This window comes from Paenibacillus sp. 4624, assembly GCF_050435065.1.
GTDB lineage: Bacteria > Bacillota > Bacilli > Paenibacillales > Paenibacillaceae > Paenibacillus > Paenibacillus amylolyticus_D.
Window position 1 is genome coordinate 230,686 of sequence record NZ_JBNDJR010000006.1, and the last position, 115,343, is coordinate 346,028.

Sequence of the window (115,343 nt, forward strand, 5' to 3'; positions counted from 1 at the left end):
TGAAATGTGGACTTATGTGATTAACTTTGATCTACTTATCGCTGCTAATGCAATCAACAGAAAGCTTAACTCAATTTCCTCTAGTATAATTAAACTGGGTAGTCATGCTGCCAATAGATTCGGAGTTTCGAAGATTAGAAGTTTTGAAGATGTTATCCATATATCAACCGATGAGGAGTGTCAGGACATGTCCATACATCACATAGGTCAAAAGGTTACTTTTGCCGATATCAAAACGAGGTTGCCTCACGAAAGCTGGATGTATACACAGAATGAAGCACATGATGGTGAATTTGATGCCGAGGAAGTATGGCTGCATTCAGGTGATCTTCATATCAATGAGCTGTTGCTGGATGAGGGGCCTTTTTTAATTATGGTGGAGGGAAATCTGATCGTTGATCGTTATATTGGAAACACAGGATCCGACGCGGCCGCTTCTAACCTGGTTGTGCTTGGTGATCTTACAACGCCTTATATGCTCGTGGGAGGGCAGGAAATATATATTACAGGTAATCTTTATGTGGAGGATATGTTCTGGGGAGATTACAACCATGGAGAATTGACGGTGAGAGGCAACGTAGAAGGTGGGCTGCTAGTAAGTACAGAGCAATATCGAATTCAGGTTCAAGGACAGCGGAAAGTGAAGCGTCAGCTTGAAGATTGGGAGGATCTCGGACCATGGCAAGGCTTTGACATGCTGGAGTTATTTGTTCCTGAGTGTGTAATTGACGAAGATACAGAAGAGCCGTTTCCATGGCGAGAAGAGATGATCAAGAGGCTGGAGCAGGGACAGCCTATCATTAAACGAAAGTATATTTATGCCGCAGAACTAGCGCCAGATGTACCGGATTGGTTCGAAGATCATCGGTTCACCGCTGAGAACATTGAGCGTCTTACTCACCCTTCATTATTACCTGTAAGAGAGGAGGGGGAGTTGCTGAACAGCTATGAGTTTTGGGTGGATGGACAGTTTTGCCGAGGTTCTGTCTACGGGGATGAGTATACGGAGGGCTATTTCCGGAGTCTGTATTTTCAAGATGACCAAGACTGTGCATTGTTGCTCAAAATAGAGCCAGCAGACCAAGCTTCAGGCTCTTCTAATGAACTTGCCCAGCAAGCGGGCACTCCTGTCTGGATGATCTCAGGCGCATATCGTTATGTGAACAGTGAGAACTCCGAATGGAGCGTATTTACGGAAGACTCACCTCCGGATATTCAGCAGTTAAGCAACCGTGGATGGGATACCTTGTTGCGGTCCGTATCGAATTACCAGTATGTCCGTACCTTAATTTCGCCGCAACGTATTCGTGATTTATTAGCGTTGCCTATCGTGGAGCCGTATGACGATTATTATGATGATGACCGGCATGGGTTGTGGATTGAAGACTTCTACTTTGCATTTCGACAAGCAGGCCAAATGTATAATGATGTTCCCAAGCCAGCTATGCTGCGTATTGGTAGAGAGTATACGGATACACAAGGGGAGACGAAGGTCGAGAAATACTTCTATACGCTACACCAGCATGCGGACGGCACGGAAATTGTGTTAATTGAATACTCGGCTCAGGAGCAAGAGGATGAGGAAGAGCCGTTGTTGCTTGAACTTCATTATGTAGGTGGTCCCCAATTACTACATGCCGTTCAATTGCTGGAACGTGGGCGCAAAGAGCTGATGCAAGCGAATCAGGATTTGCTGGATGGGGAACCGCCCTATGCTGTTGAATCCTTTGCGAAGCGATATTGGAAATCCAAAGGATACCTGAAATAAAAGAGCTACACTATAAAATAGGACGCCCAGACAGGATATTGCACCTGACCGAGCGTCTTTGTCTGCTCGTTTTTATAGAAGATTAGAGCAAAGTGCAATCAACGAAGCGGTATAATTGAATGTATGTGAGACAATTTTCTTCGTTTTCTTCCGGTAAATTGTCGGGGCGGAACCAACTTTCAGATAAGCATTATATTCTCTGCCAGCTTCACTGATCTGGGTAGCTCACTTTGGTCGCACTCCGTATGGAGTGTGCGGATTGAAATTTTCCGAAACTCCCACCATTTCCAGGCATTTGCCGGTTACACTCTGTATAGAGCTCGCCGATTGAAATATGTGAACTTAAGTAAGTTGTTAAAAAATAAAAAAAGGTGCTCGTCTGAGCACCTACACACTGGTATAATTTAAAATGTACAGCCAATTTGTGGTGGGTATAGACAGTCCTCCGGTAAGGAGGTGTTGTCTATGAATTTCTCTTTTTCAGATGTAATCATGTTCGCAACGTTAATTATTGCGCTCCTGACATACATTGATCGAAAAAAGAAATAACCCGCCATAGGTTGGAGGCCTAGCGGGTTATTTCTTCACCTTACGAAACACACTTGGAGGATTATCCATCGCAAATGCTGTACAGGAGTAGCCATTGGCCTGGCTACTCTTATTTTTCCTTACTTTCATTTTATTAAACATTCATGCGACATACAACCCATGTATACATATTTTTATTCTTTAACTTTAACAACGAAGCGCAATAGTCCAATATTGATGGATATGAAAACGGGGAGCCTCACTACTCTGCGAATCACTTTTTTCATGTTCTTACCAACGGACTCAGAAAGGTGGTGACGAACAAACCATGAATAACGAGCAAACCAAATCACTTATCGATACGATCTCTTTGGAAGAGTACGTGCAAAAGGGGAAATTGCCGCAATGTTTACCAGCAGATGCTCAGATCACACTGGAGCAGGCTAAGGCGCAGGCGGATGAGGTGTGGAGTGTGGAGAAGGAAAAACTCGAAGTGTTCAGCTTTGATTACAAAGGGTGCACGGTAAATATGACATTCCAGATGGACGGGACGTACTTGTTCGATAGTATAGATGTTTGGGGCGAAGTAGGAAACAGCGGTGGAGTAGCAACAGAAAAAGAGTTAGAGTCAAATTCAGATTTAGATTCAGGTCCAGGTACTTCAAAGTTAGCTACATTGGAGACAGTAGAAAGCATTCAACAATTTGCGGAAAAAGTGGGAATGAAGCTGGAATGGTTTGAAATGGGAGATGAGCGAGTGTGCCTGATGCCCAGCGCGGTGACGTTACACTATTTGAAGCAGCAAAAAAATAGCTGGAAGCTGGTTAAAATAGCTGGAGCTTATCGAAGTGTGGGGGAAGTTAGGAGCAGCTTGAGCAGTATAGCTGATGCGATGAACTAGTCTCGGATGAGCGCTAACGATCACAGGAGAGCTTATTTGGTTAGTTTATGACCTTTTCCAATTCTAACGATCACCCCAGACGTTATTTGGAAGAAATACAGCAGAAAACGTCGAAAAACAGGGTGTTTGAAACGAATAAGGTTTCTGGTGATCGTTAGAATTCTATGAAGCAAAAAATCAGGCAAATAGCGTCTCCTGTGATCGTTAGAATTAGAATGCAATGTCAGACAATTCAAGCTAAAAAACCAAGGCTTGAGTGCACAAACACTCAAGCCTTGGTTGAAGTTACTGCTGCGGCGCATACCGCCCCATGATCAGTACGTGATATGCCTGCAATTTTCCACAATTTCTGCGGGTTCTTATGCAATACACTTCACAACCATCGCATAATCCATACTTCTCTCATCGTGCTATGCCAGCCATGTCAAACTTGCTCAGCCTACGCTTCTTTCACCTTAAAGAACGAGATGAGTTCTTGTAGCTGCTCAGATACTTCAGATAATTCGTCTGATGCGCTGACGATCGCAGCCATGGAAGTTTCCTGTTCGGCGATGGAGTTCTCAATGAGTTTACTGCTACTAGCCGCCTTGCTGACACTTGCAGACAACTCGTCTGCCGTCGCGGACATTTCTTGTGTACTTGCCGAGATTTCCTCGGTAGAGCTCGAGATATCCTGAATCTGGTTCGCAACTTTGTTGGTAGCCGTCAAGATATCTTCGAAGAAAACTCCCGTTTCCCGCGTAACGTTGAGGCCTTTTTGCACTTCTTCCGAACCTCGTTCCATCGCGTCTGCCGATTGTCCGATATCCCGCTGAATCTCATCGATCAACGCACGAATCTGGGTTGCAGATTCTTGGGATTGTTCAGCGAGTTTACGCACTTCTCCAGCCACGACCGCGAAGCCCCGGCCTTCCTCTCCAACGCGTGCTGCTTCGATGGAAGCATTCAGGGCGAGCAGGTTGGTTTGACCAGCGATATCCGTAATGATACCGACAATGCTGCTAATTTCATTGGAACGGTTCTCCAGAGATTGAATCGACGCATAGGTATTCTGGACCGCGCTTGAGATCAGCCCCATCTGATCGATAACCTGCTGCATAATTTCATGTCCGTTACTCGAGCGTTGCTCCATGCTGAGCGCTTCATCGGCTACTTCGGCCGAGCTTCCGGCAATGTTCTGCACTACGGTAGACATCTCGGTCATGGCGCGTGCACTTTCCACAGTTGCTTTGTCCTGAGAGACGAGGCCTGTAGAGATTTCACGGATGTTGGTGCTGATTGATTGAATATTATCGTTGTTTTTCGCCGAAATATCCAGCAGTTCTCTGGACGAGTTCGAGAGATGGCGAGATGTATTTTTGACTTTGAACAGAGTGGTATTGAAACGCTCAATCATCGTATTGAACTTTTCGTTAATGACTCCGAGATCATCGCGTCCTGTCTGAATCGTGACGTCCAGGTTACCTGTGCTTACTTCCTCAATGCCTTTCATGAGGTCACGAATCGGGCGCATGGTTTTCTTCAGCATAATAAATTGCAGTACCATGAACAGAATCAGGAAACCGACCAGGTACATCAGGCCGTACATCAGTAATTTATTCAGCCCTTTGGGAACGGCACTTGCATCAACATCAAAGTACAGCGCTGCGTAGATGGAACCATCTGCCTTTTTGATTGGATACATCAGTGTTGTCCATGTACCGAAATCATCGGTGTAAAAATCACTAAACGCAGGTCCGCCGGTTGCATTCATATCATTGATACCATGTTCAATCTGTTTGGATAACGGATATTTCGTACCTGGCAGATACTTATCTTTCTCAAATGCTTCAACCAGACTGGTTGGAATCGCATAAATCGGAGAACCATTCTCGGCGTCTAGCTGTGAACCGAAAATGTAAGCTTGCGCGATATTGGGATTAAAAGTATGGATGGAATCCAGATAATCCCGCAGTTTACTCTGATATGTATCGGAATAACTCTTCTCGGATGTGGCTTGTTCAACCTGACTTGTGTCCAGATCCTCAGACCATTTCAAAGTTGTAATCTCAGCTTGATCTTGCAGTTGCTTGATTAATATACTTTTTTGCAACTGATAAGCTGCAGTGATCAGAATAATTCCAATCAGAGCGATACTCCCGAATGAAATAATCAGATTTTTGGCGAAAAATGGCATGGTACTCCAGCGAAGCTTTTTAAACAAGGTCATTCACTCCTCCTGTAAAATTAAAAAGGACTTCACCTGGACGTCGTATACGCTACATATTGAGTTGTATTTGTGATGGACTGACATTTTCAATTACGATGAAATTTTCAATGTCTCTACAGATAAGAAGACTATAGTTGCTAATAATATTGGGTTTGCTCTTCACGTATATGAACTCCAGGTAAGTTCTACTCATCAGTTATATCGTTATTTCGACATATTAATGTTAGATTTCCCAAGTAAAATAGGACTTATGGACTGGAACTTTTGGATTATCTTCGTGTTTTACGTAACAATTGTCATATTGTTACGAGCATTCTTTCATGATTTGAATTAGAAACTCTTCATTTCCTAAACGAAGAGTTATCTGCACTTTTAGGACATATGGCAGATCATCCTGACTGTGGATCTCCCAGCCCCATACATCTTTTGACACAATTACGGAGAATGCGTAAAAGACTAGTTAATATTTTAAAATAAATGTGATAAAAGTCACAGTTAGATTATAAAAAATGTGTATACCACCGCCGATAAGTCTGTATGTGAAATCTCTAAGCAGAACCCAATCTGCCAGAGATCGAGACAATTTAATTGTGAAAAGGGTGGCGCACACACATGCGTAGCATGAGCATTGGTACTAAAATCAGTTTGATTGTGATCGGTATTTTCATTTTGTTCTCCTCGGCCGTAGCAGTCAGCGTCGTTATGGAGATGAGAGGTGGCATTAAGACATTCGCTACGGAAAAGGTAAAACGGGACCTCGAGATGGCAAATCATATCTTGTCATACAAATATCCAGGAGACTGGGCCATTAAAGATGGGCAGTTATACAAAGGCGATGCATCGCTGGAAGAAAATTTTGATCTGGTGGATGAAATCGGCAACGCGTCAGGAGATACCGTGACCATTTTTCGCGGAGATGAACGAATTGCTACGAATGTCATGATTGACGGGAAACGCGCCATAGGCACGAAGGTGTCCGAACAGGTGGCACAGACCGTTTTGCAGAAGGGCGAAAAGTATTTCGGGGAAGCTATTGTTGTCGGACAGAAGACTCAAACCGCTTATGAACCCATTAAAAACGCATCAGGAGAGATCATCGGTATTTTCTATGTGGGTGCTTCCCAATCATTAATTGATGTGATTATCTCTTCATTTCTTCAAACCTTTCTGATCGTCGTAGGTATTGCGATGCTGATTGCCATTGTGTTGATCGTTTGGTACGTCCGCAGGGTGAGAGCCAGAATTAATCGGGTATCTCTTGCCATTAAACGTGCAGGAACGGGAGACTTCACACAGCCCGTGGTCGATCATGTCAAAGACGAGATTGGTATGTTAAGTGCAGGTTACAATGAAATGAGAAGCAGTTTGCAGGGCATTATTCAAGGCGGGCTAGCCGCAGCGGATAAAGCAGGTCATTCCACGGGACTGCTACTACAGATCGCGGACCAGACCGCAAGGGTGTCAGAACAGATTGCTGTCTCTGTCGAACAGGTTGCACGCGGTGCTAAAAGTCAGACTATAAGTACGGAAGAAAATTTGCAAGCGATGGAAGAGGTAGCCATCGGCGTGCAGCGTATAGCAGATAGAGCCTCCAGCATTGCAGATGCCGCAGTGTACTCACGGGAGCAAGCGGATACTGGGGGACAGGCGGTACAGCTAACGGTGGAACAGATGGCAGCCATTGAAGCTTCCGTTAGTGCAACGGATGAAGTGATTCGTATGCTGGAGGAGAAGTCTGCTCAGATCGGTCAGATGGTATCTGCTATTCATGAAATTGCAGGCCAGACGAATCTGCTCGCGCTTAATGCTTCCATCGAGGCTGCAAGAGCGGGAGAGCAAGGTAGAGGTTTTGCCGTTGTATCTACCGAAGTGCGGAAGCTGGCTGAACAGGCTGGGCAATCGTCGAGCCAGATTGAAGCGCTTGTCGGAGCGATGGAACAGGACATGTTGCATTCTTTGGCAGCGATGGCCAAAGTGAAGCAAGAAGTAAGTGAAGGTTTGCGACTTACACGAGAAACCGAACAGAGCTTTACCCAGATTCGGGATACGAACCTGCGTATTGCAACAGAGATCGAAGATATGGCGGCGACCAGTGAAGAGATGTCGGCAGGCGTAGAGCAGATTGTGGCATCGGTGAACGAGATTGCACGTCATGCACAGACAGCAAGCGTGAATTCTCAGCATGCCGCGGGGTCTGCACAAGAGCAACTCAAGTCTGTGGAGCAGATCAAGGAGTCCGCAGCGATGTTGTCTGACGTTTCGGCAGAACTGCAAGCATCCCTGAACCCTTTCAAGATATAACATGTAGAGGATCGCACGCAGGCAGTGGTTTTTGCAATTCGAAACGGTTATGTAAAATAAGCATACAGATGTAGGACTACAAATAAAATAGAAATAGGCCCTGTACCGTTCAAGCGGTTCAGGGCCTTCTGCTTTTGTCGGATAGGTTGCTGTCTTTTCGTGGTTAACGTTCGGTCTTGTAATCCGTGTGATCCGTGTGTTCGGATGGATCTACCGTACGCGCAGGACGTGAGTGAGCTTTGGTACTTTCATTGCTCGTTTGCTGAGGTGAGTAGAAGTTAATGATGTCGTCAACCGTGGAAAATACAACATGTTCACTGGATTTATAATGATCTGTTGGAATAAAAACCTCTTTTCTGTGATGGATATAAGTGTAAGGAAGGTGTTTATACGGATAATCCGATGACAGAATAACCTTTCAATCGCTGTTATCTCCAGATTTTTTTGATTCCCTTTTCCAAAAGGGAAAATCCGGTGATAAGTGTATGCTTCCGATGTAGCTTTCTTTCAGAAAGCTTTTAGGCGAGCGCTTCGCTTTTCCAGTTTTTTTCTGTCCTCTCCGTTTGTATAAACAAAAAGTCCAAACTTATATAGGGATTGGTGTTAACAAACAACGAAAGTAAGTGCCAGTGGGCATAAATAAAGGGCTGCCGGAGGCAGCCCTCGTATCAATTACAGTTTAGTAACGTTCTCCGCTTGTGGTCCACGGTTACCTTGAGTTACTTCGAACTCTACACGCTGACCTTCGTCCAACGTTTTGTAACCATCACCTTGAATGGCGCTGAAGTGAACGAATACGTCTGTTCCTTCTTCAGTTTCGATGAAGCCAAATCCTTTGTCTGCGTTGAACCATTTTACTGTACCTGTTTGCATGTGATTCCTCCAAAAATAATAAGTTTTGTACGACCATTGGTATGAGCTGCATTCAATAATTAATGCTCATACGGTGGTTAGACCGTAGACGTTCTGTCCACTAATGTATCGACCTATATCATCATAACACGCGTACCAATATAAGTCAATTTTTGAATGTATTTTCTAAAAAAAAGAACACTCCTAGAAGCGAAATCCCTTGTCAGACGGGAGAAAACACTTCATCAACATCTCATATTCCTCTTCTAAAAGAAAGCGATTACATATGTTTATTTTTATTGTATATTATGTTGGAAACCTTGCGCTTTATGATAACGGTTAAAGACCGTGCATATTCGTTTGTTAGAGAAAAAGGGAGGAATCATATCATGTACCGGGTTCTGCTCGTGGATGATGAAGAAGATGTTCGTGAAGGATTGGTTGTCGAGGTGGATTGGGAGGCACTGGATCTGCGTATTGTGGGTCTGGCCGAGAATGGCCGTGAGGCTCTGGAGATGGCGGAGCGGGTAGAGCCTGACATCGTGATTACCGACATCAGCATGCCATTTATGGATGGATTGGAGCTGGCACGAAGATTAAGAGAGCGGAATCGACTAGTGAAGGTCGTTATTCTAACGGGATATGATGAATTTGATTACGCTCGGCAGGCGGTATCGCTTAGCGTAGATGAATATTTGCTGAAACCCTTCTCGGCCGGGCATCTTACCGAACTGCTCACCAGATTGCGTGCCCAGATGGAGGAGGAGATTGCGGAACGTGAGGACGTACAGCTGTTGCGAGAACACTATCGTACCAGCTTGCCTTTATTACAGGCGGATTTGATTGCGACGTTGCTGCATCGCCAGAAATCTTCATCATATATATTAAGCCGGGCAAGCCAGTGCGGACTGGAACTGGGAGGTAAACGTTATGGTGTATCCATCCTTACACTGCATCCGACCGAAGATCCCGAATTGAAGCTGTTTGCAGCGCTGAATATTGCGGCAGAGGTATGGGCGGATCACAAGGCAGGCTATGCCTTTATGCATCAGGAGACGGTTGTATTGCTCTACGTGGAACCGTTGGACGGAAGAGAAGTGAAAGCGGAAGACCTGCAGCAGCAAGCACTGGAAAATGTGGTGCGAAGCATCCGTCACTATTTACGTGTGCCTGTAACGATTGGATCGAGCCGACTTGTGGACACCCTTCCCGATGTGAAGCATGCCTATGAGGATGCGTTGCTGGCGCTGGATTACCGGCTTGTGCCAGGAACGGATTCCTTGATCTACATTGCGGACGTGGAGCGGCAGGCTGCAGGAAAGCTGCGTTTTGATGAATTGAAACAACAGACATTAACCCGCTGTTTGAAAGCGGGAACGCAGGCAGAGCTGGAGCAAGGGCTGCAGACCATTTTCCGGGAAATTACGGTGGAACATGGCCGCAGTGATATTCAGTTGTATTTGATCGAGGTATTAACTACGGTTTGGAAGGCCGCACAGGCTTCGGGTGAAGAGATGGAGGATATATTCGGTGCCGGATTCCAGCTGTATACGGATATGTTTCGACTTCCAGGTCTGTCCGAGGCACAGCATAAGGTGAGTGAAGTCTGTCTGCTCGTACAACAGCGAATCTCCAGCGGGCGCCAGCATGTGTATAAAGATATTGTGGAGCAGGCACTCACGTTTACGAAGAAACATTATGCCGATCCGGATCTGTCTATTCAGAAGGTATGCGCGCATCTACATATCAGCTCCGGTTATTTTTGCAGTATTTTCAAAAAAGAAGTACAGCTCACCTTCCTGCAATATCTGATGCAGATTCGAATGGATGAAGCAAGAGAATTGCTTCGCTCCACGGAGCTGAAGTCGTTTCAGATTGCCGAGAAGGTGGGCTTTGCCGAGCCGAATTATTTCAGTTTTTGTTTTAAAAAGCATACTGGCGTCTCCCCCAAAGAGTATCGGAAACAGGCTGCTTCGGCTCCTGAAGGTTCCCTTCAATGAGCTGGAGCACGTTAACTACACGAATCAAGTCTATTGTGATGAATCTTCGCTTGGTTGTACGTTCGTCCAAGTTCAGCAGTATTCGTTCTATTATTACGTGGTCTTTCTCCATCTTCATTGTACTGGTACTCACCATTATGGCCATATTACTGCATGACAAATTCACCCAGGCTGCTGAGCGAAGTGCAGAACTGTCGACCAGACAGATTGTGGATCAGGTCAGTTATAACCTGGAGGATTACGTGCGCAGCATGTCCCATCTGTACCGTGCCATTGAGGAACATATGCTGCGGGACGGTACATGGGAAGGGGAGCAGGTGGACAAACAGCTGGATACCTTACTCAGCAGCCGGGAAGATATCATCTCCATTACACTGCTCGACGCCGATGGACAGTTGCTCAAGAACAGACCGGCTGCCGAGCTGAAGAGCAGTGCTCATGTCACTCAACAAGGATGGTTTCAATCGGCCCTGCGTGTACCTAATCATCTGAGCTTTTCCTTGCCTCATATTCAAAATATGTATGCTGGACCCTATCAATGGGTCGTTTCCATGAGCAAGGGCATCACCATCAAACAGCAAGGTCAGGAGAAGCAAGTGATCCTGCTGGTCGATATCAATTTTAAACAAATGGACGAACTGAGCAGCCGGGTTAGCCTGGGGCAGCGGGGTTACGTCTATATTATTGATGAGAGTGCGGGCAACATTGTGTATCATCCACAGCAGCAACTGATGTATATGGGACTGAAAAAAGAAAATATTGAGCAGGCCCTAGTGGCTGCGGGGAGTTACGAAGATGAAGCGGATGGGCAGAAAAGGCTGAATACCGTAAAGTCGGTGGCGAATATCGGCTGGAAAATTGTCGGTGTGGCGTATCTGGACGAAATCATGACGACACGGCAGGAAGTGAACGGTTACCTGATTCGTGTGCTGGTCATTGTACTGGTGCTTGTCATTGTGGTATCCCTGTTTCTCTCTTCGAGTCTGACACGTCCAATCCGGCTGATGGAGAGAAAGATGAAGGCGGTGGAGCGAGGGGATTTCAACGTGGAGCTGCCCATAACGGGACCGCTTGAGGTCGAGCGTCTGGCGCGTAGGTTCAATCTGATGGTGAACAAAATCCGTAACCTCATGGATGAGATCATTCATGAACAGGAGCAAAAACGCCGTCTGGAGCTGGAGGCGCTGCAAGCCCAGATTAATCCGCATTTTCTGTATAACACACTGAATTCGGTTGTGCGCATGGTTGGCATGAGCCGTAATGACGAAGTCATCACGATGATTACGTCGCTTTCCCGGTTATTTCGCATCAGTCTCAGTCAGGGTAAAACGATCATTACCGTCCGCGAAGAATTGGAACATGCCCGTCATTACCTGACTATTCAGCAGATGCGTTTCAAACACAAGTTCACTTTCATTATTCATGCGGATGAGCAGGTACTGGACTGCCTGACACTGAAGCTGATTTTACAGCCGCTCATCGAAAATGCCATCGTGCACGGTATCGAGTATCACATGGACGAGGGCCGTATCGAGGTGGATGTGCAGCGTGAAGAGCAGATTCTGGTATTCCGCATTACAGATAACGGTGTAGGTATGTCGGAGGAACAGATGGCGGGATTGCTCAGCGGCCGTCCGGTGGTGAAGAGCGGGGCGGGCTCCGGTGTCGCTGTGCGCAATGTGCATGATCGCATCCGGCACTATTATGGCGAGGGATATGGTCTTGAATTCGCAAGTGAGCTGGAGGAAGGCACAACGGTATGGATTCGGATTCCTGTTCAGGAAGAACAGAAGGAGGACGGGATGAATGATGGACGGTAGCGAAACCAGCAGCAAAATGAATAACCAGAACAAGAGCACACGCCGTGTATTGGCAAAAAAAAGCCAGGCCACTCTTCCCGGTTCCCCGGGATTATGGTCATTCAAAGCCTTGTGCCAGGCAGCCGCAGTCTGCTGCCTGCTAATCTGTGCCGCCTGCGGCATGGCAGGGGCGGATCAACCGGCATCGTCGCAGCACATTGCGCTCATTACGCCTGCGGGCACCGGAGAGCTCGCCGAAGCGATCCGCCTGGGGGCTGAGGCAGCCGCCAAAGAGAGCGGCGCACAGCTCATCACCGTTGAAGCGTATCCCGTGGATTCCGCTTCACACACGTCACCTAATGCGGACTATGCGATAAGTCCGCCATCTGTGGGCACACCCGCCGCAGCGAATCGGGATTTTACCCGCAGTGAGCGTGAACAGGCACAGGTCCAGGCAGCCGCACTCGCGTTGAAACAAGGGGCAGCCGCACTGCTGGTTGATCCATTAAGTGAAGATGTGCTTGGCGATATCATTCGGGAGGCAGAGACGGTGAGAACGGATGGAGGTATCGTACCTGTTGTTGTGCTCAACGATGAGTTTCCCGTCAAAGGCATCACCAGCGTCATCTCCATGGATAATCTCGAGGCTGGACGTCAGGCCGGACAGGCCATGGCCGAATTACTGGAAGGCCAGGGTCATATTGCTTTAGTAGGCCCGGACCCGCTGAGTGCAGGTCTTGTTCTGCGAGAAGAGGGGATTGAGGAAGAGTTACAGAACTACCCGGACATCGACATTATTCCGAAATCGGTATGCAACAGCCGGGATGCATGCTGGCAAACAGTCAAACAGCTGCTGGATCAGCATGAGCTGGCCGGAATCATTGCCCTGCAAGAGCCGGCTTCGCTCGGGGCAGCAGATGAACTGCATCGTCGCAAGGATGGAAGGCAGATTAGCATTGTTGGATTCGGTAGCGAACAACAGCAGTTAGAGCAGTTGCAGGAAGGTGTGTTCCAACGACTGATCGTGCAGAACGGTTACAGTGCTGGCTACCTGGGGCTTAATCAGGCACTTGCCAAACTGAAGCGGGAGCATGTTCAGGCCCGAGTTATTTTGGAAACCAAGGTCGTTAGCACAGAAAATATGTTCTGGATGGATAACCAGAAGCTGTTATTTCCGTTTGTGCAATGAGGATTAGATCATAGCACTCATTATAAAAGGGATTTATATAAGTTGAACTGTTTATTTTACACATTAACGGAGAGGACAGAAAAAAACTGGAAAAGCGAAGCGCTCGCCTTTATAACCGGATTTATCCCTATGGAAGAGGGAATCGAAAAATCTGGGGATAACAGCGATTGGAAGTTTATTCTGTCATCGGAGTGGACCGTGTAAAAACTTTTAGTTCAACTTATATAGAATAGATGAATTGATGAGGATTTCGATAAAACAGATGAAGATATTGTATTCGAAAATAATGTAAACCCTTTCATAATAAAGGCATCGGTAAAGCCGAATGAACTTGGGGGAGGTCATGAAGAATGAAAAAGAAAACATGGATGACATTGTTGCTTACGGTGTGTATGGCTGTGGCGGCAGGATGCAGCAACGGGGGAGACAGCGCCGGTGGGAACGGAACTGCCGGTACGGACAGTGGCGCGAAGGCGGAAGCCGGAACGCAAACGGAGAACCCGAAAATCGGTGTGGCCATCTATAAGTTTGACGATACGTTTATGACGGGAGTACGAAACGCGATGACTGCGGCAGCGGAGGGCGTAGCTGCCCTTGATATTGTAGACAGTCAGAATGCACAGCCGACACAGAATGAGAAGGTCGACCTGTTTGTATCCAAGAAATACAATGCCATGGCGGTGAATCCGGTAGACCGAACCGCAGCAGGTGTCATTATCGACAAGGCCAAAGCGGCTAATATTCCGGTGGTATTCCTGAATCGGGAGCCTGTAGCGGAGGACATGAATAAGTGGGATAAAGTGTACTATGTCGGTGCAAAAGCGGAAGAGTCTGGTACAATCTCCGGTCAGTTGATCGTGGATTACTGGAAAGCACATCCGGAAGCTGACAAAAACGGCGATGGCAAGCTGCAATATGTCATGCTGAAAGGTGAACCGGGTCATCAGGATGCCGAGCTGCGCACCAAATATTCCGTTCAAGCCATTCAGGATGCCGGTATTGAAGTTGAAGCACTGGCCGAAGATACGGCAATGTGGGATCGGGTCAAAGGCCAGGAGAAAATGCAGGCATTCCTTGCTTCGCATGGCGACAAAATTGAAGCGGTACTGGCGAACAATGATGACATGGCACTTGGTGCGATTGAAGCATTGAAAGCAGCGGGTTACTTCAAGGATGGCAAAACAATGCCTGTCGTAGGCGTGGATGCTACAGCCCCTGCGATTCAGGCGTTGCAGGATGGTACCATGCTGGGCACCGTGCTGAATGATGCCAAAAATCAGGGAGCGGCAACGGTTGCACTGGCGGCTGTTCTTGCCAAAGGCGAGACACCAACCAAAGAAAATACCAAATTTGATATTACAGACGGGAAATATGTCTGGATCGCTTACAAAAAAATTACGAAAGACAACATTGCCGACGCCCAATAATAGCAGCAGAGAGGGACGTATGTCATCTTGGCAACGTCCTTTTTTTGCCGGTCAGATGAAAGGGGAAGATAGAAGATGCAATCACCTTATCTGCTGGAGATGAACGGGATTTCCAAAGCATTCCCCGGCGTGCAGGCACTCAGCGAAGTTACACTGAAGGTGAAGCCGGGAACCGTTCATGCGTTGATGGGCGAGAATGGGGCGGGAAAGTCGACCTTGATGAAATGTTTGTTTGGGATGTATCGTCCCGATGCAGGCACAGTGCGCATCGAAGGCAAGGATGTAGAAATACCGAATTCGAAGGCTGCATTGCAGCATGGTATATCCATGATTCATCAGGAGTTGAATCCGGTCCCGCACCGTCCGGTGATGGAAAACATATGGCTGGGACGATTCCCGATGAAGGGTTTTCTGGTTGATGAGAAACGGATGTATGCCGATACGCTGGCACTCTTTCAGGATTTGAACTTGGATATTGATCCGAAGGCACTTGCTGGAACGTTGTCTGTGTCCAAAATTCAATCGATGGAGATTGCCAAAGCGGTATCGTTCCACTCTAAAGTGATTGTGATGGATGAACCGACCTCATCCCTTACAGGTAAAGAAGTGGAGCAATTGTTTACGATGATCAATAAGCTGCGAAGCCGCGGCGTGTCCATCATCTATATCTCACACAAGATGGAGGAAATTTTAACGATTTCGGATGAAGTGACCATTATGCGAGATGGGATTGTTGTAGGCACCTGGGATGCTGCGGATCTGACGACAGACCTGATCATTACACGTATGGTTGGACGTGATTTAAGTGAACGATTCCCGGCAAGGCTTAATGTTCCTGGTGAAGTCATTCTTCAAGCAGAGGGGCTGACGTCGAACCAGACGAATTCGTTCCGGGATGTTTCGTTTCATCTGCGCAGAGGCGAAGTACTGGGCATTGGCGGTTTGGTTGGTGCGCAGCGGACGGAACTGATGGAATCCTTGTTTGGACTGCGTGGACTGGCTTCGGGTACCATTACCATTCACGGCCGCAAGGTGAAGATTAACTCCCCCGCTGCCGCCAAGCGTCATAACATAGCACTATTGACCGAAGAGCGACGAGTGACCGGGATATTCCCCGTGTTATCCGTCTATGAAAATACGATTATTGCAAGCCTTGGTCGTTACCAAAATCGTCTGGGTTTGCTGGACGAGAAGAAGGGACGCGAAGAGGCGCGGGAACAGACGCAAAAGTTCAAAACCAAAACGCCTTCAGTTAACACGCTGATTCGAAACCTGTCTGGAGGCAATCAGCAAAAAGTACTGCTGGCTCGCTGGCTCTTGACTGACCCGGAGATTCTGTTGCTGGATGAGCCAACGCGCGGAATTGATGTCGGAGCCAAGTTCGAAATCTATACGATTATTACGGAATTGGCTCGGCAAGGCAAAAGCATTATCATGATCAGCTCAGAGATGCCTGAACTGTTAGGGATGTCGGATCGCATTATGGTCATGAGCGAAGGACGCCTCACCGGCATTGTGGACGGAGCCGAGGCAACGGAGCAGCATATTATGAGGCTGGCCGCGCAACAGCGGATGGCTGGTCAGGAGGAACACAAATGAATACAACCCTTGTTCATCAAGTGAAGCAATATGTGGCTCAGCGTGCGATTTTTATTGTGCTGATCCTGCTTGTTATCGGTATCGCCATTGCTGATCCGAACTTTCTCGCTTTTTCCACGCTGAGAGATATTTTGCAACAATCCTCCACTCGGGCGATTATCGCGCTGGGTGCGGCTTTCATTCTCGTGACGGGAGGCGTCGATCTGTCGGCTGGACGCGTGGTTGGTCTGACAGCAGTGGTATCGGCATCGATGTTACAGATTGATACGTATGCCAATCGTTTTTTCCCGGATCTGCCGCAATTATGGGTGGGCTTGCCGATCGTAATCGGCATCGTAGCGGGGTTGCTTGTTGGTTTGGTGAATGGCCTTATTGTTGCCAAGCTGCATGTACCCCCTTTTATTGCTACACTGGGTACGATGGTCGCTGTCTATGGTCTGAACTCGATCTATTTCGATACAGAACCAAACCAGTCGCAGCCCATCGGAGGACTCAGACCGGATTTCACGACAATAGGATCAGGTTATATTGATCTCGGTGGAGGGTATTCGATCCCCTACATCGTGCTGATTGCCATTGGAGTTGCACTGATCTGCTGGGTTGTTTTCAACAAAACCCGTCTGGGTAAAAATATGTATGCCATCGGCGGAAACATCCAGGCCGCTCACGTATCTGGTATTCATGTCGCACGAAACCTGATTGCGCTGTATGCGATTGCTGGGGCGCTTTACGGACTGGGCGGTGTATTGGAAGCGGCTCGTACCGGTGGAGCAACGAACAACTACGGTAACATGTATGAACTGGATGCCATTGCTGCATGTGTTGTTGGCGGGGTATCTACGGCTGGCGGAATTGGAACGGTACCTGGTGTGATGGCAGGCGTGCTCATCTTTGGCGTCATTAACTATGGTCTCACCTTTATCGGGGTAAGTCCTTACTGGCAACTGATTATTAAAGGATTGATTATTGTTGCGGCTGTAGCGTTCGATATTCGCAAATACATGGTTAAGAAATAATAGGATCTCCTCTTATTTTTCCAGAACGATTTACCCAATATGGAAAAACAACAAAGAAGCCAGCCCTCATCCATCGAGAGCTGGCTTTGAATACTTTATGATGAATTTTGCGTTGCGTAATACGTGCAGCAATATTAATGTGCACATTTTAACATTGCAATGCATTCATATGTCCTATTGTTTTTGAAAATTATACATTCTTGCGAATTTTAACAGCTTCCAATAATCGACAACATCGGCTAATCATAATCGATATAATATTTGTGTATATGTTTGAAAGTGTGACTTTTGTCTAAGGGGGCGAGGCTATTTGCTAAGTTACACAATGAAGATGGTAATTTTCCCAATAGGTTGTCTGCTTGTCATTGTATCCTCTACTTTACTGGGACAAGCATCGCATCCAACCTTGATGATTGTCACAGGGATTCTGCTAATGATCAGTATATGGGCGGAACGGCGTTATCCATTTTTAACATGGATTCAATGGTTGATTCTTGGTGCATTTCATTATTTCAGTCAACTAAACTGGTGTAATATGCTCTATTATATGCTCATCATTTCAATGATTCAGAACAAGCAGAGAATTGTACACACCTTACCGATTTCAATGCTGCTTATGCTCCAGTATACGATTATCCGCTTGTCATATGTCCCGATAGAACCATACAGTTTGCTCGTGTCATTATTTGATTTGCTGACCGCGGTATTGGTTATTTGGCTATATCATACTTTAATGAACAGTGAATCCGAAAAAAGGAAACTTCGGGAAAAAAATCGGTTTCTTACCCTGCATGATCCGCTTACGGGATTGTTAAATTATGAAGGATACATGGAGGTGCTTCATAAGACGTTGGAGGAAGAACGATCCTTCCTCTTGATTCTTTTGAATGTCAATAATTTCAGCGGTTACAAAAAAGGATCAGATGATCCCTGGTGTGCAGTCATTACGGGCATCGGAAAAAAGATCACGAACCAGTTTCCCGAAGCTTATGGGATATCGAGGTACGCGGGTGACAGGTTTGCCATTGTGATGCCACAAATACCCTATATCGAAGAACGGATATCTTCCTTGCTGTCTAACCAGCTACAGGGATTACAAGTAAGTTATAGCCTATCGCGTTATCCGAGGTCATCACAGACCTTGCAGCAATTCATGACCATTGCGGAAGATCAACTGATCGAGCAACAGCGTAGTCAGTGGATTAAAAATGAAGAGGAAGTGTTTCGTTCCGAAAGACTGCGGGCTGTAGGTGAGCTTGCTGCAGGAATGGCCCATGAGATCCGTAACCCACTCACCGCAATCCGAGGTTTTTTGCAACTGTCACGTGGGCAATCCTTCAATATCGCACCGTGGTATGAAGTGATTATGAGTGAGGTCACAAGAGTCACCGATTTGACAGGAGAGTTTTTACAATTTTCCAAACCTCAAGCCAATCATATGAAACCGGAGAAGCTGGCACATTGTCTGGAGCGGGTGATGTCTTTGACCGAATCGGATGCGGCTTCCAGAGGACATCGGATTACCCTTCATATGCGGGATGAGTCGGTTTGTGTGAACATGGATCGGGATAAAATTGTACAAGTTCTAATCAATCTGATTCGTAATGCTTTTGAAGCGATGTCAGACCCCGGAGAGGTACATATGGATATGATACAGGAAGGGGAGAACGTGTTGATCTCCATAGCGGATACGGGTAGCGGGATTCCTGAGCGTTCGTTAACCGCGATTTTCAACCCGTTTTTTACGACAAAGGAGGAAGGAACGGGATTGGGTCTTGCGCTTTGTCAAAAAATTGCTCAGGATCATAACGGTAAGATTACCGTTCACAGTGAAATGGGGGAAGGTTCCACGTTCACATTGTGTTTGCCTGTGGAGTCGGGCGAATAGTCAGTATTATATGCCAGACCAGCGCAAAAAGGGGGAATAAAGCGTGCTGCGTTCTTTAGCAGTATGGAATAAACAAGGGCTATCCTACGAACTTCATCGGTCATTGATTACGATCAATCATCGATGGAGTTCCGGGATGCCCTTATTTGCGCGAAACGGATTTATAATGTTGTATCTTGAGACGTACTTCCGGGTCTGGGAGAAGGGGAGATCGACAACCTGCGCCACAACCATTCGACTGGACCTAGTGGATATTTGCGTAGCCAGAGGTGTGAGAAAAGCATTAGTAAGAGACATATACCAAGCCACATGAGCAAAATAAACAGAGAAGACGGGCGGCCGCCCAGACCGAGTCCCCATCCATAGAAGAGCGCAGAGGCGATGATATTCTGTACAATATAACAACTCAGCGCCATCTTGCCAATTTCACCGAAACGCTGGAACAGCTTGGGGAAAAGACCTTTTTCCAATCCATAGGCAATGATTCCGAGATAACCAAGGGTAAGTACTGGCGCGCTGATATAACGTACCCAAATATCCATAACTCCACCGGGAACGAGCAACAGCAGATTCAGAGGGATACCTGCCGCAAGTCCGGTAATCATCAGTTTACGGCGCTTACGGCGTCCTGACTCGTCGTTAGAAAATACACCTGTTCGCATGAGCAGTGCCCCTAATAGAAAGAGGAAAACATTCAGTGGGATGATAGCTATCGATTCTGCACGGAAAAAACCGAAATTATTCAGCCGGAACATCGCTTGTTCCCACCACGTTCCAGAAGCGTACAGATGAGTAATGGCATCCATACCGTTGAAGGATGAACCGGATTCGAATGCCAGCAAGGCTGTAATTCCCGTAACGCCGATCACATGTATGCTTCCTGCAATCACCATCATCGTTAGCATAAAGCGCTTGGAGCGATGAATGATCAGGGAAACAATCATGCCAGTAATGGCATAACTCATCAACACGTCATACTCCATTACGAAAATATAATGCAATAGTCCGTCCAGCAGCAGAAGTGCACATGACCAGATATAGACACCAGGCCATGCATAGCCTTCACGAGCTGCTTTTTGGCGTTTCAATTCCATGCCGGCTCCAAATAGCAAAGTGAGCATACCTAGAAATTTCCCATTCACCAAGATGAGCATGATGGTCTGCACCAGACGATCTCCTGAACTCCACCACGGCTCAAGCGCGTTGCCGAATACAAGGTTCAAATCACCAAGGTAAGCAAAAATCCAGATGTTGGTTCCCAAGGTTCCAATAATCGCAAACCCCCGAAGAATGTCGAGTAGGGCAATTCGTTTCATGAAGTCCTCCTTTTTTTGATACATATGAATTAAAAACAATATAACACAGGTGTACTAAAAAGAACTATTAAATTTTAAGGGACATCATGATCATGGGGAAGTGGTCATGTTGAGATTCGCAATTTGTGTTTCTTAATTTGGAAAATATGGTAATATATAATTAATGCAGTATAGTCTCAGAGACCGCCTAATATATCTGATGTATTCCCATTTTTAATGAAAGAGGAGGCACCTGTGTGATTAAAAAACAATCTCTCAACCTTACAACGATGAAGTGGAAAACGATCGTAGCTGCTTTTCTGGCAGTGATGCTATTTGTGATGTCGGTTGTCCCAGCTCTTGCAGCTTCTCCAGGAAAAACCGTAAATGCTTCAGCCAAACTAGCTTATAACCTCAAAGGACTCAAGTTTAACCGAGTTGTTCAGAAGGCTTATATAGCAGACAAGTACGTATATGTAACGCAACGTGTAGGCACGACATGTCAACTATCCAGACTGCTGATTAAAGGCAATAATGCCGAATACGTAGATCATATGACGATTACGAACAGCGGGCATTGCCAGACGCTGGATATGTATACGTACAACGGAGCGAATTATTTTTATTTTAGCTCCAAAGCGGATTCATCATCTGATAATGTCTGGTCACTTCAGGTAGCGAGACTTCAATACTCCGCTGGTAAAACCGTAGACTACACCGATCTTCATCGGTTTACTTATATGAACTATGCGAACAAAAATGGTTCAAAACAGGGAACAACGTACCGAGTGGATGGCGGTGGCAACAGTAACTACACCGTGTTCCGAATTCAAACGAGGGAAAACGGAAAGTCAAACACGGATAAGGTGGTCTGGTCTGTGTATGATACGGCTGCATTAAACAGGTTGCTTGATCAGAACAAGCAGGTCCGCATGGACAGCTCTGCGGCAATTAAAGCAGCAGTGTCCAGTTTCACGCAGTCGGGAAGCGGAATTATTCGGCCAAATGGGTCATTCCAAGGGGTAGACTTGCTTGGTAAGACTCAAATATTTACATCCGGCGGGGCGGAAGGAGATACTCCTCAGATTGCTAAAATCTCAAGTTCAGGCGTGTATCAGTCTCTTGTAAAAATAACGAATGTCGGGAAACATGAGATCGAGGGTGTACAAAACAAGAACGGGAACGTTTATTTTCTGATTGTGACCGATCCAGGAAATAAACAGAATGGGCAGAAAATTTACTACGTTCCAGATAGCGTATTTTAAGAAAGATTTGGTTGGCCTCTGAGAACTACACTGCGATATCCATCTATGGAATTTTATAAAGAGTGTTTTAGTCGTCTTCCTTGCTCTGAAGGTGTAGAGCAAAGAAGGCGGCTTTTTTGATTTTATGGAAGATTTGACCTGCTCGTTACAGTTGTGCTACATTGTTATTAACTATTTGTTAATAACAAAATGTTAATAACAGAATGAGGTGTATGAATCATGTCTCATGGAGACAAAGCGCTTGACCCAGTCAACATTAGCGAAGAAGAGTTCCTAAAAACCTATGATGCCGGAGATTACGAACGTCCCTCGGTTACTGTGGATATGCTCGTATTTACGATCCGAAGCGGAGAGCAGGAAAATTACCGAAAGCTGGCGGAACCGGAACTTGGTTTGCTACTGATTCGCAGGGGAGGTCACCCCTATCTGGGACAGTGGGCACTGCCAGGGGGATTTGTCTCCATGCATGAATCATTGGAGGATGCTGCAAGGCGGGAACTACAGACGGAAACAGGACTAGATGATATTTACCTGGAACAGCTGTATACATGGGGAGATGTAGGGCGCGATCCACGTACAAGGGTCATTAGTTGCTCTTACATGGCTCTGGTGGATAGCAGTGAGCTGGAGCTTCAGGCGGGTGATGATGCCAGCGACGCCAGCTGGTTCCGGGTGGAACAGAAGCTCATCGAAGAGAAACGTCATATTCATGAACGCGGCCGGGTGACAGAGCGCCGAATACAACTTGTTTTGAGCAATGAAACAGAACAGTTGTCGGCCATTGTAGATACCAAAGAGCAAGTAGAAGGGCGAGTGCGAAACAGTAAATTGAAGCTAGTAGATGTTCAAGGGATCGCATTCGACCATGCCCAAATTATTCATTACGCGCTGGAGCGATTACGTTCCAAAATTGAATATACGGATATCGCGTTTAATCTGATGCCGGAGAAATTTACGTTAACGGCGTTGCAGAAAGTGTATGAGATTATTAGCGGCAAAAAACTGCTGGCAGCTGCATTTCGGCGCAAAATGGCAGACTGGGTGACCCCGACGGGTGAATATGCAAGCAGTGCGGGACATCGCCCATCCCGGTTGTACCGATTAGATCCGGAGAGGGAAGCATTGTAGTTGGAGTTAGTCATGAGTAGAAATGGTTCAATCAGAAGGATGTAGGCAATCGTTTGGAATGGAACGAAGTATGGGGTACGAGGTGATATGAATGGAAAAGTTTACGTTTTTCTGGCGGACAGAATCGCCGTTCTCCCAGTGGTTTAAGGCTGATTTCACGGTGAACGGGGTTCAGTATACAAGTGCAGAGCAATATATGATGCATCAGAAAGCACTGCTCTTTGGCGATCAACAGATTGCGGATAAAATTATGAAGACTCGTTCGGCTTCGGTTCAAAAAAAGCTGGGCCGCGAGGTCTCAGGTTTTGACCAGACGACATGGGAAAGCGAGTGCCAGCGCATTGTCTATGAAGGCAATCAGGCAAAATTTACGCAGAACGAGGATTTGCTGGCGGCTTTGCTTGCCACCCGAGGCACAACCCTCGTGGAAGCAAGTCCAGATGATCGGATCTGGGGTGTGGGGCTGGCGGAGGAAGATACGCGTATTCGCAACCGAAAAACATGGCGAGGAACGAACTGGCTAGGTGAGATTCTTACTCGTCTGAGAGAAGAGATAGGAAGGGATAGACATGAGCAACTTCGATAAACAAAATAGACACAACAAAATTAATAATATAAATAATAAGACTACGGGGTCTCGTCATTCTAATACATCAACAGATGACACTGGCGTTAGTTCGCGTTCCGGACGCTCGCGTATAGCGCATCAGACGTTGGACATTCTGGAAGAGGGCGTGTACGTAAACGGATATGATCGTGCTGTTCATATCAAGAAAGACATAGAGCAAGCCATTCAGAGTTCAGTTCTCTATCGGCCCTCAGCGCTTTCTCAACTAGGGGAGCAGCTACGAAATGGAGTACGCATAGAAGAGAAGGCAAGCTCGGCAGGAAACCAACAAGAAGATTCCGAGTCTATGGCGTCCCAAGGGAACCCGGCTCAGATAGAAGTAACCAGTGAAACGACGCTTGCAGCAGCAGCGCGTCTGACCCTGGAGGAAGGCAGAACGGAAGTCGTTTGTTTAAATTTTGCATCGGCAAAAAATCCGGGCGGTGGTTTCCTTGGTGGGAGTCAGGCTCAGGAGGAAAGCCTGGCACGGGCAACAGGGCTGTATCCATGCATTGCCCAGATGACAGAGATGTATGAGTACAATCGCAAGCAGCATACTTGCCTCTATTCAGACCATATGATCTATTCTCCTGATGTTCCCGTGATTCGGGACGACCGTGACCGATTGCTGGATCAATATTACACAGCCTCCTTTATCACCGCTCCGGCGGTAAATGCAGTTGTGGTCAAAGAGCGGAAGGAAGCAACAGATGCAGAGATCAAGTCGGTCATGAAGCAACGCATTCGATATATATTGGAGGTTGCTGCTGTACAAGGTCATAGAACCATCGTACTTGGAGCCTTTGGCTGTGGTGTATTCCGGAATGAACCGGCACAGGTAGCATCGTATTTTGCCGAAGTCTTGCATGAAGAAGGATACAGGGACTACTTTGATCACATCGTATTTGCTATTTATGACCGGAGTGCAGGACAGCAAACGTTGGAGACCTTCAAGCGTCTTTTAGCATCAGGGTGAGCAGGGGAAGTCGAAAAGTACGGACGTCATGTAATAGAACGGACGTTATTGTAACGCCTGATGTGCAGAGCGAAAAAATAAACAGGAAGTTTGTAGTCTCAATAGTGAGATGTGATCGGGCAAGGAAGAGAAAGGGGAACTAACATGCAATTTCATGAACGACAGCAGGATTTGTTTGAACTGGAGCAACAATACGCACTGGCACACTGCATATCCGCCGATGCGCGAATGGGTAAAGGAATCGCGGTGCAATTCAGAGAGCGGTTTGATTTACAGACTCTTCAGGAGCAGGCGAAGCTGGAGCCGCTGGAGATTGGGCGATGTTATCCGGTTGGACGGACGCTGAATCTTGTGACCAAAGCCAAATTTTCGAACAAACCTACGTATTCATCATTAACCCAGGCGGTTGAGTCCATGAGGGATGTCTGCTTGGAGCAAGGAATTACTGAGCTGGCTATGCCTCGAATTGGTTGCGGGTTGGACAGATTGAAGTGGGAGAAGGTCAGCGTAATTATTCAGAATACGTTTGCGGAGATGGATATCGAGATCGTTGTATGTACTGTATGATCGAGTACACTCGGTATGTTGTATCTAAAATAAAAAACCTCAGCTGGGTAAGGAAGCGCGCGAGGTACAGGGAGTAACACTATCACGAAGTCTGATCCCTGTATTCATTAAGCCTGGAGCATGATTCATATGCTCTGCGCTCTCGCAAACGCGCTTCCATTACCGAAGCGAGGTTTTTTGTTGTTTTTATGAATAGGCGAAGCTGGGTTTATTTTTTGGAAAACATCTCTTTTGCTTCATCCATAGCCATCTTGTTCCCAATGGAAGAATAATCAAGCCAAGGCTGTGCCCCGATCGGGTACACATGACCTGCTTTGACAGCTTTCAGTCCCTGCCAGATTGGGTTGTTTTGCAGCTCTTTGAACATCGTTTGTGCTTCATCGTCGGAGTTGACCACGACAAAGATGGCATCGGCATCATAGTCTGGCAACACTTCGCGGGATACAACCTGATACGGCTTGGAGGTATCCATGTCTTTAATGCCTTTGGCTGGATTCAGTCCGAGATCATCGTACAAAATAGGGCCCATAGGACGGCGTGTGCTGAATACACGTAATTCCTTAGCTGTGACACGAATGGCCATGACGGTGCCGTCACCGATCTGATCATGAATTAGCGATTTAACTTCTTTTGTTTCTGTCTCGTAGTCCTGAATATATTGCTCCGCTTCCTTCTCCCGATTCACCAGTTTGCCAATCTCTTTCAGGTGATCCCGCCATGTGCCATCGTCCAGATTGAACACATGTACAGGTGCGATTTTTTCGAATTTGGCCACATCGTCACCGGAAAACTCCTCATCGAGATAGATCACATCCGGTTTAAGCGCAAGCAGGGCTTCCATATCCGGGTCTTTGACGGGGCCAAGTGGTGTCGTATCTTTCAGGCGATCAGCCACATGGGACAGGAAGCCTTTCGCTTCACCGCCGATGACAGAACCGACAGGCGTGATCCCGAGGGAAAGCAAATCATTGGTCAGGTGGATGGACATGGAAGCGATACGTGGTTCACCCGAAGCTGTGCTGCTATTTGAAGGGTCGGCGGAGGTACTTGTGTTAGCATTGGTGTTTGAATCGTTTGCGCCCGATGTGGACGTCTTGGCTGTCCCGCAGGCTGCAAGTACCAGCACCAAACTGATCGTCAGCAAAAGCATAAGATTTTTCTTCAACATAATTTTCGTTCTCCTTGAACATCTCATGGATGCAATTGATATTTTTGATAGTTTTATTTCGTTCGTACAAGCAGGTATAAAAAATAGGGCGCGCCAATCGCGGCTACAACAACACCCGCTGGAATGGCGTTTGGTGCAAATATCGTCCGGCCGACCGTATCGGCTGTCACCAGAATCACCATGCCGATCAGCCCGGCGGCGGGAATCAAGTGCCGGTGCAGTGGCCCGACCAGTCTGCGTGCCAGATGAGGGGCGGCGAGTCCAATGAAGCCAATACCTCCAGCTACAGATACGCTGACCGCAGATAAAGCAACGGCGGAAAGTAGCAGCAGGATGCGCCGCGAACGCACGGGTGTGCCGATGCTGGTCGCAGCGGCATCCCCTAGATGGAAGGCGTCCAACGTTTTGGAACGGCTCCAGATATAGGCGATGCAGATCACGATCCAAGGTAGCAAAGCCTGTACATGAATCCAGTCACGCCCCCACACACTGCCTGCAAGCCAGCGTGCAGCGAAGGAATACGTGTCCTCGTCCAGACGCAGCGACAGGTAAAGCGTAAGCGCATGGAATCCAGCAGCAACAGCAATGCCGACCAGAATTAGTTTAATCGGTGACACACCGCTGTTTCGGTCATAGGACAGTAGCATAATAATCAGCGCGGCAGCTACACTGCCGGCAAAAGCAAAGAGTGGAATCAACAGTGCTACTGAGGTATCCATGCTGAATGACAGGCTGACAAAAACCATTAGCCCAAAAGCCGCCCCGGCATGCAAGCCCAGAATCCCCGGATCGGCAAGTGCATTGCGTGTAATGCCTTGCAGCGCAGCGCCTGCAATTCCCAATCCAGCTCCGGCAAGAACGGTGACCAGAATGCGGGGCAATCGGTAGTCAAACAGGATGATCTGATCCTGTTCGCTCCCTTGTCCCAGAAAGGTCTGCAGGGCGGCCAGAGGGGATACGCGAACTGTACCTGTATTCAGGCTGATGAGAATCACCAATGTTGCGAGACAGAGCAGTACAGTGCTGATAAGTACCGCTCTTTTGCCACGAGAGGTTTGATTAAACTTCTCTAAAGTAAATCTGACGACGGATTTCATTCCCCGTTTCGTCACTACAAAGCCCTCCTTTCTTTGCGGGCCAGATAGAGGAAGAACGGTACGCCGACAAAAGCAACCATAATGCCTACCGCCAGTTCCTGAGGCGGATTCACGATGCGTGCCCCGAGATCAGCGAGCACAAGCAGAATCGCCCCGAGCAGGGAAGACATCGGAATGATAAGCCGATAGTCTACGCCCACCAGTTTACGGGAGATATGAGGGATGACCAGCCCGACAAATCCAATCGAACCTACAGCGGAGACGGACACCCCTGCGAGCACAACGACAGCAGCAAGAGCAAGAAAGCGAGTCCAGCGCAGGTTCATCCCGAGATTAATGGCGACCTCTTCCCCGAGGGACATCAGCGAAATACGACGTGCGAGCGGCATGGTTAATAGTAGTGTGAGCAGCAGCACCGGAAGAATCAGTCTCAGATGGCGCCATTCTATTCCTCCAAAGCCACCCGCATACCAGAAGGCCAGGTCCTGGCTCAGGTCGAAATAAATGGCTACTCCTGTGCTCAGAGAACCGAGCATGGCAGCAATGACTGCGCCCGCAACCGTGAGTCTGATTGAACTAAGCCCTCCGGGAGCAGCCATGCCAAGCAGGAAAATGAGCAATGTACCGAGCACGGCTCCTATAAACGACAAAAGCATGATCCATCCGTAAGATAATCCCGGCCAGAACGCAAAGCTTAATGCCACAACAAACGTTGCTCCAGCGTTAATGCCCAGGATGCCGGTATCGGCCAGTGGATTTCGAGTAATGCCTTGTATCAAGGCTCCGGCTACAGCAAAAGCGGCTCCAATCACAGCGGCAGCCAGCACGCGTGGCAGTCTCAATTCATGAATGATCTGATGCGGTGTCAGAGCCGGATTGTACTGGAAAATGGCTGTCCACACGGTTTCCAGTGTTAATCCTTTGGCTCCTAATGAGATGGCAACAAACATGCTGATCAGCAGGATCGCGATGGCAGACAGAAACATCAGACCAACGGTGACTGCGGATCGTTGAGTCTTGGACGGGCGATGAGGCAGTCCCGGATGTTGGATACGGGTCACTCCTTTATAACAAATAACATCTTTCGTTGTTATTGATTATCATTATCAATTAGTGAATATTATAAAATCTTAATCCAGGCCCGTACATGGCATAAATTAAGATTTGGGAAATGGACATTTTTTAGATTACAAAAGTATGGGCTTGTTCGTCAACATCGAGAGCGCTTCCTCTAGCTGGATGTTGATGGAATATGGTGCGTACACAACCCAAGCGTTCCAATCTACAAGATGTACACGGCCGCCGCGAACGGCGGGATGGCTGTTCCATAGCGGATCATTCTTTAATTTTTGCAGCAGTATTGCTGGGTTATGCAGGTTGTCTGTTGCAAGCACAAGCACATCGGCTTCCAGACCGTCCCATTGACCGGGTGTAAACGGCATCCAGTTGAAGCCGATACCGGGAGCCTTGCCCTTCAGTTCTGCCTGAATACGCTGTGGTGCATGGAGTTGCAGTGTCCGGTAGAACACATGACCGAAGTTGCGGTGGCTGTACATCCGCGGCCCTTTGGCAGTTAATGTACCTACAGCTACAGTGAGGCTGCCAGCCTGTTCTCTGATCTTCTTGCGTGCACGCTCTGCTTTGCGCTCATGCTTGTCCAGCCATTCTTTGGCCGCCTGCGTCCGATCTACAATCGAAGCGATCCGTTCCAAATGGCCGAACATGTCGGTCTGGTTCCACGGGACGGTAATGATGGGTGCGACATCACCAATATGTTCCATCGCTTTAGCCGCAGCGTTATCTTTGGTCAGAATCAGGTCGGGATTCACATCGAGAAATGCCTGCCGCCCTTGTTCCCACGGTTCATAGGCATGAAAAGGCATGGTAAGCGACCGGGGCAGATGTGGCAGATGGCCTTGAATCTGTGCTGCACAGGGTGTGATGCCAAGTGTCATCAGATGATCGGTATAGGGATAAGAGAGTGACACAATGTTGCGATGAACTTGCTTGGCATAAGCCGTTGGGGCATAACCGGCATAGTTACGAAACCGTCTGCTGAAATAAAACTCGTCACGGTAACCGACCTCACGGGCGACATCACGAATACGCAGATCGGAGGTCAGTAACATTTCCTTCGCCCGGTTCATACGCAAATGAGTAATGTATTCGATTGGATTTTTGTGCATCCGGCTTTTGAACAGTTGAGAGTAATAGGACGGATGCATGCCAGCCAGTTCGGCTAAGGTATCCAACTTAATCTCATGCATATAATGTTGCTGTATATATTGCAATGTTGATTTTAACCAGGACTCGGGATCATCCTGCTCCGATTCTTCCGTAGGGCTTGCATGTTCTTCAGGCCACAGTAGATAGAGTAGCTCGGCTAATAGCAATTGTGCTTTGATTTCACGGGATGCTGTTTCGTTATCGGGATGTGTAAGTTCGGTCAGTTGTGCAGCGATCCGTTGAATGCCATAAAAGGGCCCTTGAATCCATCCGGCAACAGGTGAATGAAGTTCACGTTCATAGACGCGCTTCGCTTCTGTTTTCTCCGTCACTCGAAACAGGTCAAATTCAAGAACATACAACTCAGCATCTTGATCGACATCTGACACAAGTTCCAGACGGGTTCCGGGTGGGTACAAACAAGCCGCTTTGCGAACGACACGGGATGGCTCGGCATCCACAACCTGTGTTCCCGTGAAGCGATGCATATAGATGAAGGTATGATGCGGGAGTTCGTCCGTCTGCCACCGGAAAAGCTGCTGTGTGTTCACATGCTCTGCCCGCCGGAGTTCAACCAAGGCATGATCCAGGAACTGGTGAAGTTCATTGCGAATGGTTGAACGTGCATTTATATGATTTACATCGCCGCTAGGGCGTACAGTCCGTTTGTCGTCTGAAGGTATGCGGTTATGGCCTTGATTTGGCTCAGTGATCATGGCGTACCTTCCTTTCATTAGGGGTCATTGTGTTCTTCTAAAGGATACATGTGCTCATGGTGTGTCTCCAAGTTATCTTAGCAAATCTGTTACGGAATTGAAATGTGATGAAGGGAAGCAAGCTTTTCTGACGAAAACGTTTCTTTTTGGTAAAATAAGAGAGATACCATGTTGGCTTGTCTGAATCATGAACCTTGTAATACGCAAATTGGTAGTAGGGAGGATGGACGTATGACACAGACAGCGGGACAGGATAAGGTACGATGGGGCATTATGGGCACGGGATGGATTGCATCCCAGTTTGCCAAGGATTTGGCACATGCGGGGAATGCGGTGAAGGCAGCGGTTGGTTCACGAACCGCAGGCAGTGCGGAGAAGTTTGCAGCCGAATATGGTTTTGAACGCGCTTACGCTTCATATGATGAATTGCTGCGAGACCCTGAGGTGGATATCATCTATGTGGCAACGCCGCATCCGGTACATAAGGAAAATGTGATGGCCTGCCTTGAAGCAGGCAAAGCGGTACTTTGTGAGAAACCGTTTACGATGAACTCACGTCAACTGGAGCCGCTCGTGGAAACGGCGCGAGAACGGAAACTGTTCCTGATGGAGGGTATGTGGACTCGCTTCCTGCCGCCAATTGTGCAGGCACGGGCATGGATTGCCGAAGGTCGTATTGGTGAAGTACGGATGGTGCAGGCAGACTTTGGATTCCGCATCGGCTGGGATCCGGAAGGACGGTTGCTTAACCCCGATCTGGGTGGTGGTGCGCTGCTGGATGCCGGAGTATACCCAATCTCTTTCGCGTCAATGATCTTTGGTGAGCAGCCTCAACATGTCTGGAGCACAGCGCACATTGGGGAAACCGGTGTGGACGAGCAATTTTCTATATTGTTGTCTTATTCCGAGGGGCGTTCGGCGTCACTTAACGGTGCCATTCGTTTGAATCTGAACAATGAGGCCGTAATTTATGGTACGGAAGGCCGAATTCGTCTGCCTTTTTTCCTCGCAGGCAAAGAAGCCTATTTACATGTGAATGGACAGGAAGAGCCAGAGAAGTTTGTGGATGATCGGGCTTGTCTCGGGTACGCGTTTGAAGCAGAAGAGGCTGGACGCTGCATTCTGCAAGGGCGAACAGAGAGTAATACCATGAAACTGGACGAATCCCTAGAGATTATGAAGCTGATGGACACGGTTCGTCGGCAGTGGGGATTGCGCTACAGATCGGAGTAAGCGCCGCTGACTAGAGAGTGTAAAGCACTTATTCATAATGCCTAAGATGCACGGAGGCTGGATGGAACGCTGGAAATGCCGGGGCGTGTGAAAGATTGTAAGTTTAGAATTGTAAGTTTAGAGATGTTGATTGGTGAGGGTGGCCTCTCTGTGATCTCTTATCCAAATTGTTTTTTGTGTTATCCAATATTGGAGATATGTTCCATACTTATGGCGAGTATTTCCTGTGAGTGATGTATTCCAGTCAGGTTATTGTGATGGCATCTGTGTTGTATCCGTAGAGATAAACAAAGGGTTGGTTAAAAAGGGGAGCTGGAGTTGTACAGCCCTTGCACTTGCATTTGTATAATGGAAGAGCAAAGTTAGTAAATGGTTACAATCTATTTAGGAGAAACAGAATTATTCATTTCGATTTTTACATCAGGAGGGAGTGCAGCAGTTAATGAAGTTTCTGATTTCGGGATTTGAGCCTTTTGGTGGGGATACGGTAAACCCGACGGGAGCATTAATGGAAGCGTTAGCGTATGAGGTAATTGAAGGAGCTGTAATAAAAACCGTGCTGCTGCCTGTGAATTTTGATGAGTGTGCCGACATGCTGATTGCAGAGATGCAGGCCTTTCAGCCGGATGTTGTTATCGCCTGCGGGTTGGCAAAAGGTAGAACGGCAATTACGCCAGAACGCATCGCAATTAATGTGAAGGATATTCCGCCCGGATCTTATGCGGACAATCAAGGTCAGCGCCCTGTGGATGAGTTGATTGCAGCTGGAAGTCCCGATGGTTTATTTTCTACCTTGCCCACCCGGAAGATGGTTAATGAAATGATGGCTGCAGGCATACCGGCAACGATATCCAATACCGCAGGAACGTATATATGTAATAACACGATGTACCGGGTGCTCGATTACATCCGGTTGCAACAGCTACCTGTTCAAGCAGGCTTTGTTCATTTTCCGGCTTCGACAGAGATGGCTGTGCAGGCACCTTCTATCCCGTCTTTGCCACTTCCAGTGATGCTGGATGCACTGCGATCCATGATTCGCACGGTTATGTCGGAGACGGAAACAAATAAATAAACTGCCATTATACCAAGCAGTAACGAACAACCAGGTAATCAATAAACCAACAAACAATCAACAACAAGGTAACCCGTAACCCGTAACCCGTAACCCATAAGCCGTAACCCATAGGCCGTAACCCATAAACGAGAACCCATAAACCAACCCAACGAATAAAAGGGCAACTCCAATACGTCACAAAGGTGGCGAGAGGAGCTGCCCTATTCATATGTGGTTAGTTTGGTTTTTTACGTATATCTCTCCCATTCAGAGGGGAGTTTTGCGAGCTAGTATCCAATATCAAGGGGTGAACCTTGTTTAGACTCATTCTTACTGCGCGTTAGACCAATAGTACTGCACAACTATCTGGCGCAAATTCTAACGATCCCCACAGACGCTATTTACACCAATTTGGCAGTTTTAAAATTCTAACGATCCGTAGGAACGCTATTTCACCAAAATAGACCAGATTGAGATGAAAAAGGACCATTTTCGGCTAAATAAGGTTTCTGATGATCGTTAGAATTTGCAGAATGCAAAAATGAGCCAAATAAGGTCCGTCAGGATCGTTAGAGATAGACAGTACATAAAAGATGGGTCTGGCTATTCAGCAACCAAGGTTATGCTCGAAGTTAAATACAAGTTTAAATACAAGTTAGGTACAACTTAGGTATAGGTGAGGTAACGCTTGTTTTACATGTTACTTGAGACACTAATGAGATATTGGAAGTGAACATGTATGTTGGAGAAACTTAGACTGCTAAACTATAGCATTTAAAATTTCCAGCATCTAAATTGCCAATATCAATTCAACAACAATTTTACCTCCCAATACAGAGAGCACCATAACGTGAAGGTTAGATCTTTAACAAGTTCAGGTCGAACTCGGGAACCAGTTTTTCTTGCATGGCACGACCAAGCAGTGCCGTAATCGCAGCATAACCATCTTCACCCAAGTTAGCACTGAATTCGTTGACGTACAGGTTAATATGTTGAGCGGCTACGTTGGGGTCCATCTCTTGTGCATGTTCCATAACATATGCTTGTGATTCTTCTGGATGAGCCCAAGCGTACTGGACAGAGGCGCGCGCCCATTCAGCCAGAGCGTGAGCATCCAGATCACGGCGGGCAATAATAGCACCGAGTGGAATAGGCAGGCCTGTGTCATTTTCCCACCAATTGCCGAGGTCAGTCATCAGTTGCAAATTATAGTTTTGGTACGTAAAACGTGCTTCATGGATAACCAACCCGGCATCGATTTGGCCATCACGAACGGCAGGCATAATTTGTTCAAAAGGCATGACAACAATTTCACCGACATCCCCAGGAACATTTTGCGCGGCCCAGAGACGGAATAACAGATAGGCTGTCGAGCGCTCGCTCGGTACGGCAACCCGCCGTCCAGACAGGTATGACGGATCAGTTGTTCCATCAGCTGTCAAAACCAAAGGACCGCAACCTCTGCCCAGAGCACCGCCAGCAGGTAACAAAGCATAGTTTTTCAGTACATAAGGCAACGCTGCATAGGAAATTTTCATCACTTCCGGAATGTCTGGTCCGATTGGACTTGCAGCAAGGCCGTTCGTTATATCGATATCCGCATAGCGAACTTCAAGCTCAGGTGCACCAGGAATCAGACCGTGTACCCATGCGTGAAAGATAAAGGTGTCGTTAGGACAAGGGGAAAAAGCAATATTCATGATGTGATAACCTCCCGTAAAATAGAACTTGCTGCCTGGAGCGCATCCAGGGCATCCTTGATGCGCCAAGCGTCGCGGTCGCGTGGACCGACCGCGTTAGATATGCCGCGCAGTTCGAGCACCGGCAGGCCGAACTGCTGCGCAGCTGTTGCTACGCCGAAGCCTTCCATGCCTTCGGCGGCAGCATCTGGCACGCGGCGCAGCAGCTCCGCGGCCGCCTGCGCGGTTCCGGTCGCCGTGGACACGGTGACCGCAGTGCCCCCGCTGACAGCGAGCCCTGCCCGCTGCAGCTCATGGCGAAGGCGCGCGGCAAGCACCGCGTCCGCCGCCACACGGGACGAGCCGAATCCGAGCTCGTCCACAGAGAGGAAGCCGTCTGGCGTCTGCGAGCCCAGATCGGCTGCAACCATGGCGTCGGCTACCACGAGAGAGCCGACGTCTGCCCGGCCGGGGAACCCGCCGCCGATGCCGGCACTGATCACCAGCCCATAGGCTGATGATCTGGCGCCGGTTCCGGCAACGGGCCCCGGCCCTGAAGATGCGGCTGTGCCGTGCGCCGCATCAAGTTCCTCTGGCGCGGCCGTGCCGTGCGCCAGTTCACGTGCCGCTGCTGAAGCAAAAGCTAGCGCAGCGGCAGTTCCGGCAGCGGCCGAGGCAGGGCCAACGCCCGCTGCAATAACATCAAACTGTGCTGCGGCATCATCACCCAAGCCGCGAAGGATAGCGTCTTTTTCCGCGTCCACAGCCGTTACAATCAGTATGCGTGAAGCAGGCCAGAGCCCGGATGTAGAAGCAGCCTTATTAGAAAATGTACCTTTTGTTGTATTCATGGGTTATTTACCTCAATTTTAATTGTAGTAGTAGATATATCTATGTGGCTAAGCCCAGCCTTCATACGGTTATCGTGTTCAGAAGGCTATCTATATTTAGTATTTTGCAAAAATTTACATTCGTGTGCATGATGTGAAACCAACCCAAACCCAGCCCAAGTCACCCAATCTCGAAGGGCAGTCATGGCAAAGTACGCACATTGTACTATCCTTTACATTATACTTATTCATACACATACACATACACATACACATACACATAACCCAAACTCGTAACCAAACACGTATACGTAAATATAAATGTCCACTGTAGGGAAACAAATCCATCCTTTTTGTCTTTCAAAGAGTGGACAGCACTCTCCAAAAGAGCATATCCCTCCGTTAATAATTGTAACACTATATACAGATGAAATAATCAAAAATGTTATTTTTGATCTATATGTAGGTTTGTGGGTAAAGTGTAATCTTTTTAAAAAAGTGTCCACCTTTTAATAAACAAAATCCCTAAATGTACACGACAAGTGGACAAGCTATAAATATGATCATGTGCTATCCAAAAGCCGGAACACCGAATATCAAAATGAACATTCTTTCCACCACACTGCTATTCACACTGAATCACCACATCTTAACTCTTCCTAACTCACACTAAACTCCCCTACCTCATCCTAACTAACTCATTCTATCATTTTAACTCATCACATCACATCTAACTCACACTCACTAAGCTTGTTATGATCTAGTCATGCTTTGTCATACCTCGTTATACCTCATCTTAATTCATCATATCTCATTCTAAGCCGTTGTAACTCATCATAACGAAGGGACAGGCGCAGAACAACCTTTCGTACATATTCGCACCGAGCTCAGTTTCGAGCATATTTGCGCCAGCCGAATAAGGTGGAACGACCTTTTTTATAGATGCTCTTTCTCTAAACTCTATTCGAAAGGGATACCCCTTTGAGCTTTTAGAAAATAACATGAGCGTTTTCTTGCGTGCTTTTTATATGTCAACTATACCATATTGATTGGTTTTGTATAAATTTTGCTATCCTCTTATTTACGCATGGAGTTAAAGTTGAAGATTGACAAACTGTACTAACTGTATTATTAATAGTAGTACAGGTAGTACACTGATAGTACACTAATAACACAACAGACAACATACTAAATTAAGAAAGGAGGTGCGGGATGTTCGAATTGGATGTACGCAGCCGTAAGGCGATCTATGAGCAACTGGTGGATAAAGTCAAAGAAATGATCGTATACGGTATTCTGAAACCCGATGAGCAGCTTCCTTCCGTTCGGTCATTATCAACACAGCTCACCGTGAACCCGAATACAATTCAAAAGGCATACCGTGAGCTTGAGCGAGAAGGTTATATTTATTCGGTGCAGGGTAAAGGAAGTTTCGTATCACCATCTGTGGAACATCCGAAGGAGGCTATGAAAGACGAGATCAGAGAATCCTTGGTGAAACTGATTGCCGAAGCTTCGTTTTCTGGTTTAACCAAGGCGGAGATGACTCTTTTATTCGAAGAAGCGATGGCCCGTATAGAGAAGGAGGTGCCGCATGATTGAGCTGAATCAAGTCGTTAAAGCTTTTGAACAGGAAAAGGCTGTCGATGGCGTAACCATGTACATACATAAGGGGTCGATCTATGGTTTGCTCGGTTCCAACGGGGCAGGCAAAACTTCGTTGCTCAAAATCATTGCAGGCATCTATCGTCAAGACCTTGGAACGGTGCGCATTAACGGAGCTGAGATATACGAGAATATAGACCTGAAAGGCCGCACTATTTTTATGGCAGATTCACCAACCTTTTTCCCGCAATCTTCGATTACTCAAATGGCCGCGTTCTATCGTTCAATCTATTCAAGTTGGAGTGAGGAACGTTTCAACCAACTCGCGGCTGTCTTCAAATTAGATGTAAAACGCAAGCTTCATCGCATGTCCAAAGGCATGCGCCGTCAGGCTGCGGTATGGCTGGGACTCAGCTGTATGCCTGAGGTGCTGCTTATGGATGAACCGATCGATGGACTTGACCCTGTCATGCGCCAGCAGATCAAAAACCTGTTGTTCCAAGAGGCGGCGGAGCGCCAGGTAACGATTATCATCTCATCCCACAATTTGCGGGAAATTGAAGATCTCTGTGACCATGTAGGAATCATGCACAAAGGCCAAATCATCGTGCAGAAGGATCTGGATGACCTTAAGGCTGATACACATAAGATTCAGGTTGCCTTCCGCCACCCGGATCATGCTGATTTATTGAAAGAACAAGTTCACATTTTGCATGAAGAAAAAAGAGGAAGTGTATCCTTGTACATTGTTAAAGGTCATCGTGAAGATGTTACCGCACAATTTCGTTTACATGATCCGTACCTGCTGGATGTGCTACCGCTGACACTGGAGGAGATTTTTATCTATGAAATGGAGGGTGCAGGGTATGACATTCAACCGATTATACTTTAACCGCGGCATCCTGTACCAAAATTTCAGGCAGCACGGATGGCTTGGTATTGTATATCTGCTTCTTTTATTATTTTCACTTCCGTTATACATCGGTACGCAGTATCGAGATTATACAGAAGAAATTAGCACTTTGTTTAGAGTGCGTGGAGAATTTCACTGGTTCTTAGCGATAACGGTTCCGGTAGTGATTGCATTATTCCTGTTCCGGTATATCCAGGCCGGTGGACCTGCTGATGTATACCACAGCCTGCCGCTGCAACGGAAACATCTGCTGACGATGAACCTGATGACCGGATATGTGATGATTCTGGTTCCAATCTGGATTACAGCTGGAGTTACCGCATGGGTGTCCGCAGCTCTGGATGAACCTGCTTTTATTTTCGACGGCAGTGTGATCTGGATGTGGGGCGTGACGATGAGTGTTATCTCTTTGTTCATGTTTATGCTGACCGTTGCGGTGGGCATGTGTATTGGACAGTCGATCTTACAAGGACTTACCGTGTATGGCATCAGCCTGATTCCATTAATTTTCTGGGGAACTTATGAGATGCATCTGAAGCGTTATCTGTTAGGTTTCCCAGATCATGCGCTTCGGTCCGGTATGGAGAGCATATCCCCAGTCGCCCGAATGAGCGTCCTCCAAGAAGCACCGGGCTGGAGCGAAATTGGGATCTATGCTGCTATGACGGTGTTCCTTATCGTTCTTTCTTATCCTTTATACCGCAAACGGCATGTGGAATCGGCATCGCAGGCCATTACATTCCGAATTGTAAAGCCGATCTTCCGTTTTGGCTTCATGTTGACGGTTATGCTGTCGGGTGGTGCGTACCTCGCTACAATTTCGCCCAGACATTCGGAGATGTGGGGTATTGCCGGGTATGTGATCGGAGGCGTTGCGGGATACATTGGAGCTGAGATGATTATTCGCAAAACCTGGCTGATCTGGAATCGCAGCTTATTACCAAGGTTTGCTGTATATGGGATTGTAGCTGCGGTCATCCTGTACGTGCCTGTTGCAGATTGGAACGGTTATGCAGCCAATGTGCCTTCCAAGGACAGCGTGGAGAAGGTACGTATTGGAGGCGATCGTTCTATCTACGTTGATGGTACATATGTGAAGCTGGATGACAAAACGATGTACTCTAACACGGAGGGATATATAGAGGCTGTTCTTGACCTTCATCAGAAAATTGTGGATGCCGATCTGTCTTTCCAGGACAGAGGAAAGAATCAATATATACCAGGGGAAGAGAGTGTCATTATTGATTATAAGTTAAAGAATGGGAAAACCCTATCGCGGGAGTACACCGTTTTGGAGTCTCGTTTTCAATCCGAATTCGAGAATATGAAAAACTGGAAAGATTTCAAAATAACCAGATATGAAACTTATGCATTGGATAGCGATGTTCGCAGCGTCGGTATTCGGTCAAGCCTTCTTAGCGATCGTACCGTGTACATCAGTGATCCTCAGCGAATCCGGGAATTCAATGCGTTGTTAAAATCGGAAATTTTAGATCAAACGTATCAAGATCAGAAATCCGAATGGGGCTCATTTGCGTCAGCCGAAATCTATCCGAATGATGGGAATGAATCATCGGCCAAGCAGATATTGGATCGATCTAACCCTAGTTCAACATATGAGATTAAACCAACCTACACCCGTTTGATGGCATGGCTCAAAGAAAACAAGCTGTATGACCGGTTGCAGGTTTCTGTAGATGAAATTGCCTCCGCTCAGTTTATTAAACAGGAGATCGACAGCCCCGGTAAAGTAAAATGGGTCTATGCCGATTGGCAATTTATTGACGAAAACCTGAGGGGAGACCGGAAAGTCGCGACCAAAAACAAAAAAATTATTAGCGAACTGATTCAACGTCAAAGATCCGGGGTTTACACAGAACGGGACACTTTCTATCAGATTAAACTGAATTTGGTCAAAGATCAGAGCCTTTATATGATGTTAAAAGAGGAAGATCTCACCGAGGATATGAAAGTCATCTTGGCCGATCTATAACATGTTGTTGTTCTATACACTTGTAGTCTGAATGTTTGAACCAATCCAAATAGATATACGTTACGAACGCATAGTGTTTCAACATTTAGCTTGACCAGAACAATTTTATGGAATATATTAGAAAAAAAGAAGATTCAAGCGACGTTTTAATTCATCGAATCTTATATGGAACGGCTCATGAGGGAAGCACCCGTAAGAGCAGGCATAGGCCTGACTTGCGGGTGTTTTTTTTGTCGTTCCTCGAATCGAGTGTTGGCTTGGAGGCCGAACAGTAAGAAAGACGTGCTCTGATACTGCAAAAGTTCCGGAATGATCATTGGACACAAGTACAGAGAGAGTAGTGGCACGGAATTCATATCAATTTTGAGAAAGGGAGTGTAGAAGGATGATGCATTTGGTACCAGAGAAGAAAGGATTAGTAGAGCAACTAATGTTGTCGCAGCAATCAAGGAACATGTGGAAGGGACAGTCAAAGTGGGGGCTTGTTATTCAATTTTGGTTAAAACTGCTGGTTGGGCATTCCGCTTTATCGAGACTGTGCATGATGTTTGTTGCAACATGCAGCATTGGAATGATGTGGAGTGCAGCAACGGTTCATGGCGAGGGGATTGAGCTACATAGTACTGCGCAGAAAGCCTGGAGTACAATATTGAATAAGACGGATACACAGACCAAACGTTCTTTACAGCAGTCGTACGAAAGTGCCGGGAAATGGATTTCTCAGAAAGAGATGTGGGAACAAAAGATCAAGCAGTTGCATACAGCGAGCGCTACTGAGTTGGTGCAACTTCGAAAGGCAATCCGTAATACCGATGCAGCGAAGCTGGCGGCTCTTCAGCAGACAGTGGAACTGACGCAGGCACGTTATGAAGCTTTATTCAAACTGTATAGCTCGCTGAACAAACAATTGTCTGCTGCCAAATCTCTCCAGAGCAAAGAGTGGAGTTCGGCCATTCGTACACAGGCTGAAACGCTGAAACCGCTGGTGCAGTTGGCACGTGAAGATATTCGTGTGAAGAAACGGAGCCTTGCTGAAGCACGGAAGCGGAAAAATAATGAGGTGAAGCGGCTGCGAACGATGTTGAATGGCACGAATGCTGTAAAAAAGCAGATTCAAACGGCCAAGAAACAAGTCAGTTTGTCTAGAGAACGGTATACGGATGCGCTTCGGAACTTCAAACAATCCCTGAAAAAAGGTGAACCCGTACGTGTATTAAGTACCCTGAATGCTTTGGTTTCTTCAGCTGAAAGATGGACGGTTGCGAGCCAACACATTCACACGTTAGAGCAGAAGGTGTCCGCGATCTACGTCAAAGTAAGCGAAGAAATCAACAACAGATCCAAATGAAGGAACCTGATGCTGCAAGAAAAATCCATAAGAGAAACTTGTTTTTTTCTGGCGCGTACACCTCTATAACAGAACCATTCGTTAACATGGAGCGAGGTGCAGGCACGTGCAGACAAAGCAGGAGAAGAAAGATGCAGATGGAACCGGGGTAAAGAGTGCTGGCAGATCGGCATTGGAACACAAGAACAGGCACGCGAGCAGAACGGGGTTGAAACGAAAGCGTTACTGGATTCCCATCAGTTTATTGCTCTTGATGATCGGTGTTGTAGGAATAGGTTCACAATTCACACCCAGAATAACCGTATTTTTGCTAAAGACAGGGATTGGGTTAATGACTACAAATGAAAGCGACAAGGAATCATTTATTTCGGAAGGGATAACCCGTGTTACCGATGTGGCCTATGCAGATGGAGGCCGTCGCAACAGTACGCTGGACATTTATTATCCTTCCGCAGCAACTGAACCCTTGCCAGTCATACTGTGGGTTCATGGCGGCGGTTGGGTTATGGGGGATAAAGAAGACATAGCCGATTATGCGGTGCAGTTAAGCAAACGTGGCCATGTGGTGGTCAGCATGAATTATGCACTTGCGCCGAATACGACATACCCTGTGCCCGTGATGCAAACCAATCAGGCTCTAACATATATCAGAGATCATGTAAGCCAATATCAAGGTGATCCGAACAACCTATTTCTTGCTGGTAATTCGGCTGGTGCCCAGATTGCGAGTCAGACTGCGGCACTGCTTACGAATCCCAATCTGGCAAAACAAATGAATATAAGGCCATCAGTGGAGCCTGAACAGATAAGAGGAACACTTTTGTTCTGTGGTCCTTATCATTTGCGTACGGTTGAAAGTACAGGCTTTCCGTTTATGCGAACATTTCTCTGGTCATATACGGGAAGCAAGGCATACGAAAATGATCCACATCTGGACGAAATGTCAACGGTGCTTCAGGCTACAGCCGCGTTTCCACCATCATTTATTACTTCCGGTAATGATGATCCTTTGACCGTACAATCGATTGAACTCGCGGAAGTGCTAGAGCGTCAGGGTGTCACGACAGAAACGTTATTTTTTCAATCATCTTCGGAAAAACTGGGGCATGATTACCAGTTTAATCTGAAAAGTGAAGCAGCACAGCAAGCGCTTCAGGCATCTGTGCAATTTATCCAGGCTCATAAAAAAGGAAACTGAAGATACAAAATTCATGTGAGATAGTGCATTTTTTGAAAAAAAGGGTGTCACAGCGATTCAACATGAAAAAATAACCATGACATGACGGCTGGGACACCCTCTATTTATTTGTTTACTTGTTGGCCAGTACTAATAATCTGCGCATGGCTTCTTCGACTGTTGCACGTGGACAGGCCACGTTGATGCGCATGAATCCGGCATATTCTTTGCCGAATACAACCCCGCTATTGAATGCTAGTCCTGCCTCATGAAGAAGTTTCTTGCTTAATTGCGCATGAGTCAACCCTAATTCTCGGAAATCAACCCATAACAAATAGGTGGCTTCAGGAAGGTGTACACGGATACCAGGCAGATGCTCTGCAATAAATTGCTGCACGTATTCCATATTGCCCCGAATGTAGGCAAGACATTGATCAAGCCAGTCTTCGCCACCGTTATAAGCCGCCTCGGTTGCTACGGCTCCCAGTGTGCTGATACTGGATAACCCCATGGTACGAACGCCTTTGGCGAACTGTTCCCGTAATTCGGCATTAGGAACGATGATGTTTGATGAACTTAATCCGGGGATATTAAACGTTTTGCTTGGTGCTGTGCAGATGATGCTGCGATATGCGATTGCTTCCGAGATCAGACTCAGCGGTGTATGTGTTCCACGTTCATACACCAGATCAGCATGGATTTCATCCGATACGATGAGCACATTATATTTGAGACACAGTGATGCAAGAGCCTCCAGTTCCTCACGACTCCATACTCGTCCAACCGGATTGTGAGGGCTGCACAGGATCAGCATTTTGACCTTTCCATTCTGGAAGCTTCTCTCCAAATGATTCAGATCCATGGTGTACTTCCCATGTTCTTCGATCAGTGGATTCGTAATGAGTTCCCGCCCTTGATCTCTCACGACATCATAGAAGGGAGGGTATACGGGGGTCTGGATGACTACAGCATCCCCTGGAGAAGTAAATTGTTGTACCGCTATACTGAGCGCAGGTACGATCCCTGGCGTGAATACGATCCAGTCCGCATTAATTTTCCAGTTGTGGCGGCGTTGCATCCAGTCTGTAACGGCTGCATGATAGGCCTCGGTTCGCAGGGTGTAACCAAAGATGCCGTGCTCCACCCGGGTCTGTAGTGCTTCAATAACAGATGGGGGAGCGGCAAAATCCATGTCGGCTACCCACATGGGAAGTGCATCTCTTACTCCAAATAACGGCTCAAGCCCGTCCCATTTCTCGGAAGCGGTAGATAATCGGTCAATCGGTGTATCAAATAAATGTTGATTTATCATAACAAAGAAGTCCTCCTTGGTTCATTGATTCGTTGTTACATCCTATAAACAAGACATCATTATCTAATACATCTTGTATTTTCGCAACTTCTAAACCATTTTTATATGACCCAAGTCCTGATTTGTCGAGATATCGTTTACAACCTGCCATCAAGTACTTATGATATGGCTAACATGAGGTGGGAATTAAAGGTTCTTCTATACAGCTCATTGTTATATGAACTAAATTCATCCGCTACTATATCTTTTATAACGCGATCATTCAATTCAATATGTAATACTCATCTTTAATGATACTGAATTTTGGAGGCGAAGAGACATGAAAAACAAAAAGTGGCTGATTGCAGCAGGCGTATTTGGTATGGTATTAACGGGATCAGCAGGTGTCTACGCAGGTACTCAACTGGAAACGATCAAAGCATATCTGAATCACGGACTTGCCATCGAAGTAAACGGACAGAAATTTACACCGACAGGTGATCAGGGCAAAAAGCTTGCACCCATTACGTATCAAGGCAGTACATATCTTCCAGCTCGTTCTATTGCAGAGGCATTAAATACAGAAGTGAAGTATAACGCGAAAAATAATAAGGTAAGCATCGGTGCTTCAAGCACATCAGGCGGGTCTGCATCCACTGGCGGCAATCAATCCTCATCTCCATCGACAGGTACAAACACACAAGCTCCAGGCGTAAAATCCAAGTACTTGCCAGCAGATTTACCGTTGCCTAAGGATGCAAAAGCGACCAGCCTGATTGAGAGTGTTGTAGATGGCAACAAAAAAGTAGTGCTGATCTATACATCCAAGGAGAGTCTGAGCACCCTCGCTTCATCCTACAAAAACTATTATCAGAATAAAAACCTGACTCAAAACAGTGAGGATATTCAAGCTGACGAATTCAGCATTTTAGGTCGTGAGGAAGGCAAGTACGCTGTAACGATTACAGGTAACGTATCTTCAAGCAATAAGGATTTGAATGAAGTGACGGTCATCTGGGGAGAAGAATAAGCGAGTTCGCATGTTGTCTAATTTTTAAAAATAAAGCAAGCCGTTATGCCTGTAATGTTTCGTGATTACAGGCAAACGGCTTTTTGTGTTCAAGGAACAGGCTATCCATTTACAACAATTAAGGGATAACCTGCGACGATCCGAATTTTCTGGCCCCTGTCTCAGAAATGATCCATGCAAAAGTCTTTCGTTCAATCTTTTTGTTCAACTTCCATGGGAGGTTTACAGATATTCGTTAAACCACCCGACGATATGCTCTAAACGTCGCACCCTCAGATGTGGATTGCCGGAGCGCGATAGTTCATGGTTGGCTCCGGGGAAACGAACGAGCCGGGTTGTTTGCTTGCGTCGTTTCAACGCAACATATAATTGTTCAGCTTGCTCAATGGGACAACGGAGATCCTGTTCGCCATGAAGAATAAGCAGTGGTGTCTGCACATTGCCGACATAAGCGAGCGGAGAATGTTTCCACAGTTTTTCCGTGTCTTCCCATGCATTACCGCCAATCTGATCTTCCGTAAAGAAGTATCCGATGTCACTGACGCCATAGAAAGACAACCAGTTGCAGATGGAACGCTGGGTAACAGCGGCTTTGAAACGGTTCGTGTGTCCCACGATCCAGTTTGTCATGAATCCGCCATAGCTGCCGCCGGTTACGCCCAGTCTGGATGGGTCAATGAAGGTATATTGGGACAAAGCATAGTCCACGGACTCCATAAGGTCTCGGTAATCCCCACCGCCGTAATCTTCGCGACAGGCATTCACGAATTGTTGTCCATATCCCAGCCCTCCACGCGGATTGATATACATCACAGCATAGCCCTGAGCGACAAGGAGCTGGAACTCATGCATAAAAGTATAACCATACATCATATGCGGGCCGCCATGAATTTCAAGAATCGTCGGAACCTTGACACCCTCAACGACGCCATGAGGTTTCATGATCCAGCCTTGGAGCTGCAGCCCATCCGACGAGTCAAACCAGAAGGTTTCCGGCGTACTAAGCCAGATGTCCTGTTCTAGCTGCGGGTTACTGTTCGTGAGACGGATAGGTTCGATTCCGGGGTCTCCCGGTTGTTCGTACAGATACAAGTCACCGGGATGTTGTGTATTCGCAACAGCCGCGACGATCTGGCCCTGTGCCAGCTCCGCAAACTGATAGATCTCGCACTCATCTGGCAAAATGTAATCGGCACGACTTCCATCTAATGCAAATCTAGCTATACGCACGCTGCCATGTACCGTAGCAAGACACAGAATGGAAGAGCCATCCTGTGAATATACCGGACCTGTCGTGACGAGGTGAGAGCGCATATCACCAACAAGGCTGTGGTTCAATTGTACATCCCAATCTGCACTCAGACATTCAGGTGTTCCACCCGATATCGGAAGTGTATACAACTTCGCAAGGGTAGCATTGCCGTAAGAGCGGTCACTGGCGAGAAGGGCCAGGGATTGCGCGTCAGGTGCATAACTAAGCCGATAGAAGGTATATCCTTCCGGGGTCAGTTGCTGTAAATCTGATCCATCAGGTCTGGATGTATACACATGATTGGTCAACGTAAAGTCGCTGTGATCCGCACCCTCTTCGGGCATTTCGGTAATCCAGGCGATACGTTTTCCATCCGGAGACCAGGCATAGTCCCCGATATCATAGTGACCCGTCGTAACAGGAATAGCCTCTGCGCTGATTGGCGCGATAACAAAGAGGTGGGAACGTCTCCTATTCCACAACCCGCCGCTGTCGGATTTCATGCGAATCCGGTCCACGACGATTTCTTGAGGCAGTGGACTTTCCTTATGATCTTTGCTGCAGCCTTCCACGGACATCGAATCTGGTTGTCCATCTATGTTTTCATTCATTTCCACAGAAGACTTTACAAGCAATGTCCCGCCATCTGGCGCCCATAAGAAGGAACTGACGCCATGCTGCAGGTGACTGATCTGCTGAGCTTCTCCGCCATCCGAGGCCATGAGCCATACCTGGGATTTTCCCTGCACTTCGCGTATAAAAGCAAGCTGCGCCCCATCCGGCGACCAAGCTGGGGAGTGATCATTTTCTCCAGAAGTGAAAGGTCTGTCCTTCCGACTATCCAGATGAAGTAGTCTCAGGTGTGAGCGATAACCATCGTGTTTTTCATTCACTTGCCGACTAACATACACCAGATATCCGCCTTGGGGAGACGGGACCGGATCATTAACCCATGTAAGCTGGTACAAATCTTCCGATGTCATGCCACGTTGCTCGTTCATCGCTTGTCCTCCCACTACTATTCAGATTGGATAATTTCCTAAGCTTTCCATTTATATTAACGGAAAGACAAGTACAGGACAACAACTTGCCGAATGGAATGACGTTAAGTTTTTTACAAGGAAGGAATAAACGCAGAGGAAATGTTTAGGACTAGCCCGAATGGTTTAATGTACAATGCAATTCCTGTTTTGAACTGCACATGATTTAGTCACAAGAAGGAGGAAGTTACCTTGAATACATCGTATGAACAGCATGTGGAATATCCGAGCAGGAAACGAATGGCTTGGATTACAGCAGGGGCAGCGCTTTTTGTGAGTGCCGGATTCTTTCTGATGTTTGACCGATCTTCTGGAGCAGGGACTTCCATCATATCCAGTGTTCTTGGTCTGCTATCTGTCCTCTTCTTTGGTACATGCTTCTGCTACAGCCTGGTAAAAATGATCCGAAAGGAACCCTCCTTTGTCATCAATGAGCATGGATTTGTCGATTCTTCCTCTTATGCCTCGGGCGGGGCAGTAGCCTGGAAGGATATTGAACATATTTTTATGTACGAGCTGATGGGGCAAAAAATGATCGGGGTTAAACTGCAGGATGAGAAAGCATTTATGGACCGTCATAACGGGATGAAGCGCAAGCTGATGACGGCGAATAGCAATATGGTGGATGCGACGATCAGCATTGCGCAAAGCAGTATCACTTTGCCGATCGACCAGCTGTATTTTATGATGATGAATCATTGGCAGCATGGTAAAGGCGGCAGGATTTACGTTTTGAACGGGAGGAAATAGTGAAGGAACGAAGAATTATAGCGGTGAGAAATCGAAGAAAGCTGCTGTCTAATCCAGAGGTGATTTTTTCTGAATACATATATAGCTCAGAACGGCAGGTCTTTGAGACCTGTTTTTTTATTGTGTTCAAATGAAAACTGAAAATAGGCTTTACAATACCAATTCACTAGTGTACTATGTAACTAACACACCGATACGGAAAGGAGCGAGAACATCGTGCCTATCGAATTTGATAACAATTTACCGATCTATCTGCAGATCATGCAATATATCAAACGACAGATTGTAACCGGCGCCCTCAAGGCAGGGGATAAAATTCCCTCGGTTCGTGAACTGGCTGCCGAATTGCAGATTAATCCGAATACAGTGCAGCGTACGTTCCAGGAGCTGGAGCGTGAAGAAGTCGTTGAAACGAAGCGGGGCTTGGGCAGATATGTAACAAGTGAGGAGAGGAAGATCATGATGATCAAGAAAGAAATGGCCGGCGAGCTGCTGGATCGTTTCCTGACCGGGATGCAAGAACTTGGAATCGAAGAGCAGGATATTGTATCCATCGTGACGGATGCTTTGGCTGAAAATAGTCAAGGGAAAGGGGAACACACACATGAGTAACATTCTCGAGCTTAATCAGGTCAACAAGACATATGGCCGAAAACAGGCGTTACACAATGTCTCGCTGAATATTGCTCCTGGACGAATTGTAGGGCTTCTAGGCAGCAACGGAAGTGGAAAGAGCACACTGATGAAACTGGTCGCAGGTTTGCTGCATCCCGCTAGCGGTAGCATTCAGGTTACAGGTAAGCCGATAGGACTGGAGACGAAGTCACTCGTATCATTCATGCCAGATCGTCCGTTAACCGAGAACTGGATGAAGGTTCGTGATGCGCTCGCATACTACCGTGATTTTTATGCCGATTTTGATGAGGAGAAGGCACGGGAGATGCTGGAGTTTATGAGTCTCGCAGAGGATGAGCGTGTTAGTCATTTGTCCAAAGGCATGAATGAACGACTGCAGTTAACACTGGTATTGTCTCGCAAGGCGCGGCTGTATTTGCTGGATGAGCCGATCGGCGGGGTTGACCCGGTAGCCAGAGGCAAAATTCTCGATGCGATCGTCAAATTTTACGACGAAGACAGCAGCCTGATCATTTCCACACATCTGGTGAAGGATATTGAACGCATTTTTGATGAAGTGGTCTTTATTCGTGAAGGCAAGGTGGTTATGCATGAGGAAGTCGAGACCATCAGGCTGAAGCATGGAAAGAGTGTAGATGAGATGTTCAAGGAGGTCTATGCAGAATGATGACATTGTTGAAGTATGATTTTAGAAGAAGCTGGAATACTCTGCTGGCAGGGCTAGTCATCCTGATTATTGTGCAACTGGGACTGATGATATTTGTGTCTTCCGGTGTCACTGCAAATGTGCTAGGCATCATGGCATACATCGGAGCGGGAGTAGCCGTCTATGTGAAGACGATAAAAACATACACGGCCAACATCCGCTCCTACAATCGTCGTCTGATCCCGGTTACGGGTCTGTCTCATGTGTTATCACCCATCATTTTTGGTACAATCTGCGGACTGGGCTTGCTGCTTATAAGCCTCTTCCACGCATACCTTTACATTACGATGAAGCTGGGGCTTGATCTGTCTGCATATATTGGTGTCAAAATAAGTGCGGCTGAGATATGGAGTACTTTGTTTTTTGCAGGCTGGATCGTTCTGTTTATGACGATCATTATCTTTTTCTCTATTAGCGTAGCGGGAACTTTCCGCTGGAAAACAGGCCCATGGATCGGAATTGTAACGTTCATTGTTCTGATTAACCTGCTTAGCTGGTTGGAAAATGTTATTTTTTCAGGAAAGTTCAGTCCGAATGACCTGTTTCAGTTCACCGAAGAAAGCACGGGCATCTCATTTTCAGCCAACGGTGTTATATGGGCCGATGGACGGTGGGGGACCACGGTGTTTGAAATGGCACTTGCTGCGCTTCTCGTATGGGGAATGGTCTATTTAAACAACAAAAAAGTGGAAGCTTAGTCACTTTTTTTAGCAAAACAAGAAGGACGAATGTAACGGGCGGCGGAGCTGCTCGTTTTTACTTTTTTGGCAGAGAAGGAAGGATATATGCACCCTATTCCAGTTTGAATACGTAAATTTAGATATAATGACTGCTGACAGAGAAATAAGAAGTTGGATTCACATGGTGAGCATCATCAGACATTACAACATCGGGAAGGGGAAAGCGATATGCAATTGTACTTTAGAGATAACTTTTTCAACGCCGGATATACCGAAATTTTGAATGCCGATCAGGAGCAAGCAGGACACCTGGATTTGAAAAGTGTATTTGGATCATCACTCGATGTATCGGATGAAAAAGGTCTGGTCTGCAGAGGCAAATTCCGCATGTTGACCAATCGCTGGGACGTGACGGCAGCGGATGGCACATATCTGGGGGTGCTAAGAGCGAGATTCAGCTTTTTCAGCAAAAAATATGAATACGATGCGGGCTCACGTGGCATCTATGATGTGTCTGCACCAGCATTTTCACAGGAATATGATGTAACCGACAGAGCAGGCCGTGTCGTGGTAAGCTTCCGCCGTACCAGTGGTTGGTTCAGTTCAGGGGCGTTTGTGCTGGATAACCAATCCGAATATTTGGACACCTATGAATTGGTTGCTGTGGTCATGGGCGTGCACGCCATTAACAAAAGACGGAGAGCTGCAAACAGTAGCAGTGCTACGTAGATCGGAAATGTATGGGTGTTTAGCTCTCCAAATTACATTAATCTACAAGGACGAAAATGAGGCGAATGATCCGTTACAGGCCGAAGGAGTAACGGTCAGATCCGACGTATGCCGGCATCATTTCGTCCTTGTTGCTGTGTATCGTGCACCCTATCAGAGAAGTTGAGATCAAGTAGTCTGCTAAGCGATAGCTCTTAAAGCGATGGTTTATGCTAATCACCTTGCGCAGCTGTTTCATGATCCAGCTGTTTGGACTCGGAATGCGCATAACGTGCCAGCACCTTGGCAGCAGTCTCGGACATGCGCTCCTGCAGAGCCGAATGATCGATGATGCGAACACGTTTACCGAGAAAACGCATCTTGGACAACACGTAATCGACCTCGTTTCGGGGAACCGTCAGCAGAATCCGGTATACATGGTTCGCTTCGTTGTATTTAACCTCTCTCTCGAAGCAGGAGAAGGCATAGAGAATACGGGACAACTCCGCATTGAACTCAGGCAAGACCTCGATCGTGATCGTCGTTTTACGTTTCTCCGTGATCAGTGCAATGCTTGCCTTGTATCGCGATGCGGCCTCCGGTTTAATGGATCTGCTCTCCAGCTTGGTGATGCTATGCAGCTTGGTGGACATTAATCTGGCAAAGTGCGGGGCATACCAGAGCACATACCATTCCTTTTTGACCATGGAATATTCCAGCTTATACGGGAACCCGAACTGCTCCTGGCTTGTGCGTCCGCTACGGATACGACCTGTCATGTGAAACCCCTCACCGTTCAGGATCATCTGCCGTAACGGCCTCAGCAGGGGATGAGAGACACTACTCTCTTCACTTTTTGCTTTTTCCGTGAGGTAATCTTGCAGATTCAAGTGCTTTTCCCCGTCCAGCATATGGTTTAATTTGGTCAACGTTGCCGGGTTTAGCGCTTCTTGCGCAGCCGGATGTTCCATCATCATACGGAGCCAAGCCCGTTCCTGTGAAGTCCAGGTGAACAGTCCGGTTTCATTCAGTCTCGTCATGATCTGGTAGTTGAACATCTTCTCGAACAGGTTCATAATACGCCGCAATCTCCTTCCATTCTTCGATCATTTCCTCACGCAGCTTACTTGGAGCCAGAATCTCACAGCTTGAGCCAAAACTGCGCAGCCAAGGTTTGATCTCTGTTGTACCGTTGACCTGAATTTCATACAAAAAGCTATGATCCGTTTCGGGTGTAATGGTTCCCCACTGTCCTTGCAGCCGGACGCGATCCAGAATGAAATTGCGCTGACCATCTCCCGGGTGGAAAAAGCGTGCTTGCACCGTTACGGTGCGGCCTGTATCGACAAGCCAGCTGTACCGGCTGATGTCAGCCCATTCTTTTTTCAATGAAAGCATATGCTCTTCTTCAATAGGCTGAAGCTCCTCCAGCTGGGTGATGCCCTCCATCCGAAACTTCACGAATCTCCGCCTACTCTGATAACCGATGACATACCAGCGCCCATACTGGTGATCATAAACGACTTCAATCGGGATGATCCGATTGGAGCTTCCGCCAGCTTCGCGTTCGAATTTTGGGTTCGTATTTTGCGAGCTATAGCTGGATGGTTTCTTCGGTGAAAAATACTGAAATTGCACACGTCTTCGCTGACGAATCGCACCAAGCAGGGTGTACAGATGGGCTTCGTCCAGAATGCGTGAATAATAATGATACTTATAAATATATGGCTCCGTCGCTTCTTCTTGCGGATAACTTGCTTTAATTACTTTTTTCATACTATCCCGCAATAGATATCCTTGCACCGATGGAACCTGTGTGTTCGCCATCATATCAACGAAGTCGTATAACTCCAGTTGTTCTTCCGGGGTGAGCTGTGTCAGCACGTCCTGCTGTAACGAATAACGATAAGGACGTCCGCCCGGCTCTTTGCGAATGACACCGACTTCCTCCAAATACTTCAGATCCGAACGGATCGTTTTCTCATCCGGCAGGGCCAGTTCTTCCGGCAAATCGGTACAGCAGGCATCCAGTAATTCCATCGCGGTCAGCGCGGAGTCTTGAAGGGTATGTAAAATGACGGACAAGCGCTCCACTTCGGTTTCTTTCATGGATTTGGCGCGAAAAAGAAATAGCAGCAACGGCTCGGCAGACTCGCCGTATTGAAAACGAACAAGTTCGTTGATCTCCGAGCCCATCTCACTGTCTGTGTGCTGGTCGCTCAAGCTCTGACGAATATCTCGCAGCTTGCGCTGTGTTTTATCAAAGGTATGTACAGAAATGCCAAGCCGTTTGGCATACTGCTGACGGTTATATGCGCCACTGGTTAGTGACAGCATCCGCAGAAACTGAATCTCTTTATCGAAGCTTTCTTTAGCCATAGGTCTCACTCCTGATTGGACTGTGATCTTTGTATTGTACCAAGATAAACGTCTGCTTTCATTGCAAAGTTGCTAGACCTCGCTCAAATCCATGTCATTTCAATTCAATTTACTGCAACTCACTCTAATTCACGCCAAGTCGCCATACTTTCACCATGTTCGTAGTTGAAGGTTTCCATGCATAATAAGGATGTGAAGCGGGGCGTTGAAGAAGCCCGGCTGATCTGATTTCCGAGGCGCCTGGGAGGGTTACTTCGACTGTTAATCGACCAGGTCGTTGGTTCGAATCCAATCGCCGCCGGTTATGGCGGTGTAGCTCAGCGGTAGAGCAGGTAAAACCTTCCCCCTTTTTCCTCGGAAACCTTCTATAGAAACGAAGAAAAATTGACCAACAACGTTAGATTCAGAGCTATTACCCAAAGCGTTTATGAAGATAAACTAATGTTCCACATAGATGAAGCACAGCATTTTACTCGTAGGGAGGTTTGTGCGATGAGTAGAGCCAAATCATTATTTAATACACCTCAATCTGTAGTACATAATCATGATGGATATGCAGCTTATGAGCGATTGGTCGAGGAACAATATATACAGATGTTGACGACGAATACGCTGAACAATACGTTTTATGCGGATGAACAACAGCTGCTGCAAGAAGCGGGGAGCAGCCATCAGGAGATGGCGGAACTGGATGCAAACTTCATGGCGAAGGCTTTGGTATATGCTCGGAATGAAGGCTTCATGCGGCTACAGCCTTTGTATGGGCTCGCCGTTTTGTCCAAGATTAATCCGGAACAGTTCGCACAGGTTTTCTCTCATGTGGTGAAGACGCCAGCTGATCTGGCCGATTTTCTGACGATCCTCAGAGGAAGCGGGCGGGGAGAGGGAGGGCGTGCAGTGAAGCGTCAAGTCAATCAGTTCCTGAACGAAATCAGCGAATACTGGGCGATCAAATACAATGGACGTGGGCGTGGGTACAGTCTGGGGGATATGATCGTCACCGCACATCCCAAGCCGAAGGATGGGAAGCAACAAGCTTTATTCCGTTATTTGCGGGGGCATGAGACCAGTCTTGCGGAGCTTCCTCAACTACAGGCACTGGAGAAACTGAAAACGACACGTAACCCTGCCAGTCAGCTTCATCAGATTGAAAAAGGTAAACTGCCTTATTCGGTCGTGACCTCGATCCTTCAACCAACGCGTCAGATTTGGGAAGCTTTGATGCTCCAGATGCCGATGTTTGCGCTCCTGCGTCATTTAAATACGATGGATCGTGCCGGGGTTTTTACCAAAAAGAAAAATATTGCTTACGTCACACGTCGTCTGACGGATGCCGAGGCACTGCGTCAATCGCGGATATTGCCTTTTCGCTTCGTCAAAGCATATGAGATGGTTGAGCAGCCAGAACTCCGGGAAGCGCTGCAGCAGGCGATAGAGCTGTCCGTGCACAATTTGCCACCGCTACCAGGGAGAACAGCTATTTTTCTCGATCGCTCAGGTTCTATGCAGGGAGACTACTTACGTATCGGTTCCGTCCTCGCACTGGCGCTATTCAAACAAACTCAGGGCAACGCCTTATTCTGGTTGTTCGATCAACAAGTCGAAGATGCCCGCCCGAAGCTGGATGAGGGTATTCTGGCGCAGGCATATCGAATTCGTGCACAAGGCGGAACCGATACGGGAAGGCCTGTACGAGAGCTGCAAGAATCTAAAGAGATGGTGGATCGCATCATTATGATTACGGATGAGCAGCAGAATGAAGGAAGTCCATTTTATGCCGAGTTAGAACGGTATCGACGCGCCATGAATCCGGGGCTGCAGGCATTCATTGTAGATATTACCCCTTACCGGCAGGCAATGGTTCCGCCGCGGGATGGCCAGACCTTTTACATCTATGGCTGGAGTGAGGCGGTATTGACATATATTGCAGAGACCGTAACAGGGTACGAGACGATTGCCGAGCGTGTACGAACGATTCAACTTTAATCGAAGCAGAGAAGGAGGAGTAAAGGGATGACCAATGTAGATCAGACGATGAGAGACATCATCGCGAGGCAACTCGCGCAGATCGAGCAGGAGGAGCAAGTTCGCATTATCTATGCCTGTGAGTCAGGCAGCCGGGCGTGGGGATTTCCTTCGCAAGACAGTGACTACGATGTGCGGTTTATTTATGTCAGACCTTTGGAGTGGTATCTGTCGATTGAAGATCAACGTGATGTGATCGAACGTCCGATCAGCGACCAGTTGGATATTAACGGATGGGATATACGCAAAGCATTGAAGCTGTTTCGCAAGTCCAACCCGCCGCTGCTGGAGTGGTTACAGTCCCCGATTCAATATGATGAGCAGTATAGCGTCGCCGAGCGGATTCGGAGTCTGTCACCGCTGACGTTTTCAGCGAAATCATGTATGTACCATTACCTGAACATGGCTAAGGGAAACTTCCGTGATTACTTGCAAGGCGAGCAGGTGAAGATCAAAAAATACTTTTATGTGCTGCGCCCGCTGCTGGCTTGTAGCTGGATTGAACGTTATGAAACCATGCCGCCGATGGCTTTTGACAAACTCGTTGAAACCTTGGTTCGAGAGGACAAATCTCTGTATACTGAAATTCATGATCTGCTGCGCCGGAAAAAGGCAGGAGACGAACTGGACATGGAGCCGCAGCTTCCGGCCATACAAGCATATATTACGGCTCAAATTGCACATGTAGAGCAACTGGCTGCCGAAATTCAAGGACAAGCGACTGTGGAGGTTGAGGTCTTAAACCGGATATTTCAATCAGCTGTACAAGAAGTTTGGCAATAAATGAATGGATGGGATTAAAGTTCACAAATGGGTTGAAGATCAACGAGAGGCGGAGAAGATATGCATCTGATTCTAAAAGCAAGTGGAGTGAATGCGGGGGTTGTATCCCATCTGCTCGCCAAAAATCCGAATAATGTGTATGACCGGACAGATAAGGGTGTACGTGTACGGATGGTATACACCAAGGCGAGTGAGCAGGAGACGGAGGTGCTGATTCATGCCGAGCCTGATCCGGTCGATCTGGTTAGAGGCACACCGGATGGATATGATATCACACAATACATCAATGACCGGGAGTTTGTGACCAGCAGTTTATTCTGCTCTTACATACGGAGTGCGCTGGGCACAGCTCTGAATGGCAAGCCGAAGGAAGACTATGTGCAGTGGGTGGATCATGCCTTTGAACTGGAGCTGAAGTTTGGCCCGGTGGCCTCTGATCTGCCTGACCGTGTGGTGGAGGAACTGTTCTCCTGTATGGGATATGACATTACTGTGGAACGGGGAGAGTCGGCGTATTCGTTTGACCTGAAAAATAGAAGCACAGTTCGTCACATCACCCTGCGTGGTGAGCAAACGATACAACAGGCCTTGCGTCAGCTATTTCTGCTGATTCCCGTGCTGGATAACTATAAGCATTATTTCATCAGTGAGGATGAGATTGATAAAATCAACCGATATGGCGAGGGTTGGTTAGATACCCATCCGCATAAGGGGCTTATCGTTAGGCGAACGCTTCATTTTGCCGAACTGATTCGGACATATGAACGTCAGCATGGAGCGTTGGATGATCGGCCACCACGGGTAGAACAGCAAGCTGAGGAAGCAGATAGTGATCCGAATGAAAACATAGGTCAGGCCACAAGTGCAGAAAGAGCTGACGACTCATCCGAAACACCTGTACGATTAAATGATTTACGTTACCGAGCGATCACAGATATTGTGGCTTCGTTGCCTGAAAAAAGCCGTATTGTGGATATGGGTGCAGGTGAAGGCAAACTGTCTGCACGTCTCGCTTATATCTCGGGAGTGGAATCGATCCTTGCCGTTGAGCCTTCGGGGCAAGCACGTCTACGGGCGATGGAACGTTTCGCCAAAATGCAGGATCGGGCAGGGGTTCAGGCTATGCCGGAGCCGATGCTCGGTTCTCTGTTTTATTTTGACGAGCAGTTACAGCATCAGGATGTCATCATCTTGTGTGAAGTGATTGAGCATATCGAGGAATATCGTCTGAGTAGCATTATGGATACGATTCTGAAGGAGTATCGGCCACAAGTGCTGCTGGTTACTACACCGAATAAGGAATATAACGAAGTGTATGCGATGGAGCAAGAGCAGTTCCGTCACCATGATCACCGTTTTGAGTGGACACGGGAGGAGTTCATTGTCCAGTGTGCAAGCTGGGCAAAGAAAGGCAATTACGATTACGAGATCAGAGGAATTGGTGAGGACAAGGAAGGCTTTGGACAACCGACACAACTGGCGATGTTCACACGGGGAAAGGAGGAGCATGTATGAGAAAAGAAAGGCAAACAGGTGCGGGTGATCACCATCGTTCGCATCGTGGAACAGATGGTGTGCAGCGACAAGTTGAAAGTCATATGCAGGATAGACAGCGAGAGATTCAACTGCCGCATGCAGGCATCGTTGTGCTGATTGGCACGTCGAACAGTGGAAAGAGCACACTGCTGGCAGAGCTGGTGGAAAAGGATGTCATTCGCGCTACCGAGGTAGTCTCGTCCGATCAGTTCCGCATGTTGGTCGGGGACGACGAGTATGTGGAATGGAGGCAGCGGCCTCGCAGTGAAGCGGATGTGCTGTATGCAGATTATCAGCAAGTATCTGCCAAAGCATTTGAAGCAATGGAAGCCATGCTTGCCACACGTTGTCGCCTGAACAAGCTGACCTGGGTGGATGCGACTCATCTGTATCCCGAGGATCGCGGACGGTTAATTGAGCTGGCACGCAAATCCCATGTCCCCGTTATCGCGGTAGTACTGGATGTACCGGAGCATGTATTACTTGAACGTGATGATCAGCGTAAGCATCCGCGTGGTCGTCAACGCGTAAAACAACAGGCACAGCAATTCAAGCGTACGCTGCGTGCGATCCGTGATGAAGGATTCGATGCCAGTTACGTGCTGAAGCACCCTTACCCGGTAACCTTTGTACGCACAACGAATCCGTTGATGTTAGACATGGGGACGGGGATTGATATCATTGGCGATATCCACGGTTGCTATGATGAGATGATGGAAGTCATTCAACGTCTGGGATACGTCGCTGAACAAGAAGATGGCTTGATGCGCCATCCCGAAGGGCGGAAACTCGTTTCTGTCGGAGATGTAAGCAGCCGCGGGCCGGAATCGTTAAAATGTTTGTTTTTCTGGCAGCAACACTGTGCCGCGGGTCTTGCTTATATGGTTGACAGTAACCATGGCTGGAAAATTGCACGTTATCTGGACGGCCGTGATGTCACCTTAAGTCATGGGGATGAACGGGTGGAAGCCGAATTGCTCCAGCTCGAACAGGAGCAAGGCAGTGAAGAGGCAAAAAGGGTACGGGAGTCGTTGAAGCATTTTCTGCTGAATGCACCTGCTCATTTGGTGTTTACGCGGAATGGGGTAAGACAAGTGGTTGTCGCCCATGCCGGGATACGGGATCATTTTATCGGCAAGCAGTCGAAACGCATTCAGGATTACTGTCGCTATGGAGATGTGGAAGGAACGGATGATAAGGGGCGGCCCGTACGTAAAGACTGGTACGTGGATCATACGTCCGGTGAATGCATTGTATGGGGACATGATCCAAGGCCATACCCTACGATTGTGAATGATACGGTGAATATTGATCAAGGTGTTGTGTTTGGCGGTATGCTTACGGCGTGGAGAATGCCGGAACGGGAGAGCATTAGCGTACCGGCGAAGCATGACTATGCTCAAGAGCCAGACAGCCCGTTGAAACGCTGGAATCAGCAGCGGTTTGCACCGCCCAATATCCGCAAGTTCAAGGACGGTTTTACCGTTCAGACGGGTTCGCGGCTGAATGTCGCTGTGCAGGGAGAAGTGGCGCAGACGGCACTGGATACCTTTTCTCATTTTACGGTGACACTGGAGGAAATTGTCTATATCCCGCCAACGATGAGCCCGCCGCCCGGGGAATGTTCGGTAGAAGATTTTATGGAGCATCCGAGAGATGCGTTCCGCTATTACCGTTCTCAGGGCGTGACCCGTATGGTAGCCGAGAAAAAACATATGGGTAGCCGAGCAATTCTTCTCCTGTTCCGCGACGAACAGGCAGCATCGCTGCGAGTAGGCAGACCGATGCTGGGCAGCATCGTGACCCGTACAGGTCGATCCTTTTTTGATCCCGAGACAGAACAGAAGGTACTCACCAGATTACATGCAGACTTGACCGCAAGTGGTTATTTCGAGCGGTATTCCACCGAATTTGTTTTGCTGGATGCAGAGATCGTACCTTGGAACCTGAAAGCGCGGGAGCTTATTGCATCTCAATATGCGCATGTCGCTGAGGCAGCGCTGATGGATCGCAGCGTAGTGATGGACAAAATTCGCCAGGCTATGAGCGCGGGCCGCCACGTTGCGGACTGGTTACAGGAAACAGAAGTTAAACTGGCGAATGCACAGACATTCCGGAATGTGTTCCAGTATTATTGCTGGGATGTACAGGATATTGCAGACATTCGTATTGCACCATTCCATACGCTGGCTCACAGTACGGGAACCTTCTGGGAGCATACACATGAGTGGCATATGCAACAAAACCGTGAGCTGGCTCAGTTGTCGTCGCTGATAATGGAGACGGAATATCGGATCATAACGGATGAGACGGATGAGGAAGAGGTCATTCGCTGGTGGGAGGAAATGACGGCCGAGGGACATGAGGGAATCGTCATCAAACCCGAGACATTCCGTAGCTGGAATGGTAACAAAATGATGCAGCCTGCGCTCAAAGTTAGAGGACGTGCCTATTTGCATATCATCTACGGCATGGATTATTTGGCTCCCGAGCACGTGTCCCGTCTTCGCAAACGTAAAACATCCAAAAAAGAGCGACATGCGCTCCTTGAAAGTGCTTTGGGTATGGAAGGAATCGAACGTTTCGTGCGAGGAGAATCCATAGAGCGGATTCATGAATGTGTGCTCGCCACGTTATCGCTGGAATCGGAACGCGTAGATCCACGTTTATAGGGCACGGTTCATGGACGAACTTGAAAAGGATTGTAATTGGATGATTTCCCATCCTGTTACATTCCTTTTTTTGCGTTGTTCCGTTTTAACGGTACATACCGTTTGTTCTTCGCTTTCTTTCTTTGTTTGGTGAATCCTGGTGTCGGTGTTTTTGTATAAATAGCAACTTTGCATGCACCGATAGTAATGGTGAGTTTTCCAAAAAAAGAACTCAGAAAGGAAGCGAAGACCATGTTTAAACGTGTGGAAAATGAATTGGAGTTTGCCATGTTCAATGGAATATGGACAACGGTATGGAATGAGAAAGGATTTGAGTTTGAGTTCTCAGAGGTGTTTCTAGAAAGATATGTTGTAGTTACGGAGGAAGGGCATTATGTTGGTTCGATTGAGATCAAACCTTACACAGAAGAGAGTTCCATGAACGAAATCGGCCCCTTTCAGGAGCACCCATTGATTCAGGCAGAGATGGGGCATATTGCAGAGATCGATAAACTGGCTATTTTATCCACCTTTCGTGGGCAGTATGTTACGGAATTATTGTCTGCAATTGTACATTACGCGGAAATGAATCAGATTAGTTATTATGCCATGTTACTGGAGCCGGTGCTGATGAGAGCCTTGCGCATCTCTTACCATGTGCCGATCCAGAAAGTAGGGGGAAGAGTGTTTTATAAAGGTGAGGATGTGATTCCGTCTATTGTGAATGCTCGGGAAGTATATATGAATAAGGAACGGTTTACATGGCTCGTTGATCCAAGACATAATGTGATAAAAAAATACAAATAGGTTCATTTAACAACATTATTTCGACATAAAAATTTATTGCGTTTAGTGTATGATTTCATTGAAGTCGCTATTTCAGCGACTTTTTTTCGTTCCTAGACAACAGTGCTTATCTCAATATATAAATAGCTTTATGATATAATAACGAGTTAAGAGCAGGAAAAAAAAATTGGGGTCCAAACGATGTTTTTCTTAAAGAAGTTGTCGGGTTAAACTTTGGAAGGAATGATAGGATGATCGGGATGAGAAGACTTGAGTCTGGTATGTCAGTAGACAACGAATGTTTTTCTGATATTTTGAGGTATGAACACGAAACGATAAGCGGAGCGACGGCCATTAACTCGAATGTTGGTTCACCTATATTCTGGAACTGTAACCTGCATCATCTTGTATTTGATACCTGTGATCTTACGAATGCGAGATTTTTTGAAGGTAGCACAGTGGATCATTGTACATTTATTCGATCCGACTTGCGCTCTGTTGGCATTGGCAAGGATGAAGCCGTGTTCACCAATTGTGAATTTACCTCCTGCGATATGAGAGGCATGACTTTGGAAAATGCTACGTTTATCGACTGCACCTTTGCTAAGTGTAGATTCAATGACCGGATTTTACAAGCTGCGAATATCGTCAATTGTTCCTTTACCGGCAAGTTGGTGGATATTACATTTGAGGGAAATGGTAAACAGAAGCTAATCGTTAATCTAGAAAACGGCATCCTTGACGGTGTTCGTTTTGTAGGCTGTGACCTGACGCAATGTATTCCGCCAAAGTCCAAAAACCATCTGTATATGGAACAGGTATCGGCACGTGTGAAAAATGCTTTGGTGAAGATAGACAATGACCCTAATCTATCTGACGATGATCGGAAAGTGCTGGTACGCAGTCTGCGCAAGCTTGAGGATATGGAACAATATATTTTTAACACGGCACATATGAAGAAAATATATGGTGATGTTTTTGTTGAGCGATTTTTCAGTAGTCTGGAATGAAACGAGTTGCATGGTACGATGAAAATGGAGGCCTAAGGGCCTCTTTTTTTGTAGGAAAGATAGGATGATTGAATCAGTCTAATAAACCAAAGCCCTATATCTAATCTTTCTATTCTAAGTAATAATTATAAGAGAAGTTTAATAGCATTGGAATCTCACTACGTAACGAGGGGGTAACCTGTATGGCGTCATTGATTTTACTGGTGAAACAGACGGAGGACGATGAAAAGGTTATTTATCGATTCGGACCGAATGAGCGGAAGATGGGACTCATTGAAATGAACAAAATCAAGGAAAGTGTGAAGGAACTAGAGCCTGTACAAGTGGATGGAGTCAGTCCCAGCTTTTTTTTCAATCGGGCAGCTCAATGGCTGGTACGATGTTTGTTTAGAGAAGGCGGCAACTTTCCGGACCGAACCACGGTTGAAACATAGTCTATTTTAAGCATTCTAAGAAGAATTCTGATTATACCATGGGTATACTATCAGGCAACAACTGAATAGGGTCATTATAGAATAAGTCCAAGTGCAACGACTCATTGCTGCGCTTGGACTTATTTGTGTTAGATATACGTTTAGAGATGAGAGACAGGGGATGCAAAGCGATCGATCCAAGTCCGCAATTGATGACGAAAGGATGGTTTGGAATGTTGAGTAATCTCGATGAGGGCATCATGTTCGCTGTTAGACTTACCATTGGCAATGCTCCAGAAGCCTTGCTCGGTATGAAGCATGAGCAGGGCTTGTTCTGGCAAAGGTAAGTCTGTTTGGTTGCTGGTATAACGAATAATACTTAGGTTATCTAGTTGCCGACGAGACTTTTCAAAGGACTCATGCCAACGTGATAGTAACTCGCGCGATTCATAGGAAAGTTCCCAATCACTCATGAAGTTTACTAATGAAGTGTATTTATCCTCGTTGGTAAGCATATTCCATTGTGCTTCGGTTACTGTAAATTGAGTAGGTTGCTCAACGAACGGCTCCTGTTGTCCGGAGTAAAAACGGAACAGCTCTTCCTCCCATTCCTTCGGTTCTGTCCAGGTAAACAGGTGCACACGTTGATCGACAGCCAAATGATATAAGTATGTATCGTTGTTACCTGTACCTTGGTGAATGGTTAGTACCTTTTCTTGCCCAAGGCTGTCGGAATAGGCACGAATCATGCTACGGCTTTGGGCAAAATGCATCAGCATCTTCATGAACTCTGGTTCGAACTCAATCTCCGTCTCTTCCATACGTACGATGAGCCCTTTGGATAACAGACTGTGAGAAGCAGCTCTCAGAACAAGCTCCCAGCTCTCTTCAGTTAACTCACCATACATCGGTTTTAGAAGCCCGGCGGCAATGTCTTCTGCACCCAGAGTAGCAAGCGCAAACCCGAATTCCTCAATGGACAGGGTAACTAGAGGTTTAGTCATGAGTGTAATCTCCTTCTTTCGTATAGATGATTAGGTAATGGGGGCTTCATACTTATTCCACCTTACGGTGTTTATTCTGAGACCAAGCTGTGCGTAGTTTTTTTGCACCCTCTAGATATTGTTCATTCGTTAGTAGGTGATAAGTAGACATGTCGACATGGGACCGATCTAAAAGATTGAAACGGTATAGCCTCGGCACAGGTTGGCCAAAGTTATTGATGGTATCTCCAACAGCCTCAATTCGCTTGATATCAGACCAGAGAAGGGATCTACCGTTTTTAGAAGTCACGCGATATTGATCAAATGAGATAAGAGTTGTACTCGAAAAAAGATGAAAGGTCAATCTATAAAAAGCAGGGAAGAAAAACCATATTGAAGTAGCAAAAATAAAAACGTAGAAGATTGGGCTAAACCAACCAAATCGAAAGTTTTTTAAATCTAAAATCATGATACTTCCTAAAATCATTATAATTAGAGTGCCGATAGCCCTAAACAGAACGACTGAACGACTGAATTTAATCGACTCCATGAATATTCAATCAACTCACTTTCTACAGATGATGGATATCCTGTCCTTAACGTTATTTGAAACGACTGGTAAGCCACCGTATTCCTTTTTCCGCTGCACCTGCTATATGATTACCTGCCCACGCTCCTATGCTACCACCTATATAAGAACCTATAGCTGCACCAGGGGGACCGAAAAGAGCACCACCGAAGGTTCCGCCAACGATTGCTCCGGCTCCGGCAGAGACAGACTTAATCACAACATTGGATGTGGAGACGGCAAGATCTGTTTTAGTTAGAGTACCATCTTTAAATTTGGAAACCGTTTTGACACCTTCATCCCACACATTCAGCCCGACGTTAATTGGAAACAGCTTTTTGCTGATCATTTTAGGGATTTTGGAAATTTTCATCCCGTATTGGCCTTTATTTACGCCAGCGATAACATTCCGGGTCCATTGACCAAAGCTGTTGGCTTTACTGAATCCGAGCCCGATATCACCAATTTTTAATTTGCCTGCAAGTGTATCAAATCCCTTTAGCCCTTTCATAACCAAGCCAGGATTGCGGAATTGTTTGTCCAGTTTACGTGCCATGTTACTTAGGAAAGTATTTCCCTTTCCTTTTACCCACGGTGCATTATGAATCTTGGCACGGGAAGAGTTGCGAGGATCTACTTTAAAATGAACCGATTTGGAAAGTACCATAGAAGTAGCCAAAGCCGAATACATAACGGTACCAAACAGTCCCACATTACCATGAATCCCGTTAATCTTATCCCAAGACTTGCTTCCTTGGTCATAAAAATCTGATAACGTTGTTTTCACATTTTTGCCAGAGTTGGATTGACCTCCATTTGTATTAACGCCTTGTCCTTGCGACTGATCTGCTTGGGTGAAACGAGTGGCAATCGTATTCAATTCCGTGCCAATGGAAAATACCGAAGTGGAGAAGTTCGTCATTTGCCGGTGTGCCACTTGAAAGTTCTGAAAGAAACGCTCCTGCGTAATGCCAGACCATTGACTCTGTAATGAACTAATATGCCTGCTCAGATTGCTAATCATGTTTCGGCTTTGTTCCGAAGCCTGGGCAAACTGGTTGGAAATCTCCTGAAGTTTCTCAGGGGGTACAACAATTCTCGTCACAACATTCACCTCGTGGAAATGATAATGAAGATATGTAGATACGATAAATTTAATAAAACTTCCAGAATTTATTACCCAATAATTTTAAGGGTCGAAACGGGATTTCGCAACGGATAATAACCTTTTGACGCGCGAAACAGTTCTAAGGTTGGATCAGAAATGAGATTGCCTTAAGACTTTATGCCTGTAACTGGGACGAATGAAGCTAAATGAGAAAAGCCCACAATCCCTAATTAGGATGTGAGCTTACGTTAACTATTCAAAACGTTTTGGCATACGAAATCAGTGCCGTAATCGTAATAATGTTAAGCAGGGTGGAGATCAGCACCGTCTGCGCAGCAAAATCGGGTTCGTTGTCATATTCCTCGGCAAGAATGGAAGAGTTGACCCCGGTAGGCATGCCCGATGCGATAATGAGTGCCTGAGCCGCTATGCCATCCAGTCCGAGCAGCAGCACGATGCTGATGCCGATTGCCGGACCAATCAGCAGGCGTAAAAATGTGCTAATATACACATCAAGACGATATAATCGAATCGGGTATTTCACGATTTGTGCCCCGAGTGTCAGCAGTGCAACGGCAACCATACTTTGCTGTGCATAGGTGAGTGGCATGGACAGAAATGTAGGTAAAGGCAACTTCCATGCCTGAAACAGAACGCCTAGTAACAGTGCATAAGGTACAGGCATTTTCAGAAAACCAATGATGACTGCACGGTAGTTTCCTTTGAGTTTCGCACCTTGGATGGATAGAACACCGTAGGTGAAGGTGAGCAAAGACTGCAAGGACATGACCAGTGCCTGAATGGATGAGGCAAGCGGGTCACCCCGGAATACCAGTGCGTTAATCGGCAGACCGTAGTTGCCGGCGTTATCCAGCATGATGCTATTGTTGAAGGCAGCCTTCATGCCTTTGTTCATGCGGAATGAGCGGGCGACCACAGACCCTATAATATAGAGAATGAGTACATAGATCGCGTAAAAAAGCGTAACCGTGCCAAGCAGCTCACCAGACATATTCGAGTGATACATGCTCATAAAGACGGCTGCGGGGGTAATACAATAGAAATTGATTTTGGCGAGAGTGTACAAGTCCAGCTTGAACACCTTTTGCATCCAGGACCCGACAGCAATCAGGAGAAAGACGGGCAGGACGACTTCTAACATGATGTCTGCAATCATTGGTTCAACTTCCTTTTTCATGAAAATTTCAGTTCTTTACGGAAAACACTTCGATCATTATATCATTTTATACACACCTGCAAGGAGATTTGGTCAAAAAAGTTCAGGAGGTGCTGCCCTATGATCCCGGATCATCTGGATACTGGTTTATCGATTTTGTTTATTGGCTTTAATCCCAGCATTACCTCGGGAGAGACTGGTCATCATTATGCGTACAAAGGCAATCGCTTCTGGCGTATTCTGGAGCGTTCCGGACTGACTCCGCGTTTATATGATGCAACAGAGGATGGTGAGCTATTGAAGCTGGGATATGGTTTTACCAATATCGTAGCCCGCCCAACGAAAGGCATTGAGGATATTACGAAGGAAGAGTATGCGGAAGGGCGCGAAATCTTACGCAAAAAGCTGGAGAGGTATCGACCGGATATCGCTTGTTTTGTTGGCAAAGGCGTATATACCCAGTACAGCCAACACTCCAAAGTAGAATGGGGATTCCAGGATGACCCGGTCGTGAAAGAAATTCAGGAGTTCGTTGCGCCTTCGTCCAGTGGACTTGTACGCATGTCGATGGATGAAATTGTGGCAATCTATGCCCGGCTTGCTGATTTCGTGGCAGAGAAGAACGGTGGAGAATAGGAAAAATCGACGTAGTTCCGTTATCGTTCGTAGATTTGAGTTCACCCCGTTCGGCGTTGGCCGGGAAGTGGATTCTTTTTTTTGACAATAAAGTGAGAGATTTAGGCAACAGCTTCCGTCTATATAGTACAGAACCATGCATGGACGCTGTAGAGAAGGGGGATTACATGACACATCTGATACCAGAGGAGGAACTGATTCAGCGCATTATAGATGGGGATAAACAGCTGTTCAGCGTGCTCGTGGATCGATATAAAAATAAAGTCTACGGCATCCTGCGCGGAATGGGCGCAAGTCACCCGGATGCACAGGATCTCGCACAGGACACATTTATTCGGATCTATCGATATATGCCAACCCGGAGAGAGGGCAGCAGTTTCTCGGCTTGGGTGTATACCATTGCGGTGAACATCATGAGGGATCATATGCGGAAAAGGAAACCGATGATGACCGCCGATCAGGAGACCGAATCTGTCAGTGAAGATACACCTGAGAAACGATTGATGCACAAGGAAATGAAGCGGGAAATCCATCGTCAGCTTGAACAGCTGCCGGAAACGTACCGGCTTGTACTGCTCTTGAAATACACCAATGAGCTGACCTATGAAGAGATCGCCACGATTACAGATATGAGTGACGCACAAGTGCGTAATGCGCTTTATCGAGGGAAGAAAATGCTGAGAAGGCAGATGGAACGCAAAGGAGGTTTATCGACCTATGAAGCCCATTTCAAGTGAGCAGGAGAAGAAGCAGGATCGCAAGTGGGAGGAGGAGTTGTTTCGCCAGGGACCGGATGCAGATTTTACGTTACAAGTGATGCAGGAGCTGGATCATGTGTCTATGGAGGGCCCTCATGTGCAGGCGCCGTGGGGAACAAAGAAGTCGCATAAGAGCAAATGGATTTATCGAACGGGGATCGCCGCAGCAGCTGCGGTACTGATTGCAGGAGGGGCTTGGGCTGCTTGGGAACGGACAAAGGAAAAGCCAGTTCAGCCTCCTGTAAGCGCCGTAAATATTCCCGCTTTGCCCAATATTCCTGTCCCGGAGGTTCTGAGATATGCCAATTTGGCAGACGACTACAAACGGCTTCAACCGCTTGGGCTTGTCGTGAACCCGAACATTGATATCGATGATCAGGGGTACAAACTCAAGATTGAAGATGTGCTTGTAGACGGTTCCCAACTTATACTTATGTTACAGCAAACGGCACCTGATGGCACTGGAATGTATCTTTTGAATTCCAAAGCGGAGGATATCCACATTACAGATGAAAAGGGTAATAATGTTGCTGAGCTTGCGCGTGATACAAGGCAAGGCACTGGTTCTCTGAATAAGCTGGTGTTTCAGTTACATCGAGACATTCCTGATGAAATCACTGTTCGTGGAGAACTCGGACATTTAAATGTAGGGAATGGCTATGATGTGAATACCAAAACCTATACGGACAAAAAGGTCTCTGTAGACTGGAGCTTCCAGTTTAAACTGGATATGACCCAAGCCAAAGTGATGTCCAAAGAAACCCCGATGGATGCGTCCTATACAACACCGGAAGGGCTGGAACTGGCTATGACGCAATTGGTGCAGACGCCAAACGGAACCCGGCTTGATCTGGAAGTGAATCTGAACGACGAGCTTCGTGCGAAAGCAGGAGAAGATTGGGCAAAGGATATGGACATTTTATATCATATTGAAGTTATGGACACGGGAGAGTACCGTATTTTCAACGGGGGCAGACCCAATGCACGTCAGGCCAAATTCCGTTATCGAGATTTGAGTCAAGTGAGTGCGGGGGGGCCACTTAAGATATCGGAGACATGGGACCCGTCTTTGGTAAAACTGCATGCAGAAAATATCCGCTTTGTCCTGGACGGTTACACGATACCTGTGAAAGAAGGACAGAAGATGGAAGTTGATCTGGATAAGGCTAGTGAGGAATCTAAGTTCTATGCGTTTGCCTCATTTAAACACTTTGGGGATCAACTTGAATTGTATCGGTTTAATTATGAGCGTGGGCAGTCATCGAATGGCCAAACTGGGGGTCAAGCTTCTCTTGTTCTGGAGGGCCTTGCATTGTTCAAAAATGAGTTTTATGGTGATCAGTGGGTCGCAACAGACTCTACAGGAAAAGAGTATCCGGTTGAAGTCATGGGGATTAGAAAACCAGCCAATCTGAATGAAGAGTACGTTGTCGAAGATGTGAAGCTCATTGTTCATGGGTTCAACAAGGATACGGGTACGAAATTGACGTTAAAACGAACGGTTGTACATCGTGATTTCCGGGATGTAGACTGGAAAGTAAACCTTTCAAGTGATTCAAGTCTGCCTTGGGATCAATAACGAGCACTATGCAAAGGTTGGCAAGATCGTTCTGTAACAGATCAGACGTGGAGTCATATAATCACATCGTAGTGTGAGCGCTCTGAGGAAACGTCATCGAGTATGGATTATAAAGAAAAGGGCCTTGCATCATCAAATGCGAGGCTCTTTTTTGATGTGGATAGACCATTAAGCCGAATCCCTTGGAATCAATGTAGTGGATAACATGACCGTCTCTTTCGGTGTACCTGGGCGTTCGACTCGACGCTTCAAAGCCTCGACGGCTCGTTGCCCAAGTTCCTCTTTGCACAAATGTACCGTAGTCAGCGGGGGAGATGAGGTGGCAGCGGTGTACACATTATCAATTCCGATGACCAGGCAATCCTTAGGCGCGGATAATCCCATTTGCTGAAGTTTGTGCATCCACTGTAATGCGATATCGTCATTCGCCCCAATCCACGCGTCAGGGCGTTCTTCAGCAGGGAGTTGCTTGATTGTGGCGGCGAGTTTGTTCACCCAATCCCCGTTTTCATAGGCTACATTCCAAGCTTGAAAGCTCACTTCTTCCCTTGCCTCGGTATGAAAATGATTCAAAGCCAGCTCGATTCCAATCTTACGCTGTGCAAAACTGGCGGCACGTCCGTCATCAGTAATCAGGCCGATGCGTCTGCATTGCTTCGACATGAGATATCTGGCCGCAGTAATGCCGGCTTCCAGATTATCATGGCTGATCGTATCACAGTTCAGCAAAGGCTCCTGATGATCGACCAAAATCATGGGGCGGCCTGTCTGTACCAGCGTCTGCAACACGGTATGCGGGAAAGCGCCCATAACGATAATTCCGGCACAGCGCTTCCAGTCGAGATGAGGTGCGATCGCTTTTTCAGGTGCGATTTCTTTGCCGGGCAAGTCCAGTGAAGGTGACACAATGACGTGATGCCATCCTTGCTCGTTACAGCCAGAGATGATGCCTGACAGCACACGCTGCCAATAGTGCGGCTCACCGCGGTTAAGCTGATTCATACATATTAGGACAAATGGAGGTTCGGCTTTATGAGCCTGATTGGTACTGGCAGAATGGCCCGCCGAGCCGGGTGTACTCTGACGATACCCGAGTGCACGGGCAAGTTCCAGAACCCGTGCACGCGTAGATTCGCTGACACCGGTTTTACCGCTGAGCGCGCGGGACACGGCATATTTGGATAACCCCAGCTGGTCAGCCAGCGTCTGGATCGATACTTTTCGAGACATATGATTACTCCTTTTATGGACAGATGGATGAGTCGGTATGGACGGGGGGGAAATGACTTATGTTTTATAGATGATTGATTAGGAAAACTGATTAATTGTGAATTGACGTGCTCTCATGGAACAGGTACACTTACAGAATAATAACGTTATTATAATTTATAATAACAAAAATAACAATGGTCCTATTTAAAAGTCTATATTAGTTGATTAACAGTTTACATAGAAAAGGAGAGGACTCCCATGGATCAGTTCAGATTACCTAAAATCCCGATGCCTGAGCTAGAATTACCCCAAGCCGTTCGTGAAGTTTTGGCTGAAGCAGATGAGCACTTGAAGCACAGACCGAAACTGCTGGCTCAGTTCCATAATTGTTTTCCGAACACGCTCGAAACGACCACCAAGCTGTTAGATGACGGTACCACCTTTGTGATTACGGGAGATATCCCTGCCATGTGGCTCCGGGATTCAGTGGAGCAGGTGATCCATTATGTTCCGCTGGCGAAGCATGACGCGCAGTTGCAACATATTATCGGAGGGCTGATTAAACGGCATACGTTCTATGCGGATATAGACATCTATGCGAACGCTTTTAACGAAACGGCCAATGGCTGGCACTGGGACGCGAATGATGAGACAGAGATGTCGCCTTGGGTATGGGAGCGGAAGTTTGAGCTGGATTCCCTCTGTTTCTCCATGAAGCTGGCCTATACATACTGGCGTGAGACAGAGCTTACAGACATCTTTGATGAACGTTTTAAAAAGGTCATGGAGCAGATCGTGCATCTGTGGGAAACGGAGCAGCGGCATACAGAGCAATCTCCGTATCGTTTCATGCGTCGCAACTGCCCAGCTCATGATACGTTACGCAATGAGGGAATGGGGATGCCAGTAAACTATACGGGCATGATCTGGTCAGGCTTTCGTCCAAGCGATGATGCCTGTGATTTTCACTACAACATCCCGTCCAATATGTTCGCCGCAGTGACGCTGAGCCAGATGGGGGAGATTGCAAAATGGGTGTTCCGTGACGAACAGCTAGTGAGCCGTATGGCACGGCTGGAGGAGGAAATCCGGCATGGCATTGCCCTGTATGGTACCCATCGTCATCCGGTATATGGACAGATTTACGCCTACGAAACGGACGGGTATGGCAACGTCTGTCTAATGGATGATGCGGGCACACCGGGACTCATGTCGATCCCTTATATCGGATATGTATCCGTAGATGATGTGGTGTATCAGAACACACGGCGTTTTATTTTGAGTAAAGAAAATCCGTACTATTATGAGGGCACAGCGGCCAAGGGCATCGGCAGCCCGCACACTCCTCCCGGGTACATCTGGCACATGGCGTTATCCATGCAAGGCCTAACGGCGGACAATGACGCCGAGATGCTGGCCATGGTTGATGTGCTGGAGAGCACCGATGCGGGAACGGGTTATATGCATGAAGGCTTTCATGCCGATGATCCCGACACGTATACGCGTCCATGGTTCGCCTGGTCCAACAGTTTGTTTGCGCAACTGGTGTACAAGGCGATGAAAAAGCAGATTCTGTAGATGAAAAAAACAGCCGTCCCTATGTTGGAACGGCTGTTTCCTTATTCTATAAAGCCATCGTTACGTGAATAACTTATACCAGTATAAAGTGGTATCAATATTAGGACTACAGGACTGTTTGAGTGTGTCAGCTCCACCTAGTATGAAGCCTTGTTTCACATAAAATCGGCATGCACCCAGATTATCATCTTGTGCTTCGAGGGACATTCCGATAAGGTTTTTTTGTTTTGCCCATTCTTCTGCTTTATTTAAGAGCAGTTTTCCGACTCCACTGCCTCTATACTCTTTTTTCGTAGCAATGTTTTCAATATAACAGAGACGGTTCCAATCTTGGATGATTCTAATTTGTCCTATACATACCTGATTCATATAAGCTAAAAACAACATTTTATCTTCCTGGTTTATATATTCGATCCAATCCAGTTTGTCATCTGGAAAACGCGTTTCTTTCGGTTCATCAAAAAGGACTTCTTCATAGGTCCATTGTCCAGATTGTAAACTGGGGATGATTTTACCGAATAACGTAAAGTAATCGTTTGTCGTATGGATATCCTCTATTAAGTCCGCATTTAATGGAGAAATAATAATTTCACTTTCATTACACAATAAGACTCACTTCCTTTGATGGCGATTGAAAATATTTATTTAAACAACATTAACCCTAATCTTGCTCAAGATGACGGCCCTGTTGTTTTCAATAAATCTGCAATCAGCACTTTCTGTCCGGTTCGTGCGCTTTCAAGAGAGGCGAGCACCATAGCCATGCTGAACTGGTTGTCACTGCAATCCGTTTCGGGCAATCGCCCTTCCTCAAGTGCAGCAAACATCTCTTCAAGACAGCCGTGGTGTCCGGTTTTGTTCATTACAGGCAGCTCGGCCTCGATTCGTTCAGCCCGCTGGAGGAAAGATGGCTTGCCATCAGCTTCCAGCGTAAGTGCGTTGACCACTTCAGCATAGATATCGTCATGACCATCCCAGATGGCGGTTCCTTTTTCACCGGTTACACGCCAGTTTGCTTCCCAGGATGTCGGCACGCCCTCGGTACACCAAGACCCCCGATAATCGAACACAGACCCGTCGGACATTTCGAAAATACATATGGCCATCGCATTGCCCTTATACCAGGAACCTGGAGGGTTGAATTCGTGACAGTACACCGACACCGGATCAGCACCAAGGATATAACGCGCCTGATCAAAGGTATGTATCGCCATATCCAGCAAAAGCGGGCTGTCCATAAGGTCGCGGAAACCACCAAAGTGCGCCCCGATAAAAAAGTCTGCCCCTGCATATCCCGGCTGTCCAATCGTTCCGCTGGAAATGAGCTGCCGATAGGCACGGATGCGAGGATCGAACCTGCGGTTCTGCATCACCGCTTGAATACGTCCTGTACTGCGGGCGGTGTGCACAATGTCCGTGCAGTCCGAGAATGATTCTGCCAGCGGTTTTTCGCCAAAGACGTGGCAACCTGCCTGTAGTGCGGTCATCGCAATATGATAATGGCTGGAAGGGATGGTCACATCAAATACGATGTTGGCATCGACTGCCTCAAGGGCATCATGAATATTAGTAAATGTTGGACAGGATAAATTGTGACGTTTGGCAAATGATGACGCAGCTTCTTCGTAGAGATCAACGAGCCCCACGATTTCTGTATCTGGTCTTTCTTTGGCATAGTCCGCCCAAGTATTTGCCATTGCCCCGCAACCTGCGATGATAACCCGATAAGGGTAGGTCATGTGCTCAACTCCCTCATATAGATGCATAGATGTTATTGATCCAAGTTATAAGTGATTGTTCCATGTTAGTAGTACATGTGCTTGTGACGTGCTTTTTGACTTTTCTGGGCATATGAGTAACCCTGTATTCATGCCGTTATTTCTTTATACAGGATTGGGCACAAAGCTGCCCCCGCGGCAATGTTTTAAATAATTCAATGCGTGGACTTGCCCGGTCATTTCAAGTTCGTCCCGGTACACCGGATCATGCCAGCCTTCAATGTCGATGGTGCCCTGGTAACCGTTCTGGCGCAAAATGGTGATGATATCTGCCCAATTGCTGTCTCCAAAGCCAGGGGTGCGATGCCAGACAAATTCATGCGGGCCATGCACACCATGTTCTTTGACAACATCCCAGGCGATGGTTGCGTCTTTGCCATGGACATGGAACACTTTGGGGGCCCATTTGCGAAGCTGTGGAATCGGGTCTATCAAGCTGACCATCTGGTGGCAGGGTTCCCATTCCAGACCGACATTTTCATCAGGAACGGCATTAAACATCATTTCCCAGGCGGTCGGGTTGTGGGCGATATTCCAGTCGCCGGTCTGCCACGTTCCACCCATATCACAATTTTCAAAAGCAATGCGTACACCCCGGTCTGCCGCCCGTCGTGCCAGTTCACCGAACACTTCCTTGAACCGTGGAATCGATTCGTCAATCGGCTGATTGGTCAGACGTCCGGTAAAGCCGGAGACGATCTCTGCTCCAAAAAGCTGCGCGTGGTCAATGACGCGCTCCCAGCTTGCCAAGGTGTCAGCGTTATCCCCTGAGCCGGTGAGCGGATTACCAAATACACTTACAGCCGATATGGTGATACCGTGTTCGTCAACGATATCGCGGACGCGTTTGGCGGTTTCTGCCAGATCAAGGCTGCCTGTGCTTTGCCAGAACGTCAGATTAAAAGATTCGAAGCCGTGTTGCATAATTTGCGGAATGACCCGAACGGCATCATGGCCGCCTATAAGGGTTCCGATACGAATGGATGGATTCATGGTTGTAATTCACTCCAATATTGGCTTATAGTACTTCGTGACACACTCATTATAGCCGTGGATCTAAGGGAAGGCTCTAAACAATTTTGTGCTTTATTAGTCGGATCTTGTGGTGAGGAGGAAGAGAGCCGTGCTAGACTTGAAAGCGCTTCATGAGGATACGCGAATTGATCATAAATCCCATCCGTTTCAATTGTTCCAAAATCGCTGTTCTGCGAAAAAAACGGAGGAATGCATTTTATATCTGCACTGGCATGAGCACTTTGAATGGATCATTATGCGTAAGGGGAGAGCGGTATTTCATATTGATAGCCGGCCTTATGAAATTGAGGCGGGAGAGGTCATCATCATTCCGGGTGGTGCCCTGCATGTTGGATACGCGTTGGATGAAGGAGATGTTCATTATGACTCGGTTGTAGTTAACCGAGCCTTGTTCCAGGATTTTGCGAGCGACCCAGTGCATGAACAGTATGTTGCGCCTTATCTGGAAGGCAGTGTGCGGTTTCCAGTCAAACCGGCCGCAGAGAATGCTGCCTGTGCCGGGTATTATTCTTTATTAAATGAAGCTGTGGAAGAGATGGCGATGCAGCCTCCGGCTTACCAGCTTGTAGTGAAGTCCAAGCTGCATGCGTTGTTTACGCTGATGGCCCGGACGTTTATGCCGCATCAGTTGCGGGATCGATCGGGTGCAGTGTATTTTCCTAACCGCGAGCGGTTCAAACAGTTGATTGCACAGATTGAGGCTGATCCTCAGGAGAAATTGTCGGTAAGTGAAGCGGCAAGCCAAGTAGGACTGAATGTATATCATTTCTGCAAAATGTTCAAAAAGCTGACCGGACGTACGCTCGTAGAGTACGTAAACGGATGCAGAATGGGTGAAGCGGAGCGTTTGCTGCAGGGCAGCAGTCTCACAGTCACGGAAATTGCCGCTCAGGTGGGATGCGACAATGCGAACTATTTTACAAAATTATTCAAGCAGTACAAGGGTATGACACCGTCGCAGGCACGGGGAATGAAGGAAGGGGAAAAGTGAAAGAAAGGGCTGGAGGGTGGCATTGAAGAGAAAAGTGTATCAAGTTGTTCATAGGATAGTCCCCTCCTCTAAGATGAAGTCATATATTAAAGTGGTGTACCCTACTGGATTAACAACCATAAATAAGGAAAATAGGAACTTATGTTCCTATTATATTACGAACGAGCATAAAAAAACCTTCAATTAAACTATTTATAAATTTATTGGGTTCATATTTATAGGATGAAGAGAAAAAAATGTAGATATCACATGTACCAAGAGCTTTATCAGAAACTAAATAAACTGACATCGGGACTTAACCGGTGTCAGTTTATTTTTTCCTAATGAGCAACATAGGATAATAATATAATAAAAATCTATTTGCATTGTTCGGGATTTAAGTTACAAGTACAAATGTTTACTCCCATTTTTGTATAACATTCTTTTTCAATTTTTTGCAAATGGTGCGCATACTGCTCACAAATTTCCTGATAAAATTCCACGTCGTCATGATTGGTTAAGTTAACAAGTCTATTACTAAACTCTAATAGTTCCATTTTGAAAGTATGGGGCCTGCTTCTCCACTGAATTTTGATTCAATTTGTTTTCGAATGAGCTTAAATCTTTTCCTGTAATGAAAGTAGGTTCTGTTCTGGAGTCACACCTACTGTCCCATTCCCATCATAAGAGCTTTCAAAGCAACATCTCCTCTGCATTTATATTATTTAAAGTGGAGTATGTGTAGGTTGTAACAACCTTTGACGAAAATAAAATTATTGATGTATTGGGAAGAATCTGACGGGAATCTGTGAATCGACCTGATCGGGACATAGAAGAAGCTTGTAATGAGATGACAGTAGCGAATGAATTAGTTGTGAGTATAAAAACTACAGGGTGAACCAGCTTCTAGACACGTTTGTTATTGGCCGATCGCTCAGCAAGAAAGGATGCCCCTACGATAAAGCCGTGGCCGAAGCCATGTACAAGAATCGGTTCATAGATCATTGGGTATATAACGCCTGTTCAGTATCGCCAGGAAGCCCCTTAAAAAGTTGTCTGATTTAATGTTGACAATCCATTATTGCTAAAGGCGGGGGGTTGGGGAGGGGGAAGCCGACTTCTATGGTATTTAGCCGCCATCCCCCCTAAACCTCATCGTAAAGTCATGGACTTGTACACCTTACACGGTACAAAGTGGCTTTCAGCGCGATCCAGCGGTTTATTTCAGAAATCTGGAGAACAGTCGATTGGCTTTCTTTGAGAGATCTTCCATTTTGAGATTAGCCTGATCGAGCTGGTTATATGCCCATTTGATCGTTTGCAGCATACGGGGGGATATAGGCGTACCTTTGATACGTGGATAGATGTTGTGGTAGGCCCATACGAGATGCTCCCAGCGATGGTCGTCTCCTTCCTGAATATACTCCGATACGTCCAGTACTTTGCCGCGTCCATTCTGGAGAAGCACATTTTTGAGATGGATGTCGCGTGGATTCAGTCCAATGCGACGAACCGCTTCTCGCGCTGCGTCTACATCGAGCATGACCTGCTCGGGGACGGGGATTCCTTTTTCCAAACATTCAAGCAAAGTGTCTCCAGGCTCGTAACTGATAACAAGTATATTTCGGCCGCTGCCATAATACGTCGGGAAGTATGGCAGGCCCTGGAGCTGGGCGTAGACCTGTTTTTCGTTATTTAATTTATCTAGAGCATGATCCGAATACATTTTGAAGGCATACTGCGGCAGCTGGTCATACGTAAATACAGCCGCATCCGTACCGATTCCAATGCAGTTCACTCCTGCTGCCTCGCCGATAATGTTTACCAGCTCATTCCGATCGCTTCCGATGACTTGAATCTGTTGTAATGCTGCTTCCGCCTGGAACCAATCCGGCTGTTTCATGGGTGGCGCCTCCTTTTGGATATGCCTGTACATATTTTCCGTAGTTGATAAATAGATTGTTGCTATTAGGATGCTTCGTGTGCTCTACAAATACGTGTTACAGTCAGAAGGCAATGGTTAGCGGGCTCTATGGAAACTGTATTTACGTAATAGATTAATACCCTTCGTGCTCAAATTCAACTTTTCGGTGAATGGGTGGAGGAAGAGGTGGTGTTGAGTAAAAAGTGTGGAGAAGGCTGATGAGCGTCTTCAAGCTCAAGTTACTCTACCAACTCTTCGTATGCCCATGCCTTTCGACGCTCCCGCTAATTCTAACGATCACGAGAAAGTCAAAATGGGCAAATAAGGTCTGTGGTGATCTGTGGTGAGCGTTAGCGTCGGATGGAGAGCATCCAGACGATAAGCCGAAAAGGACTTCCCTTCATCTTGATGTAACTATATAAACGATACGTATCGTTCCTCAAACGGTTGCGCGCACAAGAAAATAACGGAAGCCGGGTTGCGGCACGACGGCCAGGGCTTTATACTGTGAGCAATAAAAGGATCTCCCAGCCGAATGTTATGCAAGGGCGGACATGTAGAGCAACGTTCGGATGTTATGTTTTACAGGGCAGTCTTACTATACTTCCCTGCAAACTCACCCTACGGTATGGGATGAAGCATTGGCATGAGTAGATCCGGTATACAGAAAGGCAGATTATCATATGGCACAATACCCGCAGTGGTCTTATTCGCAGTCGCGGGCAAGTATGTTCGATGAGTGCCTGCGCAAATATTATTATCATTATTATGGTGCCCATAACGGATGGAAAACAGAATCGGCTGACGAGATGCAGGTTCGCTTGTACCGTCTGAAGCAGCTGAGCAATCTGTATCTGGTATTTGGGGATCTGGCACACCGAATGTGTGAGTCGGCTGTAAGGAGCAGGGAGGAAGGCAAGCCCAAGCCTCGTGAAGTTTTTTTGGAGAAAACGATACGTGATCTGCTGAACCAGGCATACAAAGAGTCGATGAATTCGGAGCAATGGCGACTTAATCCGAAAAATCATACGATGTTGTCAGAAATTTATTATGGCGATGATACACTGAACGACCGGGTCGCAACCATTAAAGAGCGCGCAGGAGCCTGTGTAGGCAACTTGTATCAGACGCTGACGTGGGAAGATTTGTCCCGTGCAAGTACAACGATTCTGGAGATTGAGAAATGGGACACGATGATGCTGCATGATACGCGCGTGTATGTGAAAATGGACTTATTATATCGACGCAGCAATGGAAATATTGTCATCGTGGACTGGAAGACGGGCAAGGAGGATGATTTCTCCGATCAGTTAATTTTGTACGCTTCCTATGTAAGAGAGCATTACCGGGTTCCGCTGGAGCAGATTGAGATTCGGGTGGAGTATCTGTTGACTGGCAAACACAAAGAGTTTGTTGCAACCGAAGAGGACATTCGCAAGGTGGAAGAGAACGTAGGGCGTTACATCGAGGAGATGCGCTCCTGTGTGGCCGATGAGTATTACAACCGTCCAAAGGAGATATCCTATTTTACGCCGATGCCTTCGAACCGAGCATGCCGGGATTGCAACTTTCGGGAGGTATGCAGTGAACGAGTGGTTTAGCGTAAGAGGGTGTGGAGATTGGAAGTAAGTCTCCTATATGTAAAAAAAAGAAGCGCAGTGTCCGGAGGAATCCTCCATGTGGCACTGCGCTTCGGTGCGTCCCACAGGCTGGACACAGTTGGTTCCAGGTGGAACGGCCAGAAGATTTATTGGACAGCGGCGGCATCCTCCAGCGCCTGTCCTGCAGGTACATAGGCGTGCCCGAGGTCGCGTGCAACCGCCTCATACGTGATATGTCCATTCAGCGCATTCACCGCGCTGCGAATGGACGAACTGCCGCGAATCGCGGTGGCTGCACCGTGGTTCGCCAGTTGCAGCGCATAAGGCATGGTGGCATTGGTCAGTGCCACCGTAGACGTGCGCGGTACGGCGCCAGGCATGTTCGCCACCGCGTAATGCACGACACCATGTTTCACATAGGTGGGTTCATCGTGGGTGGTGATATGATCAATGGTCTCGACGATCCCGCCCTGATCAATCGCCACATCTACAATGACCGACCCTGGTGCCATGTTCTTCACGACCTGCTCGCTGACAAGCGTTGGCGCTTTGGCGCCCGGAATCAGCACCGCACAGATCAGCAGGTCCGCCCCAGCGACAGCGGACGCAATATTGGAGGGGCTGGATACCAGCGTCTGGATCTGATTGCCAAAAATATCGTCCAGCTGGCGCAGCCGATTCAGATTCAGATCCAGAATCGTCACATCGGCCCCCAGGCCAAGTGCAATTTTGGCCGCGTTGGTACCTACCGTACCGCCGCCAATAATAACAACCTTGCCACGGCTTACGCCAGGTACGCCGGATAACAGAATGCCTTTGCCGCCTTCTGTTTTCTCCAGAAGCTGCGCACCGATCTGCGCAGCCATACGCCCGGCCACCTCACTCATAGGTGTGAGCAGCGGGAGAGAGCCGCCGACTTCCAACGTTTCATACGCAAGAGCGGTCACCTGCTTTTCGACCAGCGCTTTGGCGAGAGCCGGCTCTGCGGCGAGGTGCAGGTAGGTGAACAGAATCAGGCCAGGGCGAAAATAACCATATTCGCTGGCGAGAGGTTCTTTCACTTTAAGGATGAGTTCGGCATCCTGCCATACCTGGGCGGCTTCTTCAACAATTAGGGCGCCAGCTTTAACATACTCCTGATCCGTAAATCCACTGCCAAGTCCCGCACCTTGTTCGATAAAGACCTGATGCCCGGCTGTCACAAAATCAGCTGTCCCGGCAGGAGTCATCGCTACACGATTTTCATTGTTTTTGATTTCTTTGGGAATTCCGATTCTCATAGCCATGCACCTCGTCCATTTATTGGTTGTTAGCTTATACTACAAGTTTATGACTCCGTACGTCGTTTTGCACCTTACACAATGTCTATTTTTTAGATTGAAGACTCAACAATTCGTCGAAACAGACTGTTCAGGACACATGTCTTTGGATTATAATGTAAGAAAAAATAACACTAAGAGGGATCGACTTTGCGAAATGACCGTGTTTTTACTGTCAGAGATATCCTGCAACGTGCGGTATTTAGTCAAGCACGGCTTGCGGCAGGGCGAGAAGGGCTGGAGCGTCGGGTAGGCTGGGTCCATGTGCTGGAAATTACCAATGTGTCCCCTTTTGTAAGCCCGCATGATCTTATTTTATCCACGGGTCTATGGCTTCAGTCGGAAGAGGGGCGGGAAGCTTATCTGATGCAGCTGATCAACCGTGATGCGGCTGGATTATGTGTGGAGTTTGGCACCAGCATACATGCCATACCAGAGTCATTGATTGAACTGGCAAACCAGTATCAGTTTCCACTCATCGTTTTTGAACAACCCGTACGTTTTGTTGAGATTACGCAAGATATCCATTCTCTACTTATTAACCACCAACACCAGCTATTAAAGAGCCTGGAGACGTATTCCCGTGAGCTTCAGCAACGTACGCTGCAGAGTACGGATATGTCTGCGGTTCTCGACCTGTTGCATGCCTATGCGGCAAAACCTGTGGTGTACATTTCGTCGATGGAGGCCGGGAGTTTTGTGCCAGAACTCGCTCCAGACATGGAGCAGGCCATCTATAGCTGGTACAGCCAGGAAGTCGAGCAGCTCAATCTGAACGACTCGGATACGGAGCTGTGGTTTCATATGGATGAAGAGAGGGCTTTGCTCTGTTATCCTGTGGTTTGTTTTGGTCAAGTATTTTCAGCCATAGGTATGATTGTGCACCCGTCGGCGACTGTAGAATATCTTAAGCTGTTGCTTGATTACACAGCCAAAGCTGCGGCTGCGCTTACACTTCGTTCTCAATTTCTTGAAGAGAAGATGGTGCGCAACCAGAATGAATTGATTCAGGATTTGATGAATGGTCACATTCAGCAAGAGGAACAGGCGCGAACACGAATGGGGCTTCGCTTGCTAGTAAAAGGACAATACTGGTTCGCGGGAGGATTATTGGAGATTGAGCATCGCAAGAAGGGAACGGGCCGGGAACGAATGGAGGCGAATCATCAGGACATTCTCGTTTTGCTTCGCTCGCTTCTGAAGAAAAATCATCTAACCAGCCTCATCATGCTGAAAAATAATCAAATCTACCTCTGTTGTGCCAAGGAAGAAACACAAACCTCCTCTGAGCATTCACTGATCCATATCCTAGAGAGCATCACTCAGGATATGAAACGGTTTGCTCGCTCAAATCTGAAACAAGTCGAAATCCATGCGGGCTTCGGCAAACTTCGAAATCAACTAACCCGTCTAAGGGATAGCCTACAGGAATCGGTTCAGGTTATTGAAGTTGCGAGGTCTGTCAAATGGATGAAAGATGTTCACTTTTACGATCGTATGGGTATATATCAAATGTTAAAAGCGATGCCGCCTTCTTTCCTGCAATCCTTTGCGATGGATCATCTAGGTGTGCTTATAGAGCATGATCGAAGCCATCAGTTGCGATTGGTCGAAACATTGGATGCATATCTTGCGAATTTCGGGTGCAAAAGGGATGCGGCCGCCCAGCTGTTCATTCATCGGCAGACATTATATAACCGACTGGAGAAACTGGAAGAACTGCTGGGGCCGGGTTATATGCAACAGGGAAGACGAGTGTGCTTGGAGATGGCATTGTTAGCTAACGCCATGATTGAAGGCGGAGATGGACAATTGTCATGACAGTAACGTTTTTGAAATATGGGCTTTGCTCGAATAGTAGGTTTTGTTTGCTCGTCTACAGCTTGTTGATTCGTCGTATACCTCGTAAGGCACGAGACCCGCGGCGAGACCCTGTATTGGAGAAACGGCTCCGATAACGTTCGGATGCACGGGAAGAGGGAGCCTGAGATACTGAGGTAGGTGTGGCAAGGCGATATGGAAATGTCATACGCTCAGACCTTCGATCCCGGCTGTTTTGTGGATCTGCAACAGTTAAACCAGTAAGGTTTAACCATGCTTGAAGATCGTTGGAATGGATGCCAAGTTGTCCGCTCAAATGAGAAATGTCGAGATGTTTTTTCACACAAATCCGCCTTTCCTGAATTATCGGGCTGGAATAGGGTACGAAAGGAAAGCATGAAACCAAGTCGGTAAATCGTGTGTACTGGCTTGCTCTGGGTGATTGGCGGAGTGTTGCGTTTTGTGATATCCATAAACGGTATGATTCGATTGATGTAGAAGAGGCCACAGAGTTATCTTTTTCTATAAATTGGCTTTTATCAAGATTCTAACATTTCGGGAACGATTGCGCGTCTCAATATAGTCTCATTTTCATAAAAAGTAAGCTACAGTAAAAGTACCAGTTATCTAGTACGGAGGATATATATGGGGAACGGAAGTGGATCTCAAAAGCAGAAGGTTGTCAGGGACGAAAAGCGTTTCGTTGGTCGAGCCAGAGAGCTGATGATACTAGAGCAATGGTTTGAAAATGATGAAGCGCCTATGACTATATTATCAGTTACGGGTATGGGTGGTATTGGGAAATCTTCGTTACTTTCAGAAATGCTGTCCATCGCTAGAGAGCAGGGAGCAACCGCTATATGGATGGATGGACGGGCGTGTGGCACTACGCCTTCCATGTTTATGGATTATTTTAGTTCAACACTGGCACTGGAACTCGGTCTGTTGAATAGCCAAGGCGCCCATTTACTCTCGTTGTTGAAAAGTATGCCCAGAGAAAAACGGCTCGTTATTGCAGTGGATAACTACGAGGAACTTGCGCTGCTTGAGAGCTGGTTTATGGAAGTTTTTATAGCGAAACTTCATCTAAGTGGGATACTCATTATCCTTGCCTCTCGTTCAGAGCTTTCAGCAGCCTGGAGAACACATCCCCGGCTGTATCAGCATCTGGTTCAATTGCGGCTGCAACATTTTACTGCAGATGAGATTACGGAGTATATTGCAACTGCTGGTTCATTAAGGCCAAGTATGGCTGGAATTATTACGAGAATGACGGATGGACATCCGCTTGGACTTGCTCTTGCGGTGGAGGCGGCTGATCAGGAGCGTAATCTTCCTCATGCCGAGTGGGCTGAACTGTCCCATATGATCAGTGCGCGGCTGTTGCTTGAACTTAGCACGCCACGTTTGCATCCAATGGTGGAGGTGTTGACCTTGCTGGAGACAGCAAACCAGGAACTCTTGTCCACCGTGCTGAATGTACCTGTTAAACAGGAAGAATATCACATGCTGAGACGGATGTCTTTTATCCGTTCCGCACCGGACGGTCTGGCCTTACACGATATGGCCCGGGTACATTTGATGCGAGATTTTCGGCAACGCGAGCCGCATCGTATGCAGTCCATGCGGATTCGGATTGCTGAGTTGCTGAAACCACTCCATGAGCAGGCATGTGCTCTTGGGAAGCGACAAATCGCGAGAAAGATGCTGCTACTCTGTCAGGAATCTATGCTTCAGTTTCGCAAGTATGCTGATGTCTCACGCGATTCTTTGTTCTCGCCGCTTGAACCAATGAAGCAGGCTGACCTGCCCTCCCTTCACAGGTTGCTTGAACAATGGTGTGAATACAGCGTTGAGCCTTGGCAGGCCGTGAACTATGGCCCCTTTCTGGATGAACTGGCTCTTCGTTATCCTGAAGGTATCGTAATTAAGCGGGACATGAAAGGCGAAACGATTGCGATGTTTATCACTGTTCTGGTGCATCGGGAGATCAGTGATTTACTTTTAAAATATTTTCCGAATGAGATGAAAGAATGCTTTACGCCAGAGGAATTACAGAATGATCCGGATGAGAGTGATACACACTTCGCGTTGATGGCTGCGGCCAGAGATGATGTGCCTGGATATACACGTGAGGAACTTGTCGGATATATGGTATTGGATCGTTTGTCACTCCTGGGAGATGGAGCGAGAGCGATTCTTGTTGCGACCAACCCACATCTGAAGCTGTTTCTGCGGAGTATTGGCTTTCAGATGAGGAGAACGTCCACACGTGCGTGTGATCGGTATGAAGATCAGGCGGATGTGCTGGAACTCGATCTGCGTAGCGGACAATTCGGTGCATGGGTGATGTCCCTTTTGCATCCAGACCTCCCGGCTAGTGCAATACGCCCCCAAACAACGGATTCCAATAACAAGGTTTGGTCTGAGCAGGAAGTGCGTAAAATGCTCGGACACCTTCGCTCACCGGGCGAGCTGCAAAAGTACGCAGATAGAATTACAGGTGTGAGGGATGGCATTCAGTTACAATTATATATTCTGGATCTGCTGGAAGGGAGAATACATGGGGTGTCTCCTCAGGATCAGAAGCTGTTACATGCGGCTTACTGGGCCCATGCTGGCAATCCGACTGCCGCAGCGCAGGTGTGTTCGATGAGCAGGGCTACCTTTTATCGCCATATTAGAACTGCATTGATTCGTTTAGCGAGAATATTGTAACGCGTGAAGTTAATCTCAGAGAAGCAGAGCGATATAGAAGCTGATCTGATAGAACAACAAAATCAAAATCTAATAGAGCAAGCAGACCTATTGTTTCAAAAACAAACCCAAAAACAAACCCAAAAACAAACCCAAAAACAAACCCAAAAACAAACCCAAAAACAAACCCCCAGTTAAACGGCAGATATATCCGTAACTGCGGGTTTTTCTAGTCTGGTGATTCATGGGCGGCGCCCACAAATTCTAACGATCAGGAGAAACCTTATTTCGCCCAGAATAGCCATATTGAAATTCTAACGATCCGTACGGAAGCTATTTTGCGTAATTCGTCCGTTTTAACTCGTTTTCAGCTAAAATCCAGCCAAAGAGCGTCACTGGAAATCGTTAGATTTTTTAAAACCTGTCTAAATGGGCGAATAAGGTCTGTGGTGATCGTTAGAGCGGCCAGAGAGCTGGATTGCTAGTTCTGCCCGAGATGCTTCGTTTTCTCTAATTGTAGCATCAAATCCTCTGCATTCATTTCGCCCGCAACGGCAATGGGGAGGATACTCTTCTTTTTTTTTCTAGCGGTGCATTAGGTTCAACTGTACAAGCAAGCGGTAATCACCGGGGGAGTTACGGGTTATAAACCAAGCCGATTCATACGGTTGTAGAGTGTAGCTCTGGAGATGCCGAGTTGTTTGGCTAATGTTCGTTTGTTGCCACCTGCAGCCTCTAAATATTGAAGCAAAAGCCGAGCCTCATACGCATCCATCTCTTGCTGATAAGAGGAACCCGAACGTTGTCCCGGGAATGTAACACTTGGGTTAACCGCCTCTCTATCAACCTTTGCAAGATGTTCAAGTCCGTGACTCTCTTGTTGAGTCTCCGTCACATTTGGATCAAGGGCTCCTTCTTTTCCGGAAGACTTGAGGTTGTCTGCTGCCTGTTCCGCCTCAGACGGCGCGTTTGATTTCGCTGATGTCAGCGAATCAGGCAAGTATTCCGGCTTGATCTCACCATCCATCGTAAGAATGGTCAGGCGTTCAATTACGTTGCGCAGTTCGCGGACATTACCCGGCCAATCGTACTCGAACAAACGTTTGAACACTTCTGGAGGAATCACTTCGATATGACGATTGTAGAGCAGCGAGAACTCTTGCAGGAAAGTCTGGGTGAGCTCATAGATATCTTCTTTGCGCAGCCGGAGCGGCGGAATAATCAGATTAATGACATTCAGGCGATAGTAGAGATCCTCCCGGAATTGATTGCGCGTAATCATAGCAGGAAGATCTTGATTGGTTGCAGCAATGATTCTGCAGTTAGCTTGTTTGGTACGGGTGCCACCAACCGGGAAATAACTTCGTTCCTGCAACACACGAAGCAACTTGACTTGCAGTTCAGAAGGCATCTCCCCAATCTCATCCAGAAAAAGAGTGCCGCCCTCCGCCAGCTCGATTTTTCCCTTTTTTCCCTTAGGGTCTGCCCCAGAGAAGGCACCTTTCTCGTAGCCGAACAACTCGCTTTCAAACAATGAAGCAGGAATGGCCCCGCAGTTAATTGCGATAAAAGGAGCAGTCTCAGGTTCACGAAGATCATGGATGGCTTTTGCGAAGAGTTCCTTGCCTGTGCCACTTTCCCCCATAATGAGTACGGTAGCAGGGGTGGTGCTGATCTTGCGAATGGTCTCCAGACATTGCCGGATAATGGGACTGCTGCCTTTGATACGGGCAAAAGGATCGGTCTCGGGACGAAGCCGGGCAACCGCTTTTTCCAAATGCTGAATTTTGGAGGACATATGCAATAATTCCTGGTGCAGCCGAATTTCAGTTGTAATATCGACCTCCGCAGCGACTGCACCAACAATACGACCATCCAGCATGACAGGGCGGGCATTGATTAGAGCGAACAGATCAGATCTGGGTTGATGCTGTTTACGGTAGACCGATTCACCCGTGTATAACGTTTTGAGCGATTGAAGTCTTTCGGGTGGGAAAAAGTTGGCGGCAGGCTGACCGATGATATCGGTTTTGCGAATAGAAAATATATTCTCCGCACCGGATGTCCAGTACGCCACCTTGGCTTCTTCATCGATTAAAGATAACGCGGAGCCGGCTGTCTCAAGCGTAGTTTCCAGATAGGCTTCCATCAGACGGTAAGCTTGATGAAGTGAGTTCATGACATCAGATGCGGTGATAAAGCCGGTCCATTCGTCACGATCATTTTTGATGATGAGAACAGAGCTCTTGGCAAACAAAGGAATCACTTGCGCCAGTTCCATAGAAAGTGAGATCAAAGGGGCAGGGATAAAGGACGATGGGGTAACCGGAAAAGAATCGGGTTCTGTTGATGTCGCAGAAGATGTGGAAGCCAGGCCCTTCTCATCAAGCATGTTTGGCTGGTCCAGGAGCGGACAGTAGAGATAAGCGCTTCCTGTACCCGAACGTACAAAAACTGGCCGAGCTACGTTGATATCGGAATCCGGATACGGGCGAGAAAGGAGCTGTTCCTGAACGGTGGATTCATCGTAAATTTGCATTTCTGTTCGTGTCAGTTCTTTCAGAGTAGGTAGTAAATGTCTCATCAGGATCACCTCGATTACAACATACGGATTAAAGTGATAGGAATTAGTACTATTATATCGCTCCAGCATAGTTGTGTATATATTTTTTGACATGAATTGTTCGGGTACTTCTTTTGAGAGCGTTTACCTACTTTTTTGATTTTATGTATACGATTTCAATAAATATGAATATGAAAAAATGTTGGTTTTAGTACAAATTTTAGCTTTTTCAGGGTTTTTATTTCATTGTTGTGTCAATTTATATAACGCTCACTTCTTGTAGAATTGTATAAATATAAGCAAAGAGTGAACGGGAAGACGGATATAGTGGCAAGATACAAGGTTGTTATTGCAGGATTTGTCTAAAATTTTTGACATTAAATTTTGTATATTCTTATTTTTTAGACATATATTCTGTTTAGAGTGAACGTTTGAGTTTGGTGGTGCCGTATCATCGGAAAAGGAAAAACCATGCACTCCAGAATGGCTGGTTTGCATGGCGTGACGGTTTATTTCTTACATCAATTCTAGCGAAACATGTTCTTTACAACCATCCAGAGATTCGCAGGTTTCTCTGCCAGACGGCGGGTATAATACGGGTACCACATCGTGCCATAGGGGACATAACAACGAATGCGATAACCTTCCTGTGCCAGACGTTCCTGCTCGCTCATGCGCAGACCGTATAACATCTGGAATTCAAAGGCCTCAGGGGAGATATCCCGATCCTTTGCGTATTGTTTCGTCCAGTTAATGATGTGATCATCATGCGAGGCCACAGCGGTATAAACGCCTTGATCCAGATGATGACGAATCATCGTTTTGAACTGGTGGATGACCTCGGACGTATTTTGATATGCGACACTTGCAGGTTCTTTGTAAGCTCCTTTGACCAAACGCAGCCTTATACCTTCCCGAATCATATCACGGGTATCCTCTTCCGTTCGATGCAGATAAGCCTGCAATACGGTACCTGAGTTATCCAGTCCTTCCGCATGAAGTCTTCGAACGATATCAAGGGTTGCTTGGGTGAACGGACTGTCCTCCATATCAATCCGTACGAACAATTCATGTTCCTTCGCTCGGGCGGCAACTGCACGAATATTCTGGTATCCTTCTTCTGGATCAAGTGCCAGCCCCATCTGGGTTGGTTTTAGTGAAACATTGGAGTCCACACCGCTATGAGCTATGCCTTCAACTAATCTCACGTATTCATCTCTGTAAAGTGCCGCCTCGCGCAGATGCGTGATTCCCTCTCCCAGATGATCCAGTGTTGCCATAATGCCTTTGCTATTTAAAACGCGAATTTCCTCCAGCGCCTCTTCCAGCGTATTGCCAGCTATAAACTTGCCAGCCAGCTTTTTACCATATTTAAGAGACAGGTTCTCTACAGCTTTATTGCCAGCTACGGTTAACAACGTTTTGCGGTATAGTTCCGTTCCGACACTCATCGTGGTTCCTCCCTAAACATTCATGATTGTGTATTTACATATCTAGCAAAAATCATGCCAAAAGCTGATGTATGCCATTGTGTATCGCTTATTTATTTTTATGAAAATTTTTATCTCCGTGAAATCAAAAAAATATTTCATTATTAAGCGGAGTTGGCACGCTTCTTGCTTCATATATTTGAATGAGACGTAAGTGCTGCTTGAATCCATGCAGCGATCGATATAAGTTGAACAACTTTTTACACAGGTAACGGAGAGGACAGAAAAAACCTAGAAAAGCGAAGCGGTCGCCTAAAAGCTTTCTGAAAGAAAGCTGCATCGGAAGCATACGCTTATCACCGGATTTTTCCCTTTGGAGAAGGGAATCTAAAAAATCTGGGGATAACAGCGAATGGAAGGTTATTCTGTCATCGGAGTGCTCGTGTAAATTATCTTTGTGAGACTTATAAAGTGAGTAGAACCCACATCCTGAAGGAGGAATCATTGATGAATATCCCTTTTGTTAACGAACCATTTACAGCTTTTACGGCGCAGGCGAACCGGGAAGCCTTTGAGGAAGCGCTCCGCAAGGTGGAATCCGAACTGGGGCAGGAATATCCGATGATTATCGGTGGGCAAAAAATAACCGGCAACCGCACGTTAACCTCCGTGAACCCGGCTGCAAAGGATCAGGTGATTGGAACGATTCATCAAGCCGATCAAGAACTGGCCGAGAAGGCTATCCAAACGGCTGCGGAAACGTTCCAGACCTGGAAACATACGGACCCGAATGAACGGGCCCGTTATCTGTACAAAGCGGCTGCAATCATGCGTCGCCGCAAGCATGAGTTCTCCGCCTGGATGGTCTATGAAGCGGGCAAAACCTGGCCTGAAGCAGATGCAGATACCGCCGAAGCGATTGACTTTATGGAGTTTTATGCACGGGAAATGCAGCGCCTCAGTGAGCCGCAGCCGCTTGTACGGATTGCCGGTGAAGATAATGAACTGACGTATATTCCGCTTGGTGTTGGTGTGGTGATTCCGCCGTGGAATTTCCCGCTGGCGATTATGGCAGGCATGACCTCGGCTGCTTTAGTTTCAGGCAACACGGTGGTGTTAAAACCGGCAAGCACCACACCAGTCATCGCTGCGAAGTTCATGGAACTGCTTGATGAAGTGGGTTTGCCAGACGGGGTAGTGAACTTCTTGCCAGGGCCAGGCAGTGAGGTGGGTGACTATCTTGTCGATCATGCACTGACTCGTTTTATCAGTTTTACGGGTTCCCGCGATGTCGGTCTGCGGATTAATGAACGTGCTGCACGCACCGCTCCAGGACAGAAGTGGATCAAACGTGTGATCGCCGAGATGGGCGGCAAGGATTCCATCGTGGTTGACAGTGACAGTGATCTGGAACTCGCAGCCGATTCGATCACAGCTTCGGCTTTTGGTTTCTCGGGACAAAAGTGTTCGGCGTGCTCCCGTGCCATTATTCATAAGGATGTATATGATGAAGTATTAAAAAAGGTGATTGAACGGACACAAAAACTAACGATGGGTAGTCCGCTTGAAGTGGGAAATTACATGGGCCCTGTCATTGACGATAAAGCCTATGCAAAGATCACCGAATATATAGAAATTGGCAAAGGGGAAGGACGGCTGGTTCATGGCGGAAGTACAGGCGATGCTGCAGGTTATTTCATCGAACCAACGATTATCGCGGACGTAGATCCGCAAGCTCGACTTGCGCAGGAAGAGATTTTTGGCCCTGTGCTCGCTTTCATCAAAGCCGATTCGTTCCAAGATGCGCTGGAGATTGCCAACAATACAGATTATGGCCTGACAGGTGCCGTGATCTCGCGCAATCGGGCACATCTGGAGCAGGCAAGACGTGAATATTTTGCCGGTAATCTGTATTTCAACCGCAAGTGTACGGGAGCATTGGTAGGAACACATCCATTTGGTGGATTTAATATGTCGGGTACAGATTCCAAAGCCGGGGGCAGGGATTATCTGCTGCTGTTTACCCAAGCGAAGCTGGTGTCTGAAAAATATTAAATGACATTTGATGCTGCATGTATGTATTGACATGCTGACAATGCAGGAACTGTATGGTATTATGCCTGCAAAACCCTTTTGAAAAGAGAGACAAAATGGGAGGTCACAGTTACGCTCCAAGTTATTCTATCATCGAAGTGTTCTGTGTCAACCAGTCGCCGTTCAATGAATATCATGTCGCAATGAATAGTGTCCAGCATGACATAAGGAGGGCATCGGATGTTAGGTGTTCAGTTGGTGCAGGAACAGCGCTTCCGGCTGTCCATCACGCCGGAAATGAAGCAGTCCTTTCATTTGCTGACCTTGTCCGGTCAGGAACTGAGTCGTTATTTACAGGATGCCGCAGCAGATAATCCGCTGCTTGAACTGGAAGAACAGTCTGTTTATTCTTTTAAGTCATCTAGACGAAACAACCAGCACATGTATACTTCCTATGACCCTTTGCTTCGGGCCAAAGGAACAGCGCCTACACTGGAACAACTCCTTGCTTCGCAAATTCGGTTGATGAAAATTCCAGATAGACTGGAGAAGGTGGCGGTCTATTTGGCTGGATGTGTGAATGCCGATGGTTACTTGAAGGTTGAGCTGTCTGAAGTACAGGTCGAACTCGGATTGTCCGCGAGCGAACTGAACGCAGGAATTGATTTGCTTCAGTCTTTGGACCCTCCGGGTGTAGGAGCGCGGGATCTGCAAGAATGTTTGTTGTTGCAGATTCAGCGTGATCCAGCAGCGGTTCCTTATGCTGAACGTATTGTGAAGGCAGGTCTGGAGGCTCTGGTTCCTTTTCATCCCGGACGGACAGCAGGTAAGATTGGTATAACTTCGCGGGGAGCACAAGCAGCATACGAGTATATTACCCGGTTGGACCCCAAGCCTTGCCGATCGATAGGTTGTACTGAACGTGCACATTATATCGTTCCTGATGCTGTCGTGGATATGGTTCATGGGGAAATGGTGCTCAAACTGCTTGCGGCAGGCAATCCTCGCGTATCTGTGAATGAAGCATGCAGCAATTGGATACAGGAGGCGTCTCCGGGTGAAATCTGGGTGACTCGGGCAACAGAGGCGAGAGCCATTATGCGCAGTGTACAACAGCGGCGCAGGACATTGTTGCGTGTGCTGATGGCTATCATGGAAGAGCAAAAACGCTTTTTGAGCGAGGGGCCTGTTGCACTGGCGCCGCTTAATCTGGCTGCGATTGCTGAGAAGGTGCGGATGCATGAATCGACAGTTAGCCGGGCCGTGAACGGAAAATACATACACACTCCGTATGGCGTGTATGAGGTTAAGGCTTTTTTCGATTCCGGCATTACGATGGTATCTGGAGGGCAGACGTCTGCATCGGCCGTCAAACGGCGGTTGAAGGAAATCATTCGAACCGAGCAATTAAGCAAGCCATACTCAGACAGTCAATTATCCGCTCTCCTTGAAGGCGAGGGGATCATCATTTCCCGAAGAACCGTTGCGAAATACAGGGAGGAGCTTCGAATTCTGTCATCCTTGGAACGAAAACGCTGGGCCTGAAGTGTACATGTCTTATCATGTTAAGTCTGAACGACTCTTTAAAATATCTGAAGTTTATCCTGTGAAATTATACTTTAAGAAGCCCTGTTACCCGTTGATCAACGGATAACAGGGCTTCTTTGGCATTTTCAATCTGGATTCATATGTTCGGCTTGTTTACATGCGCTCCATATTACGCAGGAAATACTCTCCCGCAATCCCCGGCGTGGTCATCTGCTCTGGATGCAAGATCTCTTCCAATTCTTCTGGAGTCAGCAAACCTCGCTCCAATATAATTTCCTGCAGGGTCATACCGGTTTTCAATGCTTCTTTTACAATGGAAGCAGCTACGTTGTAACCAAGATGCGGGTTCAAAGCAGTCACGACACTAAAACTTTGTTTCATGATTAGCTCGCAGCGCTCCCGATTGGCTTCCATCTCTTCCACGGCGTAGCGTGTAAACACATCAATTCCGTTATTCATAATCTTCAGTGATTGCAGCAGGTTAAATGCAATAACAGGGCCCATTACATTCAGCTCAAACTGTCCAGCTTCACAAGCCATACAGATCGTATGGTCATTTCCCATAACCTGGAAGGATACCTGGTTGATGACCTCTGCCATGACCGGATTGACTTTCCCGGGCATAATGGAAGATCCCGGCTGACGTGGCGGCAGAAGCAGTTCGTTAAGTCCGGCACGCGGGCCTGAAGCCATCATGCGGATGTCATTACAGATTTTCGAGAGGCTGACGGCACATACTTTCAGAGCCGCCGAGAGTTCCAGATACGCATCTGTGTTCTGGGTAGCGTCAACCAAATCATCTGCGGTCTGCAACGGCAGGCCAGTCACCTCAGACAGATACTCGGTAACCTTAACGATATACTCCGGTTTGGCATTGAGTCCTGTACCTACAGCTGTTGCACCCATGTTGATTGTAAGCATGCGCTTGTTGGCATATTGAAGACGTTCAATATCCCGTCCAATGACGCGCGCATAAGCACCGAACTCTTGTCCAAGGCGAATAGGCACGGCATCCTGAAGGTGGGTACGTCCTACTTTGACAACATCGTTGAACTCGACTTCTTTTTTGTGGAAGGCTTCCTGCAGTTTTTTCATCGTACCCAGCAGGGTCTCCGAGAGCTGATAAGCCGCAATGCGCAGCGCAGTTGGCACAACGTCATTGGTAGACTGAGACATGTTCACATGATTGTTGGGGTTACAGTGGAAGTAGTCTCCCTTGTTTTTGGTTAACAGCTCAAGTCCGCGATTGGCCAAAATTTCGTTGATATTCATATTCATGGAGGTGCCTGCACCGCCCTGAATGGAGTCTACAATAAAATGATCGAGATGATGGCCTTTCATCATTTCATCCGCTGCCATGATGATGACTTCCCCAATTTTGTTTGGGAGCATTTTCAGTTCCATGTTCGCCATCGCCGCCGCTTTTTTAACAGCAGCCAGTGCCGTGATCAGTTCGCGATGAACCGGAACGCCGGTAATCGGGAAGTTCTCTACAGCCCGCACCGTCTGAATTCCATAGTACGCATAAGCTGGAATTTCTTTTTCGCCGATAAAATCTTTCTCCGTCCGTGTGGACATAGTAGACATCTCGTTCGCCTCCAGTGGCATCATAAAAATAGTTCGGCTCCAGCATTGCTGAAGCGCACTCAGTATATCATTTAAGCAAAATAGATGCCAAGCTAAATGATTCTTTCGTTGAAACCGATAATAATTTAAATTGGGGAATTTAAAATTTCATATCATGAATTACAGCAACAAGGGAGGGGTACCTAAGCTTGTCTATTCATTATGAGCTTTATGGTATGAAAGTCATGCATGGACGACATGTAAAAGGTAAATAGAGCGTTTTCAGTGATGTTTGTCACAGGGGATTTGGTACAAGATTGGTAAAATAGGAAAAAAGGACTACGGGGTGCGAACATGAAATGGACTTTAGGGGCAAAGACTGTCGCAGGTTTGGTACTAATTTCAATTATTACGTACGGAACTAGTGGCTTTTTTATTTTCTTTGTAAAAGATTGGATTTCATTTGATATGCCAAACTGGCTGTACATATCTATCATTTTGCTTATGGGAGTATGTTGGAACGGAATTCTCGGCTGGATTGCTTCCCGCTATCTAACTCGTCCGATTGTTCAGCTATCTCGTGCAGCACAGCAGGTATCTTCCGGCGATTTGACCACAGAGATTCCGCAGCGACGTACGCAAGACGAGCTTACCGTATTATATGATGCGTTCAACGTAATGGTTTCTAATCTGAGGAGTATCGTGAATGATATTGCGGATAGTACACGAACAACCTCTCAGAACGCCCAGTCATTAAGTGAAGCTATCACCCAGGCAGCGGAACAGATCGAGATGATGTCTGAGGCGGTGGATCATATTGCGGTTGGCGTAGAGGATCAGAAAGTGACTTCCCAGCATTCATTGATTACCGCCGATGAAATGTTAAATGATTTTCAGAAGATGCAACATCAGTCTTTGGGCATGACCGAACTGTCGGGTAAGATGGAACAATCAGTGGGTCATACGAAAGAAACCTTCTCATCATTGATGAAAGGCATGAACGAACTGGCCGAGTCTCACAATCGTTCCCGTGATATTATGCTGCTCTTGGAGAAGGAAGCTTCCGATATCGAAGTGATTACACATTCGGTTAAAAATATTGCTGAAGAAACAGGGTTACTCGCCTTGAATGCTTCGATTGAAGCGGCGCGTGCAGGAGAAGAGGGCGCAGGATTTGCCGTTGTAGCGCAGCAGATTCGGAAACTCGCTGATGAGAGTAAAGATTCGGTGCATCGTATTAATGAACTGATTAGTCGCGTACAGCAACGAATTCGAGAAACCGTGGAGCTTAGCCATGAACAGCATGGACTAGTTGTCCACGAGTCGGAACGAACCGTTTCCGTAGATCAGACGTTGCTTGAATTGACAGGCACGGTTGAAGTGTTTATGAAAGGCGCTCATGATATCGGTTCCAAAATTGCGGAGCAGACAGGGCGTGTGGAGCAAACGCATGGTCATGTGAAGAAGATCCAGGGGAAAGCCGGGTCCTTCTCTGATGAAGCGAAGCGCATCATGGATGCGGCGCATGAGGAGACTGCAATCATGGAAGAAATATCTTCATCGGCAGAAGAGTTAAGACAATTAACAGATCGGTTACTGGATAAAACCAAAGCATTCCGGATGCAGCCTTAAGCTGCTTCCGGAGTGTTTTTTATTTTCCGGGAAATTAGGGCGTGTCTTGAAACCTACTGAAGTACATCTTTTACCCCCTTTTCGCCCCCTGCTACGTCACTTCCCCTTGACGTGCCCCGGCACGCCTGCGAGAAACTTCCTTGCTTGGAACGAAAATTCGGCAAAATCTGCTTTCTTCACAGTTTTCAGACACGCCCTAGCTTATTATGGTAAAAGACGAATGTTTTTTCGTGTGATTGAAGATTTGTAAAGATTTTTTAAGAAAGATTAACAAAATTGCAACGCGCGGGCGATAAATGACGATATAATAGGATTATCACAACAGAAGAAGGAGCCCAGTATATTGAAAACTTGGACAGGTATCCTGCTGATGATTATTTTGGCGGTGGCTACTCTTTCAGTAACTTCAACTGCCAAAACGACAAATGAGTCGCAACAACAGCTTAATATAGATGAATCATCCAGCCAGGCCGTAGCGGCCGAGGCTTCCCATATCGATCGAATGAATGATGCAGTGAGCAACAACAAAGAAATGATGCAAGTTCAAGCAGATGATGTTTCGGTGGCACCGGAGAATAACGATGTTCGAGTGTACCCAATGAGCGTCGAAGGCTCTGGATATATATATAATGGCCTTGTGGTTGAGGCTAACGGTAAGAAACGTGAATTTAGTGATTGGAGAGCAGAGGGGGGATCATACAAACCTGAAGTACATGAACTGGATTTGAACGGCGACGGTAAAAAAGAGATTGTGGTGTTGTATTCAGAGGGACACGGCACCGGAATTTATCTGGGTCAGGCACATATTCTTGATCCGGTTACACTGGAAGTAATGAAGATGCAGACTTTGGATGAGATTGTGAAAGAACATGTGGAGTCCAAAGTGACTACAGGCTCTGACCAGATCAACATAGATATTACCGTGGATGGGGTTCCAGCCGAGTCCTCCAATGTGGAGAAGGGAGCCGGTGATGGCCTCTACAATGATAAGTTACAATTTGGTCGTGTGACTTATTATAGCGTCGAGAGCGGAAAGCTTGTTGTTTCTACATCGGGTGCGTATGGCGAAGGATTGTATGCCGGCGATTTAACGTTTTCTTATGTGTTTCAGGACGGTGAATGGAAGGCGAACGACTTGAAATATAGTATGGAAGTATATGAAGAGGAATACTACGAATCATTTGATTGAGCATTCTATGAGCTTGTGCTGCAGCACGAGGTCTTAGATGTAAATACCTAATAAAATATAGGACATGCCATGGCAAGCGTGACCATTGGATGGGGCTGAAAAAAAAGGAGTGACTGCAGCCTCATTTTGTGCTGTCTGAAAATAAAAAAAGTTACGGAAAAATGCTGAAAACAATTGACATTCACGCTTTAGTCGTTTAAATGTATAAAGGACAACTCATTTAAACGTCTGGGAGGGAATTTGATGAAGAAAAAAGTCGTACTTGGTTTGATGGTGGGCACATTGACACTCGGTATTGGTACAGGTGCACTCGCAGCTACAGGTTTGGAGCAAATCAAAGCGTATCTCAACAGCAAAATCACCCTGAAATTAAATGGTGAGACAGTGACAGCGAAGGATGCGAATGGCAAGACGGTACTGCCGATCACATATAACGGAACCACATATTTGCCGGTTCGTGCAGTAGGTACTTTGCTTGGAACAGAGATCAATTATGACGGTGCCACTTCATCCGTCCTCATCGGTGGAACGAATGGGTCCGCGCCAGTAACAAACACCAAAGTAACGCTGAGTGTACTTGGAACGTCCGTACTGGGATCTACCGCTTGGCACACCAAAGATCCTAAGGATACCACATACAAAGGCAAAGATTACAAAGATGTTTATCTTCATAATGACCCTTCGAAGCAGGGGGATGATATCCAGATTAATACGGGTAAAAAGTATTCTTCTCTGCACTTGGAACTTGCCGCACTAAAGGGAAATCAGGAGATTCATATCTATGATCAGGATCTCGCGACACTCAAAAAGTTCAATATCACTCCGGAAAGCGGTATGATGAGTCTAGATGTAGATGTGAAAGGTACAGATGCTGTGTATGTCGAGATTGTATCCGAAGATCCAGGTTCAGCCTTGTTTGTACCACTTACTACATCGTATCTGACCAAGTAAAACAGACTATGTATGCTGGTTAATAAAAAACGATGATTCACCAGGCATCCTCTGACTCAAGTCTTGAATACAGAGCTGTGTGGTGATCATCGTTTTATTTTCATTTTATTGAACATTCAATGTTGACTTACCGGACAATCACGAATATTAGCGGATCATGGTATCCAGCGGTTTCAGGTTTGCTTCAATCTCAGCACGGCGTCCTTCCAGGAACGGAGGTAACGCCAGTGATTCTCCAAGTGTGGCGAAGTCCTCGTCCGTATCGAATCCCGGGCCATCTGTCGCAAGCTCAAACAGAATACCGTTAGCTTCACGGAAGTACAGGGAACGGAAGTAGAAGCGGTCTACAAAACCGGAGCTTGGGAAGTGGAACTGATGTACTCGGTCAACCCACTGTCTTAACTCTTCCTCATTGTCTACACGGAATGCCACATGGTGCACACTGCCGCGACCTGGCCGCTCTTGTTCCAAATCGTTGCGTTCTTCCAAATGAACTTCTGAACCGCTGCCGCCTTCACCAGATTCGAACACAAGTACATCAGGTTGACCTGGAGTAAACGCAGGGTAGCTGCCTTTTGCTCTAAATCCAAGCAACTCGGTGAGAACAGGTGTAGTGAGTGAAGCATCTCGTACAGTCAGATGAATTGGGCCGAGTCCAATGATGCCATACTCTGCTGGCACAGGGCTTCGATCCCAAGGTTTACCCCCGGCAACACCCGAGTTATGTTCATCGGAAACGAGAATCAGCCGCATACCTTCAAAGTCTGTGAATGCCAGTGTTGCACGGCCTCCACGTTGCACAATCTCGCCGTGAGGTACTTCATATTCGTCGAAGCGTTGTGCCCAATACGCAAGAGCTGCATCACTTGGCACACGAAGTGAGGTAGCAGAGATGCTGTTTACACCTTCACGTGTACGCCCAGCCATCGGAATTTCGAAGAAGGTAAGCTCTGTGCCGGGATTTCCTTTCTCATCTCCATAAAACAGGTGATAGACCGAAACGTCATCTTGATTGACCGTTTTTTTGATCAGACGAAGGCCCATGATGTCCGTATAGAAACGGTAGTTTTGATCTGCATGTGCGGTAAGCGCGGAAACGTGGTGAAGCCCTTTGATTAGCATAATATATTCCTCCTAGAGATAGAGTTGAATTCTTATGAAAGTTTGTTGAATGTACTAGAGAGCTTAAGGTTCTGAAAAATAAGTCAGAATGAATGAAGAGTGGAAAACAGGTATTTAATTTAAAGTTACTAACTTTTTGTATGTTTTGTTCTTGGTTTTATCTTAACATAAAGATATTTAAAATACAATACTTATTTGAATGAAGCTGGACAGGGGTAGAGATCAGTGGCAAAATGAAAAAGTTACCATTCACGTTATAAGAAGTCACCTCTGTTAACCAGAATAAAAGGAGAGAAGAAAGGCATGGCTTACCCACCTTGGCTTGACCCGTATGATGCAGAGCCTTTTGCGGCATTCTCGACTTCACATATTGGTTCGATGATCATTATTTTTGCACTTGTTATCCTGTTATTTCTTTACAGGCATCGGCTTCGTTTCATGTCTGAACGCTCAAGCCGGTTCATGCGCATCGGTCTGGCAGGGTTTATGATCGGTTGTGAAATTGTACTGCAAATCTGGTATGTGTACGGAGGGATTTGGAGTCTGCGGACTTCACTACCGCTAGAACTGTGCAGCCTGTCGTTATTATTATCAGCGTTGTTATTACTAACACGCAAAAAATGGTTATATTCTGCCTTACTTTTTTCAGGTATCGCAGGTGCTCTGATGGCCATCGTTACGCCGAATCTCGGTTATGCTTTTGCTCATTTCCGCTTCATTCAATTCTTTGTCGCACATGCGATGATCATTCTTGCTCTGCTCTATATGACTTGGGTGGAACAAATTCGTCCTGGATGGCGATCTGTTGCTGGCTCCATGATATTTGTAAATATTGCGGCGCTCGTGGTATACGGTATTGATGTATTGCTCGATGCGAATTATATGTTTTTGAGACATAAACCGGGCACACCGTCTGTCTTAGATATGCTTGGGCCTTATCCGGTCTACATTCTTGGAGAAGAGGTTCTGGCTCTGGTGTTATTCTCCTTGTTATACCTGGTGCTCTTTGCGATTCCGGAGTGGCTGAAACGAATCAGTGGAAAAAAGGTAAAGCAAACGCAGATGCATTCCAAAAGCTAATTTTCCTGAAGTGAATTTTAATTAAGATAACCCGCAAACCTTCTGGCTATCCAGAGCATTTGCGGGTTTGTTATATTTCTGTCATCGGAGTGGGGGTGTAAATTAATAACTTCATCCGCGCAGAAGGGATTCGGCGCCGTCCACGTAGATTCGTGTGCCTGTTACATGAGAGGCTTCATCTGAAGCGAGGAACAGTACCAGATTGGCGACTTGCTCCGATGTTCCAGGATCACCCTTGAGTGGATGCTCATGTCCCTCAGGAAACTCTACTGGAATCTGAACATCTTTCAGATCATCTGATGGATACGTATTGTCGTCAATGTTGGTATCGATTGCCCCTGGACAAACGGCGTTGACACGAATCTTGTAGCGAGCCAGCTCCAGTGCAGCCATTTTGGTGAAAGCCGTTTGACCCGCTTTGCTGGAAGCGTATGCAGAAAATCCGATGCCGGAGAATACCCGGTTGCCGTTAATGGAACTCGTAATAATAATACTGCCGCCACGCTCTTTCAGATGAGGGATCGCATACTTCACGGTTGCAAACGTGCCACGCATGTTAATCTCCATCGTCTGATCCCAATCTTCGATTTTCATCGTTTCAATTGGAGCCATGGCGCCATTAATCCCTGCATTAGCAAAAACGATATCCAGCTTGCCTGCTTCGGTTGCCGCCTGGTTTATGGCTTTCTCTACATGTTCCGGCTTGGAGATATCACATTCGATCACGTAAGCTTCGCCACCGGATGTTTCAATGATCTGTTTCGTTTCCTCTGCGTTCTCGGGTGTACGATCTAACATGTATACTTTGGCACCTTGCTCTGCGAATCGAATTGCAGAGGCCTGACCAATACCTGAGCCGCCTCCAGTAACAATTGCTACTTTGCCTTCCAACCGTTGTTCAGCCATTCATTGATCCCTCCATGTATGAATTATCCTTGAACACTCTATTTCTAAATACCCGACATGAGGGAGGTGAATCATATGTGTACATATAGAAAAACAGAGCCCAATTCGGACCCTGTCTCCAGAGTAGCGTTATATTCTCTTTTTGCTCCCTTGGTTACTTATGTTTCTTCCAGTCCATGGAGCTGTTATTCAGCAGGTATTCAAAGTCATTGTCCCGGCGCTTCTGCTCCGCCTTGCGAGCTTCCTCTGCCTGTAAACGCTCTTGTTCTTTACGCTCTGCTTCAGCAGCTTTGGCTTCGTCAGCTTGTGCTTTTAGCTTCTCGAGCACATCACTGCTCAGCAGATCTTTCAGCGTGGTTGGTTTGTCCTGATTCTGCGCCTTGGGCGCAGGAGTATGTTTTTTGGATTTAGCCACTTGGAAAATCTCCCTTCAAAACATGAATCATCATCCATATCGTTATTGTAGTCATAGTATATCAGGTTCGTGTTGTGCATTCCATGAAGTTACAGAGCAGGCGCAGGAAAAAGGGCATGTCACGGCGAATGAAGACAGGTATAAAACCATATAATGGTACCGATACTACGACTATTCCCTGAAGAAAGGAGTCGTTGTTCATGGAGGCAAACCGTAGTTTGTTGAAAGGGCTTGCATGGGGGATGGCCTTTAGTTTCCCACTATGGATTGCGGTTATCGGGTGGCTGGATTTGTTGGGATGGATGCATTGAAGTGCTACTCACATCCAAAAAAGAGGTTTGATCTAGTTATCGATGTAAACGTTATCATTAAATAAGCTCTGCTATGTGACACATGCACAGAACAGAGCTTTTGTTTGTTCATAGAAGAGAGGTTACTTCTTCTCCTCCGTAATCTTCACAGGTTCTGGATATTCCAGTCCGTGTGTATCAACAGTTACTTTTTTCATGACTTGGTCCGTAACCGGCTTGTCTCCTTCGCCAATCTGCTGAGCTGCAATTCCATCAACTACATCCATTCCTTCGGTGACTTTACCAAAAGTAGCATAAGAGTTATCCAAATAATCAGCATCAGCCAGCATAATGAAGAATTGAGATCCTGCAGAATCGAGATTGTCAGATTGGCGTGCCATCGAAATCACTCCGCGCGTATGCTTCAGATGATTTTTATGACCGTTAGAGGTAAATTCACCTTTGATCGCATAGCCTGGTCCACCTGTACCTTTGCCATCCGGATCACCGCCTTGAATCATAAAGCCTGGAATAACCCGATGGAAGATCAGGCCATCATAAAAGCCTTTGTTCGCCAGTGAGATAAAATTATACACCGTATTGGGGGCAATCTCCGGATACAGCTCAATGACGATCTTCTGTCCGTCCTGCATCTCAATCGTAGCTACAGGATTAGGGCCCTCTGGTGCTGCTGGAACCGGAGTTTGTGTAGCATTGCTTGCCGGGCGTACGCATCCGCTCATAACGATCAGCAGCATCGCAAAGACAAGCGAGACTGCGGTTGTTTTTTTCCATCGTAAAGACATCAATATGTTCCTCCTTGGTTCGTTGTTATAACGAAATCTCATCCAATATAGTTTGGTTAATTCTTCAACTATCATACCGTTTCTAGGCTCTGAATGGCAATGCAAGCCGTGTTAATTCGGTGAACTGGGGATGGTCATCATGAGAGCATGGGTGTAAAATAAGGAAAATGCTTCCGCATCAGGGGGACGTACGGGTCTGTTCCGTCCGCTCCAAACACGGCAGTCCCGGCGTCAGTTACGGAAAGGACGGGCGGGTATATGAACTTCTCGTGGAAGCGTAATCTGATCATTTTATGGATCGGTGTCTTTTTTTGCAGTACGGCGTATTCAATTTCAATTCCTTTTCTTCCCTTATTTTTAAGCAGTGATCTGGGCGTTCACAATCATCTGGAACTCTGGTCAGGCCTTTCGTTTGGCATTACCTTTCTTGCAAGCGCTCTTGTATCACCCTTCTGGGGATCATTGGCCGATAAATATGGGCGTAAGCCGATGTTAATTCGATCAGGGTACAGCTTGGCTGTCCTGTATCTGATTAATTTTTTTGTACAAGATCCGTATTCACTGATTGTGGTTCGTTTGTTTCAAGGGTTGCTTGCCGGATTTGTTCCTGCAGCGATTGCCCTTGTAGGCACGAACACACCTGAGGAGAAGACCGGATATGCTTTGGGAATTATGTCGACCGCGGGGGCTACAGGTGGTATCATCGGTCCACTGATTGGTGGGCTTGTCAGCCATTATTATGGCAACCGGAGTGCGTTCCTATTTTCGGCAATAGTCGTGCTGGTGTCTGCGATCATTGCAACCTTCTGGGTTAAGGAAGAGAATTTTAATCGTAACAAGGCTCGTTCCCATGTTATGGATGATATCCGTGAAGCGAGAGCGAATCGTGTGTTTGTCACCGTGCTTGGCATGATGGGCATCTGTACCTTTTCTGTTATGATTCTCGAGCCGCTATTAACCGTGTATGTCATGGAGATGGGCGTTCAGCCTGATCGGGCTTCCTTAAGCTCGGGGATTATTTTCTCGGCGGTAGGAGTGGCGACGGTCATTATGGCTCCCCGCTGGGGCAAGCTTGGATCAAGGATCGGTTTTGGAAAAGTGTTAGTGATTGGACTAATTGGCGGAGCAGTGGGTAATCTGTTGCAGTTTTTTACAACAGGTTATGTTGCATTTGGCATCCTGAGATTTGTCTACGGACTCTTTTTTGCGGCTGTGTTTCCTGCGATCAATGCGATGATTGTGCAGGTGACTGAACCGGCATTTCGGGGACGGGCTTTTAGTCTGAACCAGTCTGCAGCCCAGATCGGAACGATGGCAGGGCCGATTATCGGCGGTGTCCTTGGCGGCTCGCTGCCGATTCGCTGGATATTTATCATTAACGGTCTTGCGCTTCTGGCTACTGCTATAGTGGTGAAGTGGTCCAGGTTGGAGCAGAAGCTTCCAGGAGTAACTAAGCCAGTAGAGAAGTAATCGTTATAATATAGGAAGAAGATGATGCTGGAAATGCAGTTGTCATCTTTTTTTCTATAGAAACCGGAGCCAGCTTTGAAGTGAAAATAAAAGAAACCCCTTGTTAAGGGGTTCTCCAGCATCACTTTTCTCATATTCAGCGCAGAGTCTATACATACATATTTGTACAATAGATCACAACGTTTATACTTATAATTATTTACTTCATTTATGATCCGAAGAGGGTTCATCAGAAGTCTGCTCTTCGGGAATGGCATGCTTAATCGCACCGCGCTGATCTTCATCTTCCAGTGCACCAGGGAAAGAATCTTCTGTAAAGAGGCCAAAATCAGGATCGATATCCCGCTCAGTAACAAGGTTGTTGTTTTTCTTGACCTGTTCTTCCTTTTTGTTTTGGGTCATGTCAGCACCTCCTAGTGTGAGAATATGCAAATCAATACGTTTAACGTGGCGGCAGGATATTCCGTTGTGGTTTGGCGTCAGCTCCAGCCCCGTTTAGCAGATCCGTGCCATGCAGGGCGTCGGGGTCGGGTGCGGCAGGGTCAACCGGACTGCCCGGTTGCACCAGATCTGCATCGGGTACAGATTCCAGTGGAGTTTCCGTCAAGCGGGATTCCAAACCTTCTTCGTCTGCAGCTGATGAAACAACGGGTGGAAGTTCCGAATCTTCCATTTCAATTTCAATGCGGCGTCCAGAAACTTCATCAAAGGTATCCATGTCTCCTTCGGGTACTTCGGTTTCAGGCGGAATATCACGGGACCTCTGGTAACGGTCATAATAGCGGTCACTTTCCGCGTTGCTAATTGGTTTATCAGACATCATCAGCACTTCCTTTCATACGGGTTAATAGTACAACGAATTCTACATTCTAAAACCATCATTTCATCGTGTAATCATCATACCTAGCATGATATTGTCCCCATAAATAGACCAGGTTATGTCAGGAGTTCGTTAAAATTTCGGGAATACATATTTCACAAGGAAGTAGAGAAATCCAAAGAAGATAATGATATATGCGGCATATTTAATAAATGTAGAGGCGACCACACTTGAATCCGATTTGTGCTGCACATCCTTATGTTCAACTTCTACTGTGCGATGAGGCTCATTCATTATAATCATCTCCTTGTTTAGTGAGTTTTGCTTTGAAAAACCATTACACATGATCCACTGGATTGAATCGTCCCAGCCGTTTTTACAGCATTTCTTGTTTTGCCTATGTTATGATGAAGCATGACTACTCAAGGAGGGGTGCAGCGTGGACTGGTACACATTAGGCAATATGATCACACGTATTCGGATCGGACAGAAAGCGTCCACACCCGGGTTTTCTCGTACTGTCATTCGTCGTCCGGATGGATTGTTCTGGGTTGGCGGTATATGGTCAGGTCAAGTTGTTCAATTACGTGATTTTTTGTTCTCTGATATATGGACTATTTACGATGATGAAGAAACGGAGCAGTGGCTGGAGTTTCGAACGAAGGTGGAACAGAAGGAACGTGAAATGATTGAAAATCAGTTTGAGGACTTACGAAATTAAAGATATATATAACAATAAAATGGAAAAAAGACTATAAATCTACTTATATGTGAATTTTGAAATTATGTAAGAAGGTGACATGATAAACGGTGGCGAATTGATAGGGTGAGGGAGAAATGAAGAACCGAAAATAAAAACTTTGAGGTGCTGTGAATGAGAAATGTGCCCAAAGCTATTATCATCTTGTGGATGACGATATGGACGATTCTGTGTATGCCGCATGGACTTGTACTTGCCGCACCAGAAGAGATTCAGCGGCCTGTATCCGTTACAGGATGGGAAGTGAAATGGGGGAACGCTGGAGATCAGGGCTTCATTAGTGAGGTTATGGGCCAGGACGAGATATGGGAGAAACGAAGTACTGAGCGAATTGTAGACAGTAGCAAAGAACCATCCGGTTCTTTGTGGACACGTTTGACAATTCCCCATATGACTGACGGAAGTTCAGCGATTCGTTTCGAAAATATTAAAGGTACTCATATTGTCATCTATCTTGAAGATCGGAAAGTATATGAGAATTACCATTATAATTACGACAATAATGCTGTTTTTTTACCGCTATCTGCAGAAAATTCGGGGAAAACACTCTATATTTGGGCGCAAAATGAGAGAGGATGGTTGGGCATTCAAGGTGATGTCCAGGTCGGACCATATGCCATGCTGCAGGAGAAGTATCTCCATAATGGGCTAATGGATATTATTTTGGGTTCAACTTTTGTATTTACCTCGCTGATTATGCTGAGTTGCACATTTTTTCTGGGTCAGTTTCATAAAGGACTATGGATATCGCTATGTGTTGTGATGGGTTCCATCGGGACAATGGTGATCACTTACTCTCAATTCTTGTACACCTTCTATCAAGTATATGGTGACCTGTATTCTATTCTGTTTGATCTGGCCATGTTGCTGGGGATGCCTGCACTTTGTTATTTCTTTGAACAAGTTATTGGTCCCGGTGTACACGGGGTATTCACCAAATTGAGAAAGGTTCAATGGGCCTATTCCATCGTTTCTGTATTTTCATTGTTTGTCTACGTGATATCGGGTGGACAATGGGATCTATTGTACAGTTTGTTCGTACAGCATGTCGTGGGCATTATACTGGTTATTGTACTGACCATCCTGCTGGCTGGCACGATAGCCCGGGCACTGCAACGTAACCGTGAAGCGATCCTGTTGGCGGTTGGTTTCGGTACATTTTCACTAATCAGTGTCATGGAACTTCTTTGGTACTATCAGCGCAATGGGGCGTATCACCTGCTCTGGTGGAAATGGTCCATGGTTGCGTTTGTCATCTCGTTGATTGCTATTCTTGGCAGTCGGTTTGCGGAAAAACATACCAAAGTGTTAGAGTACTCCAGGGAACTGGAGCTATTCAACAACGAGTTACAGCGATCCGAAAAGATGGAAATCATTAGCGAGCTTGCCGCATCGGTTGCTCACGAGGTGCGTAACCCGCTTCAGGTGACGCGAGGATTCCTGCAACTTATGACAGAGCAGGAGGACAACAAAAATAAAGGATATGTGCGCATTGCATTGGAAGAACTCGACCGGGCTTCCGGCATTATTACGGATTTTCTGACTTTTGCCAAACCGGAATTCGATCACATTATTTCACTGAATATATCAGATGAATTTGATCACATCGAAGGTATACTTGTACCAATGGCGAATCTGGAAGGCGGGAAAATTACAACCGATATCCCGCCGAATATTTATATTCGTGGAAATTCTTCTAAGTTCAAACAGGCCTTTATCAACATTATTAAAAATAGTATTGAGGCATTTCAAGGAGGACAAGGTCAGATTGATATCTGGGCGTACTCACAGGATGGTAAAGTTAAAGTGCATGTCAGAGATAATGGTGAAGGGATGAGTGAGGAAGCTTTGTCCCGATTGGGAGAACCGTATTTCTCCAATAAAATCAAAGGCACTGGGCTAGGTATGATGGTTACCTTCCGCATCGTGGAAGCGATGAATGGACAAATCAGTTTTACAAGCACAAAAGGGGTAGGAACAGAAGCTGTTGTATCTTTTCCCGAGTTCGTTAAATGACGGACTTGGGGAGGATACCCAGCATAATGTTCTACCCCTGATTTTTTTATTTAGCCAAGATTAAAACGATCTCCACGGTCCGCAATTGACGTCATAATTGACTTTGGAAGGGTTAGGTGGAATGACCAGAACATAATCATTTTGCTGCTCCTCGACTGTGCGAATCTTGATATGATCAGGAATCGTAATACCAAACGCCTCGCGAAGTGCCTGCTTAGGATTGGAATGGAGTTGTTGTCTGAAGTGCTCATCTGTCCAAGCTTTCTCAATAATATCCTCATGCAACGTTTTTTCTGACACCATCATCGTCAACATTCCCTTCGTATTTAAATTAAACTGAATCGGCTTGTCCCGTATTAGAAGGTCCGGATTGTGGTTCGCTGATCCAGTAGTGAAACCCACCTCGGTAAAGTCTTTTTTTACGCTGTTCTATTTCCTGAATAGCTTGTACCAATGAGTTGCACAGATAAGAATTCAGGACGACGAATTGTGGCAACGCCGAGTTAGAAGATGTAATGATGTCGTTGAAGTGTTGAGCTATGTCTGCGTAACTGTTCATCAATTGTGAGTTATATACATTGTGGTGTATAGATTCGTTTAGCACATGACTCGTCGGATATTCCTGTTGGAGAGCTGTGGATAGGTGAGAGAGGTAGCTATTGTAGTTGCCGTGTACAGCATCCATTTTCGTGTCTGTAAAATCATCTGTCATCTGTAGAGTCATGAGAACGATATTCAGTGCACCGCAGACCGAAGGGATTCGATCAGGTTGCTCTAGTAAAAGCAAGGAACCAATAACTCCCAATTGTGTCGGTGAAGCTTTCTGGGCGATGAGAAGTGGGTTACGCTGGAAGTAATCTGCTTGTAATTCACCATTTACGCTTACTGCCCAGTCCTGAAGAACCTGTCTGAAATGGTTCCAGAAGACAGAAGAGGATTCAAATAATGCGTTATAGAGTTGAAGGGCATCCACATAACAGAGATTCCCTAAAGATAACTTCAGCACCGCATCCTCAGTTGGCTCATCCATGACATCATCCAGATTAAGAAAATACATCATGTGTAACAGGCAAGCTGCGCTAAGCTGACGAGCTTGATCCGGCGGGAATCCCTCTGTGTACTGCATCCATAGCGGAGTGATGTAACCGATGCAACTGTGTCCCGAATCTCCCCTGAGCGGGTTGAGCAAACGGAGTTGTTCAAGCGCATGCCCTGCCAGTGAGTCAGGGTATTGCCGAAGACGCTCTTCAACGGAATCAAACACGGCCTTCACGTCAAGCAAATACGGATCTAGCCAATCTCGATGCATGATATGAAAACGTCCTTCCTGCATTAAAAGTTGGAATATGCAGTAAGATCAAGAAGTTACATACAGTATATCTCAAGTGTTCTGAAAAAAATAGGTTTTTTTGTGATCATTTGTGAGAAAAATGATGACATTTTGGATTTTATAGCATAAAAAGTTGTAATTTGGGTTCAGACTAAGAAGGAAGAGAATATCGAGACAGGAAAGGTGGATAAACAATGAAAATAAATTGGAAATCTTGGCTGGCAACCAGCGCAGCTGTTATCATTATCGCTGTTGCACCAGGCCAAATCGCTTTAGCTGATCCCGTTTCTCCTGCTGAGCAGCATGATAAAAACCTGACTGAATCTGTCGGAGGAAACAAAAAGCCTTGTATGCATGCAGGACATGGTCTGTTTATGATCGGTGAAACATCCGATTTGCTCGGAATTGGACTCCGTGATTTGAAGCAGCAGATGCAGCTTGGCAAGACCTTGGCTCAGATTGCGAAGGAACGCAAAGGACTCAGCGAGGAACAGTTACTGCAAAAACTAAAGCCCACGCTGTCAGAGCGCTTGGATCTGGCTGTGAAAGAAGGCTGTCTAACCAAGGAACAAGCTGCAACAGCGAAAGCCAACATGGATGTGAAGTTAAAAAAGGTAGTGAATACCCCGCTTACCGAATTACGGCGTGAGTTTACGCACCATGGGAATCATTCCATGGTAGATAAAGGAGCGATAGCGAAATTTATCGGGATTTCACCTGAACAATTGCAAGAACAACTGCATGCGGGCAAGTCTTTGGTTGAAATTGCGCAAGCGAAGGGCATAAGTGAAACGCAGTTGGTAAATCAGTTAAAAGAACAATTAACAGGTGATCTGCAAAGGTTTGTTCATCAAAAGCACCATGGTCACTCCGTTCCAGTTCATCCAGGACACGTGCCCGGTCGATCCACCTCAACCGAAGTGAAATGATTTACTTCATAGAACAAGATGACTAGTGTACTGAGCATAATGAGCAAGAATAGAGCGTCCTCCGCAAGGGAGAACGCTCTATTCTTGCTTGCATTACACTTCTGAGGGTCTAAGGCCCTTGAGTTTCAATATCACATCGTAAAACGAGTTCAACGATTGTTGGCATGTTAATTGGTCCGCCTTTTAACTTTTAATTCTTGGAAGCTGATCCAAGGGGCGGATTTTGATTCCGGGTGCGTCTTCCAGAACCCGCTAATGAATTGCTAAAAGAAGTAACTTGCCGAGCCTTGCTGCGTGTTAATCCAACCGAGAGGCGGGAGCCTGGCAGTTTGGATAATGTCCAGCTAATGCCAAGAGCTGTCACAACGGTGACCACGAATGAGATTATCGCTACGGGCAGATGCCACCCGCTAAGGTGTAGCGGTCTGGTGACATATGCAATAGCATAAATCACCAAGGCATGAACGAGATAACCACCGAAGGAATAGCGCCCAATCCAGGCGAGCAGACGCTGAAACCATAGGTTTTTACCATTCAGCAGAACAAGGAAACCGTAGAGCATAAGCATCTGAGCCATAATACTGATGAACGTAGTGGGTTTTAGATACGTAGAGATATTGAGGTTCATCGTATTTTCCGACCCGCGCAGTACATCGTAACCCATCCAGATATACATCGCGACAAAGACCGTAACCATGCAAGGGAGCGCCTTCAACGTCCAATTTCTCCAGCTTTCCACTGTCCAGGCACATACCGCGCCAAGTAAAAAGTAGAACCAGTACATCAACCATGAATATGAACGATATTCCAGCATGCTAGACCAAGGATCTGGCCACGATTGTGTCCAGTCAGCCATATCATAATAGGACCATTTCATAAGCCAGAGATAGAGTATGGCTGCAACGAGTATGATTGTTAACGTCACCTGTTTCGAGGTAAAACGCTTGAGGTTATCGAGCCGTTTACGAACAGCGTGAGCCCCCGCGAGAAATAAAGGAAACAGAATATAAAACTGGAACACCATCAGCACAAACCAAAGGTGATAACCCGTCTGCGGTATAAATAACTCATGTACAAAGCTCCCCAGATCCGGCATACCGGAAGTCCAGAACGTTGGGGTAAATACACGTACAGCTAACCAGTAGACGAACGTCCATATGAAGAAAGGCATATAAATATCACCAAATCGCTTCCTGATGAAGCGGGGATAATCAGGCTTGATATGGCGGTGATGATAGAATAACAACACACCCGACAGAAATACAAAGGTCGGTGTACCAAACCTTGTCAGATGATAAATCATGGTCAGCATCACCGAATCAGGCTGCTCAATGTCCGGCCGATAGATGTATTCAGCAATGTTATGCTGCATGACGATGGCCAAGAAAGCTAATCCGCGAAGTTCGGTCCATTCGGCTATTTTCGGCTTTTTCATGTACATTCCTCCCTTATGTAGCCAGGGTCATCATATAAGACTACCCTCCAAACATTAAGGGTGCATTAAATGGTGAAAAAAGGAACCGAAAAAAGACGGCTTAAGCCGTCTTTTTACTAATTGATTATGTGATAGTCACTCGTTAGCTTCCCCAGTTACTGAGCCAGCGGAAGAAGACTGCTTATCTTCCTCAAATAACTTTTGAATGTAAGCTTGAAGCTTGGGCACATTCACACCTAATACCTGAGCAGACCCAGCCCGCTCATTGGTAAGCAGCTTGTTCGGCGGAATCTGCTGCTGATCAATCTCGTTCACACGAATATCAAAGCCAAGTGAAGCGAGCTTCAACATCTGGGTTGGGCTCAAATCCGTCTTGATATAAGGAGCAATGGCTTCCAGCATCTCCGGGATTTTAAAGAGCGAAGTGGTGCTCTGCATCTTCTTGGCAAGCTCGGTCATAAAGATGCGCTGCCGCTGTGTGCGCGTGAAGTCGGAGGTCGCATCATGCCGGAAACGAACATACTGGAGGGCGGTCCTGCCATCCATATGTTGCAGCCCTTTTTTCAAATCAATATCATACATGTGTTTATCCGCTTTGCTCGTGTAGTACATATCTTTTTCCACATCAATATCAATGCCATCCAGCGCATCAACGAGAGCCATGAAGCCTGTAAAGTCCGTGTAGACATAATGCTGAATCGGTATACCGAGCAGACTGCTGACCGTCTGTTTGGTTAATTCGGCTCCTCCATAGGAAAAGGCAGCGTTAAGACGGCTTTTGCCATGGCCTGGGATGTCAACGTAGGTGTCGCGAAGTACGGAGAACAGGTGGGCTTTCTTCGAAACAGGATCAATCGAAGCGACCATCACCGAGTCTGAACGTCCTGCGTCGTCCCCTCTCGAGTCACCGCCAATCAATAAGATATTGACTCTCTCCTTGCCGTCCCATTTCGGAATGACTACGTTGGCTGTTTCGGAGCTTTCCGTGTGGTTTGAATCAAGGTTCGAACCGGGTGAATCGCTGGGTGCGGCGGTCGAAATGCTATTAGCAAAATGAACGATTGAATATCCGTAGTAGACAATGACTCCTGTTACAACAAGTGCCAAGGTCAGGGCTGTACCCCATAACCATTTTTTAAACATAATCTCACCTTTCTTATGTAGAACTGATAGATCCCCCAAACTAGTTTAACAAAAAGAAAGTAAAATGTCCTCTTTGATTCCGAATATACGTTTTAAATCAATATTGTTTTACGAATAGTTTGTTAGTTGTGGTTGGGACACTCATTAAGGAGTTTCGTCGCTTTCTTGGAAAATTCGCGGCCTTTCACAATGGTAGATATCTGTTTCTGAGAGTTATATATAAAATTATGTTCTGTCAGATATATGAGGCTCATTGTTAAGAGAAATTTTCTTAAAACTAAGATTTCATATATTCACTCGAAGAATATCTATGTCGATATATTATATAGATGTACTAGTTTATTGGAGGAAGTTGGAGGAGTGGGAACATGGGAAAAGGAAAAATGCGGGGGAACGCATTAGGGAAAGTAAAATTTTCGATTCGTAGTAAATTATTAACTGGCTTCATGATTGTGTTGGCTTTGCTTATCTTTGTTAGCGTGTACACACTAACACAAGTGTTTACAATGGCTGACAAATCAAGACAAATTGATAAGACTTGGATGCCAACTGTAACCTTGCTTGGAATTATGAACGGTGATGTGTCGGATGTGGAGAGATTGGGACTAGCCATCATTGTAGAACAGAATCCAAGTGAAACGGAGAAACTGAATGAAGCTTTAAAAGTATTGCTTGCTAAAATTGAAGACGAGCGCAAACAATTGCTTACTTTAATCAAAGGAAATGCAGAAGCTGAGAAACTGTATGAACAGTTTTCAACGAGTTATGATTCCTATTTGCAAAAAATGCCAGAATTCATTGAGTATGGTCTGAAAAATGATTATGCTACATCCAGCACGCTACATACAGCAGCCTATCCAATGTGGTATACAGCCAACGATCTGATTACTCAGTTAATTAATCTTGGCAATAGCGGAGCAAAAGAAATTTCTGCCGGATCTGTCAAGCTTGCCGAGAATGCGTTTAACATTATTTTAGGTGTAGCAATCGTTGCAACATTGTTATCCTTACTCATTGCGCTATTCATCGCAAGTATGATCTCACGTCCGGTTAAAAAGATGAGTGAAGCCGCAGCAGCGATTGCTGAAGGGGACCTGACGGGTGAGGCGATTACATTGAAGAACCGGGATGAGCTGGGTGTTCTGGCAGCTTCCTTCAATACAATGAGTCAAAATCTGCGTTCGATGATTCAATCCGTATCCGAAACATCCGAGCAAGTCGCGGCTTCATCCGAAGAACTTCTTGCGAGTGCAGAGCAAAACGCAAAAGCTTCGGAGCAAATTACCGAAACGGTGGAAGAATTGTCTGTAGGAACATCAAATCAAGTTGATATCGTGAAGCGTTCTTCGCAGGCGATGAATGAGATGGCATTAGGCTCCGAACAGATTGCCGAACTGGCTCAAAGTGTATCCGTATCTGCTGTGGACGCAGCGAATCAGTCGTCGGAAGGGAACAAAATTATCCAGCAAGCTGTGGATCAGATGGGATCGGTTCGTAACTCCATCGCTTCATTGAGAGAATTGGTCACCGGACTGGGCGAACGTTCTGCCGAGATTGGTACGATCACCGAAGTGATCAATAACATCGCCCGGCAAACCAATTTGCTTGCTTTGAATGCAGCGATTGAAGCCGCAAGAGCAGGGGAGCATGGCAGAGGTTTTGCTGTCGTTGCGGGAGAGGTGCGCAAGCTGGCGGAAGAATCCTCCGCTTCTGCACAGCAGATCACACAGATTGTACAACTGATTCAGCAGGATACGGATCATGCTGTACAGGCTGTGAAAGTAAATAGTAATGAAACAGAAGCCGGCATTGAATTGGTTGCTGCAGCTGGTCAAGCCTTCGAACAAATTTCGGACGCTGCCAACAAAGTAGCTGGTGAAATTCAAGAAGTATCTGCCGGTTCTGAGGAGATGTCAGCTAGTACAAATGAGGTTGTAAGTTACGTGGGTCAAATCTCCAATATTGCTTCGGAAGCTGCGGGTTCTGTACACAACGTATCTGCTGCAACCGAAGAGCAACTGGCTTCCATGGAAGAGATTGCTTCCTCCGCTGGGTTGTTATCCAAAATGGCGGAGGAATTGCAAGGACAAGTGAACAAATTTAAAGTATAGATTGCAAAAGCAGATCGCCAAAAAGCTGTTTCTCCCGGACATATCCGGTGAAGAAACAGCTTTTTTGTCATATCACGCTGCTCAAGTCACAACAATGTTATTTCAGAAGTCACCAATGTTGATATTTCAAGACAAACAAAAGGCTATAATGGTAATTAATGGTGGAAATTGCATTGAGTTACCACCATAGAGAGGAGCGAGGTCACCCAGAATATGTGCAAGTAATCACCTGGAACTTTCGAGAAAAGGAGATGAATAGGATTTATGAAAGGGCGCTGGTGGAGACGCGTTGCGATGGTAACGTTATCGGCAGGACTTCTCGCAGGGAGCTTTTCTATGAATACAGGATTACGTCAGGCGGATGCGGCCGCCGGAGATCATAACTATGCCGAAGCACTACAGAAGGCCATTTACTTCTATGAAGCGCAACGCTCAGGCCCGTTGCCTGCCAACAACCGGGTTGAATGGCGAGGTGACTCGGGAATGCAGGATGGGGCCGATGTCGGTGTGGATCTGACCGGCGGCTGGTATGATGCTGGAGATCATGTGAAATTTGGTTTTCCAATGGCTGCCTCGGCAACCATGCTGGCTTGGTCCGTCGTCGAGTATAGTGATGGCTATGAGCAAGCCGGACAACTGGAGGAAATCAAGGACAATATAAGGTGGGCAACCGACTATTTTATGAAAGCGCATACCAAACCAAACGAATTATGGGGACAAGTCGGAGGTGGCAACACGGATCATGCTTGGTGGGGGCCTGCAGAGGTGATGCAGATGAACCGGCCTTCGTTCAAGATCGATGCTTCCTGTCCGGGAAGTGATCTGGCGGCAGAAACGGCGGCTGCACTGGCAGCGGCGTCCATCGTATTTGCAGATGATGATCCAACCTACTCGGCGAAGATGCTTCAGCATGCGAAAGAACTGTACAACTTTGCAGATACATATCGGGGGAAATACACCGATTGTATTACTGATGCTGCTGCATTTTATAATTCGTGGACGGGATATGAAGATGAGCTT

94 protein-coding genes (1 of these 94 running past the window's edge) are annotated in these 115,343 nt (G+C 46.7%); 56 read left to right on the forward strand and 38 right to left on the reverse strand.

Annotated elements, in window-relative coordinates:
- The first annotated feature begins 187 nt into the window (after positions 1-187).
- Both ABIE27_RS15865 and ABIE27_RS15870 read left to right on the forward strand, forming a co-directional pair.
- Positions 188-1,768 carry a hypothetical protein gene (locus ABIE27_RS15865; protein ID WP_429350931.1) on the forward strand — a complete coding sequence of 527 codons (1,581 nt, stop codon included), beginning with the start codon at positions 188-190 and terminating at the stop codon, positions 1,766-1,768.
- An 856-nt stretch (positions 1,769-2,624) separates the two neighbouring features.
- Positions 2,625-3,197, forward strand: coding sequence for a hypothetical protein (locus tag ABIE27_RS15870; protein WP_123063068.1), 573 nt, complete (start codon positions 2,625-2,627; stop codon positions 3,195-3,197).
- Positions 3,198-3,636: 439 nt separating this feature from the next.
- On the opposite strand, the gene ABIE27_RS15875 is transcribed toward ABIE27_RS15870, so the two are convergent.
- Entirely contained in the window at positions 3,637-5,406 is a 1,770-nt protein-coding gene (locus tag ABIE27_RS15875; RefSeq protein WP_240036661.1) for a methyl-accepting chemotaxis protein, read from the reverse strand.
- Positions 5,407-6,018: 612 nt separating this feature from the next.
- On the opposite strand from ABIE27_RS15875, the gene ABIE27_RS15880 reads away from it, so the two are divergent.
- Positions 6,019-7,707: a methyl-accepting chemotaxis protein gene (locus tag ABIE27_RS15880; RefSeq protein WP_429350932.1), complete on the forward strand. Its 1,689-nt coding sequence runs from the start codon at positions 6,019-6,021 to the stop codon at positions 7,705-7,707.
- Positions 7,708-8,379: 672 nt separating this feature from the next.
- Here ABIE27_RS15880 and ABIE27_RS15885 read toward each other — a convergent pair.
- Positions 8,380-8,580, reverse strand: a complete 201-nt coding sequence (locus ABIE27_RS15885; protein WP_090917732.1) for a cold-shock protein — start codon at positions 8,578-8,580, stop codon at positions 8,380-8,382.
- Positions 8,581-8,948: 368 nt separating this feature from the next.
- On the opposite strand from ABIE27_RS15885, the gene ABIE27_RS15890 reads away from it, so the two are divergent.
- The 7 genes from ABIE27_RS15890 to ABIE27_RS15920 all read left to right on the forward strand — a co-directional run bounded on the left by ABIE27_RS15890 (position 8,949) and on the right by ABIE27_RS15920 (position 19,477).
- On the forward strand, positions 8,949-10,559 hold the full coding sequence (locus ABIE27_RS15890) for a response regulator (protein ID WP_123063070.1): 1,611 nt from the start codon (positions 8,949-8,951) through the stop codon (positions 10,557-10,559).
- Positions 10,560-10,597: 38 nt separating this feature from the next.
- Positions 10,598-12,379 carry a cache domain-containing sensor histidine kinase gene (locus tag ABIE27_RS15895; RefSeq protein WP_429350989.1) on the forward strand — a complete coding sequence of 594 codons (1,782 nt, stop codon included), beginning with the start codon at positions 10,598-10,600 and terminating at the stop codon, positions 12,377-12,379.
- Positions 12,366-13,547, forward strand: coding sequence for a substrate-binding domain-containing protein (locus ABIE27_RS15900; RefSeq protein WP_429350933.1), 1,182 nt, complete (start codon positions 12,366-12,368; stop codon positions 13,545-13,547). Before ABIE27_RS15895 ends, ABIE27_RS15900 begins: the two co-directional genes overlap by 14 nt.
- A gap of 350 nt (positions 13,548-13,897) precedes the next feature.
- Complete coding sequence (locus ABIE27_RS15905) at positions 13,898-14,974, forward strand: galactose ABC transporter substrate-binding protein (RefSeq protein ID WP_123063073.1); 1,077 nt, start codon at positions 13,898-13,900, stop codon at positions 14,972-14,974.
- 75 nt (positions 14,975-15,049) lie between these two features.
- Positions 15,050-16,573, forward strand: coding sequence for a sugar ABC transporter ATP-binding protein (locus ABIE27_RS15910; protein ID WP_123063074.1), 1,524 nt, complete (start codon positions 15,050-15,052; stop codon positions 16,571-16,573).
- Complete coding sequence (mglC, locus tag ABIE27_RS15915; protein ID WP_123063075.1) at positions 16,570-17,589, forward strand: galactose/methyl galactoside ABC transporter permease MglC; 1,020 nt, start codon at positions 16,570-16,572, stop codon at positions 17,587-17,589. The genes ABIE27_RS15910 and mglC overlap by 4 nt, the downstream gene beginning before the upstream one ends.
- A gap of 325 nt (positions 17,590-17,914) precedes the next feature.
- A complete protein-coding gene (locus tag ABIE27_RS15920; RefSeq protein ID WP_240036662.1) occupies positions 17,915-19,477 on the forward strand; it encodes an ATP-binding protein in 1,563 nt (520 codons plus the stop codon).
- A 161-nt stretch (positions 19,478-19,638) separates the two neighbouring features.
- On the opposite strand, the gene ABIE27_RS15925 is transcribed toward ABIE27_RS15920, so the two are convergent.
- Positions 19,639-20,793 (reverse strand): DUF418 domain-containing protein, encoded by a 1,155-nt coding sequence (locus tag ABIE27_RS15925; RefSeq protein WP_429350934.1) that lies wholly within the window; start codon positions 20,791-20,793, stop codon positions 19,639-19,641.
- Positions 20,794-21,062: 269 nt separating this feature from the next.
- Here ABIE27_RS15925 and ABIE27_RS15930 point away from each other — a divergent pair, with 269 nt between their 5' ends.
- The 5 genes from ABIE27_RS15930 to ABIE27_RS15950 all read left to right on the forward strand — a co-directional run bounded on the left by ABIE27_RS15930 (position 21,063) and on the right by ABIE27_RS15950 (position 25,315).
- Positions 21,063-22,037, forward strand: coding sequence for a helveticin J family class III bacteriocin (locus ABIE27_RS15930; RefSeq protein WP_123063401.1), 975 nt, complete (start codon positions 21,063-21,065; stop codon positions 22,035-22,037).
- A 219-nt stretch (positions 22,038-22,256) separates the two neighbouring features.
- Positions 22,257-23,165: an NUDIX hydrolase gene (locus ABIE27_RS15935; protein WP_123063077.1), complete on the forward strand. Its 909-nt coding sequence runs from the start codon at positions 22,257-22,259 to the stop codon at positions 23,163-23,165.
- 91 nt (positions 23,166-23,256) lie between these two features.
- A complete protein-coding gene (locus ABIE27_RS15940) occupies positions 23,257-23,751 on the forward strand; it encodes an NADAR family protein (RefSeq protein WP_123063078.1) in 495 nt (164 codons plus the stop codon).
- Positions 23,735-24,748 (forward strand): TIGR02452 family protein, encoded by a 1,014-nt coding sequence (locus ABIE27_RS15945; RefSeq protein WP_429350935.1) that lies wholly within the window; start codon positions 23,735-23,737, stop codon positions 24,746-24,748. Before ABIE27_RS15940 ends, ABIE27_RS15945 begins: the two co-directional genes overlap by 17 nt.
- A 144-nt stretch (positions 24,749-24,892) precedes the next feature.
- Positions 24,893-25,315: a macro domain-containing protein gene (locus ABIE27_RS15950; RefSeq protein WP_123063080.1), complete on the forward strand. Its 423-nt coding sequence runs from the start codon at positions 24,893-24,895 to the stop codon at positions 25,313-25,315.
- A gap of 208 nt (positions 25,316-25,523) precedes the next feature.
- Here ABIE27_RS15950 and ABIE27_RS15955 read toward each other — a convergent pair whose 3' ends face one another.
- The 4 genes from ABIE27_RS15955 to ABIE27_RS15970 form a co-directional block, all read right to left on the reverse strand.
- The gene (locus tag ABIE27_RS15955; RefSeq protein WP_429350990.1) at positions 25,524-26,480 is read right to left on the reverse strand and encodes an ABC transporter substrate-binding protein; all 957 of its coding nucleotides are present in this window, start codon (positions 26,478-26,480) and stop codon (positions 25,524-25,526) included.
- Positions 26,481-26,536: 56 nt separating this feature from the next.
- Positions 26,537-27,580, reverse strand: coding sequence for a FecCD family ABC transporter permease (locus ABIE27_RS15960; RefSeq protein WP_429350991.1), 1,044 nt, complete (start codon positions 27,578-27,580; stop codon positions 26,537-26,539).
- A 14-nt stretch (positions 27,581-27,594) separates the two neighbouring features.
- On the reverse strand, positions 27,595-28,566 hold the full coding sequence (locus ABIE27_RS15965) for a FecCD family ABC transporter permease (protein WP_429350992.1): 972 nt from the start codon (positions 28,564-28,566) through the stop codon (positions 27,595-27,597).
- Between the two features lie 201 nt (positions 28,567-28,767).
- Positions 28,768-30,522, reverse strand: a complete 1,755-nt coding sequence (locus ABIE27_RS15970) for a helix-turn-helix domain-containing protein (protein ID WP_429350936.1) — start codon at positions 30,520-30,522, stop codon at positions 28,768-28,770.
- Between the two features lie 231 nt (positions 30,523-30,753).
- On the opposite strand from ABIE27_RS15970, the gene ABIE27_RS15975 reads away from it, so the two are divergent.
- Together ABIE27_RS15975 and ABIE27_RS15980 are read left to right on the forward strand one after the other, a co-directional pair.
- Complete coding sequence (locus ABIE27_RS15975; RefSeq protein ID WP_429350937.1) at positions 30,754-31,755, forward strand: Gfo/Idh/MocA family protein; 1,002 nt, start codon at positions 30,754-30,756, stop codon at positions 31,753-31,755.
- A 442-nt stretch (positions 31,756-32,197) separates the two neighbouring features.
- Positions 32,198-32,830: a pyroglutamyl-peptidase I gene (locus ABIE27_RS15980; protein WP_429350938.1), complete on the forward strand. Its 633-nt coding sequence runs from the start codon at positions 32,198-32,200 to the stop codon at positions 32,828-32,830.
- Between the two features lie 839 nt (positions 32,831-33,669).
- Here ABIE27_RS15980 and ABIE27_RS15985 read toward each other — a convergent pair.
- Complete coding sequence (locus ABIE27_RS15985) at positions 33,670-34,512, reverse strand: 1,4-dihydroxy-6-naphthoate synthase (RefSeq protein ID WP_123063084.1); 843 nt, start codon at positions 34,510-34,512, stop codon at positions 33,670-33,672.
- Complete coding sequence (locus ABIE27_RS15990; RefSeq protein ID WP_429350939.1) at positions 34,509-35,342, reverse strand: futalosine hydrolase; 834 nt, start codon at positions 35,340-35,342, stop codon at positions 34,509-34,511. The genes ABIE27_RS15985 and ABIE27_RS15990 overlap by 4 nt, the downstream gene beginning before the upstream one ends.
- Positions 35,343-36,533: 1,191 nt before the next feature.
- On the opposite strand from ABIE27_RS15990, the gene ABIE27_RS15995 reads away from it, so the two are divergent.
- From ABIE27_RS15995 to ABIE27_RS16015, 5 genes are all read left to right on the forward strand, one after another.
- Positions 36,534-36,923: a GntR family transcriptional regulator gene (locus tag ABIE27_RS15995; protein ID WP_123063085.1), complete on the forward strand. Its 390-nt coding sequence runs from the start codon at positions 36,534-36,536 to the stop codon at positions 36,921-36,923.
- The gene (locus tag ABIE27_RS16000; RefSeq protein ID WP_429350940.1) at positions 36,916-37,818 is read left to right on the forward strand and encodes an ABC transporter ATP-binding protein; all 903 of its coding nucleotides are present in this window, start codon (positions 36,916-36,918) and stop codon (positions 37,816-37,818) included. Before ABIE27_RS15995 ends, ABIE27_RS16000 begins: the two co-directional genes overlap by 8 nt.
- Positions 37,793-39,832 (forward strand): hypothetical protein, encoded by a 2,040-nt coding sequence (locus ABIE27_RS16005; protein ID WP_429350941.1) that lies wholly within the window; start codon positions 37,793-37,795, stop codon positions 39,830-39,832. The genes ABIE27_RS16000 and ABIE27_RS16005 overlap by 26 nt, the downstream gene beginning before the upstream one ends.
- A 385-nt stretch (positions 39,833-40,217) precedes the next feature.
- Positions 40,218-41,180 carry a hypothetical protein gene (locus ABIE27_RS16010; RefSeq protein ID WP_429350942.1) on the forward strand — a complete coding sequence of 321 codons (963 nt, stop codon included), beginning with the start codon at positions 40,218-40,220 and terminating at the stop codon, positions 41,178-41,180.
- Between the two features lie 106 nt (positions 41,181-41,286).
- Entirely contained in the window at positions 41,287-42,378 is a 1,092-nt protein-coding gene (locus ABIE27_RS16015) for an alpha/beta hydrolase (protein ID WP_429350943.1), read from the forward strand.
- Between the two features lie 112 nt (positions 42,379-42,490).
- Here ABIE27_RS16015 and ABIE27_RS16020 read toward each other — a convergent pair whose 3' ends face one another.
- A complete protein-coding gene (locus ABIE27_RS16020) occupies positions 42,491-43,669 on the reverse strand; it encodes a MalY/PatB family protein (RefSeq protein ID WP_429350944.1) in 1,179 nt (392 codons plus the stop codon).
- A gap of 319 nt (positions 43,670-43,988) precedes the next feature.
- Here ABIE27_RS16020 and ABIE27_RS16025 point away from each other — a divergent pair, with 319 nt between their 5' ends.
- On the forward strand, positions 43,989-44,678 hold the full coding sequence (locus ABIE27_RS16025) for a stalk domain-containing protein (RefSeq protein ID WP_429350945.1): 690 nt from the start codon (positions 43,989-43,991) through the stop codon (positions 44,676-44,678).
- A 222-nt stretch (positions 44,679-44,900) separates the two neighbouring features.
- On the opposite strand, the gene ABIE27_RS16030 is transcribed toward ABIE27_RS16025, so the two are convergent.
- Positions 44,901-46,931, reverse strand: a complete 2,031-nt coding sequence (locus tag ABIE27_RS16030) for a S9 family peptidase (RefSeq protein ID WP_429350946.1) — start codon at positions 46,929-46,931, stop codon at positions 44,901-44,903.
- 231 nt (positions 46,932-47,162) lie between these two features.
- Between ABIE27_RS16030 and ABIE27_RS16035 the strand changes: the two genes are divergently transcribed.
- The 5 genes from ABIE27_RS16035 (at position 47,163) to ABIE27_RS16055 (ending at position 50,471) form a co-directional block, all read left to right on the forward strand.
- On the forward strand, positions 47,163-47,720 hold the full coding sequence (locus ABIE27_RS16035; RefSeq protein WP_429350947.1) for an STM3941 family protein: 558 nt from the start codon (positions 47,163-47,165) through the stop codon (positions 47,718-47,720).
- Between the two features lie 216 nt (positions 47,721-47,936).
- Complete coding sequence (locus ABIE27_RS16040) at positions 47,937-48,332, forward strand: GntR family transcriptional regulator (protein ID WP_123063094.1); 396 nt, start codon at positions 47,937-47,939, stop codon at positions 48,330-48,332.
- Positions 48,325-49,023: an ABC transporter ATP-binding protein gene (locus ABIE27_RS16045; protein WP_123063095.1), complete on the forward strand. Its 699-nt coding sequence runs from the start codon at positions 48,325-48,327 to the stop codon at positions 49,021-49,023. The genes ABIE27_RS16040 and ABIE27_RS16045 overlap by 8 nt, the downstream gene beginning before the upstream one ends.
- Positions 49,020-49,760 carry a hypothetical protein gene (locus ABIE27_RS16050; protein WP_123063096.1) on the forward strand — a complete coding sequence of 247 codons (741 nt, stop codon included), beginning with the start codon at positions 49,020-49,022 and terminating at the stop codon, positions 49,758-49,760. The genes ABIE27_RS16045 and ABIE27_RS16050 overlap by 4 nt, the downstream gene beginning before the upstream one ends.
- Positions 49,761-49,970: 210 nt before the next feature.
- The gene (locus tag ABIE27_RS16055) at positions 49,971-50,471 is read left to right on the forward strand and encodes a hypothetical protein (RefSeq protein ID WP_123063097.1); all 501 of its coding nucleotides are present in this window, start codon (positions 49,971-49,973) and stop codon (positions 50,469-50,471) included.
- Positions 50,472-50,683: 212 nt separating this feature from the next.
- Here ABIE27_RS16055 and ABIE27_RS16060 read toward each other — a convergent pair whose 3' ends face one another.
- Both ABIE27_RS16060 and ABIE27_RS16065 read right to left on the reverse strand, forming a co-directional pair.
- Positions 50,684-51,526: a WYL domain-containing protein gene (locus tag ABIE27_RS16060; protein ID WP_429350948.1), complete on the reverse strand. Its 843-nt coding sequence runs from the start codon at positions 51,524-51,526 to the stop codon at positions 50,684-50,686.
- Positions 51,474-52,829: a helix-turn-helix transcriptional regulator gene (locus ABIE27_RS16065; protein ID WP_429350949.1), complete on the reverse strand. Its 1,356-nt coding sequence runs from the start codon at positions 52,827-52,829 to the stop codon at positions 51,474-51,476. The genes ABIE27_RS16060 and ABIE27_RS16065 overlap by 53 nt, the downstream gene beginning before the upstream one ends.
- A gap of 492 nt (positions 52,830-53,321) precedes the next feature.
- On the opposite strand from ABIE27_RS16065, the gene ABIE27_RS16070 reads away from it, so the two are divergent.
- The 7 genes from ABIE27_RS16070 to ABIE27_RS16100 all read left to right on the forward strand — a co-directional run bounded on the left by ABIE27_RS16070 (position 53,322) and on the right by ABIE27_RS16100 (position 62,054).
- A complete protein-coding gene (locus ABIE27_RS16070; protein ID WP_429350950.1) occupies positions 53,322-54,815 on the forward strand; it encodes a TROVE domain-containing protein in 1,494 nt (497 codons plus the stop codon).
- 27 nt (positions 54,816-54,842) lie between these two features.
- The gene (locus ABIE27_RS16075; RefSeq protein WP_123063101.1) at positions 54,843-55,637 is read left to right on the forward strand and encodes a nucleotidyltransferase domain-containing protein; all 795 of its coding nucleotides are present in this window, start codon (positions 54,843-54,845) and stop codon (positions 55,635-55,637) included.
- 60 nt (positions 55,638-55,697) lie between these two features.
- Positions 55,698-57,152, forward strand: a complete 1,455-nt coding sequence (locus tag ABIE27_RS16080) for a 3' terminal RNA ribose 2'-O-methyltransferase Hen1 (protein ID WP_123063102.1) — start codon at positions 55,698-55,700, stop codon at positions 57,150-57,152.
- Positions 57,153-57,235: 83 nt separating this feature from the next.
- Entirely contained in the window at positions 57,236-59,845 is a 2,610-nt protein-coding gene (locus tag ABIE27_RS16085; RefSeq protein WP_429350993.1) for a polynucleotide kinase-phosphatase, read from the forward strand.
- A 231-nt stretch (positions 59,846-60,076) separates the two neighbouring features.
- Positions 60,077-60,631 (forward strand): GNAT family N-acetyltransferase, encoded by a 555-nt coding sequence (locus ABIE27_RS16090; protein WP_429350951.1) that lies wholly within the window; start codon positions 60,077-60,079, stop codon positions 60,629-60,631.
- A gap of 239 nt (positions 60,632-60,870) precedes the next feature.
- Positions 60,871-61,620: a pentapeptide repeat-containing protein gene (locus tag ABIE27_RS16095; protein WP_429350952.1), complete on the forward strand. Its 750-nt coding sequence runs from the start codon at positions 60,871-60,873 to the stop codon at positions 61,618-61,620.
- Between the two features lie 182 nt (positions 61,621-61,802).
- Complete coding sequence (locus ABIE27_RS16100) at positions 61,803-62,054, forward strand: hypothetical protein (RefSeq protein WP_123063104.1); 252 nt, start codon at positions 61,803-61,805, stop codon at positions 62,052-62,054.
- Between the two features lie 140 nt (positions 62,055-62,194).
- Here ABIE27_RS16100 and ABIE27_RS16105 read toward each other — a convergent pair whose 3' ends face one another.
- The 4 genes from ABIE27_RS16105 to ABIE27_RS16120 form a co-directional block, all read right to left on the reverse strand.
- The gene (locus ABIE27_RS16105) at positions 62,195-63,037 is read right to left on the reverse strand and encodes a hypothetical protein (RefSeq protein ID WP_429350953.1); all 843 of its coding nucleotides are present in this window, start codon (positions 63,035-63,037) and stop codon (positions 62,195-62,197) included.
- Between the two features lie 52 nt (positions 63,038-63,089).
- Positions 63,090-63,566, reverse strand: coding sequence for a hypothetical protein (locus tag ABIE27_RS16110; protein ID WP_151458049.1), 477 nt, complete (start codon positions 63,564-63,566; stop codon positions 63,090-63,092).
- 52 nt (positions 63,567-63,618) lie between these two features.
- Positions 63,619-64,689, reverse strand: coding sequence for a WXG100 family type VII secretion target (locus tag ABIE27_RS16115; protein ID WP_123063107.1), 1,071 nt, complete (start codon positions 64,687-64,689; stop codon positions 63,619-63,621).
- Between the two features lie 259 nt (positions 64,690-64,948).
- Positions 64,949-65,869: an AEC family transporter gene (locus ABIE27_RS16120; RefSeq protein WP_123063108.1), complete on the reverse strand. Its 921-nt coding sequence runs from the start codon at positions 65,867-65,869 to the stop codon at positions 64,949-64,951.
- Positions 65,870-65,989: 120 nt separating this feature from the next.
- Here ABIE27_RS16120 and ABIE27_RS16125 point away from each other — a divergent pair, with 120 nt between their 5' ends.
- The 3 genes from ABIE27_RS16125 to ABIE27_RS16135 all read left to right on the forward strand — a co-directional run bounded on the left by ABIE27_RS16125 (position 65,990) and on the right by ABIE27_RS16135 (position 68,842).
- On the forward strand, positions 65,990-66,505 hold the full coding sequence (locus ABIE27_RS16125) for a mismatch-specific DNA-glycosylase (RefSeq protein ID WP_429350954.1): 516 nt from the start codon (positions 65,990-65,992) through the stop codon (positions 66,503-66,505).
- Between the two features lie 167 nt (positions 66,506-66,672).
- The gene (locus ABIE27_RS16130; RefSeq protein ID WP_123063110.1) at positions 66,673-67,242 is read left to right on the forward strand and encodes an RNA polymerase sigma factor; all 570 of its coding nucleotides are present in this window, start codon (positions 66,673-66,675) and stop codon (positions 67,240-67,242) included.
- On the forward strand, positions 67,223-68,842 hold the full coding sequence (locus tag ABIE27_RS16135) for a hypothetical protein (protein WP_429350955.1): 1,620 nt from the start codon (positions 67,223-67,225) through the stop codon (positions 68,840-68,842). Before ABIE27_RS16130 ends, ABIE27_RS16135 begins: the two co-directional genes overlap by 20 nt.
- Before the next feature lie 168 nt (positions 68,843-69,010).
- On the opposite strand, the gene ABIE27_RS16140 is transcribed toward ABIE27_RS16135, so the two are convergent.
- Entirely contained in the window at positions 69,011-70,072 is a 1,062-nt protein-coding gene (locus ABIE27_RS16140; protein WP_123063112.1) for a LacI family DNA-binding transcriptional regulator, read from the reverse strand.
- 240 nt (positions 70,073-70,312) lie between these two features.
- Here ABIE27_RS16140 and ABIE27_RS16145 point away from each other — a divergent pair, with 240 nt between their 5' ends.
- Complete coding sequence (locus ABIE27_RS16145) at positions 70,313-71,632, forward strand: glycoside hydrolase family 125 protein (RefSeq protein WP_123063113.1); 1,320 nt, start codon at positions 70,313-70,315, stop codon at positions 71,630-71,632.
- Positions 71,633-71,692: 60 nt separating this feature from the next.
- On the opposite strand, the gene ABIE27_RS16150 is transcribed toward ABIE27_RS16145, so the two are convergent.
- From ABIE27_RS16150 to ABIE27_RS16160, 3 genes are all read right to left on the reverse strand, one after another.
- The gene (locus ABIE27_RS16150; RefSeq protein WP_429350956.1) at positions 71,693-72,238 is read right to left on the reverse strand and encodes a GNAT family N-acetyltransferase; all 546 of its coding nucleotides are present in this window, start codon (positions 72,236-72,238) and stop codon (positions 71,693-71,695) included.
- 65 nt (positions 72,239-72,303) lie between these two features.
- Positions 72,304-73,371: a Gfo/Idh/MocA family protein gene (locus ABIE27_RS16155; RefSeq protein WP_429350957.1), complete on the reverse strand. Its 1,068-nt coding sequence runs from the start codon at positions 73,369-73,371 to the stop codon at positions 72,304-72,306.
- Between the two features lie 144 nt (positions 73,372-73,515).
- Positions 73,516-74,403, reverse strand: coding sequence for a sugar phosphate isomerase/epimerase family protein (locus ABIE27_RS16160; RefSeq protein WP_429350958.1), 888 nt, complete (start codon positions 74,401-74,403; stop codon positions 73,516-73,518).
- A gap of 130 nt (positions 74,404-74,533) precedes the next feature.
- Here ABIE27_RS16160 and ABIE27_RS16165 point away from each other — a divergent pair, with 130 nt between their 5' ends.
- Positions 74,534-75,436 (forward strand): AraC family transcriptional regulator, encoded by a 903-nt coding sequence (locus tag ABIE27_RS16165; protein WP_429350959.1) that lies wholly within the window; start codon positions 74,534-74,536, stop codon positions 75,434-75,436.
- A 1,198-nt stretch (positions 75,437-76,634) separates the two neighbouring features.
- On the opposite strand, the gene ABIE27_RS16170 is transcribed toward ABIE27_RS16165, so the two are convergent.
- Positions 76,635-77,318 (reverse strand): serine/threonine protein kinase, encoded by a 684-nt coding sequence (locus ABIE27_RS16170; RefSeq protein WP_429350960.1) that lies wholly within the window; start codon positions 77,316-77,318, stop codon positions 76,635-76,637.
- Between the two features lie 704 nt (positions 77,319-78,022).
- Here ABIE27_RS16170 and ABIE27_RS16175 point away from each other — a divergent pair.
- Complete coding sequence (locus tag ABIE27_RS16175; protein ID WP_123063119.1) at positions 78,023-78,940, forward strand: PD-(D/E)XK nuclease family protein; 918 nt, start codon at positions 78,023-78,025, stop codon at positions 78,938-78,940.
- 146 nt (positions 78,941-79,086) lie between these two features.
- Here the strand turns inward: ABIE27_RS16175 and ald are convergent, their stop codons facing one another.
- The gene (gene ald, locus ABIE27_RS16180) at positions 79,087-80,220 is read right to left on the reverse strand and encodes an alanine dehydrogenase (RefSeq protein ID WP_429350961.1); all 1,134 of its coding nucleotides are present in this window, start codon (positions 80,218-80,220) and stop codon (positions 79,087-79,089) included.
- A gap of 189 nt (positions 80,221-80,409) precedes the next feature.
- Between ald and ABIE27_RS16185 the strand changes: the two genes are divergently transcribed.
- Positions 80,410-82,080 carry a PucR family transcriptional regulator gene (locus ABIE27_RS16185; protein ID WP_123063121.1) on the forward strand — a complete coding sequence of 557 codons (1,671 nt, stop codon included), beginning with the start codon at positions 80,410-80,412 and terminating at the stop codon, positions 82,078-82,080.
- 55 nt (positions 82,081-82,135) lie between these two features.
- On the opposite strand, the gene ABIE27_RS16190 is transcribed toward ABIE27_RS16185, so the two are convergent.
- Positions 82,136-82,423 carry a hypothetical protein gene (locus ABIE27_RS16190; RefSeq protein WP_151458050.1) on the reverse strand — a complete coding sequence of 96 codons (288 nt, stop codon included), beginning with the start codon at positions 82,421-82,423 and terminating at the stop codon, positions 82,136-82,138.
- A 302-nt stretch (positions 82,424-82,725) separates the two neighbouring features.
- On the opposite strand from ABIE27_RS16190, the gene ABIE27_RS16195 reads away from it, so the two are divergent.
- Together ABIE27_RS16195 and ABIE27_RS16200 are read left to right on the forward strand one after the other, a co-directional pair.
- Complete coding sequence (locus ABIE27_RS16195) at positions 82,726-84,798, forward strand: hypothetical protein (RefSeq protein WP_429350962.1); 2,073 nt, start codon at positions 82,726-82,728, stop codon at positions 84,796-84,798.
- A 3-nt stretch (positions 84,799-84,801) separates the two neighbouring features.
- On the forward strand, positions 84,802-84,975 hold the full coding sequence (locus ABIE27_RS16200; RefSeq protein ID WP_429350963.1) for a hypothetical protein: 174 nt from the start codon (positions 84,802-84,804) through the stop codon (positions 84,973-84,975).
- 445 nt (positions 84,976-85,420) lie between these two features.
- On the opposite strand, the gene ABIE27_RS16205 is transcribed toward ABIE27_RS16200, so the two are convergent.
- On the reverse strand, positions 85,421-87,361 hold the full coding sequence (locus ABIE27_RS16205) for a sigma-54 interaction domain-containing protein (RefSeq protein ID WP_429350964.1): 1,941 nt from the start codon (positions 87,359-87,361) through the stop codon (positions 85,421-85,423).
- 506 nt (positions 87,362-87,867) lie between these two features.
- Positions 87,868-88,791, reverse strand: coding sequence for a proline dehydrogenase family protein (locus ABIE27_RS16210; protein ID WP_123063123.1), 924 nt, complete (start codon positions 88,789-88,791; stop codon positions 87,868-87,870).
- A gap of 486 nt (positions 88,792-89,277) precedes the next feature.
- Between ABIE27_RS16210 and pruA the strand changes: the two genes are divergently transcribed.
- On the forward strand, positions 89,278-90,825 hold the full coding sequence (gene pruA, locus ABIE27_RS16215; protein ID WP_123063124.1) for an L-glutamate gamma-semialdehyde dehydrogenase: 1,548 nt from the start codon (positions 89,278-89,280) through the stop codon (positions 90,823-90,825).
- A gap of 219 nt (positions 90,826-91,044) precedes the next feature.
- A complete protein-coding gene (rpoN, locus tag ABIE27_RS16220) occupies positions 91,045-92,349 on the forward strand; it encodes an RNA polymerase factor sigma-54 (RefSeq protein WP_123063125.1) in 1,305 nt (434 codons plus the stop codon).
- Positions 92,350-92,505: 156 nt separating this feature from the next.
- Here rpoN and ABIE27_RS16225 read toward each other — a convergent pair whose 3' ends face one another.
- Entirely contained in the window at positions 92,506-93,939 is a 1,434-nt protein-coding gene (locus ABIE27_RS16225; RefSeq protein WP_429350965.1) for an aspartate ammonia-lyase, read from the reverse strand.
- Positions 93,940-94,272: 333 nt separating this feature from the next.
- On the opposite strand from ABIE27_RS16225, the gene ABIE27_RS16230 reads away from it, so the two are divergent.
- From ABIE27_RS16230 to ABIE27_RS16240, 3 genes are all read left to right on the forward strand, one after another.
- Positions 94,273-95,550: a methyl-accepting chemotaxis protein gene (locus ABIE27_RS16230; protein ID WP_429350966.1), complete on the forward strand. Its 1,278-nt coding sequence runs from the start codon at positions 94,273-94,275 to the stop codon at positions 95,548-95,550.
- A 343-nt stretch (positions 95,551-95,893) separates the two neighbouring features.
- The gene (locus ABIE27_RS16235; protein WP_123063128.1) at positions 95,894-96,739 is read left to right on the forward strand and encodes a hypothetical protein; all 846 of its coding nucleotides are present in this window, start codon (positions 95,894-95,896) and stop codon (positions 96,737-96,739) included.
- Between the two features lie 243 nt (positions 96,740-96,982).
- On the forward strand, positions 96,983-97,690 hold the full coding sequence (locus ABIE27_RS16240) for a stalk domain-containing protein (RefSeq protein ID WP_123063129.1): 708 nt from the start codon (positions 96,983-96,985) through the stop codon (positions 97,688-97,690).
- A gap of 147 nt (positions 97,691-97,837) precedes the next feature.
- Here the strand turns inward: ABIE27_RS16240 and ABIE27_RS16245 are convergent, their stop codons facing one another.
- Positions 97,838-98,812, reverse strand: coding sequence for a ring-cleaving dioxygenase (locus ABIE27_RS16245; RefSeq protein WP_429350967.1), 975 nt, complete (start codon positions 98,810-98,812; stop codon positions 97,838-97,840).
- Between the two features lie 303 nt (positions 98,813-99,115).
- On the opposite strand from ABIE27_RS16245, the gene ABIE27_RS16250 reads away from it, so the two are divergent.
- Complete coding sequence (locus tag ABIE27_RS16250) at positions 99,116-99,892, forward strand: TIGR02206 family membrane protein (RefSeq protein WP_429350968.1); 777 nt, start codon at positions 99,116-99,118, stop codon at positions 99,890-99,892.
- A gap of 111 nt (positions 99,893-100,003) precedes the next feature.
- Here the strand turns inward: ABIE27_RS16250 and ABIE27_RS16255 are convergent, their stop codons facing one another.
- The 3 genes from ABIE27_RS16255 to ABIE27_RS16265 form a co-directional block, all read right to left on the reverse strand.
- Positions 100,004-100,798: an SDR family oxidoreductase gene (locus tag ABIE27_RS16255; protein WP_123063132.1), complete on the reverse strand. Its 795-nt coding sequence runs from the start codon at positions 100,796-100,798 to the stop codon at positions 100,004-100,006.
- Positions 100,799-100,952: 154 nt separating this feature from the next.
- A complete protein-coding gene (locus ABIE27_RS16260; RefSeq protein ID WP_123063133.1) occupies positions 100,953-101,213 on the reverse strand; it encodes a YqkE family protein in 261 nt (86 codons plus the stop codon).
- Between the two features lie 433 nt (positions 101,214-101,646).
- A complete protein-coding gene (locus tag ABIE27_RS16265; protein WP_123063134.1) occupies positions 101,647-102,309 on the reverse strand; it encodes a peptidylprolyl isomerase in 663 nt (220 codons plus the stop codon).
- Between the two features lie 258 nt (positions 102,310-102,567).
- Here ABIE27_RS16265 and ABIE27_RS16270 point away from each other — a divergent pair, with 258 nt between their 5' ends.
- Positions 102,568-103,779, forward strand: a complete 1,212-nt coding sequence (locus ABIE27_RS16270; protein ID WP_429350969.1) for an MFS transporter — start codon at positions 102,568-102,570, stop codon at positions 103,777-103,779.
- A 204-nt stretch (positions 103,780-103,983) separates the two neighbouring features.
- Here the strand turns inward: ABIE27_RS16270 and ABIE27_RS16275 are convergent, their stop codons facing one another.
- The 3 genes from ABIE27_RS16275 to ABIE27_RS16285 form a co-directional block, all read right to left on the reverse strand.
- A complete protein-coding gene (locus ABIE27_RS16275; RefSeq protein WP_429350970.1) occupies positions 103,984-104,181 on the reverse strand; it encodes a hypothetical protein in 198 nt (65 codons plus the stop codon).
- A 40-nt stretch (positions 104,182-104,221) separates the two neighbouring features.
- Positions 104,222-104,599: a hypothetical protein gene (locus tag ABIE27_RS16280; protein ID WP_240036667.1), complete on the reverse strand. Its 378-nt coding sequence runs from the start codon at positions 104,597-104,599 to the stop codon at positions 104,222-104,224.
- 132 nt (positions 104,600-104,731) lie between these two features.
- The gene (locus ABIE27_RS16285; RefSeq protein ID WP_192895060.1) at positions 104,732-104,893 is read right to left on the reverse strand and encodes a hypothetical protein; all 162 of its coding nucleotides are present in this window, start codon (positions 104,891-104,893) and stop codon (positions 104,732-104,734) included.
- A 145-nt stretch (positions 104,894-105,038) separates the two neighbouring features.
- Between ABIE27_RS16285 and ABIE27_RS16290 the strand changes: the two genes are divergently transcribed.
- Both ABIE27_RS16290 and ABIE27_RS16295 read left to right on the forward strand, forming a co-directional pair.
- Entirely contained in the window at positions 105,039-105,320 is a 282-nt protein-coding gene (locus tag ABIE27_RS16290; protein WP_090917871.1) for a hypothetical protein, read from the forward strand.
- A 153-nt stretch (positions 105,321-105,473) separates the two neighbouring features.
- Complete coding sequence (locus ABIE27_RS16295; protein ID WP_429350971.1) at positions 105,474-107,375, forward strand: ATP-binding protein; 1,902 nt, start codon at positions 105,474-105,476, stop codon at positions 107,373-107,375.
- Between the two features lie 60 nt (positions 107,376-107,435).
- Here ABIE27_RS16295 and ABIE27_RS16300 read toward each other — a convergent pair whose 3' ends face one another.
- Positions 107,436-107,681, reverse strand: a complete 246-nt coding sequence (locus ABIE27_RS16300) for an NHLP leader peptide family RiPP precursor (protein ID WP_123063138.1) — start codon at positions 107,679-107,681, stop codon at positions 107,436-107,438.
- Between the two features lie 25 nt (positions 107,682-107,706).
- Positions 107,707-108,684 (reverse strand): hypothetical protein, encoded by a 978-nt coding sequence (locus ABIE27_RS16305; protein WP_429350972.1) that lies wholly within the window; start codon positions 108,682-108,684, stop codon positions 107,707-107,709.
- 215 nt (positions 108,685-108,899) lie between these two features.
- Here ABIE27_RS16305 and ABIE27_RS16310 point away from each other — a divergent pair, with 215 nt between their 5' ends.
- Positions 108,900-109,634: a hypothetical protein gene (locus ABIE27_RS16310; RefSeq protein WP_429350973.1), complete on the forward strand. Its 735-nt coding sequence runs from the start codon at positions 108,900-108,902 to the stop codon at positions 109,632-109,634.
- A gap of 190 nt (positions 109,635-109,824) precedes the next feature.
- On the opposite strand, the gene ABIE27_RS16315 is transcribed toward ABIE27_RS16310, so the two are convergent.
- Together ABIE27_RS16315 and ABIE27_RS16320 are read right to left on the reverse strand one after the other, a co-directional pair.
- Complete coding sequence (locus tag ABIE27_RS16315) at positions 109,825-111,069, reverse strand: acyltransferase (protein ID WP_429350974.1); 1,245 nt, start codon at positions 111,067-111,069, stop codon at positions 109,825-109,827.
- Positions 111,070-111,204: 135 nt separating this feature from the next.
- A complete protein-coding gene (locus ABIE27_RS16320) occupies positions 111,205-112,212 on the reverse strand; it encodes an LCP family protein (protein ID WP_123063409.1) in 1,008 nt (335 codons plus the stop codon).
- Between the two features lie 368 nt (positions 112,213-112,580).
- Between ABIE27_RS16320 and ABIE27_RS16325 the strand changes: the two genes are divergently transcribed.
- Together ABIE27_RS16325 and ABIE27_RS16330 are read left to right on the forward strand one after the other, a co-directional pair.
- Entirely contained in the window at positions 112,581-114,323 is a 1,743-nt protein-coding gene (locus tag ABIE27_RS16325; RefSeq protein ID WP_240036668.1) for a methyl-accepting chemotaxis protein, read from the forward strand.
- A gap of 336 nt (positions 114,324-114,659) precedes the next feature.
- Positions 114,660-115,343 carry the beginning of a glycoside hydrolase family 9 protein gene (locus tag ABIE27_RS16330; RefSeq protein ID WP_240036691.1) on the forward strand. It continues 2,238 nt past the right edge of the window, so only the first 684 of its 2,922 coding nucleotides appear in the window; its start codon is at positions 114,660-114,662; the stop codon falls past the right edge of the window.

Coding starts and splice junctions, on each gene's coding strand:
- ABIE27_RS16195 (WP_429350962.1), top strand. CDS start 82,726: ATGGGGAACGGAAGTGGATCTCAAAAGCAGAAGGTTGTCAGGGACGAA.
- ABIE27_RS16020 (WP_429350944.1), bottom strand. CDS start 43,669: ATGATAAATCAACATTTATTTGATACACCGATTGACCGATTATCTACC.
- ABIE27_RS16170 (WP_429350960.1), bottom strand. CDS start 77,318: ATGAAACAGCCGGATTGGTTCCAGGCGGAAGCAGCATTACAACAGATT.
- ABIE27_RS16240 (WP_123063129.1), top strand. CDS start 96,983: ATGAAGAAAAAAGTCGTACTTGGTTTGATGGTGGGCACATTGACACTC.
- ABIE27_RS16135 (WP_429350955.1), top strand. CDS start 67,223: ATGAAGCCCATTTCAAGTGAGCAGGAGAAGAAGCAGGATCGCAAGTGG.
- ABIE27_RS16025 (WP_429350945.1), top strand. CDS start 43,989: ATGAAAAACAAAAAGTGGCTGATTGCAGCAGGCGTATTTGGTATGGTA.
- ABIE27_RS16055 (WP_123063097.1), top strand. CDS start 49,971: ATGCAATTGTACTTTAGAGATAACTTTTTCAACGCCGGATATACCGAA.
- ABIE27_RS15920 (WP_240036662.1), top strand. CDS start 17,915: ATGAAGATGGTAATTTTCCCAATAGGTTGTCTGCTTGTCATTGTATCC.
- ABIE27_RS16320 (WP_123063409.1), bottom strand. CDS start 112,212: ATGTTTAAAAAATGGTTATGGGGTACAGCCCTGACCTTGGCACTTGTT.
- ABIE27_RS15960 (WP_429350991.1), bottom strand. CDS start 27,580: ATGAAATCCGTCGTCAGATTTACTTTAGAGAAGTTTAATCAAACCTCT.
- ABIE27_RS16050 (WP_123063096.1), top strand. CDS start 49,020: ATGATGACATTGTTGAAGTATGATTTTAGAAGAAGCTGGAATACTCTG.
- ABIE27_RS15980 (WP_429350938.1), top strand. CDS start 32,198: ATGAAGTTTCTGATTTCGGGATTTGAGCCTTTTGGTGGGGATACGGTA.
- ABIE27_RS16075 (WP_123063101.1), top strand. CDS start 54,843: ATGACCAATGTAGATCAGACGATGAGAGACATCATCGCGAGGCAACTC.
- mglC (WP_123063075.1), top strand. CDS start 16,570: ATGAATACAACCCTTGTTCATCAAGTGAAGCAATATGTGGCTCAGCGT.
- ABIE27_RS15875 (WP_240036661.1), bottom strand. CDS start 5,406: ATGACCTTGTTTAAAAAGCTTCGCTGGAGTACCATGCCATTTTTCGCC.
- ABIE27_RS16210 (WP_123063123.1), bottom strand. CDS start 88,791: ATGAGTGTCGGAACGGAACTATACCGCAAAACGTTGTTAACCGTAGCT.
- ABIE27_RS16070 (WP_429350950.1), top strand. CDS start 53,322: ATGAGTAGAGCCAAATCATTATTTAATACACCTCAATCTGTAGTACAT.
- ABIE27_RS15890 (WP_123063070.1), top strand. CDS start 8,949: ATGTACCGGGTTCTGCTCGTGGATGATGAAGAAGATGTTCGTGAAGGA.
- ABIE27_RS15870 (WP_123063068.1), top strand. CDS start 2,625: ATGAATAACGAGCAAACCAAATCACTTATCGATACGATCTCTTTGGAA.
- ABIE27_RS15925 (WP_429350934.1), bottom strand. CDS start 20,793: ATGAAACGAATTGCCCTACTCGACATTCTTCGGGGGTTTGCGATTATT.
- ABIE27_RS15905 (WP_123063073.1), top strand. CDS start 13,898: ATGAAAAAGAAAACATGGATGACATTGTTGCTTACGGTGTGTATGGCT.
- ABIE27_RS16305 (WP_429350972.1), bottom strand. CDS start 108,684: ATGCATCGAGATTGGCTAGATCCGTATTTGCTTGACGTGAAGGCCGTG.
- rpoN (WP_123063125.1), top strand. CDS start 91,045: ATGTTAGGTGTTCAGTTGGTGCAGGAACAGCGCTTCCGGCTGTCCATC.
- ABIE27_RS15930 (WP_123063401.1), top strand. CDS start 21,063: ATGAAGTGGAAAACGATCGTAGCTGCTTTTCTGGCAGTGATGCTATTT.
- ABIE27_RS16030 (WP_429350946.1), bottom strand. CDS start 46,931: ATGAACGAGCAACGTGGCATGACATCGGAAGATTTGTACCAGCTTACA.
- ABIE27_RS15950 (WP_123063080.1), top strand. CDS start 24,893: ATGCAATTTCATGAACGACAGCAGGATTTGTTTGAACTGGAGCAACAA.
- ABIE27_RS16300 (WP_123063138.1), bottom strand. CDS start 107,681: ATGATGGTGTCAGAAAAAACGTTGCATGAGGATATTATTGAGAAAGCT.
- ABIE27_RS15900 (WP_429350933.1), top strand. CDS start 12,366: ATGATGGACGGTAGCGAAACCAGCAGCAAAATGAATAACCAGAACAAG.
- ABIE27_RS16090 (WP_429350951.1), top strand. CDS start 60,077: ATGTTTAAACGTGTGGAAAATGAATTGGAGTTTGCCATGTTCAATGGA.
- pruA (WP_123063124.1), top strand. CDS start 89,278: ATGAATATCCCTTTTGTTAACGAACCATTTACAGCTTTTACGGCGCAG.
- ABIE27_RS16225 (WP_429350965.1), bottom strand. CDS start 93,939: ATGTCTACTATGTCCACACGGACGGAGAAAGATTTTATCGGCGAAAAA.
- ABIE27_RS15885 (WP_090917732.1), bottom strand. CDS start 8,580: ATGCAAACAGGTACAGTAAAATGGTTCAACGCAGACAAAGGATTTGGC.
- ABIE27_RS15995 (WP_123063085.1), top strand. CDS start 36,534: ATGTTCGAATTGGATGTACGCAGCCGTAAGGCGATCTATGAGCAACTG.
- ABIE27_RS15975 (WP_429350937.1), top strand. CDS start 30,754: ATGACACAGACAGCGGGACAGGATAAGGTACGATGGGGCATTATGGGC.
- ABIE27_RS16000 (WP_429350940.1), top strand. CDS start 36,916: ATGATTGAGCTGAATCAAGTCGTTAAAGCTTTTGAACAGGAAAAGGCT.
- ABIE27_RS16255 (WP_123063132.1), bottom strand. CDS start 100,798: ATGGCTGAACAACGGTTGGAAGGCAAAGTAGCAATTGTTACTGGAGGC.
- ABIE27_RS16310 (WP_429350973.1), top strand. CDS start 108,900: ATGAAAATAAATTGGAAATCTTGGCTGGCAACCAGCGCAGCTGTTATC.
- ABIE27_RS15895 (WP_429350989.1), top strand. CDS start 10,598: ATGAATCTTCGCTTGGTTGTACGTTCGTCCAAGTTCAGCAGTATTCGT.
- ABIE27_RS16110 (WP_151458049.1), bottom strand. CDS start 63,566: ATGGAGTCGATTAAATTCAGTCGTTCAGTCGTTCTGTTTAGGGCTATC.
- ABIE27_RS16265 (WP_123063134.1), bottom strand. CDS start 102,309: ATGTCTTTACGATGGAAAAAAACAACCGCAGTCTCGCTTGTCTTTGCG.
- ABIE27_RS16045 (WP_123063095.1), top strand. CDS start 48,325: ATGAGTAACATTCTCGAGCTTAATCAGGTCAACAAGACATATGGCCGA.
- ABIE27_RS16065 (WP_429350949.1), bottom strand. CDS start 52,829: ATGGCTAAAGAAAGCTTCGATAAAGAGATTCAGTTTCTGCGGATGCTG.
- ABIE27_RS16295 (WP_429350971.1), top strand. CDS start 105,474: ATGAGAAATGTGCCCAAAGCTATTATCATCTTGTGGATGACGATATGG.
- ABIE27_RS16105 (WP_429350953.1), bottom strand. CDS start 63,037: ATGACTAAACCTCTAGTTACCCTGTCCATTGAGGAATTCGGGTTTGCG.
- ABIE27_RS15985 (WP_123063084.1), bottom strand. CDS start 34,512: ATGAATATTGCTTTTTCCCCTTGTCCTAACGACACCTTTATCTTTCAC.
- ABIE27_RS16100 (WP_123063104.1), top strand. CDS start 61,803: ATGGCGTCATTGATTTTACTGGTGAAACAGACGGAGGACGATGAAAAG.
- ABIE27_RS16140 (WP_123063112.1), bottom strand. CDS start 70,072: ATGTCTCGAAAAGTATCGATCCAGACGCTGGCTGACCAGCTGGGGTTA.
- ABIE27_RS16085 (WP_429350993.1), top strand. CDS start 57,236: ATGCAGGATAGACAGCGAGAGATTCAACTGCCGCATGCAGGCATCGTT.
- ABIE27_RS15865 (WP_429350931.1), top strand. CDS start 188: ATGTCCATACATCACATAGGTCAAAAGGTTACTTTTGCCGATATCAAA.
- ABIE27_RS15935 (WP_123063077.1), top strand. CDS start 22,257: ATGTCTCATGGAGACAAAGCGCTTGACCCAGTCAACATTAGCGAAGAA.
- ABIE27_RS16250 (WP_429350968.1), top strand. CDS start 99,116: ATGGCTTACCCACCTTGGCTTGACCCGTATGATGCAGAGCCTTTTGCG.
- ald (WP_429350961.1), bottom strand. CDS start 80,220: ATGAGAATCGGAATTCCCAAAGAAATCAAAAACAATGAAAATCGTGTA.
- ABIE27_RS15945 (WP_429350935.1), top strand. CDS start 23,735: ATGAGCAACTTCGATAAACAAAATAGACACAACAAAATTAATAATATA.
- ABIE27_RS16280 (WP_240036667.1), bottom strand. CDS start 104,599: ATGTCTGATAAACCAATTAGCAACGCGGAAAGTGACCGCTATTATGAC.
- ABIE27_RS16005 (WP_429350941.1), top strand. CDS start 37,793: ATGACATTCAACCGATTATACTTTAACCGCGGCATCCTGTACCAAAAT.
- ABIE27_RS16080 (WP_123063102.1), top strand. CDS start 55,698: ATGCATCTGATTCTAAAAGCAAGTGGAGTGAATGCGGGGGTTGTATCC.
- ABIE27_RS16315 (WP_429350974.1), bottom strand. CDS start 111,069: ATGAAAAAGCCGAAAATAGCCGAATGGACCGAACTTCGCGGATTAGCT.
- ABIE27_RS16275 (WP_429350970.1), bottom strand. CDS start 104,181: ATGACCCAAAACAAAAAGGAAGAACAGGTCAAGAAAAACAACAACCTT.
- ABIE27_RS16145 (WP_123063113.1), top strand. CDS start 70,313: ATGGATCAGTTCAGATTACCTAAAATCCCGATGCCTGAGCTAGAATTA.
- ABIE27_RS15940 (WP_123063078.1), top strand. CDS start 23,257: ATGGAAAAGTTTACGTTTTTCTGGCGGACAGAATCGCCGTTCTCCCAG.
- ABIE27_RS16120 (WP_123063108.1), bottom strand. CDS start 65,869: ATGATTGCAGACATCATGTTAGAAGTCGTCCTGCCCGTCTTTCTCCTG.
- ABIE27_RS16205 (WP_429350964.1), bottom strand. CDS start 87,361: ATGAGACATTTACTACCTACTCTGAAAGAACTGACACGAACAGAAATG.
- ABIE27_RS16125 (WP_429350954.1), top strand. CDS start 65,990: ATGATCCCGGATCATCTGGATACTGGTTTATCGATTTTGTTTATTGGC.
- ABIE27_RS15990 (WP_429350939.1), bottom strand. CDS start 35,342: ATGAATACAACAAAAGGTACATTTTCTAATAAGGCTGCTTCTACATCC.
- ABIE27_RS16270 (WP_429350969.1), top strand. CDS start 102,568: ATGAACTTCTCGTGGAAGCGTAATCTGATCATTTTATGGATCGGTGTC.
- ABIE27_RS15965 (WP_429350992.1), bottom strand. CDS start 28,566: ATGTTTCTGTCTGCCATCGCGATCCTGCTGATCAGCATGTTTGTTGCC.
- ABIE27_RS15970 (WP_429350936.1), bottom strand. CDS start 30,522: ATGATCACTGAGCCAAATCAAGGCCATAACCGCATACCTTCAGACGAC.
- ABIE27_RS16285 (WP_192895060.1), bottom strand. CDS start 104,893: ATGAATGAGCCTCATCGCACAGTAGAAGTTGAACATAAGGATGTGCAG.
- ABIE27_RS16130 (WP_123063110.1), top strand. CDS start 66,673: ATGACACATCTGATACCAGAGGAGGAACTGATTCAGCGCATTATAGAT.
- ABIE27_RS16230 (WP_429350966.1), top strand. CDS start 94,273: ATGAAATGGACTTTAGGGGCAAAGACTGTCGCAGGTTTGGTACTAATT.
- ABIE27_RS16155 (WP_429350957.1), bottom strand. CDS start 73,371: ATGACCTACCCTTATCGGGTTATCATCGCAGGTTGCGGGGCAATGGCA.
- ABIE27_RS16245 (WP_429350967.1), bottom strand. CDS start 98,812: ATGCTAATCAAAGGGCTTCACCACGTTTCCGCGCTTACCGCACATGCA.
- ABIE27_RS15880 (WP_429350932.1), top strand. CDS start 6,019: ATGCGTAGCATGAGCATTGGTACTAAAATCAGTTTGATTGTGATCGGT.
- ABIE27_RS16060 (WP_429350948.1), bottom strand. CDS start 51,526: ATGAACCTGTTCGAGAAGATGTTCAACTACCAGATCATGACGAGACTG.
- ABIE27_RS16095 (WP_429350952.1), top strand. CDS start 60,871: ATGAGAAGACTTGAGTCTGGTATGTCAGTAGACAACGAATGTTTTTCT.
- ABIE27_RS16160 (WP_429350958.1), bottom strand. CDS start 74,403: ATGAATCCATCCATTCGTATCGGAACCCTTATAGGCGGCCATGATGCC.
- ABIE27_RS16010 (WP_429350942.1), top strand. CDS start 40,218: ATGATGCATTTGGTACCAGAGAAGAAAGGATTAGTAGAGCAACTAATG.
- ABIE27_RS16175 (WP_123063119.1), top strand. CDS start 78,023: ATGGCACAATACCCGCAGTGGTCTTATTCGCAGTCGCGGGCAAGTATG.
- ABIE27_RS16325 (WP_240036668.1), top strand. CDS start 112,581: ATGGGAAAAGGAAAAATGCGGGGGAACGCATTAGGGAAAGTAAAATTT.
- ABIE27_RS15910 (WP_123063074.1), top strand. CDS start 15,050: ATGCAATCACCTTATCTGCTGGAGATGAACGGGATTTCCAAAGCATTC.